At 71.8% G+C, this 115,343-nt stretch carries 101 protein-coding genes and 1 tRNA gene (2 of these 102 only partly in view); 58 read left to right on the forward strand and 44 right to left on the reverse strand.

Features of this window, described 5'->3' with window-relative positions:
* A protein-coding gene (gene tilS / locus LX83_RS07630) for a tRNA lysidine(34) synthetase TilS (protein ID WP_253768540.1) crosses the window boundary here: on the forward strand, positions 1-534 show its 3' portion. It extends 462 nt beyond the left edge of the window; 534 of the gene's 996 nt are visible here — the last part of the coding sequence; its start codon lies off the left edge, out of view; it ends in the stop codon at positions 532-534.
* Positions 535-614: 80 nt separating this feature from the next.
* The gene (gene hpt, locus LX83_RS07635) at positions 615-1,166 is read left to right on the forward strand and encodes a hypoxanthine phosphoribosyltransferase (protein WP_253768543.1); all 552 of its coding nucleotides are present in this window, start codon (positions 615-617) and stop codon (positions 1,164-1,166) included.
* Positions 1,167-1,626: 460 nt separating this feature from the next.
* On the opposite strand, the gene LX83_RS07640 is transcribed toward hpt, so the two are convergent.
* The gene (locus tag LX83_RS07640) at positions 1,627-3,333 is read right to left on the reverse strand and encodes a substrate-binding domain-containing protein (RefSeq protein WP_253768545.1); all 1,707 of its coding nucleotides are present in this window, start codon (positions 3,331-3,333) and stop codon (positions 1,627-1,629) included.
* 920 nt (positions 3,334-4,253) lie between these two features.
* Here LX83_RS07640 and ftsH point away from each other — a divergent pair.
* From ftsH to LX83_RS07675, 7 genes are all read left to right on the forward strand, one after another.
* Complete coding sequence (gene ftsH, locus LX83_RS07645) at positions 4,254-6,593, forward strand: ATP-dependent zinc metalloprotease FtsH (protein WP_253768547.1); 2,340 nt, start codon at positions 4,254-4,256, stop codon at positions 6,591-6,593.
* Between the two features lie 16 nt (positions 6,594-6,609).
* Complete coding sequence (gene folE, locus LX83_RS07650) at positions 6,610-7,293, forward strand: GTP cyclohydrolase I FolE (RefSeq protein WP_253768549.1); 684 nt, start codon at positions 6,610-6,612, stop codon at positions 7,291-7,293.
* 29 nt (positions 7,294-7,322) lie between these two features.
* Complete coding sequence (folP, locus tag LX83_RS07655) at positions 7,323-8,126, forward strand: dihydropteroate synthase (RefSeq protein WP_253769130.1); 804 nt, start codon at positions 7,323-7,325, stop codon at positions 8,124-8,126.
* 64 nt (positions 8,127-8,190) lie between these two features.
* A complete protein-coding gene (folB, locus tag LX83_RS07660) occupies positions 8,191-8,580 on the forward strand; it encodes a dihydroneopterin aldolase (protein ID WP_253768551.1) in 390 nt (129 codons plus the stop codon).
* A gap of 250 nt (positions 8,581-8,830) precedes the next feature.
* A complete protein-coding gene (gene folK, locus LX83_RS07665) occupies positions 8,831-9,331 on the forward strand; it encodes a 2-amino-4-hydroxy-6-hydroxymethyldihydropteridine diphosphokinase (protein ID WP_253768553.1) in 501 nt (166 codons plus the stop codon).
* Positions 9,328-9,801, forward strand: coding sequence for a DUF3180 domain-containing protein (locus tag LX83_RS07670; protein ID WP_253768556.1), 474 nt, complete (start codon positions 9,328-9,330; stop codon positions 9,799-9,801). Before folK ends, LX83_RS07670 begins: the two co-directional genes overlap by 4 nt.
* A gap of 238 nt (positions 9,802-10,039) precedes the next feature.
* Positions 10,040-11,992 carry a DUF6779 domain-containing protein gene (locus LX83_RS07675; RefSeq protein ID WP_308203930.1) on the forward strand — a complete coding sequence of 651 codons (1,953 nt, stop codon included), beginning with the start codon at positions 10,040-10,042 and terminating at the stop codon, positions 11,990-11,992.
* Positions 11,993-12,204: 212 nt separating this feature from the next.
* Here the strand turns inward: LX83_RS07675 and LX83_RS07680 are convergent, their stop codons facing one another.
* Both LX83_RS07680 and LX83_RS07685 read right to left on the reverse strand, forming a co-directional pair.
* The gene (locus tag LX83_RS07680) at positions 12,205-13,359 is read right to left on the reverse strand and encodes an NADH-quinone oxidoreductase subunit D (RefSeq protein WP_253768563.1); all 1,155 of its coding nucleotides are present in this window, start codon (positions 13,357-13,359) and stop codon (positions 12,205-12,207) included.
* A 115-nt stretch (positions 13,360-13,474) separates the two neighbouring features.
* Positions 13,475-14,539 carry an SAM-dependent methyltransferase gene (locus LX83_RS07685; RefSeq protein ID WP_253768565.1) on the reverse strand — a complete coding sequence of 355 codons (1,065 nt, stop codon included), beginning with the start codon at positions 14,537-14,539 and terminating at the stop codon, positions 13,475-13,477.
* A gap of 513 nt (positions 14,540-15,052) precedes the next feature.
* Between LX83_RS07685 and LX83_RS07690 the strand changes: the two genes are divergently transcribed.
* The 5 genes from LX83_RS07690 (at position 15,053) to LX83_RS07710 (ending at position 19,780) form a co-directional block, all read left to right on the forward strand.
* Positions 15,053-16,333 (forward strand): PrsW family intramembrane metalloprotease, encoded by a 1,281-nt coding sequence (locus LX83_RS07690; RefSeq protein ID WP_407649503.1) that lies wholly within the window; start codon positions 15,053-15,055, stop codon positions 16,331-16,333.
* A gap of 278 nt (positions 16,334-16,611) precedes the next feature.
* The gene (locus tag LX83_RS07695) at positions 16,612-17,529 is read left to right on the forward strand and encodes a Rossmann-like and DUF2520 domain-containing protein (protein WP_253768568.1); all 918 of its coding nucleotides are present in this window, start codon (positions 16,612-16,614) and stop codon (positions 17,527-17,529) included.
* A complete protein-coding gene (panC, locus tag LX83_RS07700) occupies positions 17,526-18,446 on the forward strand; it encodes a pantoate--beta-alanine ligase (RefSeq protein ID WP_253768571.1) in 921 nt (306 codons plus the stop codon). Before LX83_RS07695 ends, panC begins: the two co-directional genes overlap by 4 nt.
* A 13-nt stretch (positions 18,447-18,459) precedes the next feature.
* Positions 18,460-18,939: an aspartate 1-decarboxylase gene (panD, locus tag LX83_RS07705; protein WP_253768573.1), complete on the forward strand. Its 480-nt coding sequence runs from the start codon at positions 18,460-18,462 to the stop codon at positions 18,937-18,939.
* 55 nt (positions 18,940-18,994) lie between these two features.
* A complete protein-coding gene (locus LX83_RS07710; RefSeq protein WP_253768576.1) occupies positions 18,995-19,780 on the forward strand; it encodes a type III pantothenate kinase in 786 nt (261 codons plus the stop codon).
* 32 nt (positions 19,781-19,812) lie between these two features.
* Here LX83_RS07710 and LX83_RS07715 read toward each other — a convergent pair whose 3' ends face one another.
* Positions 19,813-20,658 (reverse strand): class I SAM-dependent methyltransferase, encoded by an 846-nt coding sequence (locus tag LX83_RS07715; RefSeq protein WP_253768579.1) that lies wholly within the window; start codon positions 20,656-20,658, stop codon positions 19,813-19,815.
* A 120-nt stretch (positions 20,659-20,778) separates the two neighbouring features.
* Here LX83_RS07715 and lysS point away from each other — a divergent pair, with 120 nt between their 5' ends.
* The 5 genes from lysS to LX83_RS07740 all read left to right on the forward strand — a co-directional run bounded on the left by lysS (position 20,779) and on the right by LX83_RS07740 (position 26,365).
* Entirely contained in the window at positions 20,779-22,233 is a 1,455-nt protein-coding gene (gene lysS, locus LX83_RS07720; protein ID WP_253769134.1) for a lysine--tRNA ligase, read from the forward strand.
* 132 nt (positions 22,234-22,365) lie between these two features.
* Positions 22,366-22,713 carry a histone-like nucleoid-structuring protein Lsr2 gene (locus LX83_RS07725; RefSeq protein WP_253768581.1) on the forward strand — a complete coding sequence of 116 codons (348 nt, stop codon included), beginning with the start codon at positions 22,366-22,368 and terminating at the stop codon, positions 22,711-22,713.
* 627 nt (positions 22,714-23,340) lie between these two features.
* Complete coding sequence (locus LX83_RS07730) at positions 23,341-24,354, forward strand: FecCD family ABC transporter permease (protein ID WP_253769137.1); 1,014 nt, start codon at positions 23,341-23,343, stop codon at positions 24,352-24,354.
* Positions 24,351-25,469 (forward strand): FecCD family ABC transporter permease, encoded by a 1,119-nt coding sequence (locus LX83_RS07735; RefSeq protein ID WP_253768584.1) that lies wholly within the window; start codon positions 24,351-24,353, stop codon positions 25,467-25,469. Before LX83_RS07730 ends, LX83_RS07735 begins: the two co-directional genes overlap by 4 nt.
* Entirely contained in the window at positions 25,466-26,365 is a 900-nt protein-coding gene (locus LX83_RS07740) for an ABC transporter ATP-binding protein (RefSeq protein WP_253768587.1), read from the forward strand. The genes LX83_RS07735 and LX83_RS07740 overlap by 4 nt, the downstream gene beginning before the upstream one ends.
* Before the next feature lie 528 nt (positions 26,366-26,893).
* On the opposite strand, the gene LX83_RS07745 is transcribed toward LX83_RS07740, so the two are convergent.
* A complete protein-coding gene (locus tag LX83_RS07745) occupies positions 26,894-27,760 on the reverse strand; it encodes a (2Fe-2S)-binding protein (RefSeq protein ID WP_308203931.1) in 867 nt (288 codons plus the stop codon).
* Positions 27,761-28,169: 409 nt separating this feature from the next.
* On the opposite strand from LX83_RS07745, the gene LX83_RS07750 reads away from it, so the two are divergent.
* Positions 28,170-30,719, forward strand: coding sequence for an ATP-dependent Clp protease ATP-binding subunit (locus LX83_RS07750; protein ID WP_253768589.1), 2,550 nt, complete (start codon positions 28,170-28,172; stop codon positions 30,717-30,719).
* 154 nt (positions 30,720-30,873) lie between these two features.
* Here LX83_RS07750 and LX83_RS07755 read toward each other — a convergent pair whose 3' ends face one another.
* Positions 30,874-32,169, reverse strand: coding sequence for a DUF979 domain-containing protein (locus tag LX83_RS07755; protein ID WP_253768592.1), 1,296 nt, complete (start codon positions 32,167-32,169; stop codon positions 30,874-30,876).
* Positions 32,166-32,876, reverse strand: a complete 711-nt coding sequence (locus LX83_RS07760; protein WP_253768595.1) for a DUF969 domain-containing protein — start codon at positions 32,874-32,876, stop codon at positions 32,166-32,168. Before LX83_RS07760 ends, LX83_RS07755 begins: the two co-directional genes overlap by 4 nt.
* Positions 32,877-33,038: 162 nt before the next feature.
* Between LX83_RS07760 and LX83_RS07765 the strand changes: the two genes are divergently transcribed.
* Positions 33,039-34,088: an endonuclease/exonuclease/phosphatase family protein gene (locus tag LX83_RS07765; protein WP_253768598.1), complete on the forward strand. Its 1,050-nt coding sequence runs from the start codon at positions 33,039-33,041 to the stop codon at positions 34,086-34,088.
* Positions 34,089-34,137: 49 nt separating this feature from the next.
* Here LX83_RS07765 and LX83_RS07770 read toward each other — a convergent pair whose 3' ends face one another.
* Both LX83_RS07770 and LX83_RS07775 read right to left on the reverse strand, forming a co-directional pair.
* Entirely contained in the window at positions 34,138-34,491 is a 354-nt protein-coding gene (locus LX83_RS07770) for an antibiotic biosynthesis monooxygenase family protein (protein ID WP_253768600.1), read from the reverse strand.
* A 56-nt stretch (positions 34,492-34,547) separates the two neighbouring features.
* Positions 34,548-36,059, reverse strand: a complete 1,512-nt coding sequence (locus tag LX83_RS07775; RefSeq protein ID WP_253768602.1) for a M1 family metallopeptidase — start codon at positions 36,057-36,059, stop codon at positions 34,548-34,550.
* Between the two features lie 88 nt (positions 36,060-36,147).
* Between LX83_RS07775 and LX83_RS07780 the strand changes: the two genes are divergently transcribed.
* Positions 36,148-36,930, forward strand: a complete 783-nt coding sequence (locus LX83_RS07780; protein WP_253768604.1) for an alpha/beta fold hydrolase — start codon at positions 36,148-36,150, stop codon at positions 36,928-36,930.
* Between the two features lie 67 nt (positions 36,931-36,997).
* Here LX83_RS07780 and LX83_RS07785 read toward each other — a convergent pair whose 3' ends face one another.
* The gene (locus tag LX83_RS07785) at positions 36,998-37,873 is read right to left on the reverse strand and encodes an HhH-GPD family protein (RefSeq protein ID WP_253768607.1); all 876 of its coding nucleotides are present in this window, start codon (positions 37,871-37,873) and stop codon (positions 36,998-37,000) included.
* A 24-nt stretch (positions 37,874-37,897) separates the two neighbouring features.
* Positions 37,898-38,389: a beta-class carbonic anhydrase gene (locus LX83_RS07790; protein ID WP_253768611.1), complete on the reverse strand. Its 492-nt coding sequence runs from the start codon at positions 38,387-38,389 to the stop codon at positions 37,898-37,900.
* 215 nt (positions 38,390-38,604) lie between these two features.
* Here LX83_RS07790 and LX83_RS07795 point away from each other — a divergent pair, with 215 nt between their 5' ends.
* A complete protein-coding gene (locus LX83_RS07795) occupies positions 38,605-39,426 on the forward strand; it encodes a hypothetical protein (protein WP_253768614.1) in 822 nt (273 codons plus the stop codon).
* Positions 39,427-39,565: 139 nt separating this feature from the next.
* On the opposite strand, the gene LX83_RS07800 is transcribed toward LX83_RS07795, so the two are convergent.
* The 3 genes from LX83_RS07800 to LX83_RS07810 all read right to left on the reverse strand — a co-directional run bounded on the left by LX83_RS07800 (position 39,566) and on the right by LX83_RS07810 (position 43,211).
* A complete protein-coding gene (locus LX83_RS07800; protein WP_253768617.1) occupies positions 39,566-40,636 on the reverse strand; it encodes a hypothetical protein in 1,071 nt (356 codons plus the stop codon).
* Positions 40,637-40,884: 248 nt separating this feature from the next.
* A complete protein-coding gene (locus tag LX83_RS07805; RefSeq protein WP_253768619.1) occupies positions 40,885-41,985 on the reverse strand; it encodes a LacI family DNA-binding transcriptional regulator in 1,101 nt (366 codons plus the stop codon).
* Positions 41,986-42,098: 113 nt separating this feature from the next.
* Positions 42,099-43,211, reverse strand: coding sequence for a LacI family DNA-binding transcriptional regulator (locus LX83_RS07810; protein WP_253768623.1), 1,113 nt, complete (start codon positions 43,209-43,211; stop codon positions 42,099-42,101).
* Positions 43,212-43,468: 257 nt separating this feature from the next.
* On the opposite strand from LX83_RS07810, the gene LX83_RS07815 reads away from it, so the two are divergent.
* The 7 genes from LX83_RS07815 (at position 43,469) to LX83_RS07845 (ending at position 51,070) form a co-directional block, all read left to right on the forward strand.
* Positions 43,469-44,728 (forward strand): extracellular solute-binding protein, encoded by a 1,260-nt coding sequence (locus LX83_RS07815; protein ID WP_253768626.1) that lies wholly within the window; start codon positions 43,469-43,471, stop codon positions 44,726-44,728.
* A 10-nt stretch (positions 44,729-44,738) separates the two neighbouring features.
* A complete protein-coding gene (locus LX83_RS07820) occupies positions 44,739-45,656 on the forward strand; it encodes a carbohydrate ABC transporter permease (protein WP_407649504.1) in 918 nt (305 codons plus the stop codon).
* A 63-nt stretch (positions 45,657-45,719) separates the two neighbouring features.
* Positions 45,720-46,631: a sugar ABC transporter permease gene (locus LX83_RS07825; protein WP_253768629.1), complete on the forward strand. Its 912-nt coding sequence runs from the start codon at positions 45,720-45,722 to the stop codon at positions 46,629-46,631.
* Positions 46,632-46,786: 155 nt separating this feature from the next.
* Positions 46,787-47,887, forward strand: a complete 1,101-nt coding sequence (locus tag LX83_RS07830; protein ID WP_253768633.1) for an ABC transporter ATP-binding protein — start codon at positions 46,787-46,789, stop codon at positions 47,885-47,887.
* Positions 47,888-48,147: 260 nt separating this feature from the next.
* Entirely contained in the window at positions 48,148-49,227 is a 1,080-nt protein-coding gene (locus LX83_RS07835) for a metal ABC transporter solute-binding protein, Zn/Mn family (RefSeq protein WP_253768637.1), read from the forward strand.
* A complete protein-coding gene (locus LX83_RS07840; protein WP_253768641.1) occupies positions 49,224-50,153 on the forward strand; it encodes a metal ABC transporter ATP-binding protein in 930 nt (309 codons plus the stop codon). Before LX83_RS07835 ends, LX83_RS07840 begins: the two co-directional genes overlap by 4 nt.
* Before the next feature lie 32 nt (positions 50,154-50,185).
* On the forward strand, positions 50,186-51,070 hold the full coding sequence (locus tag LX83_RS07845) for a metal ABC transporter permease (RefSeq protein WP_253768644.1): 885 nt from the start codon (positions 50,186-50,188) through the stop codon (positions 51,068-51,070).
* Positions 51,071-51,132: 62 nt separating this feature from the next.
* On the opposite strand, the gene LX83_RS07850 is transcribed toward LX83_RS07845, so the two are convergent.
* Entirely contained in the window at positions 51,133-52,455 is a 1,323-nt protein-coding gene (locus LX83_RS07850; protein ID WP_253768648.1) for an alginate O-acetyltransferase AlgX-related protein, read from the reverse strand.
* 928 nt (positions 52,456-53,383) lie between these two features.
* On the opposite strand from LX83_RS07850, the gene LX83_RS07855 reads away from it, so the two are divergent.
* Complete coding sequence (locus LX83_RS07855; RefSeq protein WP_253768651.1) at positions 53,384-53,926, forward strand: AAA family ATPase; 543 nt, start codon at positions 53,384-53,386, stop codon at positions 53,924-53,926.
* Positions 53,927-53,985: 59 nt separating this feature from the next.
* Here the strand turns inward: LX83_RS07855 and LX83_RS07860 are convergent, their stop codons facing one another.
* From LX83_RS07860 to LX83_RS07910, 11 genes are all read right to left on the reverse strand, one after another.
* Positions 53,986-55,422 (reverse strand): GGDEF domain-containing protein, encoded by a 1,437-nt coding sequence (locus tag LX83_RS07860; protein ID WP_253768655.1) that lies wholly within the window; start codon positions 55,420-55,422, stop codon positions 53,986-53,988.
* Between the two features lie 293 nt (positions 55,423-55,715).
* On the reverse strand, positions 55,716-56,993 hold the full coding sequence (locus LX83_RS07865) for an MFS transporter (RefSeq protein WP_308203932.1): 1,278 nt from the start codon (positions 56,991-56,993) through the stop codon (positions 55,716-55,718).
* Positions 56,994-57,231: 238 nt separating this feature from the next.
* Positions 57,232-58,665 (reverse strand): MBOAT family O-acyltransferase, encoded by a 1,434-nt coding sequence (locus LX83_RS07870; protein ID WP_253768663.1) that lies wholly within the window; start codon positions 58,663-58,665, stop codon positions 57,232-57,234.
* Positions 58,666-59,005: 340 nt separating this feature from the next.
* The gene (gene rlmB, locus LX83_RS07875; protein WP_253768667.1) at positions 59,006-59,974 is read right to left on the reverse strand and encodes a 23S rRNA (guanosine(2251)-2'-O)-methyltransferase RlmB; all 969 of its coding nucleotides are present in this window, start codon (positions 59,972-59,974) and stop codon (positions 59,006-59,008) included.
* A complete protein-coding gene (gene cysS, locus LX83_RS07880; protein WP_253768669.1) occupies positions 59,975-61,366 on the reverse strand; it encodes a cysteine--tRNA ligase in 1,392 nt (463 codons plus the stop codon).
* Between the two features lie 412 nt (positions 61,367-61,778).
* Entirely contained in the window at positions 61,779-62,471 is a 693-nt protein-coding gene (locus LX83_RS07885; RefSeq protein WP_253768672.1) for an HAD family hydrolase, read from the reverse strand.
* Positions 62,472-62,604: 133 nt separating this feature from the next.
* The gene (locus LX83_RS07890) at positions 62,605-63,924 is read right to left on the reverse strand and encodes an MFS transporter (RefSeq protein WP_253768675.1); all 1,320 of its coding nucleotides are present in this window, start codon (positions 63,922-63,924) and stop codon (positions 62,605-62,607) included.
* 149 nt (positions 63,925-64,073) lie between these two features.
* On the reverse strand, positions 64,074-64,466 hold the full coding sequence (locus tag LX83_RS07895) for a PPOX class F420-dependent oxidoreductase (protein WP_253768677.1): 393 nt from the start codon (positions 64,464-64,466) through the stop codon (positions 64,074-64,076).
* Positions 64,467-64,537: 71 nt separating this feature from the next.
* Positions 64,538-65,011, reverse strand: coding sequence for a 2-C-methyl-D-erythritol 2,4-cyclodiphosphate synthase (gene ispF, locus LX83_RS07900; protein WP_253768680.1), 474 nt, complete (start codon positions 65,009-65,011; stop codon positions 64,538-64,540).
* Positions 65,008-65,694 (reverse strand): IspD/TarI family cytidylyltransferase, encoded by a 687-nt coding sequence (locus tag LX83_RS07905; RefSeq protein ID WP_253768683.1) that lies wholly within the window; start codon positions 65,692-65,694, stop codon positions 65,008-65,010. Before LX83_RS07905 ends, ispF begins: the two co-directional genes overlap by 4 nt.
* Before the next feature lie 38 nt (positions 65,695-65,732).
* Complete coding sequence (locus tag LX83_RS07910; RefSeq protein ID WP_253768685.1) at positions 65,733-66,221, reverse strand: CarD family transcriptional regulator; 489 nt, start codon at positions 66,219-66,221, stop codon at positions 65,733-65,735.
* A gap of 382 nt (positions 66,222-66,603) precedes the next feature.
* Here LX83_RS07910 and LX83_RS07915 point away from each other — a divergent pair, with 382 nt between their 5' ends.
* The 5 genes from LX83_RS07915 (at position 66,604) to LX83_RS07935 (ending at position 74,436) form a co-directional block, all read left to right on the forward strand.
* Positions 66,604-67,398 carry a hypothetical protein gene (locus LX83_RS07915; protein WP_253768688.1) on the forward strand — a complete coding sequence of 265 codons (795 nt, stop codon included), beginning with the start codon at positions 66,604-66,606 and terminating at the stop codon, positions 67,396-67,398.
* Positions 67,399-67,494: 96 nt separating this feature from the next.
* Entirely contained in the window at positions 67,495-68,886 is a 1,392-nt protein-coding gene (radA, locus tag LX83_RS07920; RefSeq protein WP_253768700.1) for a DNA repair protein RadA, read from the forward strand.
* A gap of 199 nt (positions 68,887-69,085) precedes the next feature.
* Positions 69,086-70,810, forward strand: coding sequence for a tetratricopeptide repeat protein (locus tag LX83_RS07925; RefSeq protein ID WP_253768703.1), 1,725 nt, complete (start codon positions 69,086-69,088; stop codon positions 70,808-70,810).
* 54 nt (positions 70,811-70,864) lie between these two features.
* On the forward strand, positions 70,865-72,946 hold the full coding sequence (locus LX83_RS07930) for an ATP-binding protein (protein WP_253768706.1): 2,082 nt from the start codon (positions 70,865-70,867) through the stop codon (positions 72,944-72,946).
* Between the two features lie 167 nt (positions 72,947-73,113).
* Positions 73,114-74,436, forward strand: a complete 1,323-nt coding sequence (locus LX83_RS07935) for an AAA family ATPase (RefSeq protein WP_253768710.1) — start codon at positions 73,114-73,116, stop codon at positions 74,434-74,436.
* 407 nt (positions 74,437-74,843) lie between these two features.
* Here LX83_RS07935 and otsB read toward each other — a convergent pair whose 3' ends face one another.
* The 3 genes from otsB to LX83_RS07950 form a co-directional block, all read right to left on the reverse strand.
* Positions 74,844-77,372 (reverse strand): trehalose-phosphatase, encoded by a 2,529-nt coding sequence (gene otsB / locus LX83_RS07940; RefSeq protein WP_253768720.1) that lies wholly within the window; start codon positions 77,370-77,372, stop codon positions 74,844-74,846.
* A gap of 47 nt (positions 77,373-77,419) precedes the next feature.
* The gene (locus tag LX83_RS07945; RefSeq protein WP_253768723.1) at positions 77,420-78,862 is read right to left on the reverse strand and encodes an alpha,alpha-trehalose-phosphate synthase (UDP-forming); all 1,443 of its coding nucleotides are present in this window, start codon (positions 78,860-78,862) and stop codon (positions 77,420-77,422) included.
* A gap of 242 nt (positions 78,863-79,104) precedes the next feature.
* On the reverse strand, positions 79,105-80,490 hold the full coding sequence (locus LX83_RS07950; protein WP_253769144.1) for a threonine/serine exporter family protein: 1,386 nt from the start codon (positions 80,488-80,490) through the stop codon (positions 79,105-79,107).
* 332 nt (positions 80,491-80,822) lie between these two features.
* On the opposite strand from LX83_RS07950, the gene LX83_RS07955 reads away from it, so the two are divergent.
* Together LX83_RS07955 and mgrA are read left to right on the forward strand one after the other, a co-directional pair.
* Positions 80,823-80,895, forward strand: a tRNA-Thr gene (locus LX83_RS07955).
* Positions 80,896-81,005: 110 nt separating this feature from the next.
* Positions 81,006-82,043: an L-glyceraldehyde 3-phosphate reductase gene (mgrA, locus tag LX83_RS07960; RefSeq protein WP_301327869.1), complete on the forward strand. Its 1,038-nt coding sequence runs from the start codon at positions 81,006-81,008 to the stop codon at positions 82,041-82,043.
* Positions 82,044-82,476: 433 nt separating this feature from the next.
* On the opposite strand, the gene LX83_RS07965 is transcribed toward mgrA, so the two are convergent.
* Positions 82,477-83,523, reverse strand: coding sequence for an ADP-ribosylglycohydrolase family protein (locus LX83_RS07965; RefSeq protein WP_253768726.1), 1,047 nt, complete (start codon positions 83,521-83,523; stop codon positions 82,477-82,479).
* Positions 83,524-83,765: 242 nt separating this feature from the next.
* Here LX83_RS07965 and LX83_RS07970 point away from each other — a divergent pair, with 242 nt between their 5' ends.
* Positions 83,766-86,663 carry an AfsR/SARP family transcriptional regulator gene (locus LX83_RS07970; RefSeq protein WP_253768728.1) on the forward strand — a complete coding sequence of 966 codons (2,898 nt, stop codon included), beginning with the start codon at positions 83,766-83,768 and terminating at the stop codon, positions 86,661-86,663.
* 440 nt (positions 86,664-87,103) lie between these two features.
* Here LX83_RS07970 and LX83_RS07975 read toward each other — a convergent pair whose 3' ends face one another.
* Positions 87,104-87,862 carry an SGNH/GDSL hydrolase family protein gene (locus tag LX83_RS07975; protein WP_253768730.1) on the reverse strand — a complete coding sequence of 253 codons (759 nt, stop codon included), beginning with the start codon at positions 87,860-87,862 and terminating at the stop codon, positions 87,104-87,106.
* Positions 87,863-88,105: 243 nt separating this feature from the next.
* Here LX83_RS07975 and LX83_RS07980 point away from each other — a divergent pair, with 243 nt between their 5' ends.
* The 3 genes from LX83_RS07980 to LX83_RS07990 all read left to right on the forward strand — a co-directional run bounded on the left by LX83_RS07980 (position 88,106) and on the right by LX83_RS07990 (position 91,860).
* Positions 88,106-88,639 carry a hypothetical protein gene (locus LX83_RS07980; protein WP_253768732.1) on the forward strand — a complete coding sequence of 178 codons (534 nt, stop codon included), beginning with the start codon at positions 88,106-88,108 and terminating at the stop codon, positions 88,637-88,639.
* Positions 88,640-89,152: 513 nt separating this feature from the next.
* Entirely contained in the window at positions 89,153-90,370 is a 1,218-nt protein-coding gene (locus LX83_RS07985) for a type III PLP-dependent enzyme (RefSeq protein WP_253768736.1), read from the forward strand.
* A complete protein-coding gene (locus LX83_RS07990; protein ID WP_253768749.1) occupies positions 90,367-91,860 on the forward strand; it encodes a saccharopine dehydrogenase NADP-binding domain-containing protein in 1,494 nt (497 codons plus the stop codon). The genes LX83_RS07985 and LX83_RS07990 overlap by 4 nt, the downstream gene beginning before the upstream one ends.
* Positions 91,861-92,332: 472 nt before the next feature.
* Here the strand turns inward: LX83_RS07990 and LX83_RS07995 are convergent, their stop codons facing one another.
* Positions 92,333-93,226 carry a helix-turn-helix domain-containing protein gene (locus tag LX83_RS07995; protein WP_253768753.1) on the reverse strand — a complete coding sequence of 298 codons (894 nt, stop codon included), beginning with the start codon at positions 93,224-93,226 and terminating at the stop codon, positions 92,333-92,335.
* A 276-nt stretch (positions 93,227-93,502) separates the two neighbouring features.
* On the opposite strand from LX83_RS07995, the gene LX83_RS08000 reads away from it, so the two are divergent.
* Both LX83_RS08000 and LX83_RS08005 read left to right on the forward strand, forming a co-directional pair.
* Positions 93,503-93,712, forward strand: a complete 210-nt coding sequence (locus LX83_RS08000) for a hypothetical protein (protein ID WP_253768757.1) — start codon at positions 93,503-93,505, stop codon at positions 93,710-93,712.
* A 116-nt stretch (positions 93,713-93,828) separates the two neighbouring features.
* Entirely contained in the window at positions 93,829-94,188 is a 360-nt protein-coding gene (locus tag LX83_RS08005) for a hypothetical protein (protein ID WP_253768761.1), read from the forward strand.
* A 69-nt stretch (positions 94,189-94,257) separates the two neighbouring features.
* Here LX83_RS08005 and LX83_RS08010 read toward each other — a convergent pair whose 3' ends face one another.
* Positions 94,258-94,629, reverse strand: coding sequence for a hypothetical protein (locus LX83_RS08010; protein WP_253768765.1), 372 nt, complete (start codon positions 94,627-94,629; stop codon positions 94,258-94,260).
* Positions 94,626-95,303, reverse strand: coding sequence for a hypothetical protein (locus LX83_RS08015; protein WP_253768769.1), 678 nt, complete (start codon positions 95,301-95,303; stop codon positions 94,626-94,628). Before LX83_RS08015 ends, LX83_RS08010 begins: the two co-directional genes overlap by 4 nt.
* Positions 95,304-95,507: 204 nt before the next feature.
* Between LX83_RS08015 and LX83_RS08020 the strand changes: the two genes are divergently transcribed.
* From LX83_RS08020 to LX83_RS08035, 4 genes are all read left to right on the forward strand, one after another.
* Positions 95,508-95,762, forward strand: a complete 255-nt coding sequence (locus tag LX83_RS08020; RefSeq protein WP_253768773.1) for a hypothetical protein — start codon at positions 95,508-95,510, stop codon at positions 95,760-95,762.
* A gap of 3 nt (positions 95,763-95,765) precedes the next feature.
* A complete protein-coding gene (locus LX83_RS08025; protein WP_253768777.1) occupies positions 95,766-96,455 on the forward strand; it encodes a hypothetical protein in 690 nt (229 codons plus the stop codon).
* Positions 96,456-96,467: 12 nt separating this feature from the next.
* Positions 96,468-96,806, forward strand: coding sequence for a hypothetical protein (locus LX83_RS08030; protein WP_253768781.1), 339 nt, complete (start codon positions 96,468-96,470; stop codon positions 96,804-96,806).
* Positions 96,807-96,874: 68 nt separating this feature from the next.
* The gene (locus LX83_RS08035; protein ID WP_253768784.1) at positions 96,875-97,165 is read left to right on the forward strand and encodes a hypothetical protein; all 291 of its coding nucleotides are present in this window, start codon (positions 96,875-96,877) and stop codon (positions 97,163-97,165) included.
* A 132-nt stretch (positions 97,166-97,297) separates the two neighbouring features.
* Here LX83_RS08035 and LX83_RS08040 read toward each other — a convergent pair whose 3' ends face one another.
* From LX83_RS08040 to LX83_RS08065, 6 genes are read right to left on the reverse strand one after another with little or no spacing between them, the layout of a single operon-like run.
* On the reverse strand, positions 97,298-98,314 hold the full coding sequence (locus LX83_RS08040) for an N-acetylglucosamine kinase (RefSeq protein WP_253768785.1): 1,017 nt from the start codon (positions 98,312-98,314) through the stop codon (positions 97,298-97,300).
* Between the two features lie 2 nt (positions 98,315-98,316).
* The gene (locus LX83_RS08045) at positions 98,317-99,576 is read right to left on the reverse strand and encodes a 6-phospho-beta-glucosidase (RefSeq protein ID WP_253768787.1); all 1,260 of its coding nucleotides are present in this window, start codon (positions 99,574-99,576) and stop codon (positions 98,317-98,319) included.
* The gene (locus tag LX83_RS08050; protein ID WP_253768789.1) at positions 99,576-100,469 is read right to left on the reverse strand and encodes a carbohydrate ABC transporter permease; all 894 of its coding nucleotides are present in this window, start codon (positions 100,467-100,469) and stop codon (positions 99,576-99,578) included. Before LX83_RS08050 ends, LX83_RS08045 begins: the two co-directional genes overlap by 1 nt.
* Positions 100,469-101,449 carry a carbohydrate ABC transporter permease gene (locus LX83_RS08055; protein ID WP_407649505.1) on the reverse strand — a complete coding sequence of 327 codons (981 nt, stop codon included), beginning with the start codon at positions 101,447-101,449 and terminating at the stop codon, positions 100,469-100,471. Before LX83_RS08055 ends, LX83_RS08050 begins: the two co-directional genes overlap by 1 nt.
* A 24-nt stretch (positions 101,450-101,473) precedes the next feature.
* Positions 101,474-102,826 carry an ABC transporter substrate-binding protein gene (locus LX83_RS08060; protein ID WP_253768791.1) on the reverse strand — a complete coding sequence of 451 codons (1,353 nt, stop codon included), beginning with the start codon at positions 102,824-102,826 and terminating at the stop codon, positions 101,474-101,476.
* Positions 102,827-102,848: 22 nt separating this feature from the next.
* Complete coding sequence (locus LX83_RS08065) at positions 102,849-104,216, reverse strand: ROK family transcriptional regulator (protein ID WP_253768793.1); 1,368 nt, start codon at positions 104,214-104,216, stop codon at positions 102,849-102,851.
* 157 nt (positions 104,217-104,373) lie between these two features.
* Here LX83_RS08065 and LX83_RS08070 point away from each other — a divergent pair, with 157 nt between their 5' ends.
* The gene (locus tag LX83_RS08070) at positions 104,374-105,099 is read left to right on the forward strand and encodes a DUF3159 domain-containing protein (protein WP_253768796.1); all 726 of its coding nucleotides are present in this window, start codon (positions 104,374-104,376) and stop codon (positions 105,097-105,099) included.
* A 125-nt stretch (positions 105,100-105,224) separates the two neighbouring features.
* Positions 105,225-106,652 (forward strand): basic amino acid/polyamine antiporter, encoded by a 1,428-nt coding sequence (locus LX83_RS08075; RefSeq protein WP_253768799.1) that lies wholly within the window; start codon positions 105,225-105,227, stop codon positions 106,650-106,652.
* Positions 106,653-106,687: 35 nt separating this feature from the next.
* Here the strand turns inward: LX83_RS08075 and LX83_RS08080 are convergent, their stop codons facing one another.
* Complete coding sequence (locus LX83_RS08080) at positions 106,688-107,329, reverse strand: TetR/AcrR family transcriptional regulator (protein ID WP_253768802.1); 642 nt, start codon at positions 107,327-107,329, stop codon at positions 106,688-106,690.
* A gap of 136 nt (positions 107,330-107,465) precedes the next feature.
* Between LX83_RS08080 and LX83_RS08085 the strand changes: the two genes are divergently transcribed.
* The 4 genes from LX83_RS08085 (at position 107,466) to LX83_RS08100 (ending at position 110,927) form a co-directional block, all read left to right on the forward strand.
* Positions 107,466-109,061 (forward strand): DHA2 family efflux MFS transporter permease subunit, encoded by a 1,596-nt coding sequence (locus LX83_RS08085; RefSeq protein WP_253768813.1) that lies wholly within the window; start codon positions 107,466-107,468, stop codon positions 109,059-109,061.
* Between the two features lie 40 nt (positions 109,062-109,101).
* Positions 109,102-109,593 carry a hypothetical protein gene (locus tag LX83_RS08090; protein ID WP_253768817.1) on the forward strand — a complete coding sequence of 164 codons (492 nt, stop codon included), beginning with the start codon at positions 109,102-109,104 and terminating at the stop codon, positions 109,591-109,593.
* 91 nt (positions 109,594-109,684) lie between these two features.
* Positions 109,685-110,164 (forward strand): hypothetical protein, encoded by a 480-nt coding sequence (locus LX83_RS08095; protein ID WP_253768820.1) that lies wholly within the window; start codon positions 109,685-109,687, stop codon positions 110,162-110,164.
* Positions 110,165-110,255: 91 nt separating this feature from the next.
* A complete protein-coding gene (locus LX83_RS08100) occupies positions 110,256-110,927 on the forward strand; it encodes a DUF305 domain-containing protein (protein WP_253768824.1) in 672 nt (223 codons plus the stop codon).
* 103 nt (positions 110,928-111,030) lie between these two features.
* On the opposite strand, the gene LX83_RS08105 is transcribed toward LX83_RS08100, so the two are convergent.
* Entirely contained in the window at positions 111,031-111,975 is a 945-nt protein-coding gene (locus LX83_RS08105) for a LysR family transcriptional regulator (RefSeq protein ID WP_253768827.1), read from the reverse strand.
* A gap of 212 nt (positions 111,976-112,187) precedes the next feature.
* Here LX83_RS08105 and LX83_RS08110 point away from each other — a divergent pair, with 212 nt between their 5' ends.
* Positions 112,188-112,502: a hypothetical protein gene (locus tag LX83_RS08110; RefSeq protein WP_253768829.1), complete on the forward strand. Its 315-nt coding sequence runs from the start codon at positions 112,188-112,190 to the stop codon at positions 112,500-112,502.
* 10 nt (positions 112,503-112,512) lie between these two features.
* Entirely contained in the window at positions 112,513-112,755 is a 243-nt protein-coding gene (locus LX83_RS08115; protein WP_253768831.1) for a hypothetical protein, read from the forward strand.
* A 5-nt stretch (positions 112,756-112,760) separates the two neighbouring features.
* Here LX83_RS08115 and LX83_RS38365 read toward each other — a convergent pair whose 3' ends face one another.
* Entirely contained in the window at positions 112,761-112,931 is a 171-nt protein-coding gene (locus LX83_RS38365; RefSeq protein ID WP_253768835.1) for an alpha/beta hydrolase, read from the reverse strand.
* 199 nt (positions 112,932-113,130) lie between these two features.
* Here LX83_RS38365 and LX83_RS08125 point away from each other — a divergent pair, with 199 nt between their 5' ends.
* Positions 113,131-114,279, forward strand: coding sequence for a serine hydrolase domain-containing protein (locus LX83_RS08125; protein WP_253768837.1), 1,149 nt, complete (start codon positions 113,131-113,133; stop codon positions 114,277-114,279).
* Positions 114,280-114,711: 432 nt separating this feature from the next.
* The gene (locus LX83_RS08130; protein WP_253768839.1) at positions 114,712-114,855 is read left to right on the forward strand and encodes a hypothetical protein; all 144 of its coding nucleotides are present in this window, start codon (positions 114,712-114,714) and stop codon (positions 114,853-114,855) included.
* A gap of 72 nt (positions 114,856-114,927) precedes the next feature.
* On the opposite strand, the gene LX83_RS08135 is transcribed toward LX83_RS08130, so the two are convergent.
* Positions 114,928-115,343, reverse strand: partial view of a beta-N-acetylhexosaminidase family protein gene (locus LX83_RS08135; RefSeq protein WP_253768841.1) — the 3' end only. It continues 1,669 nt past the right edge of the window; 416 of the gene's 2,085 nt are visible here — the last part of the coding sequence; its start codon lies beyond the right edge, outside the window; it ends in the stop codon at positions 114,928-114,930.

Here is a 115,343-nt window from a genome sequence, read left to right on the forward strand (position 1 = left end):
TGGGCGCGACCTCTGCTGGGGGTGACGCGGGCGCAGACCGGAGCGGCCTGCGCGGCGCTCGGGCTGACCCCGTGGACCGATCCGCACAACCTCGATGCCAGGTTCACCCGGGTCCGGCTGCGCACCGAGGTGCTGCCCCTGCTCGACGAGGTGTTGCAGGGCGGCGTGGCCGGCGCGCTGGCCCGCACCGCGGCCCAGCTGCGTGAGGACTGCGACACCCTGGACGGCCTGGCCGACCAGCTGTTCCAGCGGGTTTGCCGGCCGGCGGGCGAGGGTACCGGGGGCGTGGGAGGGGTGCCCGGTGTCGGTGAACTGGACGCCGAGCAGCTCGGCCGGGAGCCGGCGGCGCTGCGGCGCCGGGTGCTGCGGCGCTGGCTGCTGGCCGCCGGAGTACCCGAACTGACCGACACCCAGCTACGTCGAGTCGATGCCCTGGTTGGGGAATGGCGTGGCCAGGGTGGGGTGTGGTTGCCCAGCAGCTTGGTGACACGGCGTGTTCGTGGCAGGCTTCGTATCGACCGAACGGAGTCATAACCAACGGAGTCATCACCGCGGTCATGGCGGTCGTGGCGGGAATCCCGCCCTTTGCCGGACGCGAGAGAGAGGAACCGGCCGTGTACGAGGGCGACATCGCCTCCGTGCTCATCAGCGAGCAGCAGATCAAGGACAAGGTCGCCGAACTGGCGCAGAAGGTCGCGGCCGACTATCCCGCGAACGGTGGGGCCGATCTGGTGCTGGTCGGCGTGCTCAAGGGCGCCGTCATGTTCATGACCGACCTGGCCAGGGCGCTGCCGGTACCGGTGCAGCTGGAGTTCATGGCGGTCTCCTCCTACGGGTCGTCCACCTCCTCGTCCGGCGTGGTGCGCATCCTCAAGGACCTGGACCGCGACATCGCCGGCCGGGACGTGCTGATCGTCGAGGACATCATCGACTCGGGGCTGACGCTGTCCTGGCTGCTCAAGAACCTGGCCACGCGCCGGCCGGCCTCGCTGGAGGTGTGCGCCCTGCTGCGCAAGCCCGACGCGGTCAAGGTCGAGGTGCCGGTCAAGTACGTGGGCTTCGACATCCCCAACGAGTTCGTCGTGGGCTACGGCCTGGACTACGCCGAGCGCTACCGGGACCTGCCGCACATCGGCACGCTCGACCCCAAGGTCTACACCAGCTGACCACCGCCACCCCGCGGGCCGAGCCCCGCGCGCGGCAGCACAGCCCGGGCCGGGCTGTGCTGCCGGGCTGTGGTGCGGGGTTGGGTGACCGGTGTGTGGTGGCCGGGTGTCTGATGGCCGGTGTGTGGTGGCCGGGCGCGGCGTGCCGCCCGTGGGTGGTGCCGGCCCGGCCAACCCCGGCCCGGGTTGTTCGTGCTGACCGGCCACCCCGTGACCGCGGCCAGCCGGGTTATCCACAGGCTGCCCAGTTATCCACAGCCCCAGCCGTTGGCCTACCCCTCGGGCGGGGGCGCGGATAGGCTGCCAGCGGGGCCGCCCCCCAGGGCGGGTGGGGGGATGCCTACGGGGCGGGCGCACGGAGTTTGCGCTGGTCAGCCGGTTGCGGTGGTGCCGGTTGGGGTAGCCGCCAGTGGGGTGGGCGTCGGTGGTGCCGACGCCGGTCGGGCGGTGTCCGGTGTGGTCAGCAGTGCGGCCGGCACTGGCGCTGGCTGATCGCGTCCAGCAGCACGCTGCGGATGTCCTCGGGCTGACGGGCCTGGTACGCCTTGCCGCCGGTGGCCGTGGCGATCTGGTTGAGCGCGTCCATGTCGGCGTCCGGTCCCAGGCCGATGGTGATGAACGGCACGGGCTGCGCCTGGGCGGCCTCGCTGCGCAGCGTGTTCAGCAGGTCGGCCAGGCTGATGCCCTGGGGGTCCTCGTCCCGCCCGTCGGTGATCAACACGACCGCGTTGGCCTTGCTCGGGTCGTAGCCCTGGCGCGCGGCCCGGCTGGCGGCGAGCGCCGTGTCGTACAGCGCGGTGCCACCCCGCACCAGGCCGGGCAGGCTGCCCACGCCCTCGGCGAGGGCCTGCCGGCGGGTGCGCCCGTTGTCCAGCTGCCCGCCGAGCGGCCCCAGGCTGACCAGTTCCCGCCAGTCGTTGGGTGGTGCCTGCTGGGTGGAGAACGCCCACAGACCGATCTGCGAGGTGTCCGGCAGCATGCCCAGCGCGGTCACGGCGGCGTCCCTGGCCAGCTCGATCCTGGTCTTGCCACCCGCGGCGCGGCCCTCCATGGAGCCGGACACGTCGAGCACCGCCAGCATCCTGGTGTCCTGGTTGACCGACGCCCACGCCTTGAGCAGCGCCTCGACCTGCTCGGGAGTGGGCTGCGGCAGGCTGGCCTCCACCCTCGGGTCCACCCCGTCCCGCTCCAGCGTCCAGCCGGGCGCCGGCTTGCCACCGGCGTTGCGGAAGCCGGCGTCGGTGAACCGCTGGGCAGTGCGCTCCGAGCGCAGTTCCCGTTCGAAGGCCGCCACGGCCTCAGCCGTGCCGGGCGGTTCGTTCTCCCTGGTCACCCGGATCAGGGGGAAGTCAAGGGCGGTGCTGCCCTCGGCCGGATAGCCCGCGAGCATCCGCCGCGTGCCGGCCGCCTGGTTCTGGGCCAGCACGAACTGCTCGGTGGTGATGATCACCGGACTGTTGTCCACACCGGCCGTCTGCGCCTTGCTGGCCGCCTCGCGCACGCTCGACACCGTGTTGTCCCGCACCCGCAGCAGCGCGGCCACCAGCTCGGGTGGGGGCGTGCCCTGCGGGCCGTCCCCGAACATCGACCGCACCAGGGCGAGCCCGAGCAGTCCCTCGGTGGTGGTCGTGGGGTCGCTGGCCGCCACGGGCACACTGCCGTCGACCAGCTGGCGCCAGCTCATCGGAGCCTCGGCCCACCCCAGCCGCTGCGCGGTCGACTCGACCGCGCCGACCACCAGCGGGGTGCTCGCCAGTGAGGCTCCCACCTGCACCCGAGGCGCCCCGGTCTGCTCGCCGGCGGCCGAGGCGGCGGCGCGCTGCGCCCACACCGACGAGTCGGCGACCCACAGGGCCGGCGGGTTGATCCGCGCGGTGGGCAGTTCCCCGGCCACGTCCGAGGACTCGCGCGGCTCCACCGACACGTGCACACACCTGTCCGCGATCACCGGCTGGGCCTTGGTGAAGTCCTCGGCGACCTGGGTGACCACCTGCTGGGCGGCCGGGGCGACGGCGACCTTGAGGGGGAGGTCCGCCGAACACTCAGGGCCGCGGGCCTGGCCCAGCACGACCACGGTGGCCGTGGCGGCCATGGCCACGCCCAGCAGCGCTCCCAGGGGGAGGGCGATGCGTCGGAGCAAGCCGGGCGGCTGGTGGTCCATTGCCATGATTCAGGGTGCTTTCGGTAAACGAGTCACTCGATGTAGTGATTGCTAACGGGCGGTGGCGCGCCGAGAATGACACGCCACCACGCGTGGGCCACCTCGCAGTGGCGTGCGTCACCTACGTTTCCGGTTATGTCGCTCGCTCGGCGTAGTCGGGTTGCTCCGACCAGGGCTGGCACCGGTGCGCCGAGCGTGGTTCCGGTCGCCACCGCCCGACCGGCGGTGTTCCGGCTCGGCGGGCGGCGGCTCGGCCGGCACTCCTGGGCTGGTCCCCGCTGCCGTCCAGCTCCCGGTCGCCCGGTCTGCGGCCACCCCGCGCTCCTGCCGCCCCGCGCTCCTGCCACTCCAGTGTTCCTGTCGCCCCGACCTGCTGCCGTCGCGGTCTCCTGCCCCTGCGATCCCCGTTGCCCGGGTCTCCTGCCGTTGTCGTTGACCCGGTCTCCGCTGCTGTTTCGGAGGGCCCTGCTGAGCTGGTACTTTGGAGGTGAGCACGGGTCTGGCCAGGCAACGGGCCGGACGCCGCCGCAGGTGGGCCGCCCGGCCGAGGCACGACCCCGGGGCCACTGAGCGGGGGCCAGGTGAGCGGGAAGTCGCCGAGTGGACGGCACTGAGCGGACCGCGCTGAGCAAAGGCCACTGGGTGTCCGCTCCGCGTGTTCCGGCGCCTGGAGCAGGTCGGATGTGTCTTTCGACGAACTCGGGGCGTAACTCCGCTCACGCTGGGAACACCACAGCCCGCTTACCCGTTACTGGCTTGGATGGTGGTAAGAGTCGGATACATCCGGTTCGGCCACTGGGGCACCCTGTCGCGGCGCTGGGCGGTAGTCTGGTCGGACCGGTGTGCCCCGTCCGCCTGGGCGGTGGGTAGCCACCACCCGACGTGAAAGTCAGGGAGGGTCGAGGCCGCCCGACGGCCGTAAGTGAATGGACCGCAAGCGCCTACTCCGCAACCCACTGCTCTGGATCCTGGTGGTGTTGCTGGCCTACTTCACCGTTTCCACGCTGTTCGACGACTCCAGGGGCTACGTCCCGGTGTCGACCTCGAAGGCACTCGAACAGATCACGAGTGGCAATGTCAAGGAAGCCACTCTTGAGGACAAAGAACAACGGCTGAAGCTGACCCTCAACACGCCGGTTGACGGTTCCGACCGGGTCCTCACCCAGTACCCGGCTGGTGCGACCAACGACGTGTTCTCCGCCCTCCGCGACAAGAACACGAACTTCAACACCACGGTCAGCCAGGACTCGTTCCTGGTGCAGATGTTGATCTACCTGGTCCCGCTGGGCCTGTTGCTGCTGTTGCTCATGTGGATCATGAACAACGCGCAGGGCGGCGGCAACCGGGTGCTCAACTTCGGCAAGTCCAAGGCCAAGCAGCTGTCCAAGGACATGCCCAAGACCACCTTCGCCGACGTCGCCGGCGCCGAGGAGGCGGTCGAGGAGCTGTACGAGATCAAGGACTTCCTGCAGAACCCCGGTCGCTACCAGGCGCTCGGCGCCAAGATCCCCAAGGGTGTGCTGCTCTACGGTCCGCCGGGCACCGGTAAGACGCTGCTCGCCCGCGCCGTGGCCGGTGAGGCCGGCGTGCCGTTCTACTCGATCTCCGGCTCGGACTTCGTCGAGATGTTCGTCGGTGTGGGTGCCTCGCGCGTGCGCGACCTGTTCGAGCAGGCCAAGCAGAACGCCCCGTGCATCATCTTCGTCGACGAGATCGACGCGGTCGGTCGGCAGCGCGGCGCCGGGCTCGGCGGCGGCCACGACGAGCGCGAGCAGACGCTGAACCAGCTGCTGGTCGAGATGGACGGCTTCGACTCGCGCGGCGGGATCATCCTGATCGCGGCCACCAACCGGCCCGACATCCTGGACCCGGCGCTGCTGCGGCCCGGCCGGTTCGACCGGCAGATCCCGGTGTCCGCGCCCGACCTGCGCGGCCGGCAGGCCATCCTGAACGTGCACGCCAAGGGCAAGCCGTTGGCCCAGGACGTCGACCTGAACAGCCTGGCCAAGCGGACCGTGGGCATGTCCGGCGCCGACCTGGCCAACGTGATCAACGAGGCCGCCCTGCTCACCGCCCGCCAGAACGGCACGGTCATCACCGCCGCCGCCCTGGAGGAGTCGGTCGACCGGGTGATCGGTGGCCCGGCCCGCAAGAGCCGGATCATCTCCGAGAAGGAGAAGAAGATCACCGCCTACCACGAGGGCGGGCACGCGCTCGCCGCGTGGGCCATGCCGGACCTGGAGCCGGTCTACAAGCTGACCATCCTGCCGCGCGGTCGCACCGGCGGTCACGCCCTGGTCGTCCCCGAGGACGACAAGGAGTTGATGACCCGCTCGGAGATGATCGCCCGACTGGTGTTCGCGCTGGGCGGCCGGTCCGCCGAGGAACTGGTGTTCCACGAGCCGACCACGGGCGCCTCCAGCGACATCGAGCAGGCGACCAAGATCGCCCGCGCCATGGTCACCGAGTACGGCATGAGCGCCCGACTGGGCGCGGTCAAGTACGGCCAGGACCAGGGTGACCCGTTCCTCGGCCGGTCCATGGGCCACCAGCCGGACTACTCCCTCGAGGTCGCGCACGAGATCGACGAGGAGGTCCGCAAGCTCATCGAGGCCGCGCACAACGAGGCGTGGCAGGTGCTCAACACCTACCGCGACGTGCTCGACGACCTGGTGCTCGAACTGCTCGACAAGGAAACCCTGCACCGCAGGGACCTGGAGCGGATCTTCGCCCGGGTGGAGAAGCGGCCGAGGATCACCCAGTTCAACGACTTCGGCACCCGCACCCCCTCGGACAAGCCGCCCATCAAGACCAGGGCGGAACTGGCCATGGAGCGGGGCGAGCCGTGGCCGCCGGTCACCGAGGACAAGCCCACCCCGGTGGGCACGGTCGGCGGTGCCGCGGACACACCGGGTGGGCCGCCCCGGTCCAACCCGGACACCCCGCCCGGGCCCAACGGGTCCCACCCGCCCTACGGCCAGCCCGTGCCGGGCCTGCCCCAGCCAGGACCTGGTCAGTACTACGGCGGCGGCACCCGCCCGGCCACCGTGCCGTCCGGGCCGCCCAACTACGGCGCACCGCCCGGGTGGACCCCGGCGACCGTGCCGGCTGGCCAGTCCCAGCAGCAGTGGAAGCCCTCGTCGTTCGAGCCGGACCAGGTGAACATGAACGACCAGGGCACCGGCTCCGGCTCCCACCCTGCGGAATCCGCTGAGTCTGACACCACGAAACCAGCGTCGGACACCGACCAGAACAACGGGCGCTGACACACTGGTGGCTGTGATGCGCTCGAACATGGGATCGACCAGCGCGGCCCACCAGGCTCACGACGAGCCCGTCAACGGGGACGACCTCTCCGTTGACGGGCCCGTCCGCGTCAACGCCCGCAAACTCGGCTTTGACCAGGCACGCGCCGAACACGCCGTGCGTGAGCTGCTGCTGGCCTGCGGCGAGGACCCGGATCGGGAAGGGTTGCGGGACACCCCGGCCAGGGTGGCCAGGGCCTACCGCGAGTTGTTCGCCGGTCTGTTCACCGATCCGGACGCCGTGCTGGCCAAGACCTTCGACGAGAGCCACGAGGAACTCGTCCTGGTCACCGACATCCCGATGTACAGCACCTGCGAGCACCACCTGCTCCCGTTCCACGGGGTGGCGCACGTCGGCTACATCCCCAACCAGGAAGGACAGGTCACCGGCCTGTCCAAGCTGGCGCGACTGGTCGACCTGTACGCCAGGCGGCCACAGGTGCAGGAGCGGTTGACCTCGCAGATCGCCGACGCGCTGGTGCGCAGGCTGGAACCGCGCGGGGTGATCGTGGTGGTCGAGGCCGAGCACCTGTGCATGGGCATGCGCGGGGTGCGCAAGCCCGGCTCGCGGACCACCACCTCGGCGGTGCGCGGGCTGTTCCGCACCTCGGCCTCTTCCCGGGCCGAGGCGATCGGCCTGATCAAGGGGCGGTCGGTGTGACCCTGCCCCAGCCGGGCCGCTGCGTGGTGATGGGGGTGCTCAACGTCACCCCGGACTCGTTCTCCGACGGCGGCCGCTACCTCAACCACGACGAGGCCATCGCCCACGGCGTGGCCATGCACGCGCGTGGCGCCGACCTGATCGACGTGGGCGGCGAGTCCACCCGACCCGGCGCGGACCGGGTCGAAGCCGACATCGAGGCCGCGCGGGTCACCCCGGTCATCCGCGCGCTGGCCGCCGAGGGCGTGCCGGTCAGCGTGGACACCATGCGCGCCGAGGTGGCCAACGCCGCGCTGGAGGCCGGTGCCGTCCTGGTCAACGACGTCTCCGGTGGACTGGCCGACCCGAACATGGCCAAGGTGGTCGCCGAGGCTGGCGCGCCCTGGGTGCTGATGCACTGGCGCGGCCACAGCCGGCACATGACCGAGCTGGCCGAGTACCACGACGTGGTGGCCGAGGTGCGCGACGAGCTGTCCGCCCGGGTCGACGCCGCGCTGGCCGCCGGAGTGGACGCGAGCGCGCTGGTGCTCGATCCCGGCCTGGGCTTTGCCAAGCGGGCCGAACACGACTGGGCGTTGCTGCACCGGATGGACGAGCTGCTGGCCATGGGCATGCCCGTGCTGGTCGGCGCGTCCCGGAAGCGCTTCCTCGGCCGGCTGCTGGCCGATGCCGAGGGCCGGCCCCGCCCACCCGACGGGCGGGAACAGGCCACCGCGGCGATCTCCGCGCTGGCCGCGGCGGCTGGCGCGTGGGGCGTGCGCGTGCACGACGTGGGCAGTTCACTGGACGCGGTGCTGGTGGCTGAGGCGTGGCGGCGCGGGAGCGCGCCGTGACCGCGGTGACGGGGGCCGGCGCGGTGGTGGACCGGTGGCGGGCAGCAGTGGACGCGGAGGTGGCATGACCGACCGGATCACCCTGACCGGGCTCAGGGTGCGCGGGCACCACGGGGTGTTCGAGCACGAGAAGCGCGATGGCCAGGACTTCCTGGTCGACGTGGTGGTGTGGCTGGATCTCGACCGCGCCGCCGCCACCGACGACCTGCGGGACACCCTGCACTACGGCGAGCTGGCCGAGCAGGCCGCCGCGATCGTGGGCGGCGAGCCGTGCGACCTCATTGAGACCGTGGCGGGCAAGGTGGCCGACCAGGTGATGACCGACGAGCGGGTGCACGCGGTCGAGGTGACCATCCACAAACCGTCCGCGCCGATCCCGCTGACCTTCGCCGACGTGGCGGTGACCATCCGCAGGTCCCGCCGGGGCGGCCGCGGCCGAGTGGTCCCGGCATGACCCCGTGGCGTTCCCCCCGCCAGCACAGCCCCCACCCTCCACCGGGGGGCGTCCCCTGGACCAGCCTATCGGTGCTGGGCGCTGGGGGAAGGCTGGCGAGCTGGTCTGTGGACAACCCAGGGGGCTGTGGACAACTGGCCGCACGATCGGGTGATTTTGCGGCGGGTGGGCTGGTCCCGGTGTTCAATGCCGCCGCGTTGGCGGGCGTGGCGCCGGGCAGCGCGCGCTGTGTCGGGCTGGTGGGGGCGGCATGAGCAGCGCGGTGCTGTCCATCGGCTCGAACCTGGGTGACCGGCTCGCGCACCTGCGGGCAGCCGTGGCGAACCTGGGCGGCGCCGTGGTCGCGGTGTCGCCGGTCTACCAGACCGCGCCGTGGGGGCCGGTCGCCCAGGACGACTACTTCAACGCGGTCGTGCTGGTCGACGACCCCGCCGTGGACGCGCGCGGTTGGTTGGACCGGGCGTGGGACTGCGAGCGGAGCGCCGGGCGCGTGCGGGACGTGCGGTGGGGGCCGCGCACCCTGGACGTCGACGTGGTCGCGGTGGACCAGGTGATCCAGGAGACCCCGGACCTGGTGCTGCCGCACCCCCGCGCGCACGAGCGGGCGTTCGTCCTGGTGCCCTGGCTCGACGTGGCGCCAGCGGCTGAGTTGCCCGGACGCGGGCCGGTCGCGGACCTGGTCCGCGCACTGCCCGCCGACGAGTTGGCCGGTGTGCGCCGGCGTGCCGATCTGCGACTGGAGGTCGAGTGAGGTTCACCAGGGCACGTGATCTCGTTGTGATCGCGCTGGTCGCCGCGGTGGTGGTGCACCTGGTCATCCGCTCCGCCTACACCGTGCTGCCCACCCTGCCACGGCTGGCCGGCATCACCCTGCTCGTGGTCGCCGCCGTGGACGTGGTGCTCGGCTTCTCGGTGCGGGCCCGGGTGCAGCACAAGGCCGGCGCCAAACCGGTGGCGCCACTGGCCGCGGCCAGGGCGGTGGCGTTGGCCAAGGCGTCCTCCCTGGTCGGCGCGATCATGCTGGGCACCTGGGTCGGCTTCGTCGGTTACGTCCTGCCCCGGCGTGGCGAACTGGTCGCCGCCGCCAGCGACACGATCAGCGCGCTGATCGGCGTGGTCTGCGCCGCGGCCCTGATCGGCGCGGGGCTGTGGCTGGAGTACTGCTGCAAGACCCCGGACCGCCCGGACGACGACGCCGGAAACGACCGGTCCGCCCGCTGACCCGGCTGTTTGTCCACGCCAGGTTGCATGTTCCGGCATAACGTTATGGATTCACACACCGCGCGTTAGGTTTCCGGCGATTTCAAACACGGCGAGTGAGGAAGTGGATCAGTCGGGCTAACCACTTCTGAGTGATCGGCCGCAAACCCGGTGTAACCAATCATTGCGCTCCGGGTGCACCCGGAAAAATTCCAAGGGCTAGATATCAGTCGCATAACTGACCGGTACCGTATAGGCCATGACCGGCCGGAGCTCCTCGACCGATGAACCGAGCGACGGCCGTGGTTCTGGGCGGGTGCTGCTGCTAGCGGTGCTGGCACTCGCTCTGGTTGCCGCGGCCGTGTTGGTGTTCAGTGAAAACGCGCGATGGCTTCGGCTCGGCATTGTGGCGGCATTGTGGGCCGCCCTGGTCGGCGCGTTCCTCGCGGCCAAGTACCGCAGACAGGTGGCCGCGCGCGAGGACGAGGTCGCCGATCTCCAGTCGGTGTACGAGCTGGAACTCGAACGCGAGATCAACGCCCGGCGCGAATACGAGCTGGAGGTCGAGGCCGCCACCAGGCGGGCGATGGACGAGGAGTCCCGGGAGGACCTCGACGCGCTGCGCGCCGAGCTGCACGCGCTGCGCGAGAGCCTGGAGGCCCTGCTCGGCGGCGAGGTGCTGGTCGAGCGGGTCGCGCTGCGGGCGGAGTCCACCCGGATGCGCTCGCTGTCCGACCAGTCCAGGCTGGTGGCCATGGGTGATGACCGGATCATCGCCAGGACCGACGACCGGCGCCGAGGCATCACCGCCGGCCCGGCGAGCGCCACCGGTCAGCCACAGGCCAAGCGCACCCCGGCCAAGAGCACCCCCACCAGGACCACGTCCACCAGGAGCACCCCGGCCAAGGCGGCTCCGGCCAAGGGCGCGCCGACCACGGGCACGACCGGCGCCAGGACCGGCACTACGCCCGTTGGCGCCAAGAACACCCCGGCCAAGAGCGGGCCGGACAAGCCGCCGGCTGGCCGGGAGCAGGCGGTCGAACGCACCGAGCTGATCGAGGTGGGGCCGGCCGAGGTGCCGGTCCGCCCCGAGCAGAGCCGGGCCGAGCAGCCCCGCCGGGAACAGGGTCGGCCCGAACCCAAGCGGCCGGAGCCGGCCAGGCGGGAGCCGCAGGGACCGCCGCCGCCCAGGCAGCAGCCCACCGTGGTGGTGCCCAGGGCCGCCGTGGGTCAGCAGCCCGACCAGCAGCGCGCCGAGGACGCCGCCACCCGCACGGACATGCCCACGGTCGAGCGCGGCCGGGGCGCGCCGGCCGCGGCGCGCGCCGAATCCAGCGAGCTGACCAGGCGACTCGACCCGGAGCGGGCTGCCCGCGACGGTGGCCAGCGCCCACCCGCGGCGCCCGCCGCCCAGGCCATGCCCGGGCCGCGCGACCGCACCGGCGCGCCCGCCGAGCGCCCCCCCTACGGTGGTCCGACGGAATGGCCCAAGCCGGTTGACGACCTCGACCCGCCCGCCCGTCGACACCGGCCGGACGTCGGCCGGGTGGCCGAGGTTCGACCGGGCGAGTCCAGGTCGGGTGAGTTCCGGACTGGTGAGCCGAGGTCGGGCGAGTACCGGACCGGCGACCCGCGGTCGGGTGAATTTCGCACGGGTGATCCCAGGTCGGGTGAGTTCCGGGCCGGTGAGCCCCGGCGCGGTGACACCAGGGCGGCGGAACCCAGGCCCGGCGAACCCCGGACCAGGGACGCGCGCGCCGTGGAGCCCCGCGCCGTGGAGCCCCGGGGCGGTGAACGCCGCGGTGCGGAACTGGACCGGGGCCGGCCGCAGCCGTCCGGCCAGTACGCCCAACGCGATCCGCGGGAGTCGCGGCAGGCCCACAACGCCTGGGACGCGGCCGAGCCTCGGGAGCCGCAGGGCGGCCAGTCGGGGCGTCGGGCCGCACCGGACGAGTCGTCGGGTGCCTGGCCGACCGAGGGCCGTCGACACCGGTCCGCCGCGGACGACGCCCCAGCGTGGGACCAGGTCGGCTGGGCCGGCACCGAGGACGCCGACGACGCACCTGGCCGCCGGCAGGCCAAACCCGCTCCGAACGACGAGGGGGCAGGCGGGTCGGGTGCGCACGCCGCGGGCAAGTCGGTCAGTGAGCTGCTGGCCGCCTACGGCAACGCCGAGTCGGGACGCCGTCGTCGCCGCCGCGCCGACGACTGACTGCGCACGTGCCTGGTTGGGCACGTGCCTGGTTGGGCACCTGCCCGGCTGGGCAGGTGCCTGGCTGGACCGTGGACCGGCCAGGCGGGATGGGCCGCGCTGGTGTGCTGACCGGATCGAGCGCTGTGGTGCTGGTGGGGACTGCTGTGCCGGTGAGGGCTGTGTGCCGGTGGGGAACGGGGCGGGGGACCGGTGCGGCGCGCGTGCCGGGGCTACTTGTCGATGTCGCCAACCACCACGGCGAACGAGCCCAGCACGGCCGGCAGTTGGGCGACCCGGGTTCCGGGCAACAGCGCGGACAGCGCCTGGATGTTGTTGAACGACGGGGTGCGCAGCTTGAGCCGCCACGGTGTCTTCTCACCCCGTGAGGACAGGTGCACCCCGGAAATGCCCAGCGGGGCCTCGGTCCACACGTACACCGAACCCTCCGGCGCCTTGATCGCCTTGGGCAGCCGCACGTTCACCGCACCGGCCGGCAGCCGGTCCAGGCACTGCCCGGCCAGTTCGACCGCCTGCTCGACCTCGCCCAGCAGACAGTCCACTCGGGACAGTGCGTCACCGGCGGAGCGCAGCACCGGCCGCACCGACAGTTCGCGGTAGGGCGGCAGCGGGTCGTCGCGGCGCAGGTCGACGTCCACGCCACTGGCCCGGCCGATCGGCCCGGTCACCCCGAGTGCGAGCGCGTCCTCCGCGCGCAGCACGCCGATGCCGGCATGCCTGGACCGGAACGCCTCATCCTCCACTGTGGACCGACGGAGGTCGGGGAGCTGACTGCGCACAGTGGACAGGGCGGTGGCGACCCGGCCGACCCAGCCGGCCGGCACGTCCTCCCGAAGGCCGCCGATCCGGTTGGCCATGAAGTGGATGCGGCCGCCGGAGGCCTCTTCGAGCACCGCCTGCACCGCTTCCCGACCGCGCAGCGCCGCGGTTGTGCCCGCACTGGGCTCACCGGTCAGCGCCCTGGTCAGCGGGGCGAGGAAGACCAGGTGGGCGAGAATCCGGTTCAGCTCGGCGAGCAGGGTGCGCAGCCACAGGGCCCGGGGCGGCACGTCCATGCCGGTCATCCGTTCCACCGCCAGGGCCACGGTCATCTCGTTGCCGAACGCGGCCAACCAGTCGTGCCGGTTGGCCAGGGTCAGCACCTGCCGGTAGTCGCGGACCTCGAACAGCTTTTCCGCGCCCCGGTGCAGGTGGCCGACCAGCGGCTCGGCCGTGGTCACCACCGGGTCCTCGGCCGGCCCGGTCACGCCGAGTCGCAACCGGTAGGCCCCGTGCGCGCTCGGGTGCAGCGGGCCGAGGTCCACCACGTGGTCCACACCCAGGTATCGGGCACCGGCGCCAACACCGACGGTCATCTGCTCCTGCACGGGGCCATCCTCCCCCACACCCGCCAGGTGAGGGGCGTCACGGCGCATCGGCCGAGGAGGAGAAGACCGGGTGGGCTGACCGCGGTCACCTGAGGTGGTGCCGCTGCGGCAGCGGTCAGGGCCGCCACGGGGGAAGCGGCGGGAGCAGCGCGTCGGCCGGCACGCCACCGGTGGGCTGGAGCAGCCAGCCGAAGTCGCCAAGCCCGCCGGGCGCGCGCAGTTCGGCTACTCGCCCGGCCCGCGCCGACCGGGCCAGCCAGGCCAGTGGGTCGCTACCGGCCAGGGCGGCCGGGGCGGCCAGCGCGTCCGCCGGCCAGGCGGCCGAGCCCAGCGCCGCGACCGCGTCAGCCTGACTGACCAGCATCGGAGCAGCATCACCGGGAGCCACGCCGTGGCCGGGTACCGCGGTGCCGGTCCAGTCGAGGGCTGCGGCGCAGGCGTCCAGGGCCACGTGGGCGGTGATGTCCCTGGTGGCGTCCGGCACCGGGGGTACCTGGTAGCCGTGCTGGTAGCCGGTGAGCGTGCCGGCCCGGTACCGGCCGGCGGCTCGGTCGGCGGCCAGGTGGCCGTAGTCCACCGCGAGCGCGCACCCGGCCCGCACCGCGGTGACGGCGTTGGCCCACGCCGCGTCCCTGGGCGTGCCCACCTCAGCCCGGTCCCCGTCCCGCTGGAGCGGCCACCACCGGTCCAGCCAGGCCAGTTCAGCCGGACCGGCAGGCGCACCCACCTGCTCCACGCCCTCGGGATCGACCAGCAGGCGGTGCGGGCGGCCCTGGTGCAGTTGGACCACCGGGCAGGGCACGGCGTCCAGCCACTCGTGACCGACCAGCAGCCCGATCACCTCAGCGGGGAGTTCGCGACGCCAGTGCACACCCGGGATGGGCACTGGCGGGGCGAGGTCCACCGCACACACCCGCAGCCGGCGGGCCAGATCACCGGTGGCCAGCTCACGCACGGCGCCGGCCAGCTCACCGCCGCCCGCGCCCAGGTCCACGAAGTCCAGCTGGGCCGGCTGGCCGAGCGCGGTGTCGACGCGCGCCAGCAGCTCCAGGAGCACCTCGGCGAACTCGGGCCCGACCAGCGGAGCGGTGCGGAAGTGCGCGGCCGGCCGTTCTCCTCGCGCGAAGAACCCGTTCGCCCCGTAGAGGCTCTCCTGCCAGGCGTCCTGCCAGTCCCGCACGGCTCCACCGTAACCAGCTCAGCACCGTGACCAGCCCGGTCACCGCCCGCGCAACGGTGATCAGCTCGAACACGGCCAGCTCCGGATACCGCCCGCTTCGAACCCGCCGGTGACGCGTGGCCGATCACGCGGGATGACGATCGACCACGTCCATCCGCCCGCGTGGGAGAGCCGCCCAGGCACACCAGGACCCGGCGTGAGTGCGCGCGTCGCCCAGGCCGCCACTACACCGTCATGCCACCACCTCCTCAGCGCGTGTCCGTGGTGCGGCGACGGGTGCGGCCAGCGTGACCGCACCCGTCCGGACCAGGACCAGCAGCACCCCAGCCGGCTTGGTTTTCGCTGGTCGCGGGGACGTCCATCCGCCTCACCAGTCAAACATGTGTTCGATGGCGGCGGTAGTCACACGATCCGGTGATCAGGTCGCGGGGGTTGTCGCGGCCCCACGCGATCACCGGTTCCGATCACGTTTCGCACCGGTCGGGCCGGGACGACCACGTAGAGTTTTCCGCTGTGATCGACGCTGCCCCGACGCCGCGCTCACCGCGCAAGCCATCCGCCCGGGACTGGACGGTGCTGATGCCGGTGGTCGGTCTCACCGCCCTGGCCGTGTGCGGCATCGTGCTGCTCGGACTGGGCACGTCCAAGGTCGGTCTGCTGCCCCTGCTGGTCGGCGCGGGAGCGGCGCTGCTGCCGGTCGGCCTGGTGGTCGCCGCCTACCTGTGGGTGGACCGGTGGGAGCCGGAGCCGGCCAGGCTGCTGCTGATCGCCTTCGCCTGGGGCGCGCTCGGCGCCACGCTGTCCTCGTCGCTGTTCAACAGCACCGCCGAGTTGATCGGTGACTCGCTGCTGGGGCGGGGCAACGGCAACGTGCTCGCCGCGGTGAGTTCGGCCCCGCTGGTGGAGGAGGCGGCCAAGGGCGTGTTCCTGGTGGTGCTGCTGTCCCTGCGCCGCCAGGAGTTCAACGGCATCGTCGACGGGATCGTCTACGCGGGGTTCGTCGCGGCCGGCTTCGCGTTCACCGAGAACATCTACTACTTCGCCAGGGCGTTCGTCATCGGCGGGTTCGGCGACGCCACCAGCGGGGTGATCGCGCTGTTCATCCTGCGCGGGGTGCTCTCCCCGTTCGCGCACCCGCTGTTCACCTCGCTGACCGGCATCGGGGTCGGCCTGGCCGCGGGCTCGCTGCGGCGCCGGACCCGGGTGCTCGCCCCGCTGCTGGGCTACCTGGGCGCGGTCGCGCTGCACGCGCTGTGGAACGTCTCCGCCGCGCTGGGCGGCGGCGCGGCCTTCATCAACCTGTACTTCCTGATCATGGTGCCGATCTTCGTCGGCATGGTGCTGCTGGTGCTGTGGCAGCGCCGCCGGGAACAGCGGGTGGTGAGCGCGCAACTGCCGGAGATGGCGCACAACCGCTGGATCGCGGCCAGCGAGGTGGCGCTGCTGGCCAGCCTGGCCGGTCGGCGCAACTGGCGGCGCGCGGTGCGCCGCCGGGCCGGTGACCAGGCGGCCCGCGCCGTGGCCCAGTACCAGGTGGCCGTCACCGAGCTGGCGTTCCTGCGCGACCGGATGGCGCAGGGCACCGCCGGGGGTGATGCAGAGGACCGGCACGAACTCCTGCTCGCCAGGGTGCTCGCCACCCGAACGGCCGCGGTCAACTCCCCTGGCCTGCTTGGCGGCGCCAAGGACAGGCCGCGCCCGGACCGGCGGCGCCGGGGACCGGCCGACGACCAGCGGCCGGGCACCGGGACCCCGGCGGCGGGGGAGTCCAGGGCGACCGAGGGAGCCGACTGAGCGGGAACGCCACCGGGGCTGGCCGGCGACCCTGGCCGTCGACCCGGGCCGTCGACCCTGGGCGGCGGCCAGGCCAGGACCGTGTCAGGGTGTTGCTCGCGCTCGCCTGGTCCGCCAGACGGGCCTCGTCGGTCGGGTGAAGCTTGTCACCCGACCGCCACAACGCCGTTTCCCGCCGGATACCCTCGCGCCCGCCGTCCGGTACCCGCGCGAGGGTGGGACTGGAACGCTTGAAGGAGCTGTGCGCGAATGAGCGCGACCATGCCTGTGGGTCGACAGTGACCAGTCGGCCCGCTCGGTTGGCGGTCGGTGTGGTGTCGGCCGGCCGCGTCGGCGCGGTTCTCGGAGCCGCGTTCGCCCGTGCCGGTCACCGGATCGTGGCCGCGTCGGCGGTCTCCCGGGACTCCGTGCGCCGGGCCGAGGACCTGTTGCCCGATGTGCCGCTGCGCCGGCCGGACGAGGTGGCGGCCGTGGCCGACCTGGTCCTGCTCGCCGTGCCCGACGACGCGCTCGCCGGGCTGGTCCGCGGGCTGGTGGCCACCGGGTCGCTGCGCGCCGGCCAGATCGTGGTGCACACCTCGGGCGCGCACGGGGTCGACGTGCTGGCCCCGGCCGCCGAGGTCGGGGTGCTGCCGCTGGCCCTGCACCCGGTGATGACGTTCACCGGCCGCGCCGAGGACCTGCACCGCCTGGCGACCTGCTGCTTCGGGGTCACCGCCGCCGAGCACGACGAGGTGGCCTGGAACGTGGGCGAGGCGCTGGTGGTGGAACTGGGCAGCGAACCCGTGCGGGTGCGCGAGTCGATCCGGCCGCTCTACCACGCCGCGCTGGCGCACGGTGCCAACAACCTCGTCACCCTGGTCGCCGACTGCGTGGACCTGCTGGAGCGGGCCGGGATCGGCCCGGCCAACCGGTTGCTGGAGCCGCTGCTGTCGGCGGCGCTGGACAACGCGCTGCGCCACGGTGACCGGGCGCTCACCGGGCCGGTCGCCAGGGGGGACGCGGGCACGGTCCGCGCCCACCTGGCGGTGCTGCGCGAGCACGACCCCGACCTGCTCGCGGCCTACCGGGCGCTGGCCACCCGCACGGCCCAGCGGGCGCGGGCCGCCGGCGTGCTGCGCGCCCAGGAGGCCGCTGACGTGCGGGCCGCACTGGACGGCGACGAATCCGCCCGTGGTGACGAGGAGCCGAGATGACCTACCCGCGAACCGCGACGCTGACCAAGGCCGACTTCGCCCTCGGCCAGCTGACCGTGCACACCGGTGCCGCCAAGCTGGCGGCGGTGACCAGGACGCTGCGCCAGGCCGGGCGCAAGGTGGCGCTGGTGCCCACCATGGGCGCGCTGCACGAGGGCCACCGGGAGCTGATCCGCCGGGCCCGTCGGCTGCCCAACACCGTGGTGGTGGTGTCGATCTTCGTCAACCCGCTGCAGTTCGGCCCCGGCGAGGACCTGGACCGCTACCCCCGGTCGCTGGAGTCCGACGTGGACATCTGTCGGGCCGAGGGCGTGGAGCTGGTGTTCGCGCCGGAGGCCGCCGAGCTGTACCCGGAGCCGGCGCGGGTCACCGTGCACCCCGGACCGCTGGGCGAGGAGCTGGAGGGCGCCAGCCGGCCCGGCCACTTCGCCGGCGTGCTCACCGTGGTGGCCAAGCTGTTCCACCTGGTCAACCCGGACTACGCGTTCTTCGGTGAGAAGGACTACCAGCAGTTGGTGCTGGTCAGACGGATGGTCCAGGACCTGAACATGGCCGTGTCGGTGGTCGGCGTGCCCACCGTGCGGGAACCGGACGGCCTGGCGCTGTCCTCGCGCAACGTCTACCTGTCCGAGTCCGGCCGGGCCGCGGCGACCAGCCTGTCGGCCGCGCTGGGCGCGGGCGCGCACGCCGGCGCGGCCGGTCCGGACGCGGTGCTGGACGCCGCCCGCGCCGTGCTGGCCGCCACCCCCGAGATCGAACTCGACTACCTCGAACTGCGCGGGCCCGACCTCGGCCCGGCCCCGAGCGCGGGCCCGGCCCGCCTGCTGGTGGCCGGCCGGGTGGGCACCACCCGCCTCATCGACAACACACCGGTGCTGCTCGGCGGGCCCGACCAGGCCCGGGAGACAGCCCACTGACAGGAGGTCTGCGATGTTTCGCACGATGCTCAAGTCCAAGATCCACCGGGCCACGGTCACCCAGGCCGACCTGCACTACGTCGGCTCGGTCACCGTTGACGAGGACCTGATGGACGCCGCCGACCTGCTGGCCGGCGAGCAGGTGGCGATCGTGGACGTGACCAACGGCGCCCGCCTGGAGACCTACGTGATCCCCGGCGCCAGGGGCAGCGGCGTGATCGGCATCAACGGCGCGGCGGCGCACCTGGTCAAGCCGGGCGATCTGGTGATTCTGATCTCCTACGGGGTGATGGACCCGACCGAGGCGCGAAACTACCGGCCGAAGGTCGTGTTCGTGAACGCCGAGAACCAGGTCGTCGATCTCGGACACGACCCGGCCAGTGCCCCGCAGGGCAGTGGCCTGGTGAGCGGGTCGGCGCCGCAGGACGAGGCGCCGCCGGCGGAGACGGTGGACGCCGCCCGCCTCGACGCGCTCATCCAGGCCGAGAACTGACCGGCCGGCCCACCCGCCAGAACTGACCACCGACCCACCACAAGAGGATTCGCCCGTGCTGCTCGCCATCGACGTCGGCAACACAAACATCGTGCTCGGCCTCTACGACGGCACCGGCGCGGACGCCACCCTGCTGCGGGACTGGCGGATGCGCACCGACGCGCGGATGACCGCCGACGAACTCGCCCTGAACGTGCGCGGCCTGCTCGGCGAGCACGCGGACGCGATCACCGGCGTGTCCGTGCTGTCCACCGTGCCGGCGCTGCTGCGCGAGCTGCGGGTGATGCTGGGCCGCTACTACTCGGCCGCGCCCAAGGTGATCGTGGAACCCGGGGTGCGCACGGGCGTGCCGCTGCTGGTGGACAACCCCAAGGAGGTGGGCGGTGACCGGGTGGTCAACACCCTGGCCGCCCACCACCTCTACAGCACCACCTGCGTGGTCGTGGACTTCGGCACGACCACCAACATCGACGTGATCTCGGCCAAGGGCGAGTTCCTCGGCGGAGTGTTCGCCCCGGGCATCGAGATCTCGGTGGACGCGCTCGCGGTGCGGGCCGCCGCGCTGCGCAAGGTCGAGCTGGTCCGGCCGCGCACGGTGATCGGCAAGAACACCGTGGAGTGCCTGCAGTCGGGCATCCTCTACGGCTTCGCCGGCCAGGTGGACGGCCTGGTGCGGCGGATCGTCGCCGAACTGGAGCAGGACGACAGCGGCCCGATCACGGTCATCGCCACCGGCGGGCTGGCCCCGCTGGTGCTGGCCGAGTGCACCACGATCGCCCACCACGTGCCCGACCTCACCCTGCTGGGCCTGCGCCTGCTGTTCGAACGCAACATGCGCTGAGCGGATCCGGCTGGCTGGCCGCGAGCACCCGGCTAGCTCCGCCGGACCGCGCGCGCCACCACGGTGAGCAGGGGCTGGTCGAACTCCCCGCCCGAGGTCTCCGGTCGGGATCGCAGGTAGTCGCGCATCCGGTCGAGCAGCGCGGCGCGCTCGTCCTCCGGCAGCACCAGCAGCTGCGAGTGGGTGGCCGTGGTGGCGAGCAGCGAGTCGATGGTGTGCCGTCGGGGGTTGGCGAACCGCTCGCGGGCGAAGGGCGTGAACTCGGGGTGGTCGTCGGGCAGGCCGCGGCTGCCCTGAGACCGGGCGGCGCGCGGTCCGTTGACCACCTCGTCGAACCCGACGACCCAGTCGACGCGCTCGTCGTCGTCGTTCCACAGCCCGGCCAGCACCCCGCCGGGGCGCAGCACCCTGGCGATCTCGGGCAGGGCGCGGTCCAGGTCGAACCAGTGCATGGCCTGGCCGACCAGCACGGCGTCCACCGAGGCGTCGGGCAACGGGATGTCCTCGGCGGTGCCGGCGTGCGCGGGCACCCCGGGCAGCAGCCGGGACAGTTCGGCGCGCATGTCGTCGTCCGGTTCGACCGCCACCACGTCCAGTCCCTCGGGGTGGCCGGCGACCAGGGGCGGCTCGCCCTCGGGTGGGCTGGCCACCAGGCTCTCGGTCAGCTTGCCGGTGCCGGCGGCCAGGTCGAGCACGCGGAGCCGGGAGTCCGCCTCGGTGGCGCGGTTCTCGCCGAGTGGCTGAAGCGCCCAGCGGATCGCGGTCAGCGGATATCCCGGGCGGTGTTGGGCGTAGGCGGCGGCCTGACCGCCGAAGGACCGGGCGCGTCGGGCCCGCTGGTCGGCCGGGATGTTGTCCAGGTTCGGAGAGATCACCATGCCGCCACGGTATAGCCGGGGACCAGGTGGTTCGACCGCTTAACGTTTTCCGTAGTCTGTGCATCCGTGACCGAACACCAGTCTCCCGCCGTGACCAGCGATGATGATCTGCCGGAACAGATGCGAGTACGCCGGGAGAAGCGGGCGAGGCTACTGGAACGGGGTGTCGATCCTTATCCGGTCGAGTTGCCCAGAACACACACGCTGGCCGAGATTCGGCAGAAGTTTCCCGACCTCGCCCCCGATACCAGCACCGGCGAGATAGTGGGCGTCACCGGCCGGGTGATGTTCCTGCGGAACACGGGCAAGTTGTGCTTCGCCACGTTGCGTGAGGGCGACGGAACCGAACTGCAGGCGATGCTGAGCCTGAACCGCGTGGGCGAGGACGCGCTTTCCGACTGGAAGACGGACGTCGACCTGGGCGACCACGTATTCGTTCATGGTGAGGTGGTGACTTCCCGGCGCGGCGAACTGTCGGTGATGGCCGACTCCTGGCGCATGGCGGCCAAGACGCTTCGCCCGCTGCCGGTCCAGCACAAGGAACTGGCCGAGGAAACGCGTATTCGGCAGCGTTACGTTGATCTGATCCTCCGCCCGCAGGCCCGGCAGACCGTGCGAACTCGGGCCGGGGTGGTGCGGTCGCTGCGCGAGTCGTTCCACCGCCGGGGTTTCATCGAGGTGGAGACCCCAATGTTGCAGACGCTGCACGGCGGGGCGGCGGCCCGTCCGTTCGTGACCCACTCGAACGCCTTTGACATCGACCTCTTCCTGCGCATCGCGCCCGAGCTGTACCTGAAGCGGTGCGTGGTCGGCGGCATCGAGAAGGTGTTCGAGATCAACCGCAACTTCCGTAACGAGGGCAGTGACTCATCGCACTCGCCCGAGTTCTCGATGCTGGAGTTCTACCAGGCATATGGGACCTATGACTCCATGGCGGTGCTTACCCGGGAACTGATCCAGGAGGCCGCGGAATGGGTGTCCGGTTCCCAGATCGTGACATTGGCCGACGGGAGCGAGTACGACCTGTCCGGCGAGTGGACCGCGCTGACCATGTACGGGTCGCTGTCGGAGGCGCTCGGCGAGGAGGTCACCCCGGACACCTCGGTCAACCGGCTGCGCGGCCTGGCCGACCAGCACGAGCTGGTCGTCGACCCGAAGCTGGGCCACGGCAAGCTGGTCGAGGAACTGTGGGAGCACCTGGTCGGCCGGCACCTCACCGCGCCCACTTTCGTACGAGATTTTCCGGTCGAGACTTCTCCGCTGACTCGGCAACACCGCACCCAGCCCGGGGTGGCGGAAAAATGGGACTTGTACGTCCGCGGTTTCGAGCTGGCCACGGGTTACTCGGAGCTGGTCGATCCGGTGGTGGAGCGGGCCCGGCTGGAGGAACAGGCGCGGTTGGCCTCGCAGGGTGACGAAGAGGCTATGCGCCTCGACGAGGACTTTCTGCGTTCGTTGGAGTACGGAATGCCACCGGCTGGCGGCGTCGGAATGGGGATCGATCGGCTGCTCATGGCCATCACTGGTCTCGGTATCCGGGAGACGATCCTCTTCCCCCTGGTGCGCCCGGAATGAGCTAACGTGTAGGCAAGCTCGTCGTGCATATCGTGAGATATGCGCTAACCTACTGCCGACAAGACTTTTGGATGGTTTCGGTGTCGCGGTCGAGACTTGTACGCCGCGCATTCGAGTCCAGGGAGGATACGCATGGCGCAGAAGGTCACCGTGACCTTGGTCGATGACCTCGACGGTTCCCAGGCTGAGGAGACTGTTGAGTTCGGTCTGGACGGCATCTCCTACCAGATTGACCTTTCTTCCAAGAACGCGGGTAAGTTGCGGGACGCCCTCGCTGACTTTGTTAGCAGCGCGCGGCGCGCCGGTGGGCGTAAGCGTGCCGCCGGCCGGCCCCCGGCCGGGGCCAAGGCTCGCCCGGCTTCTGCCGACCGTGAGCAGAACCAGGCCATTCGGGAGTGGGCCCGGAAGCAGGGCATGAAGGTGTCCGATCGGGGCCGCATCCCCGCGGATGTCCTCGAGGCGTACCACCGCCAGGGCTGAGGGTCGAGGCGGTAGCGACGTTCCCAGCGGACGGAAGGGCTATTGCAACAGACTCTCAATTTCATCGATACCTGAGGGCCGTCGGACCGTTGCGTTCGGCGGCCCTCAAATGCATATTCGTGGTTTAGCTCTCGGTGTCCGCGCGTTGCCGAGTTGTGACGGTCAGCAGGGGGGCCCGGTTTGTGGCGCGGCCGTCCGGCCTGTCGGGCCTGCCTCGTTCCGCCTGACGGTCGACCGCTCCTGGTGGGGTGGTCGTCCTGGTTGGACAGGCCCGCTGTTTGTCCGCATTGTTCGTTCTCCGGCGCGCCGCCCGGCCTGGCGCTGTCGTGCTCGCGCGCGCTGGCCAGTTCCGGCCAGCGCCGGTCGTGGTCAACTCCGTCATGCCCGGCCGGGGGAAACCCGGCTTAATTCGGCTAGGCTTGCCTAACATGGGTGCGGGTCGGTCCAGCTCGTTCCCTGTGCCCCGGCCCGGACGAGCACAGCCACGCCAGCGAGGAGCCCGACGTGACCCCCGGTACCCCCGCGACCACACGGTCGACTCAGGCTGGTACCGGACACCCCGCACAGCCCACCGGCCCGACCGACCCCGGTGGCGTCGGCACCGGGGGGCGGGACAACCGGAGTGCCATTGCCGCCCGGCGCCGCCGCCGGCTGATCGGGCTGGCCGCACTGCTGTTGGCGCTGGTCGCCGCCGCGGTGGCGAGCATCGCCGTGGGCGCCAAACCCATTCCGCTCGGCGCGGTGTGGCACGCGCTCGCCACCCCCACCGGCACCGCGGACGACATCGTGGTGCGCTCGCTGCGCATCCCGCGCACGCTGCTGGGCGTGGTCGCGGGCATCGCCCTGGGCGTGGCCGGCTCGCTGATGCAGGGCCACACCCGCAATCCGCTGGCCGATCCCGGACTGCTCGGCGTCACCCAGGGCGCCTCGTTCGCCGCGGTGCTCTCCATCTTCGCCCTCGGGCTCACCGGGGTGTACTCGTTCGTGTGGTTCGCCTTCCTCGGCGCCATGATCGCCGCGGTGCTGGTGTTCCTGCTCGGCTCGGCCGGCAGCGGGGGCGGTGGCGGGCCGACCCCGGTGACCCTGGCGCTGGCCGGTGCCGCCATGAGCGCGCTGCTCTACGCGTTGACCTCGGTGGTGGTGCTGCTGGACCAGCAGAGCCTGGAGACCTACCGGTTCTGGCAGGTCGGCTCGATCGCCGGACGGGACCAGGGCGTGCTCGGTCAGGTGCTGCCGTTCCTGGTGGTGGGGCTGGTGCTCGCGCTGGTCAACGCGCCCGGGCTGAACGCGCTCTCGCTGGGTGAGGACGTGGCCCGCTCGCTGGGCCAGCCCGTGCTGCGCACCCGGGTGATCGGGCTGGCTGCGGTGACCCTGCTCACCGGTGCGTCCGTGGCCGCGTGCGGGCCGCTGGCCTTTGTCGGCCTGGTCGTGCCGCACGTGGCCAGGGCGATCACCGGACCCGACTACCGCTGGCTGCTGCCCTACGCCGGGCTCATCGGCGCGGTGCTGCTGCTGCTCGCGGACGTGCTGGGCCGGGTCGTCGCCCGCCCGGGGGAACTCCAGGTGGGCATCATGCTGGCCGCGATCGGTGCCCCCTTCTTCATCGTGCTGATCCGTCGCAAGAGGCTGGTGCGGCTGTGACTCCGAGCAAGAGCCCCACCGCGCCGCCGGGCGCGCCGCCCGCCCGCACCACCCGGGTGGCCGGCCGGCCGGCGCTGCGGCTCGGACCGGCGTCCTGGGTGCTGCGGGTGCGCGCCCTGCTGGTGCCGGTGCTCGGCCTGGCCCTGCTGGTGCTGCTGATGGCGGTCAACATCGGCCGGGGCGACTTCCCGATCAGCGTCGGTTCGGTGCTCGACGTGCTGCTGGGCGGCGGCTCCCGCCGGGACCAGTTCATCGTGCTCGACCTGCGGCTGCCCCGGTCCCTGACCGGCGCGCTGGTCGGTGCCGCCCTCGGCCTGTCCGGCGCGATCGTCCAGTCGATCGCCCGCAACCCGCTGGCCAGCCCCGACGTGCTCGGCATCACCTGGGGTGCCAGCGCGGGCGCGGTCACCGTGGTGGTGCTCGGCGGCAGCGCCGGCGGGATCAGTGGCCTGGCCAGCAGCCTGGGCGTGCCACTGGCCGCGCTGGCCGGCGGGCTGATCGCCGGGCTGGCGGTCTACCTGCTGTCCTGGCGACGCGGCATCGAGGGACACCGCATGGTGCTGGTCGGCATCGCGATCAGCACCCTGGCCGTCAACCTGACCAACTGGCTGCTCACCCTGGGGGACGTCAACGACGCGGCCAGGGCCATGGTCTGGCTCACCGGAAGCCTCAACGGCCGCGGCTGGGAACACGTCCAGCCCGTGGCCATCGCCTTGGCGCTGCTGGTGCCCGCCACCCTGTTCGGCGCGCACGCGCTGGGCGCGCTGCGCTTCGGCGAGGACACCGCGCGTGGGCTGGGCGTGCGGGTGAACACCGCGCGGGCCCTGCTGGTGCTGTTCGCCGTGCTGCTCGCGGCCGTGGCCACGGCGGGTGCCGGGCCGATCGGGTTCGTGGCACTGGCCACCCCGCAGATCGCGCTGCGCCTGTCCGGCGTCGGCCAGCCCCCGTTGATCGCGTCCGCGGTGCTCGGGGCGGCGCTCACAGTGGGTGCGGACCTGGTCGCCCGCACGGCGTTCGGCGCGGTCGAGCTGCCGGTGGGCGTGCTGACCGCGTCGCTGGGCGCTCCCTACCTCATGTTCCTGCTTGTTCGCGGTCGCCGGAAGGTGCGTGCATGACTACCACTGACACCGACGTGCAGTCGTCGTCGAACGGGCCAGCCAGCACCGGGCCCGCCAACACCGGGTCCGCGTCCACCGGGTCCGCGTCCACCGGGCAGCGGAGCGAGGTCCGGTTACGGGCCAGCCAGCTGCGGCTCGGCTACGGCGACCGGCTGATCGTCGACGGCCTGGACCTGGACGTGGTCAGCGGCACGGTGACCGCGGTGATCGGGCCGAACGGCTGTGGCAAGTCCACACTGCTGCGGGCGCTGGGCCGGCTGCTGGCCCCCAGGGGCGGCAGCGTGCTGCTGGACGGTGAGCGCATCGACAAGATGTCCACCCGTCAGGTGGCCCGGATCCTCGGGGTGCTGCCGCAGACCCCGCAGGCGCCCGAGGGGCTGACCGTGGCCGACCTGGTCGCCCGGGGCCGACACCCGCACCAGACGTGGTACCGGCAGTGGTCCTCGGCCGACGAGACGATCGTGGCTGACGCGCTGCGCATGACCGGCATGCTCGAACTGGCTGACCGCCCGGTGGACGAGTTGTCCGGTGGCCAGCGGCAGCGGGCGTGGCTGTCCATGGCCCTGGCGCAGGGCACCGACCTGCTGCTGCTCGACGAGCCCACCACCTACCTGGACCTGGCGCACCAGGTCGACGTGCTGGACCTGGTGCGCCAGTTGCACGCCGAGGCCGGTCGGACCGTGGTGATGGTGCTGCACGACCTGAACCTGGCGGCGCGGTACGCCGAACAGTTGGTGGCCATGCGGGACGGGCACATCGTGACGCAGGGCCCGCCCGACGAGGTGTTGACCGAGGACATGCTGCGCGAGGTGTTCGGCCTGGAGGCCCGGATCGTGCCCGACCCGGTGTCCGGAGGCCCGCTGGTGGTGCCGATCGGCGCCCACTTCCGCTGACGGTTCGCGTTTTTCCCGAGGCTTCCCGCAGCTTCTCGCTGCTTCTCGTGGCTTCTCGTGGCTTCTCGTGGCTTCCCGCTGCTTCTCGTGGCGCGTGTGGCGCTGCGCTGGTGGTGCTGTGGTGCTGGTGGGGTCCGCGGGGGCGGTGGGCCGGTGAGCTTGTGGGCTTGTGGGATACCGCCTGCGGGTGGCGCGACTGCGGGTGGTGCCGTGGACTCCGTACTGGGGGCGCCTTTACCACGTTGTGGCTGGTTAGTGCGCCGATTCACCCGATCGTGGGGACGGTTGTACACAGGCTGACGAGTTGTCCACAGGCCCGCGCGACGACAGCCCCGGTGGGGGTGGGGCGACTAGGCTGGACCCGGGGTCGCCCCCCTGGGATGGGCGGGGGCTGCGTGTGGGGCGAGTCGTGGCAACCCAGCAGGCGGGGACGCAGTGCGTGCGCAGGGCCGGGCCGGCAGCGGCGGACCAGGCGCGGAACCAGTAGTGCGACCCAGTAGTGCCACCGAGTGGTGCCACCCGGTGGTGCTAGCGGTCAGCTGGCATGACGCGGGGGCAGGTGTCGCAGGCGGTGGCGCCGGGCAGGGCGAAGTGGAAGCAGCAGCTCTCCCGCCGCCGGGTCCACTGCGGGAGGTCACCCGCGCTCGGGTCGTCGCAGCCGAACCGCAGGGTGGACCCGGACGTGAACGGTGCGATCCGGGCGGGCAGCAGCAGCGCCGCGTCGGCCACGCCGGACACCTCGTCACCGCACAGCCGGCCGGCCAACCAGGCGCCGCTGTCCAGCGCGTCGGTGGCCGCGGCCCACAGGGTGCGCCGGCCGAACCGGGAGGTGGGGCCGAAGGCGGCCACGAACCGGGCGGCGTGCTCGGCGAACCGGGCTCGCAGCAGGCTGGCCAGTGCCGCCTCGTCGGCCACCACGGTGGCCTCGGGCAGGTCCCGGCCCGGGTCGTCGGGCAGGCAGGCGAAGGAGTCACTGAGCAGGGCGAGGCCGTCCGGGTGGGGGCGTCCCTCGGCGGCGATGCGCAGGGCCAGGTCGCGCGGGCGCAGCATGGGCACCCGGCGCAGCCGGTGGAACAGCAGGCCGGCGAGCAGACCGGGCCCGTTGAGGTACCAGCCCATCAGGTAGCCGGCCGTGGCCCGCTCCGGGGCCTCGCCGTACTCCTGGCACATCCACTCGGCCAGGGTGGCCCGCCACGCGTCGAGGCGTTCGGGCTGGTCGAGCAGGTCGGCGCAGGACACCCACGCCTCGGCGGTCTCGGTCGGCACGCCGCGGCGCAGTTCGAGCCAGCTCTCGGTCGCGCCGGCGACCGCGGCCAGTGAGTCGGCCAGCGATCCCTTGGTCCTGTCCGGGCGGATGGCGGGAGCGGACATCCTGGTGCCGACCTTCCTGCTCACCTAAACTTCGAGCTGTGGGCCCCCGAACAGCGGGGCAACACCCCGTTGGTCAGGTTTGCCTTACCTTACCTGGAATCCAGCTCAGTGCGCGCCGGAGTCAGTGGCGTGCGCCACTTTTCCCCTGCTCCATGTGACGCAGTGTCATGGCCGAAGTGCCGTGTTCGCGCTCAGCGGACAATGTCCGGTTCCTGGAATCTCGCAGGCAGGTGGCGCGTTATGCCTGGTGTCAGACATCCCCGACGGTGATCGGCTGCGTAGGGGACTGAGAGCGACGGCCTCGGCGACTACAGTGTTCGTACGGTGCCGTACTCGTTATGGGTACCCGGAAGAAGACTCAACGGACGACTCAGCGGGTAACCCGACTGGCGACGAGTTCGAGGACCGCCAGCGCAGCTGTCAGGGAGTGCGAATGTTCGAAAGGTTCACCGACCGCGCAAGGCGGGTGGTCGTCCTGGCCCAGGAAGAGGCCAGGATGCTCAACCACAACTACATTGGCACCGAACACATGCTCTTGGGCTTGATCCACGAGGGTGAGGGTGTCGCCGCCAAGGCGCTTGAGTCGTTGGGGATTGCTCTAGAGGCCGTCCGCCAGCAGGTCGAGGAGATCATCGGCCAGGGCCAGCAGCCGCCCAGCGGTCACGTTCCCTTCACGCCACGGGCGCGAAAGGTCCTTGAGCTGTCGCTGCGCGAGGCGCTGCAGCTCGGCCACAACTACATCGGCACCGAGCACGTGCTGCTCGGCCTGATCCGCGAGGGTGAGGGCGTCGCCGCCCAGGTCCTGGTGAAGCTGGGGGCCGACCTCAACCGGGTGCGTCAGCAGGTGCTGCAGCTGCTGTCCGGCTACCAGGGCAAGGAGCCCGCCGAGACCGGCGGTCGCAGCGAGGGCACCCCGTCCTCCTCGCTGGTGCTCGACCAGTTCGGGCGCAACCTCACCGCCAGCGCGCGGGAGGGCAAGCTCGACCCGGTGATCGGGCGCAGCAAGGAGATCGAGCGGGTCATGCAGGTGCTGTCCCGCCGCACCAAGAACAACCCGGTCCTGATCGGTGAGCCCGGCGTCGGCAAGACCGCCGTGGTCGAGGGCCTGGCCCAGATGGTGGTCAAGGGCGAGGTGCCCGAGACGCTGAAGGACAAGCAGCTCTACACCCTGGACCTGGGTTCGCTGGTCGCCGGTTCCCGCTACCGCGGTGACTTCGAGGAGCGCCTGAAGAAGGTGCTCAAGGAGATCCGCACGCGCGGCGACATCATCCTGTTCATCGACGAGATCCACACCCTGGTCGGCGCGGGTGCCGCCGAGGGCGCGATCGACGCGGCGAGCATCCTCAAGCCGATGCTGGCCCGCGGCGAGCTGCAGACCATCGGCGCGACCACCCTCGACGAGTACCGCAAGTACGTCGAGAAGGACCCGGCGCTGGAGCGCCGCTTCCAGCCGATCCAGGTGGGTGAGCCGTCGCTGGAGCACACCATCGAGATCCTCAAGGGGCTGCGCGACCGCTACGAGGCGCACCACCGGGTCTCGATCACCGACTCCGCGCTGGTGGCCGCGGCCACCCTGGCCGACCGCTACATCAACGACCGGTACCTGCCGGACAAGGCGATCGACCTGCTCGACGAGGCGGGCGCGCGCATGCGCATCCGCCGGATGACCGCTCCGCCGGACCTGCGCGAGTTCGACGAGAAGATCGCGGACGTGCGTCGGGACAAGGAGTCCGCGATCGACGCGCAGGACTTCGAGCGCGCCGCCAAGCTGCGTGACCAGGAGAAGCAGCTGCTGGCGCAGAAGGCCGAGCGGGAGAAGCAGTGGAAGGACGGCGACCTGGACGTGGTCGCCGAGGTCGACGACGAGCAGATCGCCGAGGTGCTGGCGAACTGGACCGGCATCCCGGTGTTCAAGCTCACCGAGGAGGAGACCACCCGGCTGCTCCGCATGGAGGACGAACTCCACAAGCGGATCATCGGTCAGGTCGAGGCCGTCAAGGCGGTCAGCCAGGCGATCCGGCGCACCCGTGCCGGCCTGAAGGACCCCAAGCGCCCGTCCGGCTCGTTCATCTTCGCCGGCCCGTCCGGTGTGGGTAAGACCGAGCTGTCCAAGGCGCTGGCCAACTTCCTGTTCGGCGACGACGACGCGCTCATCCAGATCGACATGGGTGAGTTCCACGACCGCTACACCGCCTCGCGGCTGTTCGGTGCCCCGCCCGGGTACGTCGGCTACGAGGAGGGCGGCCAGCTCACCGAGAAGGTGCGGCGCAAGCCGTTCTCGGTGGTCCTGTTCGACGAGATCGAAAAGGCCCACCAGGAGGTGTACAACACGCTGCTCCAGGTGCTGGAGGACGGCCGGCTGACCGACGGTCAGGGCCGGACGGTGGACTTCAAGAACACCGTCATCATCTTCACCTCGAACCTGGGCACGCAGGACATCTCCAAGGCGGTGGGGCTGGGCTTCGCCGGCGCCGGCGAGCAGGCCAACAACTACGAGCGGATGAAGACGAAGGTCAACGACGAGCTGAAGCGCCACTTCCGCCCGGAGTTCCTGAACCGGATCGACGACATCATCGTCTTCCACCAGCTCACCGAGGACGAGATCATCCGCATGGTGGACCTGATGATCTCCCGGGTCGAGGCGCAGCTCAAGAGCAAGGACATGGCTCTGGAGCTGACCCCGCTGGCCAAGAAGCTGCTGGCCAAGCGCGGGTTCGACCCGGTGCTGGGTGCTCGCCCGCTGCGGCGCACCATCCAGCGCGAGATCGAGGACCAGCTGTCGGAGAAGATCCTGTTCGGCGACCTGCAGCCGGGCCAGATCATCGTCACCGACGTGGAGGGCTGGAGCGGCGAGGGCTCCGACGACAAGGCGCGGTTCGTCTTCCGCGGCGAGCCCAAGCCCGCTCGGGTGCCGGACGCGCCGCCGGTCGACCTGGCCGCCTCGACCGGGGCGGACGGCGCCGGTGAGGCCGAGGCCGAGTGAGCCGAGGCCGTCGGTGAGCTGACGCCAGCCGCGAGCTGGAGTCCAGCAGGTGGACGACGTGACGGGCGGTCCCGCGATGAGCGGGGCCGCCCGTTCCGCTTCTCCGCCTGGTCCCCGCCGGTGGGCAAGCGCTGGGTGGGGCTGACCAGCCCGGTCAGAACGCCAGGAAGTACATGATCAGGATGTTGCACCCGAGCAGCGGCACGGCCGTGGGCAGTTGCGCCTTGATCGGGCCGTACTGGTCCTTCAGCTGGAGCAACGCGGCCGGCACGATGTTGTAGTTGGCGGCCATCGGGGTGCACAGCGTGCCGCAGAACCCGGCCAGCATGCCCACGGCGAACACCAGCGCCGGGTCGCCGTGGAACTGCGCCACCAGCACCGGCCAGCCGATCGCGGCCGTCATCACCGGGAACGCGGCGAACGCGTTGCCCATGATCACGCTGAACAGCGCCATCCCGGCGCAGTAGAGCACCACCGCGCCCAGCAGGGAACCCTCGGGCAGCAGCCCGTTGGTGATGCTGGCGACCGCCCTGCCCACCCCGGCCTTGTCGAACAGCAGGCCGAGCGTGGCCAGCATCTGCGGCAGCAGCGCGGCCCAGCCGATGTCCTCCAGCAGCCGGCTGCCCTCGCGGACCGGCACCAGCGGGCTGACCGGCCGGAACAGCACCAGCCCGAGCAGCACGGCCAGCACACTGCCCGCCCCCAGGCCCACCAGGGTGGCGGTGCCCTCGGCGAGCAGCGGCTGCCCGGCCACCCGCACCCGCGCGACCAGGGTGGCGAACAGCGCCGCGACCACCGGGATGAGCAGCGCCGGCAGGAACAGCCGGTTGCCCAGCCGGGCGGCCAGGGCCCGCCGTTGACTGGCGCTGGTGGTGGCGTGCGGCCAGGCGGGCGCGGCAGTGCCCCCTGCCGCCGCGCCCCCTGCCGCCGCGCCCCCTGCCGCCGCGCCCCCTGCCGCCGGGCCCCGTGCCGCCGCGCCCCCTGCCGCCGGGCCCCGTGCCGCCGCGCCCCCTGCCGCCGGGCCCCGTGCCACCGGGCCACCCACCACTGGGCCCGCCGCGGCGGCGCTGCCCACCGGGCCCGCCTCGGCATCCCCGGAAGCCCCCTGGTCCTCCGGGGATGCCTGACTGGCGGCCGCGCTCCGGCCGCCAGCCGGTTCGTGCGCGCCAGCCGCTTCTCGGCGGTCGGCTGCCCGCGCACCGCCGCGGCTGCCCCGACCGAGCCGGCCGAAACCGGCCAGCCCGGCGAGCACGAGCACGGCCGCCCCCAGCGGCCAGGCCGGTGCCGTCCTGGCGACCACGAACGTCGAGTAGCAGAAGCAGACGCCCAACAGCGCCCAGAACAGCGCGCTGCCGCGTCGCTTCGGGTTGCTCCGGTCGGTGGCCGCCAGCACGCCCGCCACCAGGAACAACAGCCCGCACAGCCAGTACAGCCACTCCGCGTTGATCACGCCCGCACCTCCGTGGCGCCGGTGCGGGACCGGCTGGCGCCGGCCGTGGTCCTGGCCAGCCACCGGTCCAGCCAGAGCAGCCGACCGCCGTGGATCACCAGGGCGCAGAGCGCGGTGGGAATCGCCCACAGCGCGATCTCCAGCGCGTCCAGCCGCAGTCCGTAGGTGGTGTCCACGAAGCCGGTGATCAGCAGGATCGACCCGATGGCGATGAACACGTCCTCGCCGAAGAACAACCCGACGTTGTCCGCGCCGGCCGCGTGCGCCTTGATCCGCTCGATGGCCGGATCGGTGAGCGGGCCGTGCCGCCGCTCGGCCGCGCCCAGTGCCATCGGCGCGATGAGCGGGCGCACGGTCTGGGCCGGGCCGCCGATGTCGCGCAGGCCGACCGCGGCCGTGCACTGCCGGAGCAGCAGGTAGGCGGCGAGCAGCCGGCCGGTGGTGAACCGGGCCAGCCGGCCGATCAGCACCCGGGCCTGTTCCTGCAGGCCGAAGCGCTCGACCAGGCCGATCACCGGCAGTGTCACCACGAACAGGCTCACCGAGCGGCTGCCGGCGAAGCCGGAGCCGAACGCGTCCAGGATCTGGGTGGGGGAGAAACCCCCGATCAGCGCGGTGACGATGCCGGCGGCGGCCACCACGAGCAACGGGTTGAGGCGCAGGGCGAAACCCACGACCACGACGAGGACACCGAGGAGGACGAGCATCGTGACCTCCAGCACGACAGTGTGTGGTGAGCCGAGGGTAGGGGTTTGTTCAACAATCCGACAAGAGGGCAAAAGACGGAGTGAACGACTGGTCAGGGGAACGGGCCCGGGCTCGGGTTGTCGCGCCCGGGGGTGGCCGGCCGGTTCGGCCACACTGGTCGTATGAGCCCAGCGACCACCGGTCGGCGCACTCGGGGGCCGGTCGAGCCGCCCGACGCCGACGAGCAGCCCGAATCGTGGCGCGGCCGGCGTCGCCGGCGCGGCGGCCGGCCGCTGACCGCGCTGCTGGGTCTGCTCGCGCTCGGCTGCCTCGCCGCGGGCGTGGTGCGGCTGTTCGACCTGGACAGCAACGTCCAACTGGTCGCGGTGCTCGCGGTCACCCCGTACGTGGCCGCCGGCAGTCTGCTGCTCGGGGTGCTGTGCCTGCTGCTGCGGCGCTGGGCGATCAGCATGGTGGTGCTGGCGCTGGCCGTGCTGCTGGCCGCCACGGTCGTGCCCAGGCTGCTCCACCAGGCCCGCCCCTACCAGCAGGGGCAGCAGGTGCGGGTGCTCTCCGCCAACCTCTACTACGGGCGGACCAGTGCCGAGGCCGTGGTGAACCTGGTGCGCGAGCACCAGGTCGACGTGCTGAGCCTGCAGGAACTCACCCAGGAGGCGGTGGACGCGCTGGACCGCGCCGGCCTGGCCGAGGCACTGCCGCACCGGGTGTTCCAGGCCAGCGGTGACGCGTCCGGGTCCGGGCTGGCCGCCCGCTACCCGCTGACCGCGCTGCCGCCGGCCGCGCCCAGCACGTTCGCCCAGCCCGCGGCGCGCGTGGACCTGCCAGGCGCGGCCGACTTCGACGTGGTGGCCGTGCACGTGGCGCCACCGCACCTGGGCGACGCGGCCGACCCGTGGCGGCGGGAACTGGCCGGCCTGCCGGAACGCTCACTGGCGGCGCCGGTTCAGGTGCTGGCCGGTGACTTCAACGCCACCGTCGACCACGCCGCGTTCCGTCGCCTGCTCGCCGTGGGCTACGCCGACGCGGCCGCGCAGACGGGCGCCGCCCTCACCCCGACCTGGCCGGACCGCGACACCTGGTGGCCGCCGGCCGTGACCATCGACCACATCCTGGTCGACGACCGGATCTCGGTGGACACCTTCGACGTGTTCGACCTGCCCGGCAGCGACCACCGCGCGGTGTTCAGCCAGTTCGTCGTGCCGGACCGGTGAGCCGGCGGCCAGGGGCGAACGCGGGGAGGGAACCGCTGAGTCGGCCGATTCAGCCGGCCTGGTCGCCGGCCGGGGGCTGCTCGGACCGGGGCTGCTCGGTCTTCGGCTGGGAGGCGAGGACCACCTCGAACTCCAGCAGGCTCGCGCCGGAGGCCACCGGCTTGGCCCGCTCACCCGCGTGCGCGGCCCTGCCCGAACCGCTGGCCCACGCCTGGAAGTCCTCCTCGGTCTCCCACTTCGTGTACACGAAGTACCGGTTCTCGCCGGCGACCGGGCGCAGCAACTCGAAGCCGAGGAAGCCGGGGGACGAGTCCACCGCGCCGAGGCGGGCCGCGAACCGCTTCTCCAACTCGGGGCCGGCGCCCTCGGGAACCTCGATCGCATTGATCTTGACCACTGCCATGGTTCCGAGCTTACGGCGGTCCGCGGTCCGGGCGGGGTGAGACACCGGCAGCGCTGCTACCGCAGCGAGGCCGGCCACAGGTACTCGTCGGCCGGCACCTCCGCCGCGCGGAACCACGCGGCGAAGAACCCGTCCAGCTGCTGGCCGGCGGCCTGCTCCAGGTGCGACTCGAACTCCGACCAGGTGGCGTTGCCGTCCCGGTGCACCGCGGCCCAGGTGCGCAGCGCCGTGAAGAACGCCTGGTCACCGACTTGCCGGCGGAGCGCGTGCATGGCCAGCACGCCCTTGTCGTAGACGCCCTCGAACTCGTGGCCGGCACCCATGTCCACCAGCCGGCGCGCCCAGAACCGCTGGTCGCTGGCGTGGCTGCGCACCTGGCTCCGGTACCGCGCGTCCAGGTCGGTGCCGTCCTCGCCCTCGGCCCACAGCCACTCGGCGTAGCTGGCCAGGCACTCGTTCAGGCAGATGTCCGCCCACCGGGACACCGACACCGAGTCACCGAACCACTGGTGGGCGTTCTCGTGCACGATCGTGCCCAGGTCGGTCCACTGCGCGTAGGTGGGCCGGGTCTGGGTCTCCAACGAGAAGGAGATGTCCTCGGCCAGGAAGATCCCGCCGGCCGCGCGCTGCGGATAGGCCCCGAACTTCTCCGACAGGAACGCCAGCACCTCGGGCAGCCGGTCCGCCAGCGCCTTCTTGCCCTCGGCGCCCGGCGCGTAGGCGTCCACCACGGGCGTGCCGTCGGGCAGTTGGGAGCGCACCACCGATAACCGGTCGATGATCACCGTGCTCAGGTAGGTGGCCATCGGGGTCTGCTCCACCCAGGTGTGCGTGGTCCAGCCGTCCGCGCTGGTCTCACCCGCCGGCACGCCGTTGGCCACCACCGACCAGCCGTCCGGCACGTCCAGCGCGATCCGGAAGGCGGCCTTGTCACCCGGGGTGTCGTTGGCCGGGAACCAGGTGGTGGCCGAGTGCGGCTGGCCGGCCACGAACGCCCCACCCGACGCGCTGATCTGCCACCCGCCGCGGCCCAGTGCGTCGTCCAGGGTGACCGGGCTGCCCGAGTAGCGCACGCTGACCCGGAAGTCGCCCGCGGGCAGCAGGTCGGCGGGTTGGATCACCAGTTCGTGGTCGCCCTCCCGGGTGAACGTGGCCGGGTGGTCGTTCACCCGGACCGCGCTGACCTCCAGGCCGGTCAGGTCCAGGTTGAACCGGCTGAGCGGGCTGAGCGCCCTGGCCGAGATCGTGGCCTCGCCGGACAGCTGCCGGCTCGGCGGGTCGTAGCGCAGGGCCAGGTCGTAGGCGGTGACGTCGTAGCCGCCGTTGCCGTCGGTGGGGTAGTAGGGGTCACCCGCGCCGGGCGCGCCCACCGTGCCCGTGGTCCCGGACGGCGGCGCGTCCGCCGGTGCCCCGCCCGGCGCCGAGGCCACCGACGCGGCCTGGGCGCTGCCGCCGCGCACCCGGGGCGTGCCCGCGGTCACCGCCACGAGCAGCGCGGACACCGCCAGCAGTACGAGCGCGCCCGCGGCCAGCAGCAGCCCGCGCCGGTTCCCAACCCTGATGCGCATCGCCTGCTCCCCCTGCCTGTTCCGCACGGTGGTCCCGCCCCGATTGTCTCCGGCCACCGCACTGCCGGCTGCTGGTAGACCTGCCGTCATGGTGGATCACTCCCGCGCCGGGGTCGTGGACTTCGGCGGTGACGGCCCGGCCATCCTGCTGCTGCACGGCCTGATGGGCCGGGCCACGACCTGGTGGTCGGTGGCCAGGTGGCTGCGCCGGCACGGCCGGGTGGTGGGGCTGGACGCGCGCGGTCACGGCGACCACCCCTGCCCGGGCGGCCCGTGGCGCACCGAGGACTTCGTCGCCGACATCGTGGCGCGCCTGGACGACCTCGCGCTGGGGCCGGTCGTGGTGATCGGGCACTCCATGGGCGGGCTGCACGGGATGGCGCTGGCCGCGGCACACCCCGACCTGGTCCGGGCGGTGGTGGTCGAGGACATGGCGGTGGACCAGCGCGGCCGGTCCGTGGACGAGTGGCGGGACTGGTTCGCGGCGTGGCCGCCGGCCTTCGAGTCGGTGGCGCACGTCCGGGAGTTCTTCGGGCCGCAGGGCGACTACTTCGTCGAGTGCGTGCGCGAGCGCGCCGACGGCTACCACCTGCTCGCCGCGCTCGACGACATGTACGAGATCGCCGGCGAGTGGGGCCGGCGGGACTACTGGTCGGTGGTGGAGCGGGTGCGCTGCCCGCTGCTGGTGCTGGAGGCCGAGCACACCGGCATGCCCGCCGGCCAGCAGGCCGAGATGGCGCGTCGGGCACCGCACGGCCGGCACCTGGTCGTGCCGGGCGCCGGGCACGTGGTCCACCACGACGCGCCCGCGTTCTACCGGGGTGCCGTGGAGGCGTTCCTGTCCCAGGTGCTGGCCGCCCCCGTCGGGTGATCACAGCAGGGTGATCACAGCGGGGTGATCACAGCGGGGTGTTCGCCAGTGCGGTGATCGCGGCTGGTCAGTGCTCGCCGGGCAGCGCGAACCGACCGTCCTCGATCTGCTCCACCAACCCGTCCACCAGCAGCGAGTGCAGGCACCGATCCCGCTGCCCGGCGTCCGCCCACACCACGTCCAACCGGGCCTTGGCCACCGGCTCGGCCGTGCCGCGCAGCACGTCCAGCAGCAGCCCGCGCACCTGCCGGTCGGTGCCGGCGAACTTCTGCACCGGCTTGGCCGGCCCGGCGTAGGCCGGTCGGCCGGCCCGCTGCCACGCGCAGCCGTCGATGATCGGGCAGTCGACGCAGCGCGGGGTGCGGGCCGTGCACACCAGCGCGCCCAACTCCATCAGCGCGGCCGAGTACCGCGCCGCGGTGGCCTCGTCGTCCGGGAGCAGCGCGGCCACGTCGGCCAGGTCCCGCGTGGTGGACGGCGGGCCGGCGTCGCCGGCGCCGTGCACGGCCCTGGCCACCACCCGGCGCACGTTGGTGTCCACCACCGGGCAGCGCCGGCCGTAGGCGAACGCGGCCACGGCCCTGGCGGTGTAGGCGCCGATGCCCGGCAGCGCCAGCAGTGTGTCCACATCGGACGGAACAACGTCGCCGTGCTCGTCGGCGATGGCCTTGGCCGCCTCGTGCAGCCGCAGGGCGCGGCGCGGGTACCCGAGCTTGCCCCAGGCCCGCAGCACCTCGCCCTGGCTGGCCGCGGCCATCGCCGACGGTCGCGGCCAGCGCTGCAGCCAGGCCAGCCACACCGGCTCGACCCTGGCCACCGGCGTCTGCTGCAGCATGATCTCGCTGACCAGCACACCCCACGCGGTCGTCTCCGGCCGGCGCCAGGGCAGGTCGCGGGCGGTCTCAGCGAACCAGTCAAGGAGGAGATCGGCGTCCACGCTCATAGTGGAGACGATTGTTCCCCCCGCTCAGATCACCTCGTGCAACGCCCCGGTCCGCACGTCGTAGACGAAACCGCGCACGCTGTCGGTGTGCGGCAGGTACGGGCTGCGCCGCACCCGCGCCACCGACCGGCGGACGCTGTCCTTGACGTCGCGGAACGCCTCGACCGACCAGGTCGGCCGCAACCCGCTGGCCTGTTCGAGTTCGTCCTTGAAGTCGTCCTCGGTGACCATGGACAGGCCGCAGTCGGTGTGCTGGATGACCAGCACCTCGCGGGTGCCGAGCTTGCGCTGGCTGAGCGCGAGCGAGCGGATCACGTCGTCGGTGACCACGCCGCCGGCGTTGCGCAGGATGTGCGTCTCGCCCTTGCGCAGGCCGAGCAGCTCGAAGGCCTTGATCCGGGCGTCCATGCAGGTCAGCACGGCCACGTGGAGCGAGGGCCGTGGTGAGGACGGCTCGGGTGCGCCCGCGGGCGAGGCCTCGTGGTGCCGGGCGAGAAGTTCGTCGATGGCGGTCAAGCCCACCTCCGGTGCCTGGCCGCCGCAGCGTTGCGGCGAGCTTCGTGTGTGCTTCTTACGTCATTACACGGGTGTTGAGCGATCAGGTGCTGAACCCGGCCTGATTCTGCCTGGTCAACGGGGAGATTTCGACAGGGCCACACACGGGAGATTCACCACTCGGGTGATGTGCACCGGACGGGCGGCGTCGGGTCCCGCCGATACCGTCAGCCCTCATGATCAAGTTCTCCGTGTCGCCCGCCTCCCGCCGCCACGTGCTGACGATCGCCGGCACCGGTGCGGCCGTGGCGCTGGCGGTCTGGGCGGTGGTCGAGACCAGTGGTGTGGCCGCGCCCACCGCACCGGCACCGGGCCAGCGCCTGTCGGCGTCCCGCTGGCAGGCGCCACCCACACCGCTGCCCGGCCAGCCGGCCGCCCCACCCCAGCCGTGCCCCGACCGGGTGCTCCGGGTGCGCGCCGAGGTGCTGCCCGCCCGGCCCGACCGGCTGGACTTCGGCCACCGGCCGGCGGACAACCCGGTGGCGCGGCTCGTGGTGGTCAACACCGGCCAGACCGCGTGCACCAGAGACCTCGGCGAACACCGGGAGCTGCTGCTGGCGTCGGCGGACGGCGGGCGAACGCGGTGGCTGAGCCGGGACTGCGCACCCGAGACGGCCGGCGAACTGCGCATCATGCACCCGGGCGAGGAGTACGGCTTCCCGCTGACTGAAGCCCACCTCGGCCGGCCGGTCGCTCCGGTTGTCGGCGCGGATCCGCTTGCGCCCCAGGGGTTTCCGGTCGACGCGTTGCTCGACGCGGGCGCCGAGCCCGCCTGCCCGCCCGACCAGCCGGCGCCCTCGGCCGGGGCGTCAGCGCGGCCCGCGGACGGTTCGTGCGCGCAGCCGTGCGGGCGGGCGACAACAGCGACAGCAGCAGCGCGCGCTGCGGACAACGCCTGGCCGGTCGTGCGCGGGGACGCGCCGCCCGCCGGCGACCACTACCTGGTCGGCCGGCTCGGCGAACTCACCACCGAGCCCGTGGCCGTGCGGCTGGGGTAGGGCGGTTCGCGGACGCCGGCTGTCCGGCTCGCGACGCCCGCGCGGTGATCTGGCGCTCGGCGTGCGAGGTGTCCCCGCATCGCCCGGCGTCGCGACGGGCATGACGCCACGGGCCGGACCGGCCGGAGGTGAGCCCCGATCAGGCGCAGGACCACACGGTGGGAACGAACTGCGCGTCGCTGCCGGACCTGATGCTGCGTCCGGCGATTCGGCCGTCGTCGGTCACGGCCATCGCCTCGGCGTGGGTGTAACCGGGCAACGGCGGCAGCACCGTGCGGGTGCCGCCGGACAGGACCACGGCTGTCCGCCGGCTGTAGTCCGTCCCCTCGTAGCCGACCACGGTCCCCGAGCTGTTCACGTCGGTGAGCGTCGCCGTGCCCGCGCCCGTCAGCAGGCGGGGCACGCCATCACGCCACAGCACCGCGCCCTTGCCCTGACCGGGCACGGTTGCGGTGCCGAGGACGTAGGACCCGGCGATGTCGGTGGCGGAGCTGTCGGCAGCAGGATCCACTCCACCCAGCGGGCGGAACCCACCGTCGACCGTGCCGGTGACCGCCTGGAGCCGGGAACCCGACGTGAAGGTGCCGACTATCCGGTCGTCGTCGCTGATGTCGGTGAGCGCGAAGAGCCGGCCGGCGATGCCCAGATCACGCGGCGCGGTGGGGTTGTGGATCGACCACGCGAGCGCGTGCACGGTGCCGTCGTCGAACGTGGCGCTGCCGATCACCACTCCGGTGTCGCTGACCGCGCTGGCCTGCGCGAAGTGCCTGGTGTTCTGGGGTGGCCTGCTCAGCCGGCCCAACCTGCCGTCGTGCCAGGTCAACGGCTCCACCGACTCGGTCCCACCCACGGCGTCACCGGAACTGTTGACGCCGGTGACGTGGCTGAGCGAGCCGAAGTCCGCCACGACCACGCCGTCCCGCCACACCAGGCCGCGGTGGTCGCCGCCCAACCCGTCGCTGCTCCAGTGGCCAAGGCCCCCGAAGTAGCGGCCACCGTCCGTGGCCTGCACGTACCCGGTGGCCACCCGGCTGCCGGGCACGCCGGGGAGCTGGGTCGGCTGGTAGGCGCAGGCTGGCGCGGCGGTGCCGGCGTGGGCGACCGCGGTGTCGGCCACCGCGACACCACCCGTGGCGAGCGCGCTCGCCACCACGCCCACGCTCGCCAGGAGCCGGACCACCAGACCGCGTCGTGAGGGTGAGCTGAGCACGCCGATTCCTCCCGGTAGTGGACGTCGGGGTCACCGAGGACGGTCGACTCCTCGGCGACCCCGACGCTAGCCAGGACCGGTACGAAGACCGTACAAAGCGGGCTCAACGTGCTCTTCTGCCAACTCGCCCTCCGCGTGGCCGACGTGTCCGAGGTGGACGGTCGACCCGGTGTCGGCGTGCCGGCCGGGTGATCGCCGCGGTGGTGCCGGGCAGCCTCCGACCGACCGACACCGGGGCGGCTACCGGGTCACGGGCCGAACCAGCGGTCGTCCTGGCCCCTGGGGACGGTGGCGGTGGTGCCGACGACCAGTTCGGTGGCCAGGGTGACGGTGCGGGGGCGGCTGTGCTCGTGGGTGTCGAACAGGAGCTTGCCGGCGGCGCGGCCCTTTTCGAGGACCGGCTGGCGGACCGTGGTCAGGCCGGCGCGGTCGGCTTCGGGGATGCCGTCGAAGCCGGTGACGGTCAGGTCGTGCGGCACGCGCAGGCCGCGGCGGCGGGCCTCGGTCAGGGCGCCGAGGGCGAGGATGTCCGAGGTGCAGATCAGCGCGGTGATGCCGGGGTCGCGGTCCAGAATCTGCGCGGCGGCCGACTCGCCGCTGGCGGTGGTGTGGTCGAAGCGCTCGACCACCGGCACCTGGGTCCAGTCCACGCCGGCCGCCGAGAAGGTCGCCGCCAGGCCGGCGAGGCGGGCGCGCTGCACGTGGAAGTGGGCGGCCTGCTGGCGGTCGAGGGACACGAAGCCGTCGTTGCGGTCCCTGGCCAGGCGCATGCACACCACGCCGATGCGGCGGTGGCCGAGGTCGAGCAGGTGCCTGGCGAGGTGGGTGATGGCGAGTTGGTCGTCGATGCCGACCCGGTCCACGGTGTCCAGCTCCGGCTGGTCGCAGACGACCGTGGGGACCGGCCGCTCCAGCACCGCCGCCAGGTGGGGGTCGTCGTCGGGCACGGAGTAGACCACGAACCCGTCCACCCCGGCCCGGTGCACGGCGGCGACGTCCTCCCGCTCGGGGTTGGCCGGCACCATGAGCAGGCCCTGCCCGGCGTCCTCGCACGCCAGCGCGAGACCTTCGAGGAAGGTCAGCGCGTGCGTGTCGCGGAACGCGTAGGAGAGGTTCTCGGTCAGCAGCAGGCCGACCGCGCCTGCCTTGCGGGTGCGCAGCGACCTGGCGACCGGGTCGGGCCCGGGGTAGCCGAGGCGGCGCGCCGTTTCCAGGACCCTGCGCCGCAGCTCTGGGGAGAGCTGGTCGGGGCGGTTGTAGGCATTGGACACCGTTGTCCGGGAGACGCCCAGCTCCGCGGCCAGGGAAGCCAGCGTCGCGGGTCGCCTCACATGCATAGACCTCGCCATGTAAAGACCGTAACGGTACAGAACCATTTTCAGAAGTCGTGGTGACGCGTGTCCCTCGGAAGCTTGTCGCCGCAGCTCAGCGAGTTGCTTGACGCTCCAATTGGTGTAGACCTCTAGGATATTGAGCGCGGTGGCGCGGTGGATTCGCGGACCACCAGTTTGGGGCGGAAAACCCTCGTGTAGTTGCCGTTGGTGCGGTGTCGTCCATCTGGGTCAAGCCGGTGCACCAACTCGTCCACGGCGGCCGCCGCCATCTCCTCGATGGGCTGGGCCAGGGTGGTCAGCGCGGGCGAGCAGTACGCGGCCAGCGGGATGTCGTCGAAGCCCACCACGGACAGGTCGCCGGGCACGGACAGGCCGCGCTGGTGGGCCTGGCGCAGCACGCCCATGGCCATGTGGTCGGACGAGCAGATCACCGCGGTGGGCCGCACCGTGTCCAGCAGTCGGGCCACGGCCGCGCCGCCGCCCTCGGCCGCGAACGGGGCGTGCGCCACGAACTCCGCCTCCGCGGGCAGCCCGGCCTCCTCCAGCGCCGCCGCCCAGCCGGCGCGCTTGAGCCGGGACGGCAGCGACCGGGACGGCCCGGACACGAACCCGATGCGGCGGTGGCCCAGCTCCAGCAGGTGCTGGGTGGCCAGGTAGCCGGCCAGCTGCTCGTCCACGGTCACGTCGGGCACGTCCAGCGACGGCGTGGCCCCGTTGACGAACACCATCTGCACGCCGTCGGCGAGCAGTTTGGCGTAGTAGCTGGGTTTGGGCGCCTCGCCGAGCGGGACCTCCACGTTGGTGATCTCCGGGGAGACGAACACCATCCCCTCGACGCCCCTGGCCAGCAGCATCCGCACGTACTCCTCCTCACCCAGGGAGGTCGGCACGGGTGTTCTGGTGCGGGCGGCGGGTGGCCGGGACTCGGCCGGGCCCTCGCGGCGGATCGCGGCGGAGCGGGTGTTGCACAGCAGCGAGGAGTAGCCCAGCCGCGCCGCCCTGGTCTCCAGCGCCTCGGCGAACGCGGGGAAGACCGGGTTGGACAGCTCCGGCACGAGCAGGCCGATCACGCCGGTGCGCTGCAGGGCGCCCAGGCCGCGCGGGGTGTAGGGCTGTTCGGCGAGCACCGCGAGCACCCGCTGCCTGGTCTCCTCGTTGACCCCGGCCCGCCGGTTCAGCACTCGGCTCACCGTCGAGATGCTCACCCCGGCTGCCCTGGCGATGTCGGCCAGACCGGACACGGTTCCTCCCTTGCCACGTCGTTCGCGAGCAGCCTGCCCTTCGCAGCAAATTTTTGCAATCAAGACTTTGCGGAACCACCGGTGGCGGTCACGGTGTGTGCGCCGTTACGGCTTGGTTACGCGGAAACTCTTGACCTTGCGCAGTCAACGGGTATGAAATCCGCGTCACCTGTAACGCAAATTATTGCAAGTCCTGGTTCGGCGACCGCCTGGCAGCGGGCCCCGAACCGCTCAACGTGGAGGGAACGAGAGCAACGATGCGACGCACAACCCTCATGACGGCGGTGGCGGCCGGCCTGTCCGGGGCACTGGTGCTCACCGCGTGCGGTGGCGGTGCCTCCAACGGCGGCGGGGACTCGGGCCAGGTGGTCTTCTGGGACACCAGCGGCTCCGGCGAGCACCCGGTGTTCGCCAAACTCGCCCAGGACTGCGCGACCAAGGGCGGCTACCAGGTCAAGGTCGAGCAGGTCGCGTTCGACCAGGCGCTGCCCAACTACAAGACCGCGGCGCAGGGCGGGCAGGGCCCGGACGTGCTGCGCGCCGAGGTCGCCTGGGTCGCCCAGCTGGCCAAGAACGGGCTGATCGCCGACCTGTCCGCCACCGACCTGGCCAAGGACACCGGCGACTTCCTCGACGTGCCACTGGGGTCCACCAAGTACGACGGCAAGACCTACGGCGTCCCACAGGTCACCGACACGCTCGCGCTGCTGTACAACAAGAAGCTGCTCGCCGACGCGGGCGTCGAGCCGCCCAGGACCTGGGCCGAGATCAAGGCCGCGGCGGCCAAACTCGGTGGCACCAAGACGTTCTTCGTCAACAACGACGCCTACTACGCGCTGCCGTTCATCTACGGCGAGGGCGGCGACCTGCTCGACACCGCCAACAAGAAGATCGTGGTGAACTCCGAGCAGAACGTGCGCGCGCTGAGCACCGCCAAGGACCTGATCGACTCCGGCGCCGCGCAGACCGCGCTGGACCAGACCAACTCCTACAACAACATGAAGGCCGCGTTCGCCGCCGGCCAGGTGGCGATGGTGGTCGACGGGCCGTGGGCCGTGGTCGACCTGCTCAAGGGCGAGGCGTTCACCGACCCGGCCAACCTGGGCATCGCGCCCGTGCCCGGCGCCACCGAGGGCAAGGGCAGCGCGCCGGTCGGCGGGCACGACTACGTGATCAGGCAGGGCACCAGGGCCAAGGACTCCGCCACCAAGTTCATCGCCTGCATGAGCAGTGCCGAGTCCCAGGCCACCGTGGCCAAGGAGCTGGGCCTGCTGCCCACCCGCAAGTCCGTCTACGACAACCCCGAGGTCAAGGCGCAGAGCGTGGTGGCGGCGTTCGCCCCGGTGGTCGAACAGGCGCACGCCCGGCCGTGGGTGCCCGAGGGCGGCCAGCTGTTCGACCCGATGAAGATCTCCTACGCGGACGTGCTCGCCGGGACCAAGCAGCCCAAGGCGGCGCTCGACGAACTCGCCAAGACCTACCACGACCAGGTCGTCCCCGACTACGCCCAGGGCTGAGGAGAGCGCGGTGCGGAGGTTTCTCGACCGCTACTGGTACGCCTACGCGATGGTGCTGCCCGTCGTGGTGGTCACCGCCGTCCTGGTGCTGATCCCACTGGTCCAGGGCATCTACTTCACCTTCACCGACATCAACGAGGCCAACATCGCCAACCCGCTGCTGGACCGGGTGGCCGGCTACGTGTCGGTGGGCTTTCGCAACTACGCCAACGTGCTGTCCGGCGACTCCAGTTACGGCTCGTTCTGGGCCACCCTGCTGCGCACCGTGATCTGGACCTTCTGCTGCGTGTTCCTGCACGTCACCATCGGCCTGGGGCTGGCGCTGCTGCTCAACCGGCCGATGCGGGCGCGCGCGCTGTACCGGGTGCTGCTGATCCTGCCGTGGGCGGTGCCGGCGTTCATCAGCTCGTTCGCCTGGAAGTACATGTTCAACTCCCAGTTCGGGATCATCAACCAGACGCTGCGCGCGCTGGGCCTGCCCGAACCGGTGTGGCTGGGCCAGTCCAACCTGGCGCTGGTCGCGGTGATCATCGTCAACGTCTGGGTGGGCGTGCCGTTCAACATGATCGCGCTGCTCGGTGGCCTGCAGTCGATCCCGGGTGACCTCTACGAGGCGGCCGAGATCGACGGGGCCACGCCCTGGCAGCGGTTCCGGCACGTGACCCTGCCCGGGCTGCGCTCGGTGACCAGCACCGTGGTGCTGCTCGGGGTGATCTGGACGTTCAACATGTTCGCGGTGATCTACCTGGTCACCGGCATGAACCCGTACACCCGCACGCTGATCACCTACGCGTTCGAGCGGTTCTTCGCCGGGGCCAGCCGGGACTACGCGGTGGCCTCCACCTACGGCGCGCTGATCCTGTCGGTGCTGCTGGTGTTCGCGCTGTTCTACCGGGGCGTGCTGCGCCGGCAGGGGGAGACGCTGTGAGGTCGGTGCGGCAGTTTTCGTTGTCGGACAAGGGAAACCACGAAGTCAGGAGGGCGGAGCACGATGACCGTTGACGCCGCCGCACTGCGCGCCGCCGGGCAGGAGGCCGCCGCCGGCAACCGCGGGCGCGCCAGCCGGGCCAAGCGGTCCCGGCTGGCCAGCGTCGGCCTGCACGGCGCGCTGATCACCGCCTCGCTGGTCGCGGTCTTCCCGGTGTTCTGGGTGCTGGTGACCTCGTTCAAACCGGACGCGCGCGCGGTGGAGGCCACCCCGAGCCTGTTCAACGAGTCCAGTTTGGACAACTACGTGGACGTCCTGTCCGGACAGCGCGGGAACTTCCTCGCCTGGTTCGGCAACTCGGTGCTGATCGCGTTGCTCACCACGGTGCTCGGGGTCTTCCTGTCGGCCACCACCGGGTACGCGGTCAGCCGGTTCCGCTTCCCCGGTCACCGGTCGCTGCTGCTGGGCTTCCTGGTGATGCAGATGTTCCCGTTCGCGGTGCTGATCGTGCCGCTGTACAACATCCTGATCGCGCTGGGCCTGCAGGGCACCACGTTCGGCCTGGTGCTGGTGTACTGCACCACGGCGGTGCCGTTCTGCACCTACATGCTCAAGGGGTACTTCGACACCATCCCGGTGGACATCGACGAGGCCGGCCGGGTGGACGGGCTGTCGCCGTTCGGGGTGTTCTGGCGGCTGGTGCTGCCGCTGGCCCGGCCGGGACTGGCGGTGACCGCGTTCTACTCGTTCCTGACCGCCTGGGGTGAGGTGGCGTTCGCGTCCGCACTGCTGTCCGCGGCGGACGAGTCGAAAACACTGGCGGTCGGCCTGCAGGTGTTCTCGCAGCAGAACCGGACCGAGTGGGGTCACCTGGCGGCGGCGTCCATTCTGGTCGCGATCCCGGCCGTGCTGGTGTTCTACCTCGTTCAGCGTTTCCTGGTGAGCGGATTGGCCTCGGGCGGGGTCAAGGGGTGAGGCGAACGGGATCGAGAAAGATCCAGGTCGCGGTCGGGTAACAATCGCGCACTCTCCGTGAGGGCTAGGGGAATTATGTGTCGCCCGAGGGGCTGACGAAAGCGCTTTCTCGATATACCTTGACGGGACACGCATCACAGTGAAAGGGACGTCTCATGGCCGAGGTCGCCTACGTCAACGCTTCCCGGGTGTTTCCCGGAAGCCCTCCGGTGCGCGCTGTTGATCAGCTTGAGCTGAACGTGGCAGACGGTGAGTTCCTCGTTCTGGTCGGTCCGTCGGGTTCGGGGAAGTCCACGGCGCTGCGGATGCTGGCCGGGCTGGAGGACGTGGACGAGGGTGCCATCGAGATCGGCGGCAAGGACGTCACCAACGTGCCGCCCAAGGGCCGGGACATCGCCATGGTGTTCCAGTCCTACGCCCTGTACCCGCACATGACCGTGGCCGAGAACATGGGCTTCGCGCTCAAGCTGCGGGGCGTGCCCAAGCAGCAGATCAAGGACAAGGTCGCCGAGGCGGCCAAGATGCTGGACCTGACCAAGTACCTGGACCGCAAGCCCAAGGCGCTCTCCGGTGGTCAGCGCCAGCGCGTGGCCATGGGCCGGGCCATCGTGCGCGAGCCCAGCGTGTTCCTGATGGACGAACCGCTGTCCAACCTGGACGCCAAGCTGCGCGTGGAGACCCGCGCCAACATCGCCGCGCTGCAGAAGCGGCTGGACACCACGACCATCTACGTGACCCACGACCAGGTCGAGGCCATGACCATGGGCCACCGGGTCGCGGTGCTCAAGGACGGCCTGCTCCAGCAGTGCGACACCCCGCGTGAGCTGTACGAGCGCCCGGCCAACGCGTTCGTGGCCGGCTTCATGGGCTCGCCCGCGATGAACCTGAAGACCGTGCCGCTGACCGCCGAGGGCGCGCAGCTGGACGGGCTGGTCGTGCCGCTGCCCCGGACCGTGCTGGACAGCGTGGCCGCCGAGGGCCTGACCGAGGTCACCTTCGGTGTGCGGCCGGAGGCGCTGCACCTGGCCGGTGCCGACGAGGACGGCATGGAGCTGACCGTCGAGCTGGTCGAGGAACTGGGCGCGGACGCCTACGTGTACGGCAGCGTCCGGATCGGTGACGCGTCCGAGCGGTTCATCGTGCGCGTCGACTCCCGCACGCCCCCGGCGTTCGGCCAGAAGGTCAAGGTCGCGGTGCGCGACAACAGCGAGATCCACCTGTTCCACCCGGAGAGCGGCAAGCGCCTGTCCGCCTGAGCGCTCAGCCGGTGCCTGGCCGCGAGCGGCCAGAACCGGGTCCCAGATCCGAGTCTCCGACGACCCCCGTCCCGGTCCGGGCGGGGGTCGTCGGTTTTGCGTACCCCGCCGCTCACGGTCCGCACAGTTTGGTGATCAAGTTCCGCTGAAACGTGGCACGTCTATCACCCATTAGTAGGACTACCGGGCACCGTGTGTTCTAAACTGAACTCGACAACGGTTTCCATTATGAGTTTCACGCTGTGTCGAGGAGCGCCCGGATGACCCTGAGATACCGCCGCACAGGGGCCGCGCTGGCCGGTCTTGCCCTGTCCACGCTCACCCTCTCGGCGTGCGGCAGCTCCACCGGCACCGGTGGCGACGCGGCCGGCGACCCCACCAAGATCAAGGTGGTGGCCTCGACCAACGTCTGGGGCAGCGTGATCCAGGCCGTTGGTGGTGACCAGGTCGAGGTCACCTCGATCATCAACAGTCCGTCGGCCGATCCGCATTCCTACGAGAGCGCCCCGGCCGACGCCGCCGCGCTGACCAACGCCAAGCTGGCCGTCTACAACGGCGGCGGCTACGACGACTTCTTCGCCAAGCTGCTGGAGGGTTCCGGCAAGGACGCCAGGAAGATCGTGGCCGTGGACCTGGCCGGGTCCGGCGAGTCGGGCGGCTCGACCGAGGCCGGGCACGAGTCGCCCGAGTCGGGCGCTGCGGAGTCGGGCGCTGCGGAGTCCGGCGCGGCCGAGTCGGGTGCGGCCGGGGCGGACGCGGACCACGACCACGACCACGACCACGGGCACGACCACGGCCATGACCACGGCGGGGGCAACGAGCACGTCTGGTACGACCTGCCCACGGTCAAGAAGGTGGCCGACAAGGCCGCCGAGGAGCTGGGCGCGGTCAAGCCGGAGGCCAGGGACACCTTCGCGGCCAACGCCAGGGACTTCGACGCCAAGATCGACGAGCTGCTGACCAAGGTGGAGCGGATCGGCGCCGAGCACCCGAACACCCGGGTGCTGGCCACCGAGCCGGTCGCCGGCTACCTGCTGGCCTCGGCCGGCCTGACCGACGCAACGCCCGAGGACTTCTCCGAGGCGATCGAGGAGGAGACCGACCCGCCGGCCGCGGCGATCGCGCAGGTCAACGACATGGTCACCGGCAAGCAGGTGGCGCTGCTGGTGAACAACGCGCAGACCGAGTCCCCGGTCACCACCCAGCTCGGCGACAAGGCCAGGGCGGCCGGCCTGCCCGTGGTGGACGTGACCGAGAGCCTGCCCGAGGGCGTCACCGACTACGTTGTTTGGATGAGCAAGCAAGTAGATGCCCTGGCGGAGGCGGTGGCCAAGCAATGACGGCGCACCCGGATGTCCGGTCGTCGGCCCAGCCCCCCGCGGTCGGAACCACGGCGGCCGGGGCCACGGCGGGCCAGCCGGCGACCGCCGGGCCCGCGGCGGACCGGCCCGCCGTGGCGTTGCGCGGCGCCGAGCTGAGCTACGGCACCCGGGTGCTCTGGTCCGGCCTCGACCTGGACATCGCCCCCGGGGAGTTCCTGGCCGTGCTCGGACCCAACGGTTCGGGCAAGACCAGCCTGCTGCGGGTGCTGCTCGGCCAGCAGGAGCTGTCCGCCGGGTCGGTCACCGTGGCCGGCGGCCCGCCCGGCCGGGGCAGCCGCCGCATCGGGTACATCCCGCAGCAGAAGGCGATGAGCCGCGGCCTCACCCTGCGCGGCCGGGACCTGGTCGGCCTCGGCCTGGACGGGCACCGCTGGGGCATCGGGCTGCGCAACCGGCGGGACCGCGCCCGGCGGGTGGACCAGGCCGTGGCCGCGGTGGGCGCCACCGGGTACGCCGACCAGCCGGTCGGCCTGCTCTCCGGGGGCGAGCAGCAGCGGCTGCGGGTGGCCCAGGCCCTGGTCGGCGACCCCGAGGTGCTGCTGTGCGACGAGCCGCTGCTGTCGCTGGACCTGGCCCACCAGCGCGCGGTCAGCGAGCTGATCGACGCCCGCCGGCGGGCGGCCAACACCGCGGTGCTGTTCGTCACCCACGAGATCAACCCGGTGCTGCCCCTGGTCGACCGGGTGCTGTACCTGGTCGACGGGCGGTTCCGGGTGGGCACCCCGGACGAGGTGATGACCTCGGAGACGCTGTCCGAGCTGTACCGGACGCACATCGACGTGGTGCGGGTGCGCGGCCAGATCGTGGTGGTCGGGGCGCAGGGCGCGGCCGGCGCCGACCAGCCGCACCACCCGATGGCCGCGACCGGCGGCACCGAGCAGTGAGCGAGCGGCAGGTAGGACGGTAGGACGCGCAGATGGACAAGCTCTTCGACTTCGCCCTGACCGCACAGCTGCTACAGCTGGACTTCGTGCGCAACGCGCTGCTCGCCGCGGCCGTGCTCGGCCTGGTCGCCGGGGTGCTCGGGCCGCTGATCATCAGCCGCAACATGGCCTTCTCCGTGCACGGCACCAGTGAGCTGGCGTTCACCGGCGGCGCCGCCGCGCTGCTGCTGGGCATCGGCGTCGGCTTCGGCGCGCTGGCCGGCGCGGTGGTGGCCGCGCTCATCCTGGGCCTGCTCAGCCGGCGCACCTCCGAGCACGACTCGGTGATCGGCGCGGTGCTGGCCTTCGGGCTCGGCCTCGGCGTGCTGCTGCTGTGGTTCTACCCCGGCCGGATGTCCAACAAGTTCGGGCTGCTGGTGGGCCAGATCGTGGGCGTGGACTTCGCCAGCATCCTGCTGCTGTCGGTGTGCGCGGTGCTGGTGCTGGCCGTGCTCGCGGTGATCTACCGGCCGCTGCTGTTCGCCAGCGTCGACCCGGAGGTGGCCGCGGCCAGGGGCGTGCCGGCGCGGCTGCTGGCCCCGGTGTTCGCCGTGCTGGTGGGCGTGGCCACCGCGCTGGGCGTGCAGACCGTGGGGTCACTGCTGGTGCTGGCGCTCATGGTCACCCCGGCCGCCGCGGCCTGCCGGGTCACCGCCAGCCCGGTGCGCGCCACGGTGCTGTCCGTGGTGTTCGCCGAGGTGTCGGTGCTGGGCGGGATCGTGCTGTCGCTGGCCCCGGGCGCGCCGGTGAGCGCGTTCGTCACGGCCATCTCGTTCCTGATCTACCTGGCCTGCCGGGTGATCAGCGCGGTGCGCACCCACCGCCGCCCCGCCACTTCCCCCCAGCAAACGCGCGAGTTGACGTTGCAAACCCCCTGAGTTGACACTTCACGCAGGGCCATGTGGGTGACCCCGGGCCGGATCGGCCCGGGGCCCCGGCGTCAGTTGACCGGGTGGGCGGCCAGGGCCTGGCCGAGCCTGTCGATGAACGAGGGGTTGAGGAACGGCACCGAGCCGCTGGCCAGCGTGCGCTCGACCACCTCGACCGCGATCACCTGCCGGTCGGTCAGCATGTTGATCACGTCGTCGGTGTGGTCGGCCAGCACCTGGTAGTGCACCAGGGAGATGTCGTTGAACGCGGCGCCCAGGTAGGGGCCGGTCGGCAGGGTGAACGAGTCACCGAGCCAGCCGACCCGGTCGCTGACCGTGCCGGTGATCGGCGGCGTGGAGAAGCGCACCACCTGCGAGTTGAACGACTCCGGCATGGACTGGGTGCGGTTCTCCGAGCCGTCCGGCCGCAGCCGGTAGAAGTGGCCCGACTTGGTGCCGGTGCGGCCCTGCAACGGGGGCAGGTCGGCCTTGGTCTGCCAGGACTGGCCCTCGCTGTCCTGCCAGGTGGCGGTCACCCCGGGCCTGACCTGCTCCGCGACCGCCTTGGCCAGCACGATCCCGGCCTCGTCGGTCCAGTGCGTGTCCAGCTTGTGGTAGACCACGCGGTGGATGCTGGCCTCCTCGTCCTCCAGCCGCTGGCGGATGTCCAGCGCGCCGGTCTCCGTCGGCACCCGCTGCCAGAACTGGGCGGTGGCCTGCTGCGCGCACTCCTTGTTCGGGTAGTCGTCGGGCAGGGTCTCCGGCACCATCGTGGTCTTGTCCGGGGCGACCACGAACACGAACCGCCGGCCGGACGCCTCCACCACCTGGCGCAGCCGCTGCACCTGCTGGATCGTCTGGTCCAGCGGCTGGGCCGGGTTGCACTTGGCGTCCATGTCCCGGCTGTAGTACAGCCAGCCGTCCTTGCCCTCCACGGCCCGGCCGTTGACGTTGGGGTCGACGCCGCCCGGTGCGGGCTGGGTGCTGTCGCCGTCGGCGCCGCCGGGCTGGCTCTGGCCGGGCTGGGTGGTCTGGCTGGTGTCGCCGGTGCTGCCGGTCAGCGGCCCGCTCTGGTCGTTGTCGCCCTGGTCGAACGGGGCCGGCTCACCGAAGACGCCCCGGCTGATCCCGTCGGCCGCCTGCACCGCCGCCGCCCGGAACACCAGGTGGTCGGTGGCCCACTGGCTCAGGCCGGTGAAGAACCCCCACCCCTGGCTCAGACTGGGGAACTCGGCCGGCGGGCGGTTCTCGATCTCGGCCGGGCGGGCACCGAACATCACCGACAGCACCGGAACCGCGAAGAAGATCGACGCGCACACCAGCGCGGTCCACTGCCGGCCGCCGTGTCGGGGCCGGTGCAGCGCGTGCTCCCGGGGCAGCCACGCCTCGTGCACGGGTGGCAGCGCGGCCGGTGGCCGCCACCAGGCCCGCCCCGGCTGCCGGGGCCCAGGACCCTGCTGCGGCTGGACCGGCCTGGCCGGACCGGTACCCGGCTGGCCTGGACCTGCCTGGCCTGGACCGGCTTGCTGGCCGGGACCTGCCTGGCCCGGACCGGCTTGCTGGCCGGGACCCACCGGACCGGGGCCGGGCTGGCCCGCACCGGGCTGCTGCGGGCCGGGCAGTGGGACACCGGGCCGCTGCCCCGGCTGGCCGAGACCCGGATGCCTGGGCTGCCCAAGGCCCTGCCGGGGCTGACCGGGGGCCGGCTGCGGCCGGTCGAGGCCCTGCTGTGGGCCGGCGCCCTGTTGCCGCAGGTTGGGTATGTGCTGCCGCCCGAACACCGTCACCCGCTCACGGTATCCCGACTGACCGTTCGCCTTGCGTCAAACCGGGCTTTTCCCAGTCAGGCAGGGGCACCGCGGCGGAACGGGGAGCACACGGCGGGCGCGCCACCACCGGTCCTCCCCGCCGCCGGCTCACCGCACGGCGAGCCGGCGGCCGCGGCCAGTTCGGCCAGTCGCGCGGATCCGTGGGCAGCGTGTCGTTGGCCGGGTACACCTCGGTGACAGCTCGCCGACCCCGGTGTCACTGCCGTTGTCGGCCCGGACCACGCCAAACGCCGGCCTGGTACGCCCGGCTCGTGCCGTCCCGTTGACCCAGTCGCTGAACTGCGAACGCGGCGTCCCGATCGCTCACCTGCCGCCGCCCCCTCGGTGTCAACCAGGCTCTCGTCTGGCTGCGCCAGCCGATCCGCGCTCGCGCTGACCGCTCGGTGTCAACCTGCTCACGTCACGCCGCCGGCACCGGCGGAGGTCGTACGGGGGACGCACCCGGGCCGGAAATGTGTCGCGGCGGGTGGAATGCCCGGTGGATCATGGGCGAATGTCAGGTATCTCCCAGGCCGTCGTGCTGATCACCGGCATCCAGGCGGCCGGCAAGTCGTCCGTGGCCCAGGCGCTGGCCGAGCGCCTGCCGAAGTCGGTGCACCTGCGTGGCGACACGTTCCGCCGCATGATTGTCAACGGTGGCGCCGACATGACCCCGGAACAGCACGCCGACGCGGTCGCCCAGCTCCGACTGCGGCACCGACTCACCGCGCAGGCGGCCGACACCTACTTCCAGGCCGGCTTCACCGTGGTGGCGCAGGACGTGGTGCTCGGTGCGGAACTGCGCCACCTCGTCGAGCAGATCCACAGTCGGCCACTGCTGCTCGTGGTGCTCGCGCCGAGCCAGGAGGCGGTGGCCGCCAGGGAGGCGGGCCGGACGAAGAAGGCGTACGGGACGTGGACGGTGCAGCAGCTGGACGAGGGGCTGCGCCAGGACACCCCGCGGCTGGGCCTGTGGCTGGACACGTCCACGCACACCGTGGAGCAGACCGTCACCGAGATCCTGGACCGCGCCTGGACCGAAGCGGCGGTGCGCTAGCCCCAGCCCACCCCGGCCCGACCCGGCGCAGCCCAGCTCGACCCCGCTTGGCCGCTCGGTCAGGACGCGAGCGCGGCATCGGACGACCCGCTGCCGGACCGGCCGGTCGGGCCACCCGGCCCCGGTCCCCTGCGGTCGTCGCCGCCGTCCTGCTCGGCCTCGGAGAACGCGTCGGCCGGGCACATCCGCAGGCCACCGCCGTCCTGGCGGGCCACCCAGACCTGGTTGCGGCCCCGCTCCTTGGCCTCGTACACCGCCGTGTCCGCGGAGTGCTGGGCCATGCCGAGGCTGGTGCCGCAGTTGGGGATGGTGGCCAGGCCGATCGACGCGGAGATCGCCTTGGGGCCGCTCCGCCCGCCGAGCGGGTCGGCGCTGCTGCGGCCGCGCAGCGAGATCAGGTTGTGCCGCTTGTCCTTGGTGATCACGGTCAGCGTGGCGATGGCGGAGCGGATGCGCTCGGCCACCACAACGCCCTCGCTGGTGCTGGTGTCGGCGAGCACCACCACGAACTCCTCGCCGCCGTCGCGCGCGGCCAGGTCGTCCGGCCGCAACTTCTCCCGCAGCACCCGGCCCACCTCGGCCAGCACGGCGTTGCCGGCCGGATGGCCCCAGGTGTCGTTGATCGACTTGAAGTGGTCGAGGTCGATCACCAGCACGGTGACCTCCTGGCCGTCCTGCAGGCAGCGCTGGGCCAGCCGCTCGCCGTACTCGGCCAGCCCGTTGGAGTTGAGCAGGCCGGTGCGGTAGTCGGTGTGCGCGTCCTCGGTGAGCTGCTGGTGGCGCTGCTGCTGCTCGTCGAGCAACTGCTGCTGCTCACCGAGCAGCCGGTGCAGGTAGGCGTGCCGCTGGCGGGTGCGGTCCAGCATGATGTTGGCCATGCTCACCGGCACCACGGCCAGCAGCGCCGCGGCCCAGTGGCCGGTCATCAGCACCCCGAGCAGCGCGCCGGCGCCCAGGGTGGTCACCTCCAGCAGGTTGTCCTCCCGGGAGCCCAGCACCTGCCGCCACCGGGTGCCCGGCTGGGTCAGCTTGATCGCACCGCCCACGGCCACCGCCTGGATGCCGCCGTAGATGACCGCGGCGACAGCCAGCACGACCACCATCACCAGGTCGTCCAGTCCGGTCGCGCTGGGGTGCACGGCCACCCCGGTCAGCTTGATCAACACCCGCACCGCCAGCACACTGGCCAGGATCTCGGCCGTGCTGAACACCAGCTGGTACAGCTTGCGCCGGGCGATCGGCTGGATGAGCATCCGGATGAGCATGATCAACGTGACGGTGCACACACTTGGCAGCACGAGAACCGCGGCAAAGGTCCAGACCGAGGTCAGGTCCATGTGCGGGCCGCGTGCGCTGTCCCGACGCTCCTCCTCGGCACGGCGGACCGCGATGTGGTGCGCCAGGCTGGCCGTGGCCAGCGTCGCGGTCCGGACCCAGTCACCGGTGGTGGGCAGGTGGTCGTTGGACAGCATCCAGACCACACCGACCAATACCACCGCCTCCACGCTCAGGAGATAGGCAATGGCTCTGGCCGGCAGCGACCAGATCGCCCATCTGGTGGGCAGTAGAGGCATGTGCTTGGCTTCGTCTTGGCTTGCGTCGGTCAAACTACTTACCTGACGGTGTATATCTACGAGGACTCCTGTGAAACCCTGCTCCCGGTCGGGGGTGATCAGCGTGCTGCGCAACCGCGAGTGGTGATCCCGTTGTCGTTGTCCCTAGTCACTCCTGGTGAGAGATGAGATAAGACGTTATGTCACGCAACCGTGAGTGGTGAAGGTGCCAGTGCCTACGCCGATGTCCCAGTGTTGGCCATGCGGTGCAGCCGACGCCAGGACAGGGCCCCGTACCAGGCCAGCAACACACCCAACACGCCAGCCCCGGCCAGCGCGGTGGTGACCGACCCGGCGAGCTGGGCGGCGCCACCCCCGACCGCCATGCCACCTCCCTGACTGGCCCGCAGCGCCGTGCGGGCGATGCCGTGTGCCCGCCCCCGGTAGGCGTCGGGCACCGATCGCCCCCACACCGCTCTGGCGGGCGTGTGGTACGCCCCGGCCATGGCCGCCACCAGCAACAACACCAGGGTCACCGGCAGGTTCGGGTGCAGTGCGAAGCCGATCAGCGGCGCCAGGGAGACCACCGCCAGCGGGCCGACCAGCCGTTCGCGCGCCCGGTCGTCGCGCACCAGCCGGTAGAGCAGCAGCACGCCGAGCACGTTCCCGGCGGGTTCGACGGCCAGCAGCAGCCCGGCCGCCCACGGCGTGCCGAGCCGGTCGGCCAGTGGCACGGCCAGGCCCTCGGGCACCATGGCGAACCCGGCCAGCAACCGCAGCCCGAGGGTCGACCGCAGCAGCGGGCTGCCCAGGATCACCGCCAACGCGCTCGTCCTGGCCGCCCCACCGTCCCCAGGGACAGCGCCCGGGGCGCCCGCGCGGTCCCCGCCCTCCGGGGCACCGGCACGGGCCGCCCGGCTCGGGTCGGCCGCCGGCCTGGCCACGCACGTCACCTGCACCAGCACCGCGACCAGGACGAACGTCGCCGCGTTGACGGCGAGGGCGGTGTGCGGGCCCGCCGCGGTCACCACCAGGCCGGCACTGGCCAGCCCCACCATCTGCGCGATGTCGGCGGAGGACCCGAACAGCGCCACCCCGTGGTCGTAGTCCCTGGCCGGCAGGGCCAGCGGCAGGGTGGCCTCCTGCGCGGCCAGGAACGGTGACGCGATCATCTGCACGGCCACCAGCAGCACGATCATCAGGGGCAGCGGCAGGTCGGGCAGGGCCATGACGGCCATCAGCGCCGCCTGCGCCCACGCGCAGCACACCATCACCGCGCGCCGCGGGTACCGGTCGGCCAGCCAGGCCAGCAGCGGACCGGAGACCAGGGTGGGCAGCATGGTCAGCGCGTAGCTGGTCGCGGTCCACGCCGCGGACTGGGTGCGGGCGTAGACGAGCAGGGACAGCGCGACAACCGCGAGCTGGTCACCCACGGTTGACACGGTTGCCGAGATCCACAGCCCCCGGAACTCCCGGTGGGCCAGGACGGCCCGGACAGAGCCTGTCGGCCTCACGGTCCCCGCCGGCTCGTCCGCGCTGCTGACCCAGCCACCTAACCCCTTTACGAAATGCTTGTCCCCACCTCGAAAGGTAGAAGCTACTGCCAGTTCATTCGCTACCGCAGCTAAGGGTGTACCTAAACAGAGTAGGTCGATAACTCTTCGTGGTCACGGCTGGAGGGTGCGGCGTGACCGGTCCCACCCACGCACCAGCCGAACGGCTCTGGCGGAGACGCGCCACACCGGTCCCCACCTAGAACTGGTAGTAGAGGAACGGGCTGAACGTGCCGCTGGCGATCAGGATCGCCGCGTAGACCAGCCCGACCGTCATCACCGCCACCCGCAGCGTGGCCGCGGGCACCCCCCGGGCCGACTCCAGGAACGGGCCGGTGACGGGCTGCGTCGGCAGGAACACCACCAGTGCGCACAGCAGCAGGATCACCAGCCGCTGGTTGGTCAGTGCCGTGTCCACCGCGTCGGTCAACCCACCGAAGTCGGGCAGCAGCATGTGGCCCAGCATGCTCAGGGCCTGGCCCATGTCCGGCGCCTTGAAGAACACCCAGCCGAACACCACCAGCAGCAGGGTGAGCACCCGGCGCGCGATCCGCCCGGCCAGGCTGGTCGGGGTGCGGTCCCAGCCGAAACCGCGTTCGATCACCAGCAGCGCGCCGTGGTAGACACCCCACACCAGGAACGTCCAGTTCGCGCCGTGCCAGAACCCGGTCAGCACGAACACGATGGACAGGTTGCGGTAGGTCCGGCCGACCCCGCGCCGGTTGCCGCCCAGCGGGATGTAGACGTAGTCGCGGAACCAGCGGGACAGCGACATGTGCCAGCGCCGCCAGAACTCGGTCACGGTCACCGAGGAGTAGGGCCGGGCGAAGTTCTCCGGCAGGCGGAAGCCCAGCATCCGGCCCAGGCCGATGGCCATGTCCGAGTAGCCGGAGAAGTCGAAGTACAGCTGGAGGGTGTAGCCGACCGCGCCCAGCCAGGCGATGCCGAAGGTCATCTGGTTGGAGGGCGTGGCGAAGCAGGCGTCCACCATGGGCGCCAGCGAGTCGGCGATGATGACCTTCTTGCACAACCCGAGCGCGAACCGGGGGAAGCCGGCGGCGATGTCGTCCAGCCGGTGCGTGCGCTCCTGGTGCAGCTGGTCGGAGATCTCCCGGAACCGCACGATCGGCCCGGCCACCAGCTGCGGGAACATCGCGATGTAGGTGACGAACGAGACCGGGTTGCGCAGCGCCGGCCGCTCACCCCGGTAGATGTCCACCACATAGGAGATGTGGTGGAACGTGTAGAACGAGATGCCGATCGGCAGCGCCAGGTGCGTCACGGGGAAGTCCCCGCCGAAGACCGCGGCCAGGTTGGCCAGCTGCTGGGTGGCGAACCCGGCGTACTTCCACACCACCAGCATGGCCAGGTCGAAGCCGATGATCCCGATTAACAGCCGGCGCCGCACCCGCTGGTCGGCACCGGGCCCGTCCGGTTCCAGCCGCAGCCCGACCAGGTAGTTGGCCACGATGCAGGCCAACAGCAGCAGCGTGGTCGCGCCGGCCGCGCTCAGGTAGAAGAGCAGGCTGGCCAGGGCCACCACACCGTTGCGCCAGCCCCGCGGGGTGATCAGGACGGCGACGAGTACCGCCGGCATGAAGTACCACAGGAACAGGGGAGTGGCGAACGACATCCTGGTGCCTTGCTGCAGGGGAGGGGGCGAGCAGTGACCCTAACCGAGTTCGCTGGGTAGCAGGCCGCGAACCAGGATTTTGCCGTGCCGTGCCGTGCCGTGCGGTCCGTACTGCTGGTCCGTGCCGTGCCAGGTTCGTGCCGGCTCGTGTTCGGTCTGGGTTCGTGCCGGTTCGCGTTCGGTCCGGGCTCGTGTTCGGGCGGCCGGCGTCGGGGCCGGCGCACGCCACCACAGGGGTGGCCCGCACCGGCCCGGTCCAGCCGTCACCGCCGTGGCACCGGCGCCCACCAGCACGCCGCCGCGCCGCGCGGTGCCGGGCGCCGCCCCGACCAGGACCGGGTCAGACCCGGCCGGCCAGGCGGCGGCGTCGCGCCACCTCGGCGAGCACAACGCCGGCCGCCACCGACGCGTTCAGCGACTCCACGCCGGCGGCCATCGGGATCGACACGGTCTGGTCGCACGTCTCGCGCACCAGCCGGGACAGGCCCCGGCCCTCCGAACCGACCACCACCACCAGCGGGCCGGTGGCCAGGTCCAGCCCGTCCACGGTGACCGTGCCGTCGGCGTCCAGGCCGACGACCATCAGGCCCTGTGCCGCCCAGTCACGCAGCGTCCTGGTCAGGTTGGTGGCCAGGGCCACCGGCACCCGGGCGGCGGTGCCCGCGCTGGCCCGCCAGGCCACCGCGGTGATGCCGGCGCTGCGCCGCTGCGGCAGCAGCACGCCGTGCGCGCCGAACGCCGCGGCCGAGCGCACCACCGCACCCAGGTTGCGCGGGTCGGTCACCCCGTCCAGCGCGACCAGCAGCGGGGGCTCGGTGGACTCGGTGGCCGTCTCCAGCAGTTCGTCGGGGTGGGCGTACTCGAACGGCGGCACCTGCAGGGCCAGTCCCTGGTGCATGGCGCCGCCGGTGAGCCGGTCCAGTTCGGGACGGCCCACCTCCAGCACGGAGATGCCCCGGTCAGCGGCCTGCCGCACCGCCTCGGCGACCCGGTCGTCCGCGTCGATGCCCATGGCGACGTACAGCGCGGTCGCCGGCACCTCGGCGCGCAGGCACTCGACCACGGGGTTGCGCCCGGCGATCAGTTCCGGTGCCTCTGCCGCGCCCTTGCGCCGCTGCTTGGCCTGCTGCGCGACCTTGGCCTTGGCCGCGGCCCGGCGCTGGGCGGGGTGCCCGGGCCGCATCTCGGCCTTGGGTGTCGGCCCCTTGCCGTGCAGACCCTTGGACTTCTGCCCGCCGGAGCCGACGACCGCGCCCTTTTTCGAGCCGGGCTTGCGCATCGCGCCCCGGCGCCTGGAATTGCCTGGCACTCAGTCGTCCTTCAATGTCCACTGTGGACCGTCGGGGGTGTCCTCGACGGCGATTCCGGCTGCCTCCAACCGGTCCCGCAAGGCGTCCGCGGTGGCGAAGTCACGGTCCTTGCGAGCGCGCTGGCGTTCCTCCAGCAGGGTCTCCACCAGGCTGCCCAGTGCCCGGCGCGGGCCGGCGTCGGTGGCCACCGCCTCGGCCCACCTCGGGTCCAGCGGGTCCAGCCCGAGCAGTCCGGTCATCGCCCGCACCGCCTCGGCCGCGGCCCGTGCGGCCGCGTCGTCACCGGCGTCCAGGGCGGTGTTGCCCTCGCGGACGGCGGTGTGCACCGCGGCCAGCGCCTGTGGCGTGCTCAGGTCGTCGTCCATGGCGGCGACGAACTCCGCGGTCAGCGCACCGGGCGCGACCGCGCCCACGCGCTGCACCACCCGGCGCAGGAAACCCTCGATGCGACGATACGCGGCAACCGCCTCGGACAGCGCCGCCTCGGAGTACTCGATGGTCGACCGGTAGTGCGGCGCGACCAGGTAGTAGCGCAGTTCGGGGGCGCGCACCCGGTCCAGCATCTGGGGGATGGACACCACGTTGCCCAGCGACTTGGACATCTTCTCGCCGCTCATGGTGACCCAGGCGTTGTGCAGCCAGTAGCGGGCGAACGGGTCGCCGGCCGCCCTGGACTGGGCCTGCTCGTTCTCGTGGTGCGGGAACACCAGGTCGATGCCGCCGCCGTGGATGTCGAACTCGGCGCCCAGGTAGGCGGTGGCCATGGCCGAGCACTCCAGGTGCCAGCCGGGCCGGCCCGGACCCCACGGCGTCGGCCAGGACGGCTCGCCGGGCTTGGCGCCCTTCCACAGCGTGAAGTCGCGGGGGTCGCGCTTGCCAACGCCCGCGGACTCGCCCTGCTGCACCTCGTCCAGGCGCTGGCCGGACAGCTGGCCGTACTCCGGGAACGAACTCACCGAGAAGTACACGTCGCCGGCCTCGGCATAGGCGTGCCCGGCGTCGATGAGCCGCCGCATCAGCTCCACCATCTGGGTGACGTGCCCGGTGGCCCGGGGAGCGATGGACGGGGGCAGGCAGCCCAGTGCGTCGTAGGCGGCCTCGAACGCGCGCTCGTGCTGGGCGGCCCACTCCCACCAGGGGCGGCCCGCCTGCGCGGCCTTGGCCAGCACCTTGTCGTCGATGTCGGTGACGTTGCGCACCAGCAGCACGTCCGCGCCGTCCCGGGCGAGCCAGCGGCGCAACACGTCGAAGTTGAGCGCGCCACGAACGTGGCCGATGTGGGGAACGCCCTGCACGGTCGCCCCACACACGTAGATCGACGCCGTCCCGTTCCGCATCGGGTGGAACTCCCGAGCGCTTCTGGTTGCGGTGTCGTAGAGGTGGAGGCTCACGCAAAGATGGTACGGGCACGCTCACCCAGCGTGGGGCCGAGTCCGCCCGGTGAGCCAACACCCCGGCGAAACCGCCGTCCAGGCTGCTCAGCGGGCTGTCACCCACCCCAGAACAAACCCCCACCCTTCCCAGGGGGGCGACCCCGGGTCCAGCCTATCCGCCACCCCCGCCCGGAAACACCCCACGACGTGGTGCTGGGGACAACCCCGAGGGCTGTGGACAACCCGAACACCGAACGGGTGAATCTCACGGCATCAGCCGAACATCGTGCTACAACGCGCGCGCCAGCACCGGCCGGCCCAACGCGGCGGCCACCCGCGACGGCTTCCCCCGCATGGCCGCCACCCACACCGGCCGCCCCCGCATGGCCGCCACACCCGACGGCCGCCACACCGGCTGCCGCCACACCGACTACCGCAGCACGCCCCGCGCGGTCAGCGCGGCCACCAGGCCGTCCGGTCGCTGCGCCGTGGGCAGCGGCTCGACCAGGGCGACCGCGCAGCCCACCGCGGCCGCGCCACCGTCCGCCTCGGCGCTGTCGCCGACCATCAGCGCGTGCTCCGGCGCCACCCCCAGCCGCGCGCAGGCGAGCCGGAAGATCTCCGGCTCCGGCTTCACCGCGCCCACCTGGTAGGACATCACGACCTCGTCGACGTACCCGCTGGCGCCGTGCTCGTCCAGGGACTGGCGGATGTCCCAGGCGATGTTGCTGACCACGCCCACCGCCAGGCCGGCCTCGGACAGCCGGCGCAGCACCGCCACCGCGTCCGGGTACGGAACCCAGTTCGCCGGGTCGACCATCTGCTCGTAGATCCGTTCGGCCAGCGCGCGGTCCCGCACCCCGGCCGCCTCGATCACCGCCAGGTAGACCGTCCGGTGCAGCTCCGGGTCGAGGTCACGCCGCTGCCACGCCCGCTGCACGTCCGGACCCAGCCCCGCGATCGCGGGACCGGTCGGCACGGTCAGCTGGTGCAGCAGCTCCGCCTGCGCACGCGCGTCCAACGGGGTGGTGGCGTCATCCATCAGGCCGCCCAGCCAGGACGCCTCGTTTTCCAACCGGAACAACGTACCGGAGAAGTCGAACAGCACCGCTTGGATCGCCACGTGCCGCGACGCTACGGGCAACCGCCGGCCGGGACCAGGCACACGTGACCCACGCCGCGTCGCGCACCACCGGCGATCGCCCGCGGCAGCGGCCGCGCGAGGCCAGCCGCCGAAGCGGCCGACCCCGCACGCGTCACAGCTGGGTCTGCCTGGTCTCCGGCAGGGCCAGCACGCACAGCAGGCTGATCACGGCCGCGCCGGCCATGTAGTAGCCGACCGAGGCGGACCCGAACCCGGCGACCAGCCAGGTGGCGATGGTGGGCGCCAGCGCACCGCCGAGCACCCCGCCCAGGTTGTAGGCGAACGACGAGGCCGAGTACCGGAACCGGGCGGGGAACAGTTCGGGCAGGAACGCGCCGAGCGGACCGTAGACCCAGCCCATCCCGGCCAGGGCCAGGGCGAAGGCCAGGCAGACCAGCGGCAGCGACCTGGTGTCCAGCAGCGGGAAGAACAGCAGACCGGCCACGACCGCGTACCCGCACCCGCTCAGCAGGACCGCGCGCCGGCCGAACCGGTCGGAGGCCCGACAGGCCAGCACCGTGGCGACCGCCATCGCCCAGATGGCCACGACCTGCAACAACAGCACGGTGTTCTTCGGGATGTGCAGGGTGCTGGTCGCGTAGGACAGGCCGAACGTGGTGGCGATGTAGAACAGCACGTAGGAGACGATGATCGTGCCGCCGCCGAGCAGCAGCCGGACCGGCGCGGTGCGCAGCATGTCCACCAGCGGCAGGGAACTGCGCTCCTGGCGCCGGATCACCTCGGCGAACACCGGCGTCTCAGCGATGCGCAGCCGCACCACCAGACCCACGACCACCAGCAGCGCGGAGGCCAGGAACGGCACCCGCCAGCCCCACGCCCGGAACGCCTCGTCGCTCTGCAGGCTGGACAGCACCAGGAACGCGCCGCTCGCCGCGAAGAACCCGATGGACGGTCCGATCTGCGGAAACGTGCTGTACCAGCCGCGCTTGCCGCGCGGCGCGTACTCCGCGGCGAGCAGGGCCGCCCCACCCCACTCGCCGCCCAGCCCCAGTCCCTGCAGGAAGCGCAACACCACCAGCAGCACGGGTGCCAGCACCCCGATCGTGGCGTGGCTGGGCAGCAGGCCGATGGCCACCGTGGACAGGCCCATGGTGAGCAGCGAGGCGACCAGCATGGACTTGCGGCCCACCCGGTCACCGAAGTGGCCGAACAGCAGCGAACCGAGCGGCCGGGCGATGAACGCCACCGCGAACGTGGAGAACGCCGCGAGCGTGCCGATCACCGGCGAGAGGTTCGGGAAGAACGCCGAGTTGATGACCAGGGCGGCGGCCGTGCCGTAGATGTAGAAGTCGTAGAACTCGATGGCGGTGCCCACGAAGCTGGCCAGGGCCACCCGGTTGAGCGCCCGGCCACCACCGGGCCGGGCACCGGGCTCGGCCCCGGCCGCTGCCTCGTTCTGGCTGGTCACCATGCTGCCGCCTCCTCTGGCACCCGCTCACGCACGGGCGCTCGCCGCAGGTTGCGGCCTGGCCACCGGGCTCGTCAAGGCGGCTTCCCGAGGAGCGGGACGCCACCCGGCCCGACGAGCCCGACGAGCCAGGCGAGGCGGCTCGGACTCGCTCAGCCGCGGCTGAAGACCTTCTGCGGGGTGAGCCGGATCACGACGCGCACGTCGTCCGGGCCGTCAGCGGCGTAGTCCTGGCCGGTGTACTTGCGCGCCAGCGCGTTGATCAGCTCCCGGCCACCGTCCTCGGTGAGCGTGACCGTGCCGCGCACCTCCAGGTACGCGTAGGGGTTGGCGCTGTCGAGGATGCTCACGCTCACCCGGGGGTCGCGGCGCAGGTTCTTCTCCTTGCGCCGCCCGACCAGGGTGGAGAACAGCAGGTCGTCGCCGTCCCGGCCGACCCAGACCACCGAGGTCTGCGGGCTGCCGTCCGGGTTGAGGGTGGCGAGGGTGGCGAAGTTCGTCGCGTCGATGATCGCGCGGCTCTGCTCGTCGAGGGTCACGGCCATGTGGTGATCCTACGAAAACCGACCGCTGCGCGCGTTCGTGCGACCACCGCTCGTGGTCGGCGCGCCCGCCGTCAGTCGCGCCGCACCAGCAGGGCGGTGGCCACGGCCGCGATGCCCTCGCCCCGGCCGGTCAACCCGAGCCCGTCGGTGGTGGTGCCGGACACGCTCACCGGCGCGCCCACGGCCTCGGACAGCACGCGCTGCGCCTCGTCCCGCCGCTTGCCGATCTTGGGCGCGTTGCCGATCACCTGCACGGCCGCGTTGCCCACCTGGTAGCCGGCCTCGGTGAGCAACCGGTTGACCTCGGTCAGCAACCGCACGCCGGACGCGCCGGCCCACCGAGGGTCACCGGTGCCGAACACCGCGCCCAGGTCACCCAGGCCGGCGGCGGACAGCAGCGCGTCGCACAGCGCGTGCGCGGCCACGTCACCGTCGGAGTGGCCGGCGCAACCGTCCACTCCGTCCCACCGCAGCCCCGCGATCCAGCACGGCCGGCCGGCCTCGACGGGGTGCACGTCGGTGCCGATTCCGACCCTGGGGATCACACCGGACTCCTGTTGTCGGCCAGCATGGCGCGCACCACGGCGAGGTCGAACGGGGTGCGCACGCGCATCGCCGTGGGGTGGCCGGGCACCGTGCTGACGCGCGGGGCGTCCGGCAGCCGGGTCACCAGTTCGAGGTCGCTGGCTGGGTCGTCGGGTTGGGCCAACCGGTAGGCGCGGCGCAGCACGTCCACGGCAAAGCCCTGGGGTGTCTGCGTCACGCGCATCGCGGAACGGTCCGGAGTGGCCTGGATCACCCCGGCGGGGTCGACCTGCTTGACGGTGTCGGTCAGCGGCAACACCGGGACCACGACCGGGTTGCCCGCCAGCACCGCGTTGACCACGGCCTGGACGGTTTCCGGTGGGGTGAACGGCCGGGCGGCGTCGTGGACCAGCACCACGCGCGCGTCCGGGCAGCGTTCCAGTGCGTGGTCCAGGGCGCGGCGGGCGGCCTCGATTCGGCCGGCGGGCCCGGAAAACGCGTCCGGGAACACGTGAACCGCCTCACCGAACGAATCCAGTGAGGCGGTTACGGTGTCTACATCGGACGGTTGAGTCGCCACCACGACCTGCTGGACGCAGCCGGCGTCGAGCAACCCGCGTACCGCGTGGACCAGAAGCGGCTCACCGTCACCCGATTCGACGCGCTCACCCGACGTGGCCACGCGCACAAGCGCGATGCTCATGTTCGCGGTCCGTTCCCGTGGGCGGTCTCGGTGTCAGTTCACGATGCGGTGGCGAGGACCTCGTCGAGGAGCACCTCGGCCCTGTCCTCATCGGTGCCTTCGGCTAGCGCCAACTCGCTGACCAGTATCTGTCGGGCCTTCGCCAGCATTCGCTTCTCACCAGCAGAAAGCCCGCGATCCTTCTCGCGCCGCCAGAGGTCGCGCACCACTTCGGCCACCTTGTTCACATCGCCAGAGGCGAGCTTCTCCAGGTTTGCCTTGTACCGCCGGGACCAGTTGGTCGGCTCCTCGGTGTGAGGAGCGCGCAAGACCTCGAAGACCCGATTGAGACCGTCCTGGCCGACCACGTCGCGAACACCGACGATCTCGGCGTTGTCGGCTGGCACGCGCACGGTAAGGTCGCCCTGAGCAACCTTGAGGACGAGGTACTTCCGCTCCTCGCCCTTGATCACGCGGGTCTCAATTGCTTCGATGAGAGCGGCACCGTGGTGCGGGTAGACGACGGTCTCTCCGACCTTGAAAACCATGTGTCCTCTGCCCCTTTCGCTACCCCCATCCTAACACGCTGGGCAATCCCTGTTCGAGTAGCTAACGATCGGTAACCGCAGGTCAGCGGGGGCGTGAAGGGTTGACAAACCACCTGTTCGCGTGCAAGGGCCGAGGTGCTCTCCGGCCCGGTCGCGGCCGGTGCGGGCGGTCCTGGGGATCCACTGTGGACGAACAGTGGGGCTGGCGGCGGGGCGGCCGGCGACGCGGCGGACGGCCCGATCAGGGCACCAGACGCCGAGTGACCGGCCCCACCCGGTTACGCTCGTGCCCTAACGGCGTGACCTCGCCCGGCGTGGTCAGGCCGAGGTCGCCGGTACACCAGGAAGGATCGTCCTCGCCGTGAGCCGCGCAGTGCAGAGTTTGACAGCGTCCAAGCGGGCTGTTGCCACGGCCGTGTTCGCGCTGGGTCTTGGCCTGACCGTCGCGGGTTGCGGCGCGGGCCAGGTCACCCAGACCGACACCCAGGTCGCCGCGGTGAACGGGGCCAGCGGTCAGGTCGGCGACATCGCCGTGCGTGATGCCCAGTTCGCCTTTCCGGACAACGCCGACAGGTACTACCGGTCTGGTTCGGACGCCTCGCTGATCGTCACCATCGTGAACAACGGGACCTCGCCCGACCAGGTGGTTTCCGTGACCAGCGAGATCGCCGCGCAGGCCAGGATCACCGGCAGCACCGACGTGCCCCCCGGCCGGTCGCTGCGCGCCGGCAGCGACGAGGACGACGTGACCGCCCTGCCCACCACCACCGGCGCCAGCGGCTCGTCCGAGGTGTCCTCCGGGGCGGCGACCCCGTCGTCCGGCTCGGTGTCGTCCGGCTCGGTGTCGTCCGGTTCGGCCCAGTCGAGCGCGCCCTCCAGCGGGTCCTCGGCCAGCAGCTCGGTCAGCGGCTCGGCCAGCCCGTCCGGCTCGGCCAGCGCCAACCCGAGGAACTCGCCCGGCAGCGCCAACCAGGAGCAGACCGTCGGCCAGTTCAGCGTGGTGCTCACCGGTCTCACCCGGGACCTGCGGCCCGGCGAGGTGGCCAAGGTCACGTTCCTGTTCAAGAACGCCGGCCAGCTCACCCTCGAACTGCCGATCGGCGCCCCGGCTGAGACGCCGAGGCCCGAGGTCACCCACGGTGCCGGCGGCGAGACCAGCCACGGTTCGGGGCACTGACCCCGCCACCGGGTAACCCCCACAGCTCCGCGACAGGGCCGGCGGCACCACGGGGTGCGGCCGGCCCTGTCGGTCGCTGGCCCTAACTTTGACCCCGTGGCGACGAAGAACGCGCGGCCGACCCGGCCCAACTACCGGTGTGTGGAGTGCGGCCACGAGGTCGCCAAGTGGGTGGGCCGCTGCCCCGAGTGCCAGGCGTGGGGCACGGTGGAGGAACGCGCCGCCGCCCGGCCCGGCCTGGCCAAGCTCGTCGCCGGCCCGCCGAGCATGCGGGCCAAACCCATCGCCCAGGTGCCCATCGAGACCGCCAGGGCCACCTCCACCCGGATCAGCGAGCTGGACCGGGTGCTCGGCGGCGGCCTGGTGCCCGGTGCGGTGGTCCTGCTCGCGGGTGAACCCGGGGTGGGCAAGTCCACCCTGCTGCTGGAGGTCGCCTACCAGTGGGCGGACAAGGCACCGGGTCCGGCGCTGTACGTGACCGGTGAGGAGTCGGCCGGCCAGGTGCGGCTGCGCGCCGAGCGCACCGGCAACGTGCACGACGAGATCTACCTGGCGGCCGAGAGCGATCTGGCGGCCGTGCTGTCCCACGTGGACGAGATCAACCCGGGTCTGCTCATCGTGGACTCGGTGCAGACCATGTCCTCGCCCCACGTGGACGGCAGCCCCGGTGGCCCCACGCAGGTGCGGGCGGTCACCTCCGGGCTGGTGGCGCTGGCCAAGGACCGCGGCCTGCCCGTGGTGCTGGTCGGCCACGTCACCAAGGACGGCGCCGTGGCCGGGCCCAGGCTGCTGGAGCACCTGGTGGACGTGGTGCTGCACTTCGAAGGCGACCGGCACTCGACGTTGCGCCTGGTCCGCGGGGTGAAGAACCGGTTCGGCGCGGCCGACGAGGTCGGCTGTTTCGAGCTGCGCGACGACGGCATCATCGGCGTGCCCGACCCCTCGGGCCTGTTCCTCACCCAGCGCGACACCGGTGTGGCCGGCACGGCCGTGACCGTGGTCGTGGAGGGCAAGCGCCCGCTGCTGGGCGAGCTGCAGGCGCTGGTCGCCCCCACCAACCTGCCGGCCCCGCGCCGCGCGGTGAGCGGGCTGGACGCGGCCCGGGTGGCCATGGTGCTCGCCGTGCTGGAACGGCGGGGCCGGGTGCGGATCGGCGACAAGGACGTGTTCACCGCGACGGTCGGCGGCATGCGGGTGCTGGAGCCGGCCGCCGACCTGGCCCTGGCCCTGGCCGTGGCCTCGGCCACCCGGGAGGTGGCGCTGCCGCCGGACATGGTGGTGCTCGGCGAGGTGGGCCTGGCCGGCGAGGTGCGCCGGGTGACCGGGGTGGGCCGCCGGCTGGCCGAGGCCGCCCGCCTCGGCTTCACCCGGGCGCTCATCCCGCCCGACTCGGGCAAGCTGCCGCCGGAGGTGCGCGCCACCGTGGTGCCCGACATCGGGTCGGCCCTGCGCGCCCTGTACGAGCACGCCGAACAACAGCCCGGGTAGCCGGATTCGGCCGGGCCGGGCCGTGCCGGGCTGGGCCGTGCCGGGCTGGGCCGTGCCGGGCTGGGCCGTGCCGGGCTGGGCCGTGCCGGGCTGGGCCGTGCCGGGCGACGGTGTCTGGGCGCATTCGTGGCGACGGCTCACCGGCACCGGTCACAATGGCCGGGGTCACCAGGCCAGCCACAGCCGGGAGTTCGCCACGATGTCGGGATCGCCACTGCCGCTGCCGGTGCGCGCGGTCCTGCCTGATCTCGCGCTGCACACGGCCCTGCGCCGGGGCATCGACCGGGTCAGCCGGGCGCGGACCGGTGGCCTGTTCGTGCTGGGCTGCAACGACCGGGTCGAGTCGATCTGTCGCGGCGGTTACCCCGTGGCCGCCGAGGTGACCGAGGACAGTCTGAACCAGCTCAGCAAACCCGATCTCGCCGTGGTGCTGGCCGACGGCCTCACCACGATCGTCCGGATCAACACCGAACTGGCCCCACCGGTGGGGACCACCGTGGCCGGCCGGGGTGCCCGGCACCTCACGGCATCACGGGTCGCCGCCTTCACCGGCCGGCCGGTCGTCGCGGTCAGCGAGGAGACTGGCGCGATCACCCTGTTCGCGGGGGAACACGAGTACCAGCTGACCGAACGGTCGGTGCTGGTCAGCAAGGCGTCGCTGGCCGTGCTGGCGCTGGACACCGACGTCAGGGAACTGCGCGGGACCGCATCCGGCCAGCACACCGAGCGGCGTGGCGGCCGAGCCGAGGAACTGACCGAACAGGCCGGTCAGCGCGTGGTCGAACTTGAGGACTACCTCGTCGAGTTGGGCCGTGAGGGCATCCAGGTCGAGTACTTGCTGGACAGGTACTGCGCGGAGTTGGGCATCGAGCGCGCACCTGCCGGCCCGAGGCAGTCGCAGACCGCCGTGCCCGCGGTCCAGGCGATCGCCAGGGAACTGGACGACTGGCTGCACCAGGGACTGCTGGCCGCGGACCGGGTGCTCAGCGGCCGGGTGTCCGTCGCGGCGCCGGCTGCCCCGCACGAGCCGACCAAGGCGTTTCCCCGGATGTCGTTCGACACGGACGCGGCCGCGCTGCGGTTCTGCGACGACCACCTGGCCAGCCTGCTCGCCGGGATCAACCAGGCGGTCGAGGCGGCCGAGCACGACCGGGCGCTGCGCCGCTGCCTCGCCCTGCTGGAGTACTTCTACCGGCGCAAGCCCTGGCCGCAGTGGATCAAGGTGCTCAACCTGGTCGTGTTGGCCGCGCGGCAGTTGGACGACCACGCCGCCGAGGCGTCCGTGTTGACCAGTCTTGGTGTGGCACACCGGGAATCCGGTCAGCTGGAAGCCGCGGTGGACCTGCTGGTCGAAGCCGAACGGGCCTGGTGGGCCGCTGCCGACCCGGTCGGGCGGGCCGAGGCGCTCAACCACCTGGCCTACGCGCACGTCGACCAGGGCGGACGACGCAACGCCAGCACCGCGCTCCACTGTGGACAGAAGGCGCTGGAGTTGTTCGAACGCGCCGAGAACTGGCTCGGTGTGGGCAAGGCGCTGAACAACCTCGGCGTGATCCAGCGCCGGCTCGGCAATCTGACCGAGGCGCTGGACTGCGGTCAGCACGCCATGGCCGTGTTCGACCGGATCGGCCATCCGCGCGGCTACCACTGGGCGCTGGCCAACGTGGGCAACGTGCACCGCGACGCCGGCCGACACCGGGACGCGATCGACTGCTACCAGCGGGCACTGGCCTGGCGGGTGCGCACCGGTGACGAGTACGGCACCGCCATCACCAGGGCCGATCTGGCCGCGGCACTGCGGGCCAGCGGCGATCACGTCGGCGCGGCGCAGCAGTGGCAGCTGGCCTGGGAGGTCTTCGACCGGCTCGGTGATCCCAGAGCCGACATCGTCCGCGACCAGTTGGCGCGGACGACACCCGGGTAACCGCGACATGAGGGGGCAACAGGAGTGGAAGCGGGGGGCGTCACCCACAACAGCATGTCCGGCTCAGCGCACACGGTCGTGCAGGCGGGGAAGATCGAGCGGCTGACGGTGATCTCGGCGGAAGCGCTGCTCGACATTCCGCAGCAACTCGGCCCGGACATCGCGTACTTCACCGACCGCACCGAGGACCTGCGGCGCGCTCGGAACCTGCTGACGGACCGGGAAGCGCACGGCGTGCGGCTGATCACCGTCAGCGGCAGTCCCGGCGTCGGCAAGAGCGCGTTCGCAACCAGACTGGGCAACGAGGTCCGCGAGCACTTTCCGGACGGTGTTCTCTACCTGGACCTGCACGGCTTTGACCCGGTGCGCGATCCGCTGGAGCCCGAGGCGGCCATTGACGAGTTGCTGGGCCGCCTCGGTGTGCCGGACGGGTTGGTCTCGGGCAGCTTCGAAACCCGTGCCGCGCGCTTCCGGTCCATCATGGACTCCCGGGAAACCTTGGTGATCCTGGACAACGCCAAGAACGTCAAGCAGGTTCGGCCGCTGCTGCCGGCGGGCAGGGGTTGTGCGACCGTGGTGACCAGCCGCCACCGGCTGACCGGTCTGGCCGGGGCCAGAGCCGTGAACCTGGACACCCTGCCACTGCCTGACGCCAAGCAGATGCTCACCACCCTGTTCGACCACGGTGGAGTCAGGCTGACCGACGCCCAGGTGACAGAACTGGCGGAGCTGTGCGCCTGTCTGCCGCTCGCGCTGGAGATCGCCGCCCAACTCATCAACGGCCGGCCGCGGCGGGCCGCACAGGTGATCAGGGAACTGGGCGACAACAAGAAGCGGCTGGCGAAACTGAGCGGCCTCGACGACGAACTCAAGGCCATCCGCCATGTGTTCTCCTGTTCCTACCAGTTGCTGCCAGCGTCGGCGCGGCAGGCCTTCCGGCTGCTCGGACTGCATTTCGGCCCGCGGATCAGCCTGTCGGCGGCAGAGGCGGTGACGGGTCAGCCCGACGACGAGTTGGCGGACACTCTGGACCAGTTGGTCAACGCCAACCTGGTGGCGGACGAGGACGAGGAGCGGATCCGCTGCCACGACCTGCTGCGGTTGTACGCCAGGGAGCGGGCCGAGCAGGAGGAGTCCGAAGCGGAGCGGGAGGCGGCGGTGCGTCGGTTGGTCACCTGGTACCTGCACAGCGCGGTCGCGGCGGAGCGGGCGATCAACCCGCACCGGCGTCGGGTGCCGCTCGACCTGCCACCCGCGTCCAGCCCGACCGAAGCCTTCGCGGACCGGCAGCAGGCGCTGTCCTGGTGCGCTGAGGAACAGGCCAACCTGGTCGCCGCGGTGGTCGAGGCACACGAGCGCGGTTGGCACGACCTGGCCTGGAAGCTGGCCGCCACCCTGTCGGAATACTTCTACCAGCGCAAACCATGGCGCGACTGGGTCGCGACGCACGAGCGGGCGCTGGACTCCGCGCAGCGGTGCGGCGAGGTGCGCGGGCAGGCGGAGATCCGGGGCAGCCTGGCCATCGCCTATCGCGAACTGCGCCGACCAGCGGCGGCCCTGGCGGAGTTCAGCACGGCGATCGAGCAGTTCCAGCAGGCCGGCGACAGCCACGGCGAGGCGTGGACCAGGAACACCCTCGGCTACGCCTGGCGCGAGGCGGGCGAGCCGGCTCGCGGCCGCGACGAGTGCGTCCGCGCGGTGGGGCTGTTCCGGGAGATCGACGACCGCTACGGCGAGGGTGCGGCACTGAACAACCTCAGCGGTATCCGATGCGTGCTGGGTGAACTGGGCCAGGCCCTGGCCGACGCGCAGCAGGCGGTGCGGGCGTTCGCCGAGGTCGGCGACGAGCGCAGCGAGGCATGGGCGCGCAACGGCGTCGGCGCCGTCTACCAGAGCCTGGGCCGGCTGCCCGAAGCCGCGGCCGCTCTCGCCGAGGTCGCCGAGGACCGCGGCCGGATTGGTGACCACTACGGGCAGGCGCACACCCTGACCAGCCTGGGGGGCGTGCTGCGCGACCTTGGCGAGACCGCGCGGGCCCGCCAGGTCTGGCAGCAGGCCCTGATCATCTTCGACGCCCTGGCCGACCCCAGGGCCGCCAGCGTGCGCGAGGACCTGGCCACCCTGTCCGCCGACTAGCTCGTCGGCTGGTTGCCCTCCCCGTCCCACCCGATCGGGGTATGCGATTCATCCTTCTGTCCACTACCAGCAAGTAGCACCGTGGGTACGGTTAGAGCGCCTGCTTTGTCGAAGTGTGTCGAAAAAGCCGGCCAAAGTGCTAGCTGCTGCCATTTTGGGGGCCGGTCATGTTGCTGCGGTTCAGGGTGGCCAATCACCGGTCGATCCGGGATCCGGTGGAGTTGTCGCTGGTCAGGTCGACCGCCAAGGGAGTGGCCCCGGCCGACGGCGACTGGCGCGGCGCCACCACGCGGGTGGCGGGGATCTACGGCGCCAACGCCTCGGGCAAGTCAACCCTGCTGCACGCGCTGAACTTCGCCAGCGACGCCGTCCAGGAGTCGGCCTGGTGGGGGAACGAGGACCGGTTTCCCCACCATCCCTACCTGTTGGACAACGAGAACCGGCATCGGCCGTCGAGTTACGAACTCGACGTGGTGGTGGCAGGGGTTCGATACACGTACGGCTTCGAGTCGACCGCGAACGGGATCCAAGCGGAGTGGCTCTACTCGTACCCGGCTCGCCGCCGGCGGATGCTCTTCGAACGGTCCGGAGAAGGCGACGGTCAGCAGTTCTCGTTCGGGCGAACGCTGCCCGGTGAGAACATCACCATCAGCAAGCTGGTGTCCGCCACGTCACTCTTCCTGTCCACTGCTGCCAACAGCAACCACCCCGTGCTGAAGCCGATTCACCGAGGAATCTCGTACGGAATTCGTTACGCTCGCTTTGATCATTTTGATCGGCGAGAGCGAATCGATTTTTCCCGGCAACTGCTTGAGGACGGGAAAACCTTCAGGCGAGCCGAGACGCTGTTGCGGTTCGCCGACCTCGGTATCGTCGGGATAAAGCTGGAGCACAAAGAGGTTGACGGCGGGTTGCGCGAGTTCCTGCAGCGGATAAGTGACGCGCTGCCGGGGACGGTGGCCGCGGAGGACAAGCTTGAGCGCGTGGAAGAGGCCGTTGCCAGGCTGAGCAAGACGATTACGTTCGCGCACGGTGTCGCGGACGACCGGGGAACCTTGCCCAGTCTCACGCTTGAGCAGGAGAGCAGCGGCACGGTTGCCTGGCTGAGCTTGGCGGTTCCCGCGCTGGACGTGCTGCGCGGCGGAGGTGTTTTCCTGGTCGATGAGATCGATGCCAGTCTTCACCCGCGGCTGACCTCCGCCCTCATCGGCATGTTCAAGGACCCGGTCGTCAATCCCAGTGGCGCGCAACTCGTTTTCACGTCGCACGACACCGCGCTGATGGGCAACCTGCTCGGTGGCGTGTTCGAGTCCGACGAGATCTGGTTCACCGAGAAGCGAGCGGATGGAGTTACCGAGCTGTACGCGCTGGCGGAGTTCGCCACGAGAAAAGGTGACAACTTCGAGCGTCGCTACCTGCAGGGCCGGTACGGCGCGGTGCCGATGATCTCAGCGGACGAGCTTCGCCTCGCTTTTGCGGATTCGGAGTAGCCTGTGCCGGCGAAACGGCTGCGTGACAAGCCGAACCTGGATCGGGCCAAGTCGACTCGCCGAGAGAAGGCCAGGATTCTCGTTGTCACCGAGGGGGTAATCACTGCGACGCGGCCGAACTCGGCCGCCGGATTGCCAAACACGGCGTGATCAACAAGAAACTGCCAGCGAACTTCCCCTTCGGGAACGCGGTCCTGGCGATGAGGCGAGCCAGAAGTCATCCGGGTGACATTCCACCGAACCCGGGCAGCGGGGTGCGGGCACTGGTTGACGTCATTCAGCGCGGCAGTCACCTGAACGGGGGCGGGGATCACCCGGATGGGCCTGCGTGAAATGTCGACTCGCGGGGTTTGCACAGTCGACTCGCGGGGAGGGCCCCGCCACCCGGAGGGTGGCGGGGCGTGGGGTCAGTCGGAGAGCAGGCGGGCGCAGCGGATCAGGCCCAGGTGCGAGTACGCCTGGGGGTGGTTGCCCAGGGAGCGCTCGGCGATCGGGTCGTACTCCTCGGGCAGCAGGCCGGTCGGGCCGGCCGCGTCCACCAGCTGCTGGAACAGCTCCTCGGCCTCGGTGCGCCTACCGGTGAGCAGGTACGCCTCGATCAGCCAGGTGGCGCACAGGTGGAAACCACCCTCCTCGCCGGGCAGGCCGTCGTCGCGCTTGTACCGGTAGACCGTGGCACCGCTGCGCAGTTCGGCCTCGATCGCGGTGACCGTGGCCTGGAACCGCTCGTCGGTGGGCTCGATCAGCCCGGTCAGGCCCACGTGCAGGGAGGCCGCGTCCAGGTCGGTGCCGTCGTAGGCCGTGGTGAACGCCTGGACCTCGTCGTTCCAGCCGTTCTTGAGCACGTCCGTGGCGATCGTGTCGCGCAGTGACGGCCACCCCGGGTCGATGGGCCGGTGGTAGGTCTCGGCCAGCTTGATCGCCCTGTCGATGGTGACCCAGCACATGACCTTGGAGTACACGTGGTGGCGCGGCGCGTGCCGCTCCTCCCAGATGCCGTGGTCGGGCTCGTGCCAGCGCCGCGACACGGCCTCGGCCATGGCGCACACCATGTCCCAGTCGCGGTCGGTGAGCTGGCCCCTGGCCTGGGTGAGCTGGGCCACCAGCTCCACGATCGGCCCGAACACGTCCAGCTGGACCTGCTGGTTGGCCAGGTTGCCCACGCGCACCGGGCGCGAACCCGCGTAGCCGGGCAGCGAGTCGATCACCGCCTCCGGGCCGAGCATGGTGCCGTGCAGGGTGTAGAGCGGGTGCAGCCGCTCCGGGCCGGGCAGGGTGTCCAGCACCCGGTGCACCCAGCCCAGGTAGGCCTCGGCCTCGGCGAGCGAGCCCAGGGACACCAGGGCCTGCGCGGTCAGCGCGGCGTCGCGCAGCCAGCAGTACCGGTAGTCCCAGTTGCGCACGCCGCCCAGTTCCTCGGGCAGCGAGGTGGTGGCCGCCGCCATGATCGCGCCGGTGTCCTCGTGGCACAGGCCGCGCAGGGTCAGCGCGGACCGGCCGACCAGGTCGTGCTCGACCGTGGGCAGCTTGAGCGTCTCCAGCCACTCCGACCAGTACCGGCCGGCCTGCTCGCGGCGCTGGGACTCGGCCACCGGGTGCGCGGACAGGTCGTCGGTGCCGCAGCGCAGCTCCATGACCAGTGGCGCGTTCGGGGTCAGCTCGACCACGGCCCGCGCGGACTCCTGCAGGCCGTCGGAGGTGATCTCCCAGTCCACGCCGGGAGCGCGGAGCACGATCGGCTCCGAGGTGCCGACCACGCGCAGCCCGTCGGGCTCGCGCACCAGCCGCACCGGCACCTGACCGAACTCGGGCCGGGGCGCGAACACGACCACCGCGTTGGTGTTGCCGGAGAGCACCCGGATCAGGTCGGTGCGGTGCGGGGCGGTGCCGTGGTCCAGGTAGTCGGTGACCAGCAGCTTGGACCAGCGGGTCTCCACGGTCATGGTGCCCGGCAGGTAGCGCTGGCCGAGGGGCAGGCCGTTGCGCTCCGGCTTGACCGAGAAGTGGCCGGCGCTGGGGCCGCCGAGCAGGTCGGCGAAGACCGCTGTCGAGTCGGGCTCGGGGTGGCACATCCAGGTCAGCCTGGCGTCGGGGGTGACCAGGGCGACCGAACGCTCGTTGGCCAGCATGGACAACCGCTCGATGGGCGGGGCCTGCTCGCCGTACAGCCAGTTGCGCCGCTCCTCCAGCAGGAAGGCGAGCACGGTGGCCACGTCGGTGGTGTCGTTGATGCGGAAGTGCGCCAGTGTCTCGCCCGGGCCAACCTTGACCCCCAGGTCGGGGCCGCACAGGCGGGAGAAGGCCTTCTCGTCGGTGACGTCGTCGCCGAGGAACATCGCGGCGCTCGCGCCGACCTGGTGCCGCAGCACGTCCAGGGCGTTGCCCTTGTCGGTCTGCACCACGGCCAGTTCGACCACGGCCTTGCCCTCGGTGACCTGGATGCCCTCCCAGGTGCACGGGCCGGAGCGGACCGCGGCGAGGACGCGGTCGGCCACCTCGGGTTCGGCGCGGCGCACGTGCACCGCGACGCTGGCGGGTTTCACCTCCAACTGCACACCGGGCTGGCCGCTGACGAGCTGTTCCAGTTCTGTCTCCACCCGCCGGTGCAGTTCCCTGGCTTGGGCGTCCAGTTCGTGGACGAAACCGACGTCGAACTCGGAACCGTGGCTGCCGACCAGGTGGACCTCGGCGGGCAGCCGGGACAGGGTGGCCAGGTCGCGCAGGGCGCGACCGGAGATGACGGCGGTGGTGGTCTCGTGAAGCCCCGCGAGTGATCGCAACGCGTTGACGGACTCGGGCAACGGGCGGGCCTGCTCGGGATCGGCCACAATCGGGGCCAACGTCCCGTCATAATCGCAGGCGACGAGCAGCCGCGGAGTCCGAGCTAGTTGCACGACCGCGCGACGCAACTCGGCGGGGAGGGCTTCGGCTGTCAAGCCTCCTCCTCAGGCTTTCGGGGGATGCAGAGCTAGGCTGAATTGAATCAGAGCACTGGCTGCGAACCCAGGGCTTCGAGAAAGGACCGCGCCCAGCGGTCTACGTCGTGGGTAAGGACCTGACGGCGCAGCGCGCGCATCCTACGTCGTCCCTCTGCCGGGTCGACGGTGAGGGCCGCGTGCAGTGCGTTTTTCACCCCATCGAGGTCATGCGGGTTGACGAGGAAAGCACTGGTGAGTTCGCTGGCGGCGCCGGCGAACTCACTGAGTACGAGCGCGCCACCAAGATCATACCGGCACGCAACGTATTCCTTACACACCAGGTTCATGCCGTCCCTCACCGGCGTCACCACCATGACGTCGGCCGCGCTCATGAACGCCGCCAGCTCCTTCCGGTCAACTGACTGGTGCAGGTAGTGCACGACAGGGTTGCCGACCCGGCCGAATTCGCCGTTGATCCGCCCGACAATCTGCTCGATGTCACCGCGCATCTGCTTGTAGTGCTCGACGCGTTCCCGGCTCGGGGTGGCCAGCTGCACCATGGCCACCTTGGTCGGGTCGACGCGGTTCTCGGCCAGCAGCTCGTGCAGGGCGTTCAGCCGGACGTCGATGCCCTTGGTGTAGTCCAGCCGGTCCACGCCCAGCAGGATCTTCTCGGGGTGGCCCAGGTCGGCCCGGATCTGCCTGGCCCGCTGCTGCACGTCCTTGCGCCGGGCCAGGGCGTCCAGCCCGGCCGAGTCGATGGAGATCGGGAACGCGCCGACCCGCACGGTGCGGTCGCCGACCTGCACCACACCGGGCCGGGTGCGCACGCCCACCGCGCCCCGGCTGGGCTCCAGGCCGACCAGCCGGCGGGCCAGCCAGAGGAAGTTCTGCGCGCCGCCGGGCCGGTGGAAGCCGACCAGGTCGGCGCCGAGCAGCCCGCGCACGATCTCGGTCCGCCACGGCAGCTGCATGAACAGCTCCACCGGCGGGAACGGGATGTGCAGGAAGAAGCCGATGCGCAGGTCGGGCCGCTGTTCCCGGAGCATCGCCGGGACCAGTTGCAGCTGGTAGTCCTGCACCCACACGGTCGCGCCCTCGGCGGCCACCTTGGCGCAGGCGTCCGCGAACCTGCGGTTGACCCGGACGTAGACGTCCCACCAGCTCCGGTCGAACACCGGCGGGGCGACCACGTCGTGGTAGAGCGGCCAGAGCGTGGCGTTGGAGAAGCCCTCGTAGTAGTCGCGGACCTCGTCGTTGGTCAGCGCCACCGGGTGCAGCAGCAGGCCCTCCTCCTCGAACGGGTCGACCGCCACGTCGGCCACGCCCGGCCAGCCAACCCAGGCGCCGCTGCGCGAGCGCAGGAACGGCTCCAGCGCGCTGACCAGCCCACCGGGGCTGTGCTTCCAGCGCTGGCTGCCGTCGGGCAGGCGCTCCAGGTCCACGGGCAGCCGGTTGGCGACAACGATGAACTCCGCGCCCTGCTCGCCGATGTTGCTGCTGGTCACCGGGGAACGCCCTCCTTCGACCCTGCTGCTGGGTGGTCGGGCCGCCGCGCGTCCGCGTGCTGACGCGGACGCGTCTGGTTGGACTGCTGGCTGGCCGGCCCACGGGGTGTGCGACACGCCGATGTCGCCGTCACCAACGAGGCTAATGGGACCGGGCGCTGCGGGTATCCCTCAGTTGACGCCGTTCGGTAGTGGCAGTTGTCACGTTTGGTTGTCAGGGTGGCGTGCGGGTGGTGGGGCGGCTACTCCAGGCGGCGGCGGGTGGGGCGCAGCGGGCCGGACAGCCGCGGCCCGGCCAGCCGCCGCTCCAGCCGGCCCAGCCCGGTGCGCACCGGCTGGGCCAGGTACTCGCCCAGCACCGCGCCGCCGGCCAGGGCCAGCCCGATGCCCAGCGCGTAGACCAGGGTGGACACCCCGGCCAGGTTGGTGTCGGCGGTGAGCTGGTACAGGCCCCGGTAGGTGGTCCACCCGGGCAGCAGCGGGGTCATCCCGGAGACCACCACGACCAGCGGCGGGATGCGCAGCCGGCGGGAGGTCAGCGCGCCGCCGAAGCCGATCACCACGGCCGCGCCGCCCGAGGCGATGATCGCGTTGGCGCCGGCCACGGTGAGCAGCCCGTAGCCGGCCATGCCGGTGGCGCCGGCCGCGGCGGCGATCAGCAGGGCGCGCGGCTGGGCGTAGCTGGCCACGGCGAACCCGGCGGACACGGCCGCGCCGGCCAGCAGCTGCACGCCCACACCCCCGGCGATGGGCGGCAGCGGGTCGACCACGGAGGTGACCACCCCCAGCTCCACGGCGCTGCGCAGGGTCAGGGCCACGCCCGCGATCAGACCGGCCGACATCAGCGCGATCTCCATGGTCCGGCCGGCCGCGGTGACGTTGTAGCCGGTGATCGCGTCCTGGGCGGTGCTCACCAGGGACAGCCCGGACAGCAGCACCACCAGGGCGGACCCGACGACCAGGGAGGGCCGCGCGCCGAGCAGCCCGGCCGCGTGCAGGCCCAGGGTGGCGGCGGTGGCCAGGGCCCCGCCCACCACCTGCTGGAAGAAGAACGGCAGCGCGCGCCGGTTGAGCAGCCGGCCGACCCGGTCGGTGAGCGCGGTGACCAGCCCGGTGAGCAGCGCGGTGGTCAGGTTGGCGCCGAGCGTCACGGCCACGGCGCCCGCCATCGCCGCCCAGGCCAGGGTGGCGACCCAGCGCGGGTAGGGGTGCGGGGCGGAGGTGATCTTGTCCAGCTCGGCGTAGGCGTCCTTGGCGCTGATCGATCCGGTGGTCATCAGCCGGACCAGGCGCTCCACCCCGGACAACCGCGTGTAGTCCAGCCCCCGGGACCGGACGACCCGCAGTGAGGTGACCGGCGCCAGGTCGGTGCCCCGGTGGCAGCAGACCGTGATTGAGGTGTAGATCACATCCACTTCGCAGTGCGGCAGTCCGTAGGCCGAGGTCACCGCGATGATGGTGGCGGTGACATCGGCCGCACCGGCGCCGCTGGACATCTGGACCTCGCCGACGCGCAGGGCCAGGTCGAGCACGAAGTGCACGGTGGCGTCGTCCGGCAACGCCGGGCCGTGGACCCCGTTTGTCGGTGAAACCTGCTGGTCAGAGCTGGTTCGTGGCGCGCGCCGCAGTACCCCGCGACCGTGGCGGCCGAACAGCACCGGTGAACACCTCCTCGTCGTATCCCGCGTCTCATCGGACGGTCGCTACGCTGTGTTGCTCTGTTGATCAGTGGCGTATGCCACCCTCGATTGGACTACCTCGTGCGGGTGTACCTACTCACGGTTCGTGCGCGAATCTTTCGCGCAGCTCAGCGCGGGTGCGCGATACCTGGCCGGGCAGTCAAGATCACCCGCTTGGCGGCCGATGCGTCCGGTCGGAGCAACAGCAACACGACTGGAGTAGGCCATTCGTCGCGCGTAGTACCCGCTCGGGCCGCTTAACATGTCATCGGCACTGCCAAGCCGGCGTAGCTCAACTGGCAGAGCACCCGCCTTGTAAGCGGGCGGTTAGGGGTTCGAGTCCCCTCGCCGGCTCAGTCGCACCACACGTGGTGTCAGACACCGTTGCGACAAACGTGGGCCGCCCCGACCGGGACGGCCCACGCTGGTCGCCGGGGGTGACTCATTAGGCTGACACGGTGCCGCTGACCTCATCACCCCACCTCGCCGACGACGCCCGCTACGACCGGATGAGCTACCGGCGGTGCGGGCGCAGTGGCCTGAAGCTGCCCGCGATCTCGCTCGGGTTGTGGCACAACTTCGGCGACGACCGCAGCTACCAGGTCGGCCAGGCGATCGTGCGCCGCGCCTTCGACCTGGGCATCACCCACTTCGACCTGGCCAACAACTACGGCCCGCCGCCGGGCAGCGCAGAGCGCAACTTCGGCCGGATGCTGGCCACCGACCTGCGCCCGTACCGCGACGAGCTGATCATCTCCACCAAGGCGGGCTACGACATGTGGCCCGGCCCGTACGGGGAGTGGGGGTCGCGCAAGTACCTGCTCGCCTCGCTGGACCAGTCGCTGGCCCGGATGGGCCTGGACTACGTGGACATCTTCTACTCGCACCGGTTCGACCCGGACACCCCGCTTGAGGAGACCGTGGGCGCGCTGGCCAGCGCGGTGGCCCAGGGCAAGGCGCTGTACGTGGGCATCTCCTCGTACTCGCCGGCCAAGACCAGGGAGGCGGCCGAGCTGCTCCGCCAGGCCGGGGTGCCGCTGCTGATCCACCAGCCCTCGTACTCGATGCTCAACCGGTGGATCGAGGCCGAGCTGCTGGACACCCTCGCCGAGGTCGGGGCCGGCTGCATCGCGTTCTCCCCGCTGGCCCAGGGCATGCTGACCGACCGGTACCTCAACGGCGTCCCCTCGGACGCCCGGGCCAGCCAGGGCAAGTCCCTGTCGCCGGACTGGCTCACCGAGGAGAACCTGGCCCGGGTGCGCGCGCTGCACGAGATCGCCCAGGGTCGCGGCCAGTCCCTGGCCCAGCTGGCGCTGGCCTGGACGCTGCGCGACCCGAGGGTGACCTCGGCGCTGATCGGCGCCAGCTCGGTGGCGCAGCTGGAGCAGAACGTGGCCGCGCTGGACGCGGCGCCGTTCACCGAGGACGAGCTGGCCGCGATCGACGAGCACGCGGTGGAGGCCGGCATCAACCTGTGGGCGCGGTCCAGCGACGCGGGCTGAGCCCGGTGACCGCCGCACGCACCACGCGGGAGGTGTGGCGGCGGTCACGTAACGCGGTCGCCGGTGCGGAATGATCTCCGGCGACCGCGTCTGTTAGGTTGGCGGTGGCGTGGTTGCGTCGGTCACTTGGAATATCGGCCGGGAACGTCGACCGGGATGGTCGGCGGGAAATCGGTTGGGAACCGGCGTCGACCCCGCCTGTCGTTGCTCAGGAGCACTCGGGAGCCTGCGCTCGGGGTCAGGCCCGAACCGCTGTTGACCAACTGTGCGAACGACCTGTCTCGTCCGGGTTCGGGACCGGACGGGACAGGTCCGTGGCGCCACCCCCGTGACCGCCCCAGCGGTTGACCGCCGCCTTCCACCCGGGGCGGCCCGCCGCTGTTCGCCTGGGGCGGCCCGCCGCCCTGCGCTTGGGGCGGCCCGCCGCCGACGGTCAGGCGGAGGTGTAGCGCCACTCCTCGAACTCCAGCTGCAACGTGGAACAGGCCAGGTCCCGGCCCATCCGGTCGAGCAGGTCGGCCAGTTCCAGCCGGCTCAGCCAGTCCCGGGGCAGCGCGGCCGTGCCGTGCAGCGCGCCGTGGATGTTGCCGGCGATCGCCGCGGTCGCGTCGCTGTCGCCCGAGTGGTTGGCGGCCATGCGCAGCGCCTCGCAGAACTCGCCGGCCCGGCGGAACACCAGCACCGAGTACACGGCCACGGCCAGCGCCTCCGGCCCGGTCCAGCCCGCACCGACCCGGTCGGCGCGCACCGGCGGGCTGACCGCGCCGCGCTGGCCCTCGGCCAGCTCCACCGCCTTGATCAGCGCGTACGCCGTGGGCGGGTCGTCGCGCAGCACCCGGCCGATCACCTGGTCGACCGCTTCGGCCAGCGGCCGGCCGCGCACCGCGAGCAGGTGGACGAGCAGGGCCAGCGCGCCGCCGGGCGCCCAGCCCGACGGGTTGCCGTGGGTGAGCGCGGCGAACTCGCAGCCCAGTTCGTAGGCGATGGCCGGACTCGGCGCGAACCCGGCCGGCGCGGTGCGCATCACCCCGCCGCAGCCGGCCGAGTCGTTGACCGGGTTGTCCCGGCTCGGCGCGTGGTCCCTGGCCAGGGCGCGTAAACAGGTCAGGCCGGGCGAGCGGCTGGCGTAGAGCCGGTCGTAGGCCAGCAGCCCGCGCGAGCCCGGCTCGGGCCCGTCGTACTGCTGGGTGACCAGCCACCGCCGGTAGCTGCGCCACACCGTCTCCACCGGTTCCCAGACCCCCTCGGTGCGCCCGCGCACCCAGGCCCGTAAGTAGCCGTCCGCGGTGAACAGGGTCAGCTGGGTGTCATCGGTCAGCAGGGCGGGGCGCGGCGGGGCGATCACCCCGGCCGGACCGTGCTGACGAACGATGTCCTCGACGCTGAGGAACTCAACCGGCGCGCCCAGCGCGTCCCCCAACGCGCCGCCGAGCAGGCATGCGGCACCACGATCGACCACTGTGGACGGATCTCGTGGCACATCCCCTCCTGCGCTCTCCCTCCTGGCGTGACCCTAGCCGGGCACTGGCCGGAGACTTCCCGGGTGCTTGTCGATCATCGTCCGGCACGGCGCCGGCCGGAGCCACGCCGGGGCGCGGTCAACCCCACCGCGCCGGCCCCCGTCCCGGACCTGGCCACCCGGTGCCGATTCGGTCCGTGACCGCGATGTGTCAGCGTGTATCTGCGACGGCGGTCGTCGCCTCTTCAACAACGCACGATCTGGTGATCGCACGCCACCGGGCGCACCGCCTGGACGGCCAGCAGTCGGGGAGCCACATGGCCGGTGAGCACGTCGAGGGACCGCCTGACCGGCGGCCGGAGACCGGGCTGGAGTTCGGCGTGCTCGGGCCGGTCCAGGTGCTGGCCGGCGGCCGGCAGATCCCGGTCAACCGGCCGGGCATGCGCGGCCTGCTCGGCATGCTGCTGCTGGAGGCCAACCAGGTGGTGCCGATCGACCGCCTCGTGGACGGCCTGTGGGGTGAGGACCCGCCGGCGACCGCGCGCACCATCGTGCACGGCTACGTGTCCCGGCTGCGCCGGCTGCTGGCCCAGGCCGACCCGACCGGCTCGGCCCGCATCCACACCCGGCCGCCCGGTTACCTGCTGGCGGTGGAGCCGTGGCGGGTGGACGTGAACCGGGTCCGCCAGCTGGTCCGGTCCGCGCGCGGCAGGGCCCCGGCCGACCGCGCCGGCCTGCTGCGCGAAGCACTGGGCCTGTGGCGGGGGCCGGTGCTGGCCGACGTGCCCGGCCGGCCGGTCAGCGCCGGCCTTGAGGAGCTGCGGCTGGGCGCGCTGGAGGAGCGCATCGAGGCCGAGTTGGAGCTGGGCCGGCACGCCGAGCTGGTCGGCGAGCTGCGCCAGCTGGTCACCGAGTACCCGTTCCGGGAGCGGCTGGTCGGCCAGCTGATGCGGGCGCTGTACCGGGCCGGCCGGCGGGCCGACGCGCTCGCCGCCTACCAGCAGTTCCACCGCAGGGCCGTGGCCGAGCTGGGCATGGACCCCGGTCCGGAACTGCAGGCACTGCACGAGCAGGTGCTGCGCGACGACCCGGCGCTGCGCGGGGCCGGCGCCGGGGTGCTGCCGCCCCGGGTGGGGGTGTTGGCCCCGGCCCAGCTGCCCTCGGCCGTGCCCGGGCTGATCGGCCGGGCCGCGGAGCTGGCCTGGCTGGACGGGCTGCTCGGGGAGCGCGGCCGGGGTGCGACCACGGTCGGCGTGGTGGTGGGCGCGGCCGGGGTCGGCAAGACCGCGCTGGCCGTGACCTGGGGGCACCAGCGCGTGGACGAGTTCCCGGACGGCCAGCTGTTCGCGGCGCTGCGCGGTTTCGACGACGGCCGACCGCCGGTCGCGCCGGCCGACGTGCTGGCCCGGTTCCTGGCCACGCTCGGGGTGGCCGCCCGGGACGTGCCGGCCGACCTGGAGGAGCGGGCCGCGCTGTACCGGACGCTGCTGGCCCGGCGGCGGGTGCTGGTGGTGCTGGACGACGCGGGCGACTCCGACCAGGTGCGGCCACTGCTGCCGGCCGGTGCCGGCTCGGTGGTGCTGGTGACCAGCCGCCGCCGGCTGGACGGGCTGGTGGCCGGCAGCGGGGCGCGGCTGCTGGCCGTGGACACGCTGTCCCCGGAGGCCGCGGTCGAGCTGCTGGACGAGGCGAGCGGCACGGCGTGGTCGGTGGCCGAGCCCGAGTCGACCAGCCGGCTGGCCCGGTGGTGCGGCCACCTGCCGCTGGCGCTGCGCATCGCCGCGGCCCGGCTGCTGGCGAGTCCACACTGGACGATCGCGGACCTGCTCGCCGAGCTGTCCGACGAGGGGGCCCGGCTGCGCTCGCTGAGCGTGGAGGACGCCGACGTGAGCGTGGGCCGGGCACTGGACGTGTCCTACCGCAACCTGCGGCCCGAACTGGCCGAGACCTTCCGGATGCTGGGCGTGCTGCCCGGTGAGACGTTCGGCGCCCACCTGGTGGCCGCGCTGTGCTCGATCGACCCGGCACTGGCCGACCTGCGGCTGCGCGCCCTGGCCGGCGCCCACCTGGTGACCCAGCCGGCCGAGGACCGGTTCGGCCTGCACGACCTGGTCCGGCTGCACGCCAGGCAGGTGGCCGAGGCCGAGCTGACCGAGCGGCAGCGGTCGGCCGCGCTGGACAACGTGCTCGACTACTACCTGACCACCGGCGCCCAGGCCGGCCGGCTGCTCTGCTGGGCCGTTGAGGAACTGGCCCCGAGCCTGTCCCGGCCTGCCGGCCGGCCCACCTGGCGGCTGCCGGTGACCAGGCAGGAGGCCCTGGTCTGGTTCGACCTGGAGTGGCCCAACCTGGTGGCGGTGGTGGACGTGGCCGCCAGGACCGGCCGGCACGACCGGGTGTGGCGGCTGGCGCTGCTGGCGCACTGCTACCGGGTGGTGCGCGCCACCGGCGAGCAGTGGCTCGCCCTGGTGCGGCAGGGCCTGGACTCGGCCAGGGCGTGCGGTGACCGGCTCGGCGAGCTGCTGCTGTTGAGCGCGATCTGCCAGCTGCGGCAGAGCCAGGGCCGGGCCGGGGACGCGCTGGCCGAGGCCGAGCAGGCGCACCGGATCGCGACCGGCCTGGCCGACACCCGCTACCTGCGGATGACCCTGGGCGATCTGGCCGCCGCCCTGCTCGGGCACGGCCGGCCCACCGCGGCGCTCACCCGCTACCGCAAGCTGTTGTCGTTGTGCCGCAAGGAGAGCGACCCGGTCGGCCAGGCCCGCGTGCTGGACGAGATGGCGCGGGTGGAGCGGCTGCTCGACCGGTTGGAGCCGGCCGCCGAGCACCAGCGGCAGGCCGTGGAGCTGCACCGGGACTTCGGCACCAGGGCGGACTACGGGCTGGCGGTGAACACTCTGGCCGAGATCAGCGCCGAGCTGGGCGAGCTGGCCGAGGCCGAGGCGCTGGCCCGGACCGGCGTGGACCTGGCGGCCGAGGACGGCATCACCTTCCGCGAGGCGCAGGTCCGGCAGACGCTCAGCCAGGTGCTGGCCGCGCGGGGGGAACTGGCCGAGGCCAGGGCCGAACTGCTGCGCGCGCTCGCCCTGTACGAGCGGGTGAACTCGCCCAACGCCGAACTGGTGCGCGCCACCCTGGTGAACCTGGACCCGGACGGGTAGCACGGGATCCGCCGGTCACCACTCGAACGTGTGGCACCCGAACGGTGGGTGGCCGCTGCTGGTGTAGCGGTCAAATCTTCCGCCCGGCCCGCGTCAGCACCGGCGGGTAAACCCGGGCTCCGCGTTGACCAGCGGTGATGGCGAAGATATTTCAGCTAACTAATTAGCTCGGCTCATTAGCGCCCGTCATTAGCCTTGACCGTTTAGCGAATGTTTAGCCCAATCGGGCGGCGGCGTGGCACCTTGTCCCGTGGCACCGATCAGCTCGCGCGATCGGTGCCGTGTGGGGTGGTGGCCGAAGGGGAGAGTCAGGGGGGAACCACCCCGGCGGGCCGGCCGGCACTCGGGGAGAGTGCCGGCCGGTTCCGCCCACCGCCGGTCCGGTCCGGGGCCGATCAGGGGATGTCCGGTCAAGGGTGTCCGGTCAGGGGGTGTCCGCCTCAGAGCGGCAGCAGGTCCGGGCGCTTGGCCTGGCGACCGTCCCCCGAGGACTCCCCGCGCAGCCGCCGGCCCAGCCACGGCACCAGGTGCTCGCGGGCCCACTTCAGGTCGGCGCGGCGCAGGCTGACCCAGTCCGGCTGCTCCACCTGCGGCCACGGCGCGTCCCAGCCCCGGCCGGACGGCAGGCCCAGCACGTCGGCCACGCGCAGCGCCACCCGCTGGTGGCCCTCGGGCGACAGGTGCAGCCGGTCCTCGCTCCACGCCCTGCTGTCCCGCAGCACCGTCATCGACCACAGGTCCACCACCGGGCAGGAGTAGCGGTCGGCGATCGCCCGCAGGTGGCTGTTGTAGGTGGCCACCCGGCCGCGCAGGGAACTCATCACCGGCGTGCCCTTGGTGTCGAAGCCGGTGAACACCAGCACCTCGCAGCCGGCGGCGCGCAGTTCGCGGACACCCCGTTCGTACAGGTCGGCCAGGGCGTCCGGGTCACCACCGGGCCGGAGGATGTCGTTGCCGCCGCCGCTGAACGCCACCAGGTCCGGTCGCGCGGCCACCGCCTGGGGCACCTGGTCCTGCACGATCTGGTGCAGCAGCTTGCCCCGCACCGCCGTGTTGGCGTAGCGGAAATCCGGGTTGCCCTCGGCCAGCATGGCCGCCAACCGGTCGGCCCAGCCCCGGTAGCTGCCGTCCGGCGCCGGATCGTCCAACCCCTCGGTGAAGCTGTCTCCGATCGCGACAAACGTCTTCCAGCGATGCACGCCTGTTCCTCCCCATTCCCATCGGTGACCCCCGAACCGTGGGTGTGCGGACGGAGGCCGCTGGGCAGCATGCTCCTTCGTGGTCGACCTACGCCACCGTCGCCTACCGCACCGTAGGTTTGACCTGTCCCGACACCCCACCCGGCTTGCGCCACCGGCCTGGTCAGGGGGCGTACCCTGGCGCCGGTCGGCCCACTGCGGTGCGGAATCGGCCGCGAATGCCCAGCTCGCAGGGAGATGCCGGTGCAGTTGTCTCGCTTGCCCCTTCCGCCCGTTTCCGTGGGTGCCGCCATCGCCGTGGTGCTCGGGCTGGCCCTGGGGGTGACCTTCGGCAACCAGCCCACCGAGGTGGACAAGGAGGGCGCGCCGGAGCGCCCGGGCATCACCGACGCGTCCAGCCAGCAGGACGACGCCAGCGGGGCCGGCCAGCCCATGGAGTACGTGCCGGAGACGGTGACGGTCACGGTCACCCCGTCGGCGCCGGCGTCCGGCGAGCGGCGCGGCAGCGGGCAGAGCAGGGCGACATCCACACCGGCCACCCGGGCGAAGACCAGCGCCGAGACCAGGCCCAACAGGGAGATGCCGGCCAAGCCGGCCCAGCCGGCCGCGCCGCAGCACTCGGCGATCAAGCCGGTGCCGCCCAGCGACGTCCCGAACGTGCCCGGCTCGCTGGGGCCGTCCCTGCCCGCCAGCATCTCGCTGCTGCCCTCGCTGGGCGATCCCGGCCAGGGGCTGGCCGAGAACCTGCTCGGGCTGCGCGACCAGATCCTGCGGTAGCCGGAATCGCGTCGCCGACACCGCGGTCGCCGACACCACCGGCAAACCCGGGTGACAAACCGCGGCGCCGGTAAACCCGGGTGCCGGTAAACGCCAGCACCGGTAAACGTGGCCGCGCGGTAAACAAGATCACCCGGACGGCATCGCGTCGAGATCACCGCCGGGATCACCGCCGGGATCACCGCCGGGATCACCGGACAAGGGCTGGCCATCCGCGCCGGCAACCACCTCGACCGGGCACGCCGGCCGGCCGAGGTGGCGGTGCCGCGGTGATTGTCGTGACGGCCCGCGCAGCAGGGGTGAATTTCCCGGACGGCGTGATAACTTCGGCACTCGCGCGCCCGGTCGGCGTCCTGCCCAACCGGGTTCGCCTCCGGTTGAAAGCTGGACATTCCAGGCCACACAGGGCAAGACGTCGCAACGGCCGGTCGCGCGCACTCGTCGTGGGCCGGTGCGAACCGGTCCTTCGTTCCGTTTCCGGAAGGATGTGTGGCGATTCCTAGCCCCAGTGCGATGCGCCCCGCTGCGATGCGCGCGGTTGACTGCTCGCCGCTCGACGAGCGGGTTGACCAAGATCACTCCGAGGAGTACCGCCGAATTCGCGAGTTCATCGCTGAGTCATCGGCCGAGACGCCCTACCTCGTGTTCGACACGGGCATGGCGGCGAATCGATATCGTCGGTTGGCCGCGGCTTTTCCCGACACCCAGGTTTTTTACGCGGTGAAAGCGAATCCGCAGCCAGCGTTGCTGCGCACCCTGGTCAACCTCGGTTCCTCCTTTGACGTGGCCAGCCGCGGCGAGATCGAGGAGTGTCTGGCCCAGGGCGCCGCACCCGAGTCGCTGTCCTACGGCAACCCGATCAAGAAGGTCGGCGACATCCGGTACGCCCACCAGCGCGGGGTGCGGCTGTTCGTCTTCGACAGCGAGGCCGAACTGCGCAAGCTGGCCGAGCACGCGCCGGGCGCCTCGGTGTTCTGCCGGATCCTCGCCAGCAGCGCCGGCGCCCAGTGGCCGTTGAGCGGCAAGTTCGGCTGCTCCCCGGCGATGGCCGCGCAACTGCTGGTGCGGGCGCGGGACTGGGGTCTGAACCCGATCGGGCTGTCCTTCCACGTCGGTTCCCAACAGCTCGACCCGTGGCGGTGGGAGCCGAGCGTGGCCCAGGCCGCGTCGGTGTTCGCCGAGGTCGAGCGGCACGGCATCCGGCTCACCATGCTCAACGTCGGCGGCGGGTTCCCCGCCAGGTACACCCAGGAGGTGCCGGACATCGGCACCTACGCCACGGCCATCCGGGAGGCGGTCCGCCGCCACTTCGGCGCGTCCGCGCCGGCCGTGGCCGTGGAGCCGGGCCGCTACATCGCGGCCGAGGCGGGCGTGCTGCGCGCCGAGGTGGTGCTGGTGTCCCGCAAGGCGCACGACGACGAGACCCGCTGGGTCTACCTGGACGTGGGCCGGTTCGGCGGGCTGGCCGAGACCGAGGGGGAGGCCATCCAGTACCGGCTGGCCTCGGGCCACGGCGCGGGCCCGGACGGGCCGGTGGTGCTCGCCGGACCGACCTGCGACAGCGTGGACATCCTCTACCAGCGCGCCGGATACCGGCTGCCGCTCGCCCTGACCAGCGGCGACCAGGTGGACATCCTGGCGGCCGGCGCCTACACGGCCACCTACTCCTCCGTTGGCTTCAACGGTTTCGGCCCCCTTCCCACCTTCTGCATCGGAGACGACAACGAATGACCAGCACTGCCAAACTGCGCTTTGACGGTCGGGTACTCGTGCTTGGCTGCGGCTCGGTGTCGCAGTGTCTGCAGCCGCTGCTGCTGCGCCACCTGGACATGGACTTCACCCGGCTCACCGTGATGGACTTCGCCGACCTGGCCCACACCGTCCCGGACACGCTCGCCGCGGGCGCCAGCTACGTGCGGGAGCGGATCACCCCGGACAACCTGGCCGACGTGCTCGGCCAGCACCTGGGCGCCGGCGACCTGCTGATCAACCTGAGCTGGAACATCGACACCGGCGCGATCGTCGGCTGGTGCCACGACCACGGCGTGCTCTACGTGGACACCTCCGTGGAGGAGTGGGACCCCTACGCCGTCCAGCCCGACACCCCGCCCACCGAGCGCACCCTCTACCACCGGCACATGCAGCTGCGCGAACAGGTGGCCGCCTGGGGCGGGCGCGGGCCGACCGCGGTGGTGGAGCACGGCGCCAACCCCGGGCTGGTCAGCCACTGGACCAAGGTGGCGCTGGAGGACATCGCCACCACCATGCTCAAGGAGCCGGACCGGCTGGCCCGGCCGCTGGAGAGCGCGCGGCGCACCCGGCTGGAGGAGGCGCTGGCCGACCGCGACTACGCGCGGCTGGCCATGGAGACCGGCACCAAGGTCATCCACATCTCCGAGCGGGACACCCAGATCGGCAGCGCGCCCAAGCAGGTGGGCGAGTTCGTCAACACCTGGTCGGTGGACGGCTTCTACGAGGAGGGCATCGCCCCGGCCGAGCTGGGCTGGGGCACGCACGAGCCGGAGCTGCCCGAGTTCGCCTTCACCCACGCCACCGGCCCCGGCAACCAGATCTGCATCGCGCGCACCGGCATCACCACGCTGGTCCGCTCCTGGGTGCCGGTGGGCGGCCCGATCATCGGCATGGTGATCCGGCACGGCGAGGCGTTCACCATCAGCGACCACCTGACCGTGCGGGACGGCGACCGCGTGGTGTACCGGCCGACCGTGCACTACGCCTACCTGCCCACCGACGCGGCCATGGCCTCGCTGCACGAGTGCCAGATGACCGGGTACCGGTTGCAGGAGCGGCAGCGGATCATGACCGACGAGATCGTGGACGGCATGGACGAGCTGGGCGTGCTGCTGCTCGGCCACGACCTCAACGGCTGGTGGGTCGGGTCCCAGCTGGACATCCACGAGGCGCGCGAGCTGGTGCCGCACCAGAACGCCACCACCCTGCAGGTGGCCGCGTCCGTGCTGGGCGCGGTGCACTGGATCGTGCGCAACCCGGAGCGGGGCGTGTGCGTGCCGGACGACCTGGACCACGAGGAGGTGCTGGCGGTGGCCAACCCCTACCTCGGCCCGTGCCCGTCGGTGCAGACCGACTGGACCCCGCGCCAGGCCGCCCACGACCCGTTCAGCGCCTTCCGCCCCGGCGTCGGCGATGACCAGCCGACGCCGGCCGAGCCGTGGGCGTTCGGCGAGTTCCTGGTGCGCTGACCCCGGGCTGGCGCCCGGCACCGGCGGACTGGTGGCGGCGGGCTGATCGGGCCCGCCGCCACCAACTCCACCCCAACGAGTGATCTTTCACCCCCTCTCGCGCGAGTCGACAGTTCCGGCAGCGCGTGTCTTGTATTTCGCCATCCGGCCAATGGGTGATCCGCCACCCGATAGTGGGAAGAAAACCGGCCCGCGCGATCACCCCGAATTCCCGCACGGGCCCGGTGCTTCCCCCGCGCCGCCGCCGCGCCCCCGGAACGCACCGCGATCCGCGCGCCCAGGACGGGCGTCGCTGGTAACCTCGAACCGGTCGCGTCAACAGCCCTTGTCCTGTTGGTGCGACAAACTCCTTCCCCTGCGCCGAACCCGCCGGCCGCCACCCCCTGGGCGGTGCCGGATTCCGGGCACGCGAAAACCGCCCGGCTGCCTGATCCGCCTGATCACCGCCGGGCTCGTGGTGGCCGCCGGTTTGTCAGCTCACGTCGATCTCCGCCACCAGGCGCTGGATGAGTTCTCTGGACTCCGCCGGGCTCATCGCCTTCTCGGTCAGCCGGGTGAACGCCCGCAGCAGCGCGGTGGTGTCCTTCTCGTCGGTGAAGTAGGTGGACGGCCCGTAGACCACCGGCGTGAACCCGACGCGGGGTGCGGTGCCGTCGAAGTCCAGCACCACGATCCCGCCGCTGGGCGCCGGGTTGTCCAGCGCGCCCAGCCGGAGCACCTGGATGGTGAGGTTGGGGTGGCGCTCGTCCAGCACCAGCAGGTGTTCCAACTGCTCCCGCATGACCTCGGCGAACCGCTCGTCGTCCACCAGCGCGTTCTCGGTGAACACGAACTTCAGCTCGCGCGAGTCGGCGTCACCGAGCACCCGTTCCTGGCGCTGGCAGCGGAACGCCATGCGGGACTCCAGGTCGTGGCCGTACTTCGGCCACCACACGCCGTCCCCGGTGCGCAGGATCGCCCGCATGTAGCGGGGGCTCTGCAACAGCCCGGGGATCAGGCCCGGCTCGTAGCAGTAGAGGGTGCGCGAGGCCGCCTCCATGTCGGCCAGCCGTTGGAAGGAGTCGGGCAGGGCGTCGGTGTAGGTGCCCGGCTGGCTGGGCGTGCCCCGGCGCTGGCGCTTGCGCGCCTCCGCGCCCAGGGCGAGCACGGTGGCGCGTTCCTCCCTGGCCACCGCGTACAGGTCGAGGAGCTTGTCGAGTTCGGTGGGGTCCAGCGTGGCCGTGCCGTCCTCGACCTTGCTGATCCGCGAGTCGCTGACCCCGATGTACTTGCCGACCTGCAGTTGCGACCGGCCGGACTGCTCACGCAGCCGGCGCAGCGCCAGTCCCAACTGCCGGCGCTCGACCGTCTGCCGCGCTTTGCCCATTCGTTGACCTCCCTGTGTGTGTTCGTGTTGCAGCGTCTTCTGTTATCGCGCGCCAGCTCAGGGGGACGGGCACAGTTAGCCCGTTCAGGGCAATGACCAAGGGACAACTTTCCCCTACCGTAAGGGGAAACCTTCACCTTGGCCGGTCAATGCGTGGTGGGAGGCGCGGACCCATGGCCCTGGATCGTAGAGCGCCACAACAAGCACAACGTGCACCGGACGCGGCGGGGTGCGGGGCTGGGCCGGCGGCGGACCCACGGGGTTGGGGGCGGTGTTGTGAGCGTCCCGCCAGGGGGCGAGCTGCCGTTAGGGGTGTGGCAGCGGCTGGCCGAACAGGTCTTGACCGAGGCGATCAGCCCGAACGGGATCCGCGTGGCACCGGAGGAAGCGCGTGAGTGGCTGGCGGCGCTCACCGACAGCGCGGTGGCCATCGGCCAGGCCGCCGAGGCCGCGGTCGAGCGGGACGGCGGCCCGGACAGCGCGTGACACGGTGTTCGGGCGAACGCTGGCCAGTGGCCGGGTGCGGCTACTGCGAGCGGTTCTGGGGGACGGGGGCGACATCACGTGCGCCGGGAGTGCGCAGGGGACAGGGGGAAGCACTGGTGCACAAGACGGATTTCATGTGTGACCACATCAATGCCGCGCACTCCGCCGCGCTGGCGGCCGCGCTGCGCCGCTCCCGCGAGCCCTACCGGCGCTGCCCCGGCTGCCGGGTGATGGTCTACGACCGGGCACTGGCCGACTGGCTGGTCTCCGACGGCCGCGCCGTGGCCTGGGGCCTGCAGGCCATGCTGCTGCTGTCACCGGTGATCTGGCCGGGCGTGGTGTCCGGCCGGCGCCGCCACCCGGACGTGAAACTCGCCTACGCGCGGACCTTTGTGGACAGTCTGGCGTCCCGTTTTTCCAGCCGTGCCTTGGAGTTGGTGTACGAGCCGGCACCCAGGGGTGAACTGCGGCACTGAGCCAGGAGCGGACGTCGCGGGTGAGGTGGGCACGTCCGTCGCCTCACCCGCGACGTCGCGAGCGGTGACCTACTCGGTGCCGTTCGGGGGTGGCGCGGGCCGGTCCTTGTTGGCGAAGTCGAACCAGCAGGGTGCACCGGGTGACGCGTTCCGGCCAGCCCGGATCATCTCGGCGATTCCCTCGTTGACCCGGGCCGCGGCCTCTTCGGCCGTGCGGCTGGGCCAGGGGTGGAAGTCACCCCTGTCGTCCAGTTCGCCCGCGACCAGCACCCCCTCCGCCACCAGCTCGACCGCAGCGGCACCGGCCGCGGCGAACGCTGCTCGCGCCTCCTGGATGTCGCTGTACTCCCGGATCAGGAAGATGAGATCGAGAATGGTGAGCCAGTCGTACTCCCGGATCTCCCTGAGGTGTTCGATGAACTCTGTCCGTTGGGGAATCAAATCGTGTTCCAGCCTTGTTTGTTGACGTGGATTTTCAACTGGTGGTTGTCAGTGGTCCACAAGTCGATGGTTGGTTCACCTGGTGTGCTCGATGATGACGGGCGCCAGCCAACGCAGGTTCCATCCGGTAGGAGCGACACTACTCCCTTGTAGCCAGGCACGTGGGTGAGCCGACCATTGATGGTCAGCGCCTCGTAGATGCGGCGGAGTTCAGCCGCGTCCGGTACTTCACGGATCTGCATTCGCCTTTTTCGCCGGGGTTCACGGCCTATCCGGGTACCGCGATCACGGGCGTGTTCGGCCGCTGTCAATCCTTGCCACCTGCCCAGCGGGAGCGGGGCGGCAGCCGGTGGGCGGGGTGCCAGGAGCTGATCAGGCGGGTGGTCCGCCCGGGTGTCGCCGTCCGCTGTCGCGCCGATCCGCCGCAGGTAGTGGGTGACGGTCTCGACGCTCGTGCGTTTGAGGTCCAGGCAACTCTCGGTGGCGTCGGCCAGGCGCGCGAAGAGCGCGGACACCTCGTGAAAATCGGGCCGACTGCTGCCCTCACCCACCTCCCGCAGGATGCGGGATATCTCCAGTGCGCGTTCCCGCACCGCAAGCATGTCGTTGATGTTCTGGTCAGCCAGATCCAGTGCGGATCGAATGTGCGCTATCACCTCAGCCAGTGAGGCCACGCAACCCCCTCTTTTCTGACTGTTGCTGATCCTCCCATGGTCGACGAGTGAGTGAAATCGCCCTTTGGTGGTTCGGTGCGGATTTTGTTTGCCCCGAGTAGCAGCGCGCGCTCTGCCATAACCCGATCGAGTGGTGCTGGCCGGCTGCCCCGGCTGGTTGTCGGTGGGGGCGGGCATTCTCGCTCTCGGGCGAGAGGGGGCGATGTGTCATCGATCGGTGAGGTGCTGGCGCTGGTGCTCGGCGTGGCCGAGCAGGCGCCGGTCGAGCGGGCCGCTGGCCTGGCTGAGGTGGTTGACCAGCGTTGGCGGTTGTTGCGCGACCGGCTGAGCGCGAGCGGCGACGACGTGGTGTGCACGGCGCTGGCGGAGTTGGCCGCGGCGGCCGAGCAGGTCCGGGCCTGTGGCGCGGCGTTGCGTGGCGCTGTCGAGTCGTGTCGGGCGTACGCGGGGCGGTGGTGAGCGGTGTCGCTCGGCGAGATCATCGCCCAGACCCTGGCTGACTGCGCGGAGCTGCCGGTCGGCGAGTTGAACTCGGTCATCGAGTGGCTGGACGACGAGGCCGTGCCGGTGTTGTCCGCGCTCGCCGGGGAAACGGGCGGGCACGAGTTGCCCGAGGCCGTGGTACACCTGGTGCGGGGCCGCGAGGCAGCTACCGATGCCGTGCTGTTGCTGGAGAGCGCGATTGGTCGGCTCACCGCCTACTGCGAGCGCCAGGGCCGGCTGCTCGATCAGGACAGGGCCCTACCGGAACCGAGTGGCTTGCGCGGCCCAGCCGGTGATCAGGCTCGGTCGGTTGGTTCCTGGGCGGGTAAGGGCGCGGTGGAGCACGTCCGGGACGGTGGCGTGTCCATCGGACGCGAGCCCCCGCACATCGCGGGCAAGCAGCAGCGGGCGAGGCGGCGCAGGGTGAAGCCGAATCATTTCATTCGGGAAGTCCGCTCATTGGCGGAGCTTGACGAGATCTACGCCGCGCTGACGGTGGGAGGTCGTCCGGTGGAGAGAGCTAAATACGTCGGGCGGCTCATTGAGTTGCCCGATGGAACATGCGTGGGATACCGGCGAAAATCCTCATCGTCGGACTACCCCACGGTAGATATCTGGAATGATCGAGACAAGTTGAAAATACACGTCAACAAGGAGGGGTGGTGTTAGGTGTTGGGCGACATGGACGAACTGCGGGACTCCGTGGTGGAGGCTTGTGAAGATGATTGGGTGTACTTCGCCGAGTTTGTGCAGATTTCCCGTGATGTTGCTGAAGTGGGGGAGAATCCGCTGACATGCGCCGGTGAGGTGGCTGCGCACTTCGTTGGTGAAGGATTGATCGTTCCTGGTGAGCTGACGGATGCCGGGTTCGTCCCGTGGCAGCTGAGCAGGTCCGAGGCTGCCGAGCGGATTCGGCGGGAAGTGGCGGCGATGGTTCGGGAGGATGTTCGTCTTTACCCGGGCGACGTGTGCTGGTTCGAGTTGGCTGAGAACGCGCAAGGCCCGGCGGACGTGGACTGACCTTGTTCGCTGACGAAGAGTGGGATTTGCTCCGCGAGTGCGTTGTCGAGGCGTGCGCGGACGACTACGTGTACTTCGCCGAGATCGTGTCGATGGTCAAGGACGTTGTCGGCGGCGGTGATGACTTGTTGGCGCGGGCCGGTGAGGTGGCGGGACGGTTCGTTGCGGAAGGGCTGACCGTTCCTGGTGAGTTGCACCGGACCGGCTTTGTCGCGTGGTCGGTCGCGCCCGCAGCGGCGGCCGAGCGGATTCGGCGGGAAGTGGCGCAGATGGTGCGTGACGGGGTCCGGCCGACGTTGGGGAGTGTGTGCTGGTTCGTGCTGGGCGAGGCTGTCTCCGGTGGATCGCCGGCGGAGTGATCCGTGGGGCGGACAGGTGACCGGCGGGTGAGGTGACGCGAGCGCCACGGTTGACCCGACGAGTCGACTGGGCCCGAACCGGCGCCTGGGCGCGGGCCAGCCGAACTCGCCGGGTGAGTGGACCGGGGTGGATCAGCCCAGGGCGGGGGAGCCGACCCGGGCGTGGGTGGTGCGCAGGTGGTGTTCGGCCTGGGGGCTGGCGCCGATGGCGTCCAGGCCGAGCAGTGCGGCGCCGACCACGGGCGGCACGTCGACCACGTGGGGTTCGGCCAGGGGGGCGATGGCGTGGCAGCGCTGGGCGATCCGGTCGACCAGGGGTGCGCCCACGCCGGTGATCACGCCGCCGCCGAGCACCACGGTGACCGGCTCGGCGAGCAGGTCGAGGCGGCGCAGGCTGACCGTGGCCAGCAGGCTGATCTCCTCGACCAGCCGGTCGACCACCCCGGCGGCCACCGGGTCACCGGCCGCGGCCACCTGGAACAGCAGGGGGCTCAACCCGTGCAGGGCGGACTCGGGGATCTCGCCGAAGTGCAGGCCGGCCACCACGTCCTCGATGCCGGGCAGGCCGAAGTGGTCGACGATCGCGGGCAGCAGCGCGGTGTCCGGGCCCCGGCCGTCCTGCGCGCGCACCGCCCACCACAGGGCCTCGCCGCCCAGGTGCGATCCGCCGCCCCAGTCGCCGGAGATCCGGCCCAGCGCGGGAAACCGGTGCACCCGGCCGTCCCTGGCCACGCCAACGCAGTTGATGCCGGCCCCGCACACCACGGCCACGCCCACGCCGTCGGCCGTGCCGGCGCGCAGCAGCGCGAACGTGTCGTTGCCGACCACCGTGGTGGTCGACCAGCCGCACCCGGCCAGGCCCACCCGCAGGTCCTCCTCCTCCCTGGGCAGGTCGGCGCCGGCCAGGTAGGCGGCGGTGTGGTCGGCGACCAGCCCGTGCTCGGGCAGGCCGGCCTGGGCCGCGGCCCGGCCGACCAGTTCGGTCAGCACGGTCAGGCTGGCCGCCAGGCCCAACTGCTGCGGGGACGCCCCCGGCCCGCGCGCCTGGCCGAGCACGGCACCGTCGGCGTCCACCAACAGCACGTCGGTCTTGCTGTTGCCGCCGTCGATGGCGAGTACCCGGCCGGTGGTGGCGCTGCCTCCGGTCATGCTCAGGCCCACGTCAGGAACTCCCGGTTGGTCGCGATCAACTCGTCGGCGAGCCGTTCGGCCGTGGCGTGCTGGCCGATCAGCGGGTGCGCCAGCAGGGCGTCGGCCACCCGGTCCCGGCCACCGCGCACCGCCGCCTCCAGCGCGAGCAGCTCGTAGCCGGTGACGTGCGCGATCAGCCCGGACATGGCCGGCGGCAGCGGTGCGACCGGCAGCGGCCTGGCCCCGTTGCCGTCCACTGTGGACGACACCTCGACCACGGCGTCGTCCGGCAGGAACGGCAGGGTGCCGTTGTTGCGCACGTTCACCACGTGCTCCTCGGCCGGGCCGCCGCTGGTGAGCGCGTGCACCAGCTGCACGGCCGCCTCCGAGTAGTACGCGCCGCCGCGGTGGGCCAGCAGCTCCGGCTTGGTCACCACGCTCGGGTCGGCGTAGAGCGCCAACAGGTCCCGCTCCACCTCGCTGACCACCTCGGCGCGCGGCCGGCCGGTGTGCTGGGCGGCCACCAGTTCGTCGTGCCGGTAGAAGTACTTCAGGTAGTAGGACGGGATCGCGCCGGTGCGCCGGATCAGCGCCGCGGGCAGGTCCAGTTCGTCGGCCAGCTCGGCCAGGTGCTCGTCGAGCAGCCTCGGCAGCTGGTCAACGCCGTCGACCAGGACCGCGCGCGCCCAGGACAGGTGGTTCAGGCCCACGTGGTCCAGGCGCACCGCGTCCGGGGCCACCCCGAGCAGCCGGGCGGTCCAGCGCTGCACGGTGATGGCCACGTTGCACAGGCCCACGGCGCGGTGGCCGGCCTGCAGCAGCGCGCGGGTCACGATGCCCACGGGGTTGGTGAAGTTGACGATCCAGGTGTCCGGGCCGGTCGCCGCGCGCACCCGCTCGGCGATGTCGAGCACCACCGGCACCGTGCGCAGCGCCTTGGCCAGGCCGCCGGCGCCGGTGGTCTCCTGGCCCACGCAGCCGCAGGCCAGCGGGAACGTCTCGTCGGAACGGCGGGCGGCCTGCCCGCCTACGCGCAGCTGGAGAAGTACGGCGGTCGCACCATCGACACCCTCTTCGAGACTGTTGGTCGTGCTCACCTTGGCTGGGTATCCGGCGTGGTCGAGCAGGCGCTGGCAGAACGCCCTGACCACGGCCACGCGTTCCTCGTCCGGGTCGACGAGGGTGATCTCGTCCACCGGCAGGCTGGTGCGCCGGCCGGCGATGCCGTCCATCAGTTCCGGGGTGTAGGTGGAACCGCCACCGACGACGGTCAGCTTCATCACTTGACTCCCGTGAAGGTGATGCCTCGGACAAACGACTTCTGTGCGAACAGGAACAGCAGGATCACCGGGAGCATCACCACGATCGTCGCCGCCATGGTCAGGTTCCACTGGGTGTCCCGGTGGGCGCCCCGGAACGAGGCCAGGGCCAGCGACAGCGTCCAGCTCTGCTGCGCCTCGCCCGTGTACAGCAGCGGACCGAAGTAGTCGTTCCAGGTGTAGAGGAAGGTGAACAGGGACGCGGCGGCCAGCCCGGGCCGCACCATCGGCAGCAGCACGCGCACCAGCACGGACAGCTCGGAGCACCCGTCCACCCTGGCCGCGTCCAGGTAGTCCTGCGGCACGGTGAGGAAGAACTGGCGCAGCAGGAAGATGCTGAACGCGTCGCCGAGGAAGTAGGGGATGATCAGCGGCCACAGCGTGCCGGTCAGGTGGTTGTTGGCCCACAGGCTGTACAGCGGCACCGCCACCACCTGCGGCGGCAGCAGCATGGCCGCGATCACCAGCAGGAACGCCAGGTTGCTTCCGCGCCAGCGCAGCCGGGCCAGCGCGTAGGCGGCCGGCACGCTGGACAGCAGCATGCCGGCGGTGGCCAGCACCGCGTACAGCAGGCTGTTGCCGAGGTAGCGCAGCATGGGCGCGCTGGTGAACACCTCGGCGAAGTTCTCCGGGTGCCACTCGCGCGGCCACAGCGTCGCGGTCAGCGCCTGCTGGTCCGACATGAACGCGGTGAGCAGCACGAACACGAACGGCAGCAGGAACATCAGCCCCAGGGCCAGGCCCAGGCTGTGCAGGGCGACCCAGGACAGCAGGCCCTGCCGCCGCGGCCGGCCGCCCGCGCGCCGGGACCGGTTCGCCCCTCGGGCGGCGGGCCAGGTCGTGGACACCGACATCAGCCGGTCACCCCCTCGACGCGGGCGCCGCCGCGCAGCCGGCGCAGCAGGACCGCGGTGAACGCGAACGAGACCACGAACAGCAGCACGGCCATGGCCGAGGCGTAGCCCATGTGGTAGGCCTTGAAGCCCTGCTGGTACAGCCAGGCCGGGAAGGTCAGCGTGGAGTTGCTGGGGTAGCCGAGGATCTGGCTGTTGCCCACCATGTTCGCCGACCCGGACGCCACCGACCCGGCCACCACCGCCTGGGTGAAGTACTGCAGCGCGAAGATGATCGAGTTGACCACGCCGAACACCAGCACCGGCGCGATCGTGGGCAGGGTGATCGCCCGGAACCGCTGCCACGGCCCGGCCCCGTCCAGTGCCGCCGCCTCGTACAGGTCGGCCGGCACGTCCAGGATGGCGGCCAGGACGATGATGGTCAGCTCGCCCGAACCCCACAGGGTGAGCAGGGTCAGCGCCGGTTTGGCCAGCGCCGGGTCGTTGAACCACAGCGGCCCGGAGATGCCCAGCCAGCCGAGCACGGTGTTCACCGGGCCGGTGCCCGGGTTGAACAGGAACACGAAGGTCAGCGTCGCGGCCACCGGCGGGGCCAGCGCCGGCAGGTAGACCAGGGTGCGCAGCAGGCCGGCGCCGCGCCTGATCCGGGCCAGCACCGAGGCCACGCCCAGGGTGAAGGCCACCCGCAGCACGGTCAGCACCACCACCAGCCACAGCGTGTTGTAGGCGGCGGTGCGCACCAGCGGGTCACCGGTGAACAGGTACGCGTAGTTGCGCAGCCCCACCCAGTCGGCGGTGCTCAGCCCGTTGTAGTTGGTGAACGAGAAGTAGACGGTGGCCAGCAGCGGGTAGGCGAAGAACACCGCGAACCCGACCAGCCACGGGGCCAGGAACGCCAGCACCCACAACCGGTTGCGCGACTTCGACCGCAGCCGGGCCGACGGCTCGTCCGTCGTGAGTGGACTGTCTACTGCGGACACTTCGGTGATGGTGGCGGTCACGGCTCACCGTCCGCCGAGCTGCTTGGCCTGGTTGATCTGGTCGTCCAACTGGGCCAGTCCGGCGGCCAGGTCGGTGACCTGTCCGGTCTGCCAGGAGTTGGCGAAGTCCTCGGTGAACTTGATGTACTGGTCGCCGATGGTGCTGGTCGGGGTGGACGCCAGGTACGGGCTGGCGAAGACCTCCAGGAACGGCCCGAACTGCTCGGGCAGCTTCAGGTCGGGGCTGGTGCTGGCGGCCCTGGTGGTCGGCACGTTGTGCAGTCCGTTGGCCAGGTTGACCACCGCGCCGGTGTCCGTGGTCAGGTACTTGACCACCTCCCAGGCCGCGCCCGCGTTCCTGGCCCCGCGCGGGATGCCGATGACCGTGCCGGTGACCGCGCCAGCGCCGTAGGTGTCCTTCCTGGCGTCCGCGACGGGTGCGGGCGCGGTGCCGTAGCGCAGGTTCGGTGCCTGCTCGGCGAGGAAGGCGGTGCGGAACTCGCCGTCGATGGCCATGGCCACCCGGCCCGCCTGGAAGCCCTGGTCGGCCGAGTACTCCTGGCCCAGCCCGGAGGTGAACCGCTGCAGGTTGTCCCAGCCGTAGAAGTCGACCAGCTCCTTCTGCCAGGTGAACAGCTCCCGCCAGGCCGGGTCGGTGGCCAGGCTGGAGTTGCCGGCGTCGTCCACCCAGCGCGCGCCCCACTGCGGCGCCCAGAACTGCGGGTGGTTGGCGTAGAAGCCGAGCTGCGGGATGAACCCGGCGACCTGGATGGTGCCGTCCGGGTCGCGCACGGTGAGTCGCTTGGCGTAGTCGGCCAGCTCGCTCATGGTCCTGGGCGGGGCGGTGATGCCGGCCCGCTCGAACATGTCCCTGTTGTAGTAGAGCCCGTACACGTCGGCGAGCATCGGCATGGCGCAGCGCACCCCGTTGAACTCGGTGTAGTCGAGCACCGCCGGGGGGATCTGGGTCAGGTCGACGTTGTCCCGCCCCACGTAGGGGCCCAGGTCCTGCCAGGCGCCGCTGGAGCAGAACTGGCCGATGTTGTCGGTGGCGAAGGAGATGGCCACGTCCGGCGGGTTGCCGCCGCGGATCGACTGGGTGATCTTGTCGTCGTCCTGGCCGCCCTGGTTGGTGATGGTGATGTTGGGGTGGCTGGCGTGGAAGGCGTCCAGCGCCTGCTGGAGCACGCCCAGTTCGCGGTCGGTGTAGTCGCTCCACACCGTGACGGTCACCTGCTGGTCGGCGGCGGGTGCCCCGGCCGGGTCGGTGGCCTGGCCGCCGCCCGCGGTGCAGGCCGTGGCCAGTACCCCGGCCGCGGCGACCAGCAGCAGGGGGGTGCGGTGACGGGTGCGGGGACTGCCGGGCACCGGGCGCATGGGGGCCTCCGTGGTCAGGTGATCAGTGCGGGGATTCGCCGTTCGGGGGTGGGGGGACGTCGGTGTCGGCACCGCTCGGGCCGGCACCGGTCGGGCCGGTGCTGGCCGTGCCGGTGCTGGCCGTGCCGGTGGTGGGCATGCCGGTGGTGGGCATGCTGGTGGTGGCCGTGCCGGTGGTGGCCGTGCCGGTGGTGGGCGGGGGCGGCGGCAGGTGCTGGTCGGCCGGCAGCCCGAACACCTGCTCGCGCAGCACGGACAGGCCGGAGCGCAGCGCGCCCGAGCGCACCGCCTTGCCGGTGACCAGGGACAGCTCCACCGGGGTCCGGGGCACGACCAGCCGGCGCAGCTCGGCGGCGACCAGGTCGCACAGCAGGCTGCCGCCGGCGTGGCTGATCTCGCCGGACAGCAGCACCAGTTCGGGGTCGAGCACGGACACCATGCCGGCGATGCCGGTGGCGATCCGGCGGGCCAGGTCGCCGAGGAACTCCCGGCCGGCCACGCCGTCGGTCAGCGCCCGGCGCACCGCGCCGTAGCCGGTGCGCGCGCTCAGCCCGTGCGCCCTGGCCAGCTTGCTGATGGCCGCCGAGCTGAGCAGGTCGCCGAACCGGGTGCCGGCGCGGTCCGTGCCGGTGTCGGCCCTGGCCCGGTCCGGCACGAACATCCCGTCGATCTCGCCGGCGCCGCCGGTGGCCCCGCGCAGCACCACCCGGTTGATCACCACGGCGGCGCCCACCGCGTCGGCCGGCCAGACCAGCACGAAGTCCCGCACGTGCTGGGCGCGGCCGGCGATCATCTCCTCCAGCGCCACCAGGTTGACGTCGTTCTCCACGGTCACCGGCGCGCCGAGCAGGTCACGCAGCCGGCCGGGCAGGTCGAAGCCCTCCCAGCCGGGCAGGTGCGGGGCGAACCCGAGCTTGCCGGTGGCCGGGTCGACCGCGCCGGGGCTGCCCACCACCACGTGGTGCAGCGCGTCCAGGTCCAGCCCGGCCTGGCCGGCGGCGGTGCGCACCGCGTCGACGAACGCGCGCAGCACCTCGGCGGTGTTCCCGCCCTTGGGCATGGCCGCGTGGTGCTCGGTGAGCACCGCGCCGGTGATGTCGGCGATGGCCACGTCCACCGCCTGGGGCGTGAGGTCGACGCCGGCCACGTGCGCCAGCGCGCCGTTGACCGTCCACAGCTGGGAGCGCGGGCCGCGCGCGCCCCCGCGCAGCCCGGCCCGCAGCACGGTGTTGCTGTTCTCCAGCCTGGTCAGCAGCTGGGCGGTGGCCGGCTTGGACAAGCCGATCAGGCTCTCCAGTTCCGCGCGGGTCAACGGGCCGTGCCGCAGCAGCATCTCGATCGCGGCGCGGTCGTTGATCTCCCGCAGCAGCCGGGGACTTCCAGCGCGCATCTGCGTCCAGACTCCTGTCTGTTAACTTTCCAGACTATTTCGCGACACCGTAGATCAGCCGCCCAGCCACCGCAATGGCCCGTTCGGGGTCCGTCTCACACCGGTTCTGCCGGTGGGCTGCTGGCACGGTTAGCCTCGCCTAAGGCAGGCTGGACGCATGACCAAGGCGCGAGTCGAGTCGGAGCGGCGTGCGGGCGGGGAACCCGACCGACCACAGACGACCGGCGGGCGACGCCCGGACGAGGAGACCCTGGCCCAGCTGCTCGGCGGCCGAGGCGGCGCGCTGGACGCCACCCTGCCGCCGGTGGCGTTCGTGGTCGGCTGGGCCCTGCCCGGCAACTCCATCCCGCTCGGCGCCGCCGCGGCCATCGCCGTTGGCCTGGTCGTCGGCGTGATCCGGCTGCTGCGCCGGGACCGGCCGCGCGCCGTGGTGGTCAGCGTGGCCCTGGTCGTGATCGCCGCCCTGGTCGCCATGCACACCGGCCGCGCCGCCGACTTCTTCCTGCTGCAGATCCTGTCGAACGTGGCCAGCGCGCTGGCCTGGGCGGCGAGCATCGTGGTGCGCTGGCCGCTGCTGGGCGTGGTGGTCGGGCTGGTGCTCGGCCAGAAGTTCCGCTGGCGGCGCGACCCCGACCTGCTGCGCGCCTACGGTGTGGCCAGCTGGGCCTGGGTGGGCCAGTACGTGCTGCGGATCGTGGTCTACGGCGCCCTGTACCTGGCCGACCAGGTGCTCGCCCTGGGCATCGCCCGGGTGGCGCTCAGCTGGCCGCTGCAGGTGGTGTGCCTGGCGGTGAGCTGGTGGATGCTGCGCCGCGTGCTGCCCGCCGACCACCCCGGCCTGCGCCACCCCCGGGTGCCCGAGGCGCGGCCCCAGGCCGGGTGAACGCAACCGGCCCGCTGATCCCCCGATGGTGTCGCTGACCAGCTCGAACGCCGGTCCCGCAGTACCGTGACCGGCATGCGGGCGCACCTGGTGCGCGAGGCCGCCTGGCGGGGAAGGGGACCGGCATGTCCCAGACCGGCACCGGCCCAGGACCCGCCGCCACGCTGTCCGTGCCCACCCTGGCCTCGCTGGTCGTCGGGTCCATGGTCGGCGCCGGGGTCTTCTCGCTGCCCAGCCGGTTCGCCCAGCAGACCGGGGTGGTCGGCGCGCTGATCGCGTGGGCGATCGCGGGCACGGGCATGCTGATGCTCGCCCTCGTCTTCCAGATGCTCGCGGTGCGCCGCCCCGACCTGGACGCCGGCATCTACGCCTACGCCAAGGCCGGCTTCGGCGAGTACCTGGGGTTCTTCTCGGCGTTCGGCTACTGGGCCAGCGCCTGCGTCGGCAACGTGACCTACTGGGTGCTGATCATGTCGACGCTCGGCGCGGTCGTGCCGGCGCTGGGCGACGGCGACACCGTGCTGGCGGTGGTGTTGTCCTCGCTGGGGCTGTGGGGCTTCTTCCTGCTGGTCACCCGGGGGGTCCGGGAGGCGGCGGCGGTCAACCGGATCGTCACGGCGGCCAAGCTGGTGCCGATCCTGGTCTTCGTCGTGCTCGCGCTGGGCCACCTCCGGCCGGCGGTGTTCGCGGCGAACCTCGCCGGCGCCGACCCGACCGGCTCGCTGTTCGAGCAGGTCAGGGGAACCATGCTGGCGACGGTCTTCGTGTTCCTCGGGGTGGAGGGCGCCAGCGTCTACTCGCGGCACGCCCGGCGGCGGGCGGACGTCGGCCGCGCCACGCTGCTGGGGTTCGTGAGCGTGTTCTGCGTCTTCGCCTCGGTCACCATCGTGTCCTACGGCATCCTGCCGGTGGCCGAGATCGCCGAACTCCGGCAGCCGTCCATGGCCGGCGTGCTGCGTGAAGCGGTCGGCCCGTGGGGCGGGGTGCTGGTCAGCGCCGGACTGATCGTCTCCGTGCTGGGCGCGTACCTGGCCTGGACGCTGATGGCCGCCGAGGTGCTCTTCGTCGCCGCGCGCGACCGGGACATGCCGGGGTTCCTGCGCCGCGCCAACGCCGCGGACGTGCCGGTGCCGGCGCTGCTGCTGTCGACCGTGCTCAGCCAGGTCGTCCTGGTCATCACCCTGTTCTCCGCGGACGCGTTCACCTTCGCGCTCAACCTGACCAGCGCGCTGACCCTGATCCCGTTCCTGCTCGTGGCCGGCTTCGGCGTGCGGGTGGCGCTGGGCGCGCGCGAGCGCGGCGGCCGGCCCCGTGGCGTTGTCGTGGCGGTGCTCGCCACGGTCTACACCGCGTTCCTGGTGTACGCGGCCGGCCTGGAGTACCTGCTGATCTCCTTCGTCCTCTACGCGCCGGCCACGGTCCTGTTCGTGATGACCCGGCGGGAACAGCGGCGTCGGCTGTTCGCACCGGGTGAGCTGGTCATCCTCGCCGTCTCGGTCGTCGGGGCCGTGCTCGGCGTGGTGGCGCTGAGCACCGGCTGGATCAGCCTCTGACCGGGTTTGTCACCCACATGGCCCTGCCTGAAGTGTCAACTCGCAGGGTTTGCAAAGTCGACTCGCGGGGTGGGGGCGGTGAGGGCTCGGTGGGTGAGTTCGTGGACCCAGGCGGTCAGCTCGGGGAGGTTGATCTCGGCGTGCTGGCTGATCAGGTCGTCGAGCAGGCCGTCGACGGCGTGGTAGATCATCCGGCAGGTCATGGTGGGCGCGGTGGCCTGGAACGCGCCGGCCTCGGCGCCGCGGGCGACGTAGGCGCAGATCACGTCGATCACCCGCTGGTTGATCTCCTTGCACAGCTCCAGCGCCTTGGCGTTGCTGGACCCGTAGACCGTGCGGTGCAGTTCGGCGTTGCGCACCGCGTGCTCCAGCAGCGCCGCCCACAGTGAGTCCACTGTGGACCACCAGTCGTCGCCCCGGTCGAGGATGCCGTTGGTGATGTGCAGCAGCGCCTCGACGTAGCGCTCCCACACCGCGGCGAGCAGGTGTTCCTTGGACTCGAAGTACAGGTAGATCGTGCCCTGGGCGATGCCGGCCGCCTCGGCCACGGTGGCCGTGGTGGCCTTGCTGAAGCCGATGGTCGAGAACACCTCGCCGGCGGCCTTGAGGATCGCCTCGCGCCGGTCCTCCGGGCTCATGACCACCCGGGTGCGGCGTCGCGGACTCTGTGCTGGCATCGCGCCGGTCCTCCCTGTCGTGCTGGGCCCAGGGTAACTGAGGCGCACTCACTGAGCGGCGCTCATTGACTGAGTGATGCTCAGTCAGTTAGCGTCCGACCGACTGGTCGACAGCGGTCGAACAAAGGAGAAGCGCATGTCTGATCGGGTGGTGGCGCCTGGTCGGCCCGGGCTCGTGCTGGCCTTCCTCGCCAGCGGGGTGTTCATGGCCTACCTGGACTCGACCATCGTCAACGTGGCCCTGCCGCAGATGCAGGCCCGGTTGGCGGTCACCGTCAGCCAACTCCAGTGGGTCGTGGCCGGCTACACCCTGGTGGTCGCCTGCCTGCTGCTCACCGCCGGCACGCTGGGCGACCTGTTCGGCCGCCGGCGGCTGTTCCTGGCCGGCCTGCTCGGGTTCACCGCGGCCTCGGCGCTGTGCGCGCTCGCCCCCGACTACCCCACCCTGCTCATCGCGCGGCTGCTGCAGGGCGTGGGCGGTTCGGTGCTGATCCCGGTCTCGCTCGCGCTGATCAGCAGCACGTTCCCGGACCCGGCGCGGCGGGCCAGGGCGATCGGGGTGTGGGCCGGGGTCGGCGGCCTGGCCATGGCCCTGGGCCCGCTGCTGGGTGGCGTGCTGGTGGCGGCGTTCGGCTGGCCGAGCATCTTCTGGATCAACGTGCCGATCGGCGTGCTCGCCGTGCTGGTGCTGCGCCGCGTGCTCACCGAACACCGCCCGGCCCGCACCCGCCGGCCCGACGTGGTCGGCCAGGTGCTGTTCGTCGTCACCACGGCCGCGCTCACCTACGCGTTGATCGAGGGCGCGGACCAGGGCTGGACCAGTGCGCCGATCCTCGGCTGCTTCCTGGCCGCCGCGGTCGGGATCGTCGCGTTCGTCCGGTGGGAGCTGCGCCACCGCGACCCCATGGTGCCGATGGAGCTGTTCTGCCGCCCGGTGTTCGTGGTGGCCGGCGCGGTCAACCTGTTCGGGCTGTTCGGCCTGTACGGCAGCATCTTCCTGCTCACCCTCTACCTGCAGCAGGTCAACCAGCTCAGCGCCACGCAGGCGGGCGTGCGGTTCCTGGCGCTCAACGCCGCCGTCATGGTCTGCTCCTACCTGGCCAGCGCGCTGGCCGCGAAGGTGGCGCCGCGCGTGCTGATCACCCTGGGCTCGGCCCTGTCCTCGGCCGGCCTGCTGGGGCTGCTCACCCTCCAGGTGGGCACCGGCTACGCCAGCTACTGGTGGGCGCTGGTGCTGCTGGGCGCGGGCCTGTCCCTGGTGGGCGCGCCGGCCACGGTGGCGCTGCTCGGGTCGGTGCCCGCCCACCAGGCCGGCACGGCCTCGGGCATCTCCAACACGTTCCGGCAGATCGGCAGCCTGCTGGGGGTGGCGGTGTGCGGGACGCTGCTGGTGGCGCGGATGCGGTCCACCGTGCCGGACCGGCTGGCCGGCATCCCGCTGCCGGCGCCGCTGCGGGACACCACCACGGCCCAGCTGGCCAGTGGCGACCTGTCGGTCATCAACCAGCTGCCCGAGGGCATCCGGCGGGCCGTGTTCGAGGCCACCGCGCCCGCGCTGGTGGACGGGCTGCACCTGGGCGTGACCGTGGCGGCGGTCTGCGCGGTGGTGGGCGGGATCAGTGCCCTGGTGGTGCTGCGGAACCGGGGTGGGGCAACCGATCCGGCCCAGTCGTCTACACAGGACAGTCCGATGGGGATGGATGCGGTCGAGGTGGCCGGCGCCGGCCGGTGAGTGGAAACCGGTGAAATCACGAGGAAGAGGAGAGACCACTGTGGACACCGGAGCACTGGCTGACGCCTACACCGGGCTGACGCGGGCGGCTGACGCACTGGCTGGACCGGCGGCGGCCGACGTGCCGGCGGCGGCGTGGTGGACCCTGGCGCACGTCGCGCTCAGCGACGAGCTGATCGCGGCCACCGCCGAACAGGTCCGGGCGGGACAGCCGGCGGCACTGGACAACGCCCCGGCCATGGCCCCGGCGGCGATCGCCGAGCTGACCGCGCGACCGTGGCCGGAGCTGGTCGGCCTGGTTCGGCGCAACGCCGAACGGCTGCTGGCCGTGCTGCGGGAGATCCCCGACGAGCGGGCCGGCGCGGCGAGCGTGCGGACCCGGCTGGTGGACCGGGACGGCAACCAGGTGTTCGCCGGGGAGATCAACTGGGCCGGGCTGGTTCGGGCGCGGGCCGAGGAGCACCTCCCGGGGCACGCGGCCCGGCTCACCGCACTGGCCGGCCGGCCCCCGGCCCGACCTGCCCGAGCCTGACCTGCCCGAGCCTGACCTGCCCGCCGCCGGTCGCGGGCGCCGGTCGCGGGCGCCGGTCGGCCGCACGGCGCGGCGGTTAGAGTGGACTGCCGTGGTGAGGTCTCCGGGTGCGGTGGTGCCGCGCTGGCTGCTGCTGTGCGCGCTCGCACTGGGCGTGCTCGGCATGCACCACCTCGGCGCCCCCGGCCCGGGACACCACGCCGCCGGTGCGCCGGCAACGCCGGTCCCCGGCGCGGTCGCCGCCGACTCGATGGCGATGGCCACCGGACTGCCCGAGGGCGCGGCGCCGCACACCGAACCCGGCGCGCGGAACCCGGCGGCACACCAGGCCGCGCCGACCCCGGCCCGCTGGTCAACGCCCCTGCCCGCCGGACACCACGGTGACCTCGGACACCTGTGCCTGGCGATCCTCGGCACCGCGCTCGGCGTCGGACTGCTGCTGCGCCTGCTGCGGCGGCACCGCCCGGCGCGGCTGACACCGCACGGGCCGCCCCGCACCGGCAGCACCCGGCCCCGCTCGCCGCCCAGCACGTCGGTGGTGCTGGCCTCGCTGTGCGTGCTGCGGCTGTGACCGGCCGGCGCCGGTTCCCGCCCGAGCGCGGGGGCACGGCGTCGCCAACCAGCTGACCAGCACCAGCGAGACCATCGCGAGGAAATCCCAGATGACCAGCAGGACCCTGGTCGGGACGGCGCTTGCCGTCCTGGCCTCCGTCGCCGTGCTCACCGCGTGCACCAACTCCGAGACCGACAGCACCACCGGCCACGACATGGGCGCCGTGACCACAACGGCGAGCCAGTCCGGTGGGACGACCGCCAGCGCCGAGCACAACGACGCGGACGTGCGCTTCGCCCAGCAGATGATCCCGCACCACGCGCAGGCCGTGGCCATGGCCGACCTGGTGGCCGGCCACACCGGCAACCAGCGGGTGCTGGACCTGGCCCAGCGGATCAGGCAGGCGCAGCAACCGGAGATCGACACCATGACCGGGTGGCTGTCCGCGTGGGGCGTGCCCGCGGCCGCGTCGTCCAGCAGCGGTGTGGACCACTCGGGCATGGACCACGGCTCGTCGAGCATGCCCGGAATGGATCACGGCTCGGGCATGTCGGGGATGATGTCCGAGGAGCAGATGGACCAGCTCGACCAGGCCAGGGACGCCGAGTTCGACCGGCAGTGGCTGTCGATGATGGTCGAGCACCACCAGGGCGCCATCGACATGGCCAACACCGAACTGGCCCAGGGCGTCAACCCGGCGGCCAAGCAGCTGGCCGGCCAGATCGTGGCCGCGCAGCAGCAGGAGATCAGCGAGCTGCGGGGCCTGCTCGACCAGGGCTGACCAGCACGCCGCCGTCCGTCTCCCGCCCCAGGTTCTCCTGGTCGGGAGGCGGACGGCCTGCGGCGGGCCGGGGCAGGCGCCTTCAGATCAGGGCGACTCCGGGTCAGGGCGACGTCGGGTACCGGGCGGTCACGATCCTGGCCACCTCGTCGAGGCGGCGCAGGGTGCGTTGGATGTCGGGGTGGCGGCCGGTGCCGGCACGGTGCAGGACATGGATGTGCCGGAGCAGCGGGGTGCGCAGTGGGTGCAGGCTCAGCTCCCGGGTGGGCTCGGGAAGGGCGAGCCGGGGGATGAGGGTGACGCCGGCGCCGCGCGCGACCAGCGCGGCCAGCACGGCGAAGTCGCTGGCCTCGGCCACGGGTCGGGGAACGAAACCGGCCGCGCCGCAGGCCCGGTGGGTCAGCTCGCGGCAGGGGGTGCCCTGGCCGGACAGCAACCAGGCCGCGTCGGCGAACCAGGTCAGGTCCGCCTCGGCGCCCGGAGCGAGCCCCAGGTTGGCGGCGTGCGCGGGGTGCACGGCGAGGAAGACGGGCTCGTCGAGCAGTGGACGCCGCTCGCAGGCGGGCGGGAGCGGCCGGGGCAGCAGGCTGTAGGACTGGGTCACGGCGATGTCGACGGTGTGCTGCTGGAGGGCGGCCTCGGCAGCCGCGGGCTCGTGCTCGACCAGGTGCGGCAGGGGCGCCCAGTCGTCCGCTTCCGCCGTGCCCGGTTCCGGCCACAGCAGCGGGACCAGCACCCGGGCCGCGGATGGGAACGCGGCGATCCGCACCGTGCCGCGCCTGCCCTGTCGCAGCGCCGCCAGCTCGGCTTCGGCGGCGGCGAGGTCGCCGAGGACCACCCGCGCGTGGTCGACCAGCAGTTGCCCGGCACTGGTCAGGCGCAGGTTCCGGCCCTGCTTCTCGAACAGGGCGGTGCCGGCCTCGCGCTCCAGGGCGGCGAGCTGCTGGGAGACGGCCGGGCCGGGCAGGTGCAGGGCCCGCGCGGTGGCGGCGACGGTGCCTCGGGCGGCGAACTCGGCCAGCAGCCGCAGCCGACGCACATCCAACACAAAAGCCCGCCTACTGATTCAAGAAAGAAAACATAACCAGTCCTAACGGATATAGCGTAGGGCACGGGTCGTCCATTGTGAAACCAGGTCTGCTGCCACGGAATTCTGCCTCCGCGGGGGGATGTTCGACGCGTTTTTCCTGGTTGGCCCGCCGATTTCGGGGGCGTGCCACTCGGTGGCCGCGTACGGTGGTCGGCGGGATTGGAGGAATTATGGCGACGACCTTCTACCAAATCCAGTACTGGACGTGGACACTGGCGCCCGGGCAGGCCGTCTGGCTGTCGTACGGGCCGAGCGACCGCTATCGAACCGGCACGGTCCTGGTGACCTGTTCGCCGGATACCGCCAGCACGGGCACGGCGCAGGTCACCCAGACCATCTCGGTGCCGGAGACCTTCAACACCGTGGTGCCCACGGTGTCCGGGGATCTGGTGTTCAAGAACGCCTACACCGGATTCAACGTCACGAATCGTGGTGGCAACACCATCAAATACTTCTCCGTCGCGATCAGTGTAATCGGACCGTGAGGGCTGGATGATGAAACTCTTCGCATATCACGACAGCAGTGGAAACATAGCTGGCCTGGCGTTCTCACCGACCGATGACGCGATACCCGCCGAGGTCACCACGGAACGACAACCCGGCATACGCGCCACCGAGGTCCAGATACCGACCGGAGTGACCCTGAATCCGGATGATCCGCAGAGCGTGTACCAGGAACTCGGCAAGCTGGTGGCGGACTACCGCGTCGAACAGGGGTCCCTCGCGAAGAAGACCTGACTGGGTCAGGCCGCACCACGCGCCGCCGGCCGGTCCGGGATCCGGTCCAGCAGTTCGCCGGGGCAGCGCAGGCCGGTCGGGGGCGGGGTGCCCTCGGTCAGGTACCGGTTGACGTGGTCGGCCAGGCAGGTGTTGCCCAGCAGGTAGGCGGCGTGCCCGTCGCCGTGCCGGAGCACCCGGGCGCGACCCCTACGGGTGACCCCGGCGCCGCCCTGAGGACAAGCGCATCGGCGTCTCAGGGAGGAAGCCGGATGTGCCGATCCCCGCTCCGCTGATGGGATGGTCATCAACCACCGGCTCCGGGTCGGACCAGCAGCGGGTCACCGCCTGAGCGGTCCCTGAACCCTGGGCGACCCGAACAGAAAAGGGCGCACCATGCATGTCCCAGGAAGGCGTCGGCGCGGCCTGCTCGTCCTGACCGGCCTCGCCGCGATCCTCCTCGCCGCGTCGACCGGGCTGACGGCGGCGGCGACGCCGCAGCACGCCGACTCGCTCCAGCAACAGGTGGACGCAATCCACGACACCGGCGTCGTCGGTGTGCTCGCGGAGGTGACGTCACCGGGCACCCGGGACAGCGCGCGCGCCGGGACGGCCGGGCTGGGCGCCGGGAGGCCGATGCCGAGGGACGGCAGGTTCCGGATCGGCAGCGCCACCAAGACCTTCACCGCCGCGGTCGTGCTGCAACTCGTCGGCGAGGGGCGAATGTCCCTGGAGGACACCGTCGAGCGGTGGCTGCCGGGAGTGGTCCAGGGCAACGGCAACGACGGCAGCCAGATCACCGTGCGGCAGCTGCTGCAACACACCAGCCACGTCCCCGAAGTCCTGCCGGAGATACCCGCGTTGACCAGCGCGGAGGGCTATCGGGTCGAGCGGTTCCGCAGCTACACCCCAGCGGAGTTGGTGGGGCTGGCGATGCGGCACTCACCCACCACGGACACTGACTGGTCGTACTCCAACACCAACTACGTTCTCGCCGCGATGATCATCCACGAGGTCACCGGCCGGAGTTGGGCGCAGGAGGTGACCGACCGGATCATCCGCCCACTGGGCCTGACGGATACCAGCACGACCGGCATCGTCCCGTCCCCCTTCGGCTCGTACGCCCACGCCTACGCCACGTTCGGCACGGACACCAGCATCGACGTCACGGTGCTCAACCCGAGCATGGCCATCGGCTCCGGATCGATCACCAGCACCACGCACGACCTGAACCGGTTCTACGCCGCACTGCTCGGCGGCCGGTTGCTGGCTCCGGCGCAGCTCGCGGAGATGACAACCACGATGCCCACGCCCGAACTCGGCACGGGGTACGGGTATGGACTCGGTCTGGGCGAGATCCCGTTGCCCTGTGGCGGCAGCTACTTCGGTCACCCCGGAGAACTGCTCGGCTATCGCACCTGGGGTGGCGTCACCCGAGACGGGACCCGGACCGCCGTCGTGTACGCCACCAGCAGCGGCGGCAAGGACACCCAGCAGGCCATGAGCGCGCTCGTGGGCCAGCAACTGTGCGCAACCCGCTCCTGATGACCGGTGGGCAGGGCCGAGGGGCGCGGCGGATGGCGACAACAAAGCCCCCGCGCGCCCAGGCCCGGGCAGCGCGGGGCGCTTCGTTCGTTGTCAGGCCAGGAGTTCCACCGTCCGCGCGTCCGGCGTCACGGTGAAGCGCCACGCTTGCAGCGGCGGGCGGCCCTGGGCGCAACCTCGGCACGGTGCTCGCTTCGGCGAAAGCCGGCCGCCTGGCCAGGCCTCACCCGTTGACAAGCACACGCGGACGCATGCCTGCCCGGGAAGACAGCAGGGGAGCGGATCGCGCGTGCAGTCAAGTGATCCGACCCAGTTGTGGACAGCCGGCCAACGTGGATGGAGCCGTCAGCCCGGGTTCTCCACAGCCGCCCTCGCCCCGCTGTTCCAGTGCCCCTGGTCGGACTAGGCTGGCCGAGGGCACGCCCCCCGGTGGTGGGTGGGGGATGCGGCAGGGCCGGAGCAACAACCCAGAACCAGCACCCAAATGGCCCCGACCTGGCCTTCGGGCAGGCCGAGCTGACCACGTTCCTGACCACGTTCCTGACCGCGATCAAGGCCGATCGCGTGCGCGGCTGATCGTCGGCGTGCAGCAGCCCCCGACCAGATCAGCCAGATCAGTTGCCGGTCGGGGGCTGCTCCGCACTTCGGCTACAGGCCAGGAGCCTGCGCCAGGAAGGTGTCCAGCACGCCGTCGGCGACCTTGATCGGGCCCTGCGGGCGGGTGGTGCCCGGGATGGTCCGGATGGCGGCGGCCCTGGCGGCCAGGCCGGCGGAGGTGTCGAACTCCTGCCTGGCCAACCGGTCCGCGCCGGCCAGGCGCAGGCCCAGGCCGGCGACGGTGTGCTCGAACGCCTGGCCCCACAGGTCGAGCGCGTCCAGCCACGGCGCGGCCTCAGCCAGGAACAGCTGGTCGTTCACGTGGCCGCGGATGCGGTCACCGGCCGAGGCGAGCAGGTGGGCGTAGCCGGCCAGGTCCGCCAGGGCCCTGGTCCTGGCGCGCGGGTCACCGCTGGCCCAGGCGGTGCGGAAGGCGTCGAGCCGGGCGGCCAGCACCGGGGCCTGCG

The organism is Goodfellowiella coeruleoviolacea (assembly GCF_024171785.1).
Lineage (GTDB): Bacteria > Actinomycetota > Actinomycetes > Mycobacteriales > Pseudonocardiaceae > Goodfellowiella > Goodfellowiella coeruleoviolacea.

Coding starts and splice junctions, on each gene's coding strand:
- LX83_RS07870 (WP_253768663.1), bottom strand. CDS start 58,665: ATGTCGTTCGCCACTCCCCTGTTCCTGTGGTACTTCATGCCGGCGGTA.
- folP (WP_253769130.1), top strand. CDS start 7,323: ATGGGGGTGCTCAACGTCACCCCGGACTCGTTCTCCGACGGCGGCCGC.
- LX83_RS07785 (WP_253768607.1), bottom strand. CDS start 37,873: ATGAGCGTGGACGCCGATCTCCTCCTTGACTGGTTCGCTGAGACCGCC.
- LX83_RS07675 (WP_308203930.1), top strand. CDS start 10,040: ATGACCGGCCGGAGCTCCTCGACCGATGAACCGAGCGACGGCCGTGGT.
- ftsH (WP_253768547.1), top strand. CDS start 4,254: ATGGACCGCAAGCGCCTACTCCGCAACCCACTGCTCTGGATCCTGGTG.
- LX83_RS07845 (WP_253768644.1), top strand. CDS start 50,186: ATGGACAAGCTCTTCGACTTCGCCCTGACCGCACAGCTGCTACAGCTG.
- LX83_RS07905 (WP_253768683.1), bottom strand. CDS start 65,694: ATGAGCATCGCGCTTGTGCGCGTGGCCACGTCGGGTGAGCGCGTCGAA.
- LX83_RS07855 (WP_253768651.1), top strand. CDS start 53,384: ATGTCAGGTATCTCCCAGGCCGTCGTGCTGATCACCGGCATCCAGGCG.
- LX83_RS08045 (WP_253768787.1), bottom strand. CDS start 99,576: ATGAAGCTGACCGTCGTCGGTGGCGGTTCCACCTACACCCCGGAACTG.
- lysS (WP_253769134.1), top strand. CDS start 20,779: ATGCGAGTACGCCGGGAGAAGCGGGCGAGGCTACTGGAACGGGGTGTC.
- LX83_RS07765 (WP_253768598.1), top strand. CDS start 33,039: ATGAGCCCAGCGACCACCGGTCGGCGCACTCGGGGGCCGGTCGAGCCG.
- folK (WP_253768553.1), top strand. CDS start 8,831: ATGAGCAGCGCGGTGCTGTCCATCGGCTCGAACCTGGGTGACCGGCTC.
- LX83_RS07985 (WP_253768736.1), top strand. CDS start 89,153: ATGCGCCCCGCTGCGATGCGCGCGGTTGACTGCTCGCCGCTCGACGAG.
- LX83_RS07840 (WP_253768641.1), top strand. CDS start 49,224: ATGACGGCGCACCCGGATGTCCGGTCGTCGGCCCAGCCCCCCGCGGTC.
- LX83_RS07805 (WP_253768619.1), bottom strand. CDS start 41,985: ATGGCGAGGTCTATGCATGTGAGGCGACCCGCGACGCTGGCTTCCCTG.
- LX83_RS07830 (WP_253768633.1), top strand. CDS start 46,787: ATGGCCGAGGTCGCCTACGTCAACGCTTCCCGGGTGTTTCCCGGAAGC.
- LX83_RS08075 (WP_253768799.1), top strand. CDS start 105,225: ATGTCCCAGACCGGCACCGGCCCAGGACCCGCCGCCACGCTGTCCGTG.
- LX83_RS07895 (WP_253768677.1), bottom strand. CDS start 64,466: ATGGCCGTGACCCTCGACGAGCAGAGCCGCGCGATCATCGACGCGACG.
- LX83_RS08100 (WP_253768824.1), top strand. CDS start 110,256: ATGACCAGCAGGACCCTGGTCGGGACGGCGCTTGCCGTCCTGGCCTCC.
- LX83_RS07770 (WP_253768600.1), bottom strand. CDS start 34,491: ATGGCAGTGGTCAAGATCAATGCGATCGAGGTTCCCGAGGGCGCCGGC.
- LX83_RS08085 (WP_253768813.1), top strand. CDS start 107,466: ATGTCTGATCGGGTGGTGGCGCCTGGTCGGCCCGGGCTCGTGCTGGCC.
- LX83_RS07890 (WP_253768675.1), bottom strand. CDS start 63,924: ATGGTGACCAGCCAGAACGAGGCAGCGGCCGGGGCCGAGCCCGGTGCC.
- LX83_RS08040 (WP_253768785.1), bottom strand. CDS start 98,314: ATGACCGGAGGCAGCGCCACCACCGGCCGGGTACTCGCCATCGACGGC.
- LX83_RS07760 (WP_253768595.1), bottom strand. CDS start 32,876: ATGCTCGTCCTCCTCGGTGTCCTCGTCGTGGTCGTGGGTTTCGCCCTG.
- LX83_RS07750 (WP_253768589.1), top strand. CDS start 28,170: ATGTTCGAAAGGTTCACCGACCGCGCAAGGCGGGTGGTCGTCCTGGCC.
- LX83_RS07640 (WP_253768545.1), bottom strand. CDS start 3,333: ATGGCAATGGACCACCAGCCGCCCGGCTTGCTCCGACGCATCGCCCTC.
- folE (WP_253768549.1), top strand. CDS start 6,610: ATGCGCTCGAACATGGGATCGACCAGCGCGGCCCACCAGGCTCACGAC.
- LX83_RS07990 (WP_253768749.1), top strand. CDS start 90,367: ATGACCAGCACTGCCAAACTGCGCTTTGACGGTCGGGTACTCGTGCTT.
- LX83_RS08080 (WP_253768802.1), bottom strand. CDS start 107,329: ATGCCAGCACAGAGTCCGCGACGCCGCACCCGGGTGGTCATGAGCCCG.
- LX83_RS07740 (WP_253768587.1), top strand. CDS start 25,466: ATGACTACCACTGACACCGACGTGCAGTCGTCGTCGAACGGGCCAGCC.
- LX83_RS07775 (WP_253768602.1), bottom strand. CDS start 36,059: ATGCGCATCAGGGTTGGGAACCGGCGCGGGCTGCTGCTGGCCGCGGGC.
- LX83_RS07815 (WP_253768626.1), top strand. CDS start 43,469: ATGCGACGCACAACCCTCATGACGGCGGTGGCGGCCGGCCTGTCCGGG.
- LX83_RS08115 (WP_253768831.1), top strand. CDS start 112,513: ATGAAACTCTTCGCATATCACGACAGCAGTGGAAACATAGCTGGCCTG.
- LX83_RS07995 (WP_253768753.1), bottom strand. CDS start 93,226: ATGGGCAAAGCGCGGCAGACGGTCGAGCGCCGGCAGTTGGGACTGGCG.
- LX83_RS08125 (WP_253768837.1), top strand. CDS start 113,131: ATGCATGTCCCAGGAAGGCGTCGGCGCGGCCTGCTCGTCCTGACCGGC.
- panC (WP_253768571.1), top strand. CDS start 17,526: ATGACCTACCCGCGAACCGCGACGCTGACCAAGGCCGACTTCGCCCTC.
- LX83_RS08070 (WP_253768796.1), top strand. CDS start 104,374: ATGACCAAGGCGCGAGTCGAGTCGGAGCGGCGTGCGGGCGGGGAACCC.
- LX83_RS08060 (WP_253768791.1), bottom strand. CDS start 102,826: ATGCGCCCGGTGCCCGGCAGTCCCCGCACCCGTCACCGCACCCCCCTG.
- LX83_RS08050 (WP_253768789.1), bottom strand. CDS start 100,469: ATGTCGGTGTCCACGACCTGGCCCGCCGCCCGAGGGGCGAACCGGTCC.
- LX83_RS07935 (WP_253768710.1), top strand. CDS start 73,114: ATGTTGCTGCGGTTCAGGGTGGCCAATCACCGGTCGATCCGGGATCCG.
- LX83_RS08065 (WP_253768793.1), bottom strand. CDS start 104,216: ATGCGCGCTGGAAGTCCCCGGCTGCTGCGGGAGATCAACGACCGCGCC.
- LX83_RS07725 (WP_253768581.1), top strand. CDS start 22,366: ATGGCGCAGAAGGTCACCGTGACCTTGGTCGATGACCTCGACGGTTCC.
- LX83_RS07715 (WP_253768579.1), bottom strand. CDS start 20,658: ATGGTGATCTCTCCGAACCTGGACAACATCCCGGCCGACCAGCGGGCC.
- LX83_RS08030 (WP_253768781.1), top strand. CDS start 96,468: ATGGACGAACTGCGGGACTCCGTGGTGGAGGCTTGTGAAGATGATTGG.
- LX83_RS08110 (WP_253768829.1), top strand. CDS start 112,188: ATGGCGACGACCTTCTACCAAATCCAGTACTGGACGTGGACACTGGCG.
- LX83_RS07835 (WP_253768637.1), top strand. CDS start 48,148: ATGACCCTGAGATACCGCCGCACAGGGGCCGCGCTGGCCGGTCTTGCC.
- LX83_RS07825 (WP_253768629.1), top strand. CDS start 45,720: ATGACCGTTGACGCCGCCGCACTGCGCGCCGCCGGGCAGGAGGCCGCC.
- LX83_RS07910 (WP_253768685.1), bottom strand. CDS start 66,221: ATGGTTTTCAAGGTCGGAGAGACCGTCGTCTACCCGCACCACGGTGCC.
- LX83_RS07795 (WP_253768614.1), top strand. CDS start 38,605: ATGATCAAGTTCTCCGTGTCGCCCGCCTCCCGCCGCCACGTGCTGACG.
- folB (WP_253768551.1), top strand. CDS start 8,191: ATGACCGACCGGATCACCCTGACCGGGCTCAGGGTGCGCGGGCACCAC.
- LX83_RS07930 (WP_253768706.1), top strand. CDS start 70,865: ATGTCCGGCTCAGCGCACACGGTCGTGCAGGCGGGGAAGATCGAGCGG.
- panD (WP_253768573.1), top strand. CDS start 18,460: ATGTTTCGCACGATGCTCAAGTCCAAGATCCACCGGGCCACGGTCACC.
- LX83_RS07925 (WP_253768703.1), top strand. CDS start 69,086: ATGTCGGGATCGCCACTGCCGCTGCCGGTGCGCGCGGTCCTGCCTGAT.
- LX83_RS07780 (WP_253768604.1), top strand. CDS start 36,148: ATGGTGGATCACTCCCGCGCCGGGGTCGTGGACTTCGGCGGTGACGGC.